Genomic DNA, 112,479 nt, shown 5'->3' with positions numbered 1-112,479 from the left:
TCTTTCCCCTTTCATCAAAAATGAAGCATATGCCCTAATTTTTCATGCTTTGTGCGCAAATATTTTTCATTCTCCTTTTTCGTCGGCATTTGAAGAGGTACACGTTCGACGACTTCGAGCCCGTGCCCTTTTAAGCCGGCGATTTTACGTGGATTGTTCGTTAACAGGCGCATTTTCGTCACGCCGAGGTCTTTTAAAATTTGCGCCCCGATGCCATAGTCGCGCAAATCAGCCGGAAAGCCGAGCTTTTCGTTCGCCTCGACCGTATCGTAGCCTTGCTCCTGCAGCTTGTAAGCGCGCAGTTTGTTCATAAGGCCGATGCCGCGCCCTTCCTGACGCATGTAAAGCAGCACGCCCGCCCCTTCCGCTTCAATTTGCCGCAGCGCCGCATGCAGCTGCGGGCCGCAATCGCACCGGTATGACCCGAACACATCGCCGGTTAAACATTCGGAGTGGACGCGCACAAGCGTTGCTTCGTCCGGAACGATCTCACCTTTCACGAGCGCGACGTGCTCTTTTCCGTCAAGGACGTTCGTGTAGCCGATGGCGCGAAACTCCCCGAACTCGGTTGGCAGCGAAATTTCCACTTCGCGTTTCACCAGCTTTTCCCGCTGACTCCGGTACGCGATTAAATCTTTAATCGTAATCATCTTCAGCCCAAATTGGTCGGCAATTTGCCGCAAATCCGGAACGCGCGCCATCATCCCGTCCTCTTTAATAATCTCGCAAATGACGCCGGCCGGCTTCGCCCCGCAGAGACGGGCCAAATCGACTGCCGCCTCCGTATGGCCGGCGCGCCGCAGGACACCGCCTTTTTTAGCGATGAGTGGAAAAATGTGTCCCGGCCGCTTAAAATCGCTCGCCTTTACGTCCGGATCAAGCAGCGCCTGGATCGTTGCAGCCCGTTCGTAAGCGCTGATCCCCGTCGTCGTCGTTTTGTAGTCGACGCTTACGGTAAACGCCGTCCCGTGCGCATCGGTGTTATGGACAACCATCGGTTCAAGCCCGAGTCGCACTGCCAGTTCTTCCGTAATCGGGACACAGACGAGCCCCCGGCCGTGGGTGATCATAAAGTTAATAACGTCCGGCGTCGCTTTTTCAGCTAACGCGACAAAATCGCCTTCATTTTCGCGGCCTTCGTCATCGCAAACGATGACGACTTCGCCGTTTTTCAGCGCGGCCAGCGCCGCTTCAATCGTATCAAACATGGCAGCTTGCCCCCTTTTCCGCTTATTTATAGCCGTGCTGCTCCAAAAATCCAATCGTCACCCCGGAAGGCGGCGTTTCGTTCTCGGCGAGAAAGGCGGCGACGTATTTGCCGATCATATCGCATTCAATATTGACGAGGTCGCCGGGCCGTTTTTCACCTAAAATCGTCGCCTCCCGTGTATGCGGAATGAGCGAAACGGTGAACGTACGCTCGCTCAAGCCGAAAATTGTCAAGCTCGTCCCATCGACCGCCACTGACCCTTTGTAAATCATATATGAACGCAATGAAGCTGGCACTTCGATTTCGTAGTAAACAGCGTTCGCCTTCGGCCATTGGCGGACGATGCGCCCGACGCCATCGACATGACCGGTGACAAAATGGCCGCCAAACCGGCCGCCGGCCGCCATCGCTCGCTCTAGGTTGACCTTTGCCCCTGGCTTTAAGGCGCGCAACGCTGTTGCCTTCACCGTCTCCGGCATGACATCGACCGTGAACTGCCGGGAAGTGAATGAGGTGACGGTCAGGCAGACGCCGTTGACGGCGATGCTGTCGCCGAGCCGGACGTCTTCAAGCACCCGCTTGGCGCCAATCGTCATCACAATGGCGTCGCCCGTTTGCCTCATTTGTTCAACCGTACCGACCTCTTCAATAATGCCGGTAAACATCGCTACTCCTCCTTCCTTTTCGGTGCGGCGACGATTTTTATGTCCGGGCCGACCGTCTCAATCCGCCGGATATCAAGTTCCATCGCCTCGGCGAGACGCGAGAAACCGAGACCGCCGACCGGCGTCGGCGCTTCGCGGCCGCCGATGAGCTTTGGGGCGATATAGGCAACCACTTCGTTAACCGCCCCGGCACGAAGAAAGCTGTCATGAATGCGCGAGCCACCCTCGACAAACAACGATGTGACGCGCTGCTCGCCGAGCAGAAAGAGCACGTCACGCACATCAACGTGTGCGCTCGCCATCGGCACGATGCGCACCCCGAGGCGCTCATATGCCTCCGCTTTTTTCCGGCTGATGCCGCTGCCGGTGACAATCCACGTTTCCGCCTCCTTGTCGGTGACGACGTGGGCGTCAAGCGGCGTATGCAGCTTCGTATCCAAAATGATGCGCAGCAAGTTTTTTCGTTGTTGCCCGATGCGCACTGTCAATTTCGGATTGTCGGCTAAAACGGTGTTGACGCCCACTAAAATGGCGTCATGTTGGGCGCGGAGACGATGGACATCCTCACGCGCCGCGCTTGATGTGATCCATTTGCTTTCTCCCGTTGCCGTCGCGATTTTGCCGTCAAGGCTGCACGCATACTTGATCGTGACAAACGGCGTTTTCGTCTTGATATAGTGAAAAAACATGCGATTTAGCTCATCTGCTTCTTCTTTTAATATTCCGACATCAACGTCAATGCCTGCACGGCGCAGCTTATCAATCCCCTGCCCGGCGACAAGCGGATTCGGGTCGGTCGTCGCCACAACAACGCGGCGGACGCCGGCTTGAATAAGCAAATCGGCACATGGGGGCGTTTTGCCGTAATGGCTGCACGGCTCGAGCGTCACGTACACCGTTGCCCCGCGCGCCTTCTCACCGGCCATGCGGACCGCATGCACCTCAGCATGCGGCTCCCCTGCCCGTAAATGAGCGCCAAGCCCCACAACCGCCCCGCCGTTCACGACAACGGCGCCGACGGCGGGATTCGGGGACGTTTGTCCAACTCCAGCCTTGGCCACATCAAGCGCCAACCGCATGTAATGCTCATCGTTGTACACGGTATCCCCCTTTTCCCATAAAATAAAAAACCCCGGAAACTCTCCGGGGCTTTTGGACATGGGAGAATGATTTATGATGCGCATAGCGGCAGTCAAGAACATTTGTTCGTTCACGAATGTTACGCCTGCCGTGCGGAAACGGAAGCCGTTGCCATGCCGGACGGCAGACTCCGCCCTTGCCGGCACAGCTCGGCTGAAAATCGCTGTGCGCACATCCTCATCCTTCTCCCATCCAGACTATACTGTCGGCTCCGGAATCGCACCGGATCATGCCTATGCGGCTCGCGGGCTGAGAGGCTTTGGCCCCATCACCGCCGGTCGGGAATTTCACCCTGCCCCGAAGGATGTTTTAGCTGTATCTTATGTTTTATTATACCACACGAGCGGCCGGGAATCATCACTTTGCAATCCAAAGCCAATACACCGCTCCCCATACCAAGCTCGCCGCCAGCAAAATGAAAAACAAAAGCCAGTTGTTCCGGCTTGTCCGCTCCTCCTCTTCCGTCCGTTGCTTACGGTTCGTCAACCACTTTCACTTCCTTCATCACATCGCCGTTTTTCATCGCCTTAACAATTTCCATTCCCGATGTAACTTGACCAAAGACCGTATGCATCCCATCCAAATGGGGCTGCGGCTCATGGACGATAAAAAACTGGCAGCTGCCCGTGTCACGGCCGCGGTGCGCCATCGAAATCGCTCCGGTGACATGCCGGTGCGGATTGTTGTCCGTTTCGCACGGAATCGTATAGCCGGCATCGCCCGTCCCGTTGCCGCGCGGGCAGCCGCCTTGGCTGACAAAGCCGGGAATGACGCGATGGAACGTCAACCCGTTATAAAACCCTTCATTGGCTAATTTCTCAAAATTAGCCACCGTCACCGGTGCTTCGTTCGGGAACAGTTCAAATTCGATTTTTCCGCCATTTTCCATCAAAATATATCCTTTTTTCGCCATCAAGCTTCATCTCCTTTTTCCTGCATAAACTGTCTTTATCATACCATGATGGTCAAAAGGAAAGAAAGTAAAAACGTCTTTCCACCCAAACAGTTATTATTTTTTTAATATAATATTTTTGTATGAAAGATGAATGGGCACACTAATGATAGTGATAGATGAAGCGGAACTGTTAAGGGGGCTTCCGGCAATGTTGTTGATAACGGTAACCGTGATTGTATTTGTCGTTTTGTTCATCCTCATGCCGAAACAGCTTTCATCGCTTGAAATGTATACGACGTCGTTGTTTGCCATTTGCTTCGGCCTCTCTACCGATTTGTTTCTTGATCTCAAATATCATTTGTACGGCTATTTTTACCCGGGAGTCGACGGACCAGCGTATTGGTTTATGGTGTTTGTTTATGTCGTCGTCAATCTTTTGTTTTTAAACGGCTATCCGCTGCAACAACCCGTTTGGAAGCAAGCCGCTTACATCGGCGGATGGTCCGTTTTTTCCGTTCTCTACGAGATCGCCGCCCTGCGGACGGGGCTGCTTTACTATCACGCTTGGAAGCTTTCCTACTCGGCTGCTTTGTACCCGCTTTTGTTTTTGATTTTGCTTATCCATTTTTTCCTCGTGCGCCGCTTGGGGACGAAGGCAAAATGTCTTTCTGATAGAAAATCAAGTTAGCATACGGTATAATGATAGTGCATGTTGGGTGAACAGGAGGCGAGCTGTGTGAAACGAACGATCGCTTCATTGCTGCTTTGGGCGGTGCTGTTGGCGCTCCCGGGCATGGCGGCAGCCGATGCCGCACCGGGCGATGTCATTGTGACGCTCGGGGAAAACTTAACGACCGAACAAAAACAAAAAGTGCTTGAAGAAATGAAGGCGCCGGACGGGGCTCAGACAATTACTGTCTCAAACGCCGAAGAGCATAAATATTTGGATGGGCTCATCCCGAAAGCACAAATCGGCACGCGCGCCATCTCCTCGTCGATGATTACGATCGGTGAACCGGGCTCCGGATTGAATGTCGAGACGCATAACATCACATGGGTGACAAAAGAAATGTATACGAACGCCTTAATCACCGCCGGGGTGAAAGATGCCGACATTTACGTCACCGCCCCGTTCCCGGTTTCCGGCACCGCCGCCTTGACCGGGTTGATGAAGGCGTATGAAATTTCATCCGACCAAGCCATTCCGGACGCTGTGAAAAAAGTGGCGAACGAAGAAATGGTGCAAACGGCGAAGTTGGCCGATTCGATCGGCGCAGATAAAGCGGTCGCCTTGCTGGCGAAAATCAAAGAAGAAATCGCCACCAATCCGCCGCAAACAGACGCCGATTTGCGCGCCTTGATTGAGCGGATCGCCGGCGACCTCGGCATCACGCTGAGCGAAGACGAAATCAACAGCCTCATTTCCCTCTTTCATAAAATGCAAAACGCTAATATCAACTGGGATCAAGTGAACGACCAGCTCAGCAAGGCGAAAGAACAACTGTCGGCATTTCTGCAATCGGAAGAAGGAAAGACGTTTATCCAAAATATCGTCGATATTCTCAAAGAAATTTGGAATGCCATCAAATCGGCATTCTCCTCGAATCAATAAAAGCCCGCATAAGGCGGGCTTTTTATTTTCTCACCTTCGCTTTGAACGGCAAATCATGCTGGATTAAATCTTCGTACGTTTCCCGTTTGACAACGAGCTGGGCGTCGCCGTTCTCCACAAAAACGACCGCCGGGCGCGGCAGGCGGTTGTAGTTGTTCGCCATCGAATAGCCATAGGCACCGGTGCAAAAGACAGCCAAATAGTCGCCCGGCTTCGCCTCGGGCAGCGCGAGATCCCAAATGAGCATATCGCCCGACTCACAGCACTTCCCGGCAATCGAGACCGTTTCTGTTCGCTCGCCCAGCACCCGGTTGGCGAGCACCGCTTCGTATTTCGCCCCGTACAGCGCCGGACGGATGTTGTCGCTCATACCGCCGTCAACGGCAATATACGTGCGGACGTTCGGCACGTCTTTGCGCGAGCCGATCGTGTAAATCGTCGTTCCCGCATCGCCGACGAGCGAACGGCCCGGCTCGATCCAAATCTCTGGCAACGGAAGCTGGCAAGTCTCAGCTTGCCTTTTCACTTCTTTGACAATACAATCGACGTACGCTGACACCGGAATGGGATCGTCTTCTTCCGTATAGCGGATGCCAAAGCCGCCGCCAAGGTTAATAACCGAAGGGATAAATCCGTATGCTTTGTTCCATTCAGCCATCTTTGTGAATACTTTTTGTGCAGCAAGCACAAAGCCGGCTGTTTCAAAAATTTGCGAACCGATATGGCAATGAACGCCAAGCAGCTGAAACGAAGGCGAGGCCATCACACGGCGAAACGCCTCATCCGCTTGGCCATTGTTTAAGTCAAAGCCAAACTTTGAGTCTTCCTGTCCTGTTAAAATATAATCGTGCGTATGCGCCTCGACGCCCGGCGTAACGCGGAGCAAAACCGGGACCGCCCGGCCGGAAGCCAGCTGTTCAATCAGCTCAAGCTCGTAAAAGTTGTCGGCGACGATGCAGCCGATGCCATGTTCGAGCGCCATCGCCAGTTCGTCTCGGCTTTTGTTGTTGCCATGGAAATGGATGCGCTCCGGCGGAAACCCGGCAGCCAAAGCTGTATACAGCTCCCCGCCCGACACGACGTCAAGCGACAGCCCTTCCTCAGCAGCGAGCTGCACCATGGCAATCGAGGAAAACGCCTTGCTGGCGTAAGCCACTTGCGCCTGAACGCCATGGCGGTGAAACGCTTCTTTAAACGCGCGCGCCCGCGTCCGGATCAACGCAACATCATAAATATAAAGCGGCGTGCCGTACATCTCGGCCAGTTCGACCGTATCGACGCCGCCGATTTCCAAATGTCCTTTTTCATTGACACGGCTCGTCCCATGAAAAAACATAAAAATCCCTCATTCCTCATCAAAATGGTGCAGGAAAAGCAAAAAAGACAGTTCGCAACCGGGTAACTGTCTAAAAATAGCGCCGCAGAGCGATCGGCTCTGCCGCATAACGGGCTGCCGTACAACCAAGCTCCCGGGCGCGTCCAAACGAAGCGGACGGTTCATCAATCCCTCACTTTCAAAATGCGGAACATCAAAAATAACGGATCATCATGATGTAAACCCGCCCTCGTCGCTTTGCCTGAAGTGGAAGCTCTTCCGTTCGACGGCAAAAACAACCGTTCGTCTCTTTGAACGTTGCTTCAGGCCGTTCCAACTCCTGGCATCCGACGATTCAACGCTCTTTGGCGCCTCGGATCGTTTACGTTATAGAAGGCTTTTCCCGATTTTCGCATTAAAGATTCTCCATGCAGCCGTCTGTATCCCGTTCTTAAAGAACCGGATACCCTTTTATTTTATCATGCGTTTCGGCTGACGCCAACCGAAATTCATCTCCCGCTGACCGCCGGGCTAGGCTCTTTACGCGTTTGAAGCGGGATGTTGCTTCTGGACTGCGATAAAAGTTGCTTTGGCGCCATCGCAAAAAAGCGGCCGCCGATCTGCCCCAACCGAAACGGCCGCCTAGACCGTGAACGGAAAAACCGATACGATTCGCATCATGACGGCTGTTTTTGCCGGTCTTGCGGGTGAACGATGCTCGGGCGCACTTTCGCCCCGGCAGCCGAACGGCGGACGACAATTTGCATAAATGCCGCCGGATCAAAGGGAATGAACGGCCATAAGTACGGCGTGTTCAGCGAACGGATGCTCGCCAGCCAAAGCAAATAAACAGTTGTTCCAATAACGAGCCCGGGCACTTTAAATAAGGCGACCAATATGACAAGCGCCAGGCGGGAAATTTTATTGGCTACACTGAGCTCATAGCTTGGTGTCGCAAACGAACCGATCGCCGCCACTGCGACGTACAAAATGACTTCCGGCACAAACAGCCCGACATCGATGGCAATTTGTCCGATTAGGACAGCGGCAATTAAGCCCATTGCGGTCGACAGCGGCGTCGGTGTATGAATGGCTGCCATCCGCAAAAACTCAATCCCAAAATCGGCCAGTAAAATTTGCATGACAATCGGAATGTTCGTCTGTTTGTTCGGTCCGATAAACGCCCATGACTCCGGCAAGAGAGACGGCTCAAGCACAAACAGCACCCAAAGCGGCAACAAAAACAGCGATGACAAAATCCCTAAAAACCGCACCCAACGGACGAACGTCCCGACCCCTGGCGACTGCCGGTACTCTTCAGCGTGTTGAACATGGTGAAAAAACGTCGTCGGTGTAATAATGACGCTCGGCGACGTGTCGACCATAATGAGCACATGCCCTTCAAGCAAGTGTGTCGCGGCAACGTCCGGCCGTTCCGTATAACGGACGAGCGGGTACGGATTGTACCCCTGCTTGACTAAAAACTCTTCCACCGTTTTGTCACCCATCGTCAGCCCGTCAACATTGATTTGTTGCAATTCTTTTTTCACGAGTTCGACAAGCCCCGGATCGGCGACATCTTTAATGTAGGCGATGCATATATCCGTTTTTGACCGTTCACCGACTTGCAAAATCTCAAGGCGCAGCCGTTCATCACGGATGCGGCGCCGCGTCAGCGCCGTATTGACAATAATATTTTCAACATACCCGTCGCGGGCGCCGCGCACCACTTTTTCCGTGTCCGGCTCTTGCGGCTGCCGGCCCGGATAGCTGCGGACATCGACGGCAAATGCGGTTGATTCGCCCTCGATCAAGACGATGATCAGCCCGGACAGCAGCTTATCGACCGCCTCGTCAAGGCTCGACACCGGGCTCACCTGCTGATGAACGAGCCGGTTTTCAATAATCTGGCGCGCTTGGGCGACTTGGCGCTCGTCATCGTTGACGCGCACGATTTGTTTTAACAATTCGATAATATATTGCGTGTCGCATAAACCGTTGCAGTAATAAATATGTACTTCTCGGTTTAGCACATGAACTTTTCGCACACCTAAGTCAAAGCTTGTGCCGACGCCGATTCGTTTTTGCAAAAACTTGGCGTTGTCAACGAGTTTCTCCGCGATCGGCACCTTTTCCTTTTTCGCCTTTTCCGTCATGCCCCCCACTCCTTTCCAAAATCAACTCAACCGCCTTGTGCGTAATCGGCGCCCCGTTTTTGGCGTGATCCCGGTATCCCATTTTGCCGATATCGCCAATGCCGACGATAAGCGGAATGCCCAGCTGGTCCAAGCAATAGACGGTGTCGCCGTTAATCCGCCCGACGTCGAGATCGCGGACGCCTTCCTTATCGACCCCGTATTCAGTAATCAAGCCGTCGCGGTCGATGCTGACGTGCACTTTTGTCCATTCGCGCTGATGCGTATTAGAGGCGACCGCCAGCGCCCCGAGCACTTCGATTTGCTCATGCGTCGCGACATAGCGGAGTGCCTCTTCGCCGGATCCTTCTCCGATGGCGCCGCAGTCGTCAAACATGACAAACACTGGATCGTGCGGTGTTTGTAAAATGAGCTCCACAAGCTGTTCGCCGCTTAGTTTTGTCGGATTGCCCTGGGAGCGGGAGATGCAGCGGCCGCCTAAATCGGAGGCCACCTGTTCGATCGCCCGGCAGGCGAATTCGTCCCCATCGGTCACTAAAATCACCCGTCGTTTTTTCATGATCCCTACCCTTTCGGTTTGCAAATGAGCGCGGCGAAAAACGACCCGGCCACGATAAAAGCGAACAAGGCGCCGGCGAAGCGGAACACGGCCGCACCGGTCTCAACGAGACCACTAGGCCGCGGTTCGACCATCACGCCTTTCGCCAAAAAATAGCCAAACCCGCTCAGCGGCATCGTCGCCCCGGCGCCAGCCCAAGCGGCAAACCGATCATATACGCCGCTAAATCCAAGGAGAACGCCTAAAATCACAAGCGCGGCGGCGACGCCGGCCGGCGTCCATTTGCCGCGGTCGATGGCGAGCTGGGCAAGGGCGCATACCAGTCCGCCGGCCAAAAAAGCGCGGACGTATTCCATCATTCCATTCCCCCTTGACCGGGCATGAAAGCCCTTTTATGGCGGTGAATCCGACTCCCATTCGGCCGCTTCAAGAACAACACCGTGGGCGACGGCTGGAATCGACTGTTTTTGCTGCACCATCGTTTGGCTAAGGAGCGCCCCGGTGGCGACGATGAGCAGACGGCGGAACGTGCCGCGGTCGAGCTCATGAAGCAAATAGCCGTACGTGACGACCGCCGAACAGGCGCAACCGCTGCCGCCGGCAAACACCTTTTGATCCGGGCGGTAAATCATCAGCCCACAATCGTTATAAACATCGCTGATATCAAAGCCGGATTCGGCGAGCAGCTCGCGGACAATGACACTGCCAATGCGCGATAGGTCACCGGTGACAATCAAGTCGTAATCAGTTGGCGATGTACCTAAATCGCGAAAATGCCGCTCGATCGTATCCGCCGCTGCCGGAGCCATCGCTGCCCCCATATCGAGCGGATTCGTCAGCCCGGCGTCGATGACTTTGCCGATCGTCGCCGCCCGGATGCGCCATCGGCCCGAAGTGCGGCCAACGAGCGCAGCGCCGGCGCCCGTGACGGTAAATGTCGCTGTTTTCGGCTTTTGCACCCCAAGTTCGGTCGGATACCGGAATTGCCGCTCCGCGGTCGCGTTATGGCTGCTCGTCGCCACGAGCGCCGTATCGGCGAGCCCGCCGGCGACAAAAGCAGCGGCCGCCGCCAGCGTCTGCATCGAGGTGGAACAGGCGCCAAACAAGCATAAAAACGGCATCGGCAGCTCGCGGGCAACGTAATTGGACGTCGCATTTTGGTTTAACAAATCACCGGCTAAAAACAAATCAACATCACGGGCAGAAACGCCGGCCTTTTGCAGACAGCAGGCCACCGCCTCGCTCATCAACCGTCGCTCAGCCAGCTCCCACGTCTCTTCCCCGCAATATAAGTCGCGATGGCAAATGTCAAAATAGCCGCCAAGCGGTCCGTCGGCTTCGAACGGACCAACAGCGGTGGCAGCGGCCTTAATATAAATGTCCTCATCAAACACCCACGTCTGCTTTCCGACACGCTTCATGTCCTTCCCTCTTTTCGTTATGGCCAAAAGAGGCCGAGCACATAGGCAGCGATCATGCCGTAAATGATCGTTGCCCCGCCGGCTTTCAGCATCTGCCCGGCCACCCCGGCCGTCCATCCTTCGCTCCGATGCTCAATGGCCGCGCTGGCGAGGGCATTGGCCAACCCCGTGACGAGCATCATCGCACCGGCGCCGGCAAACTGGCTGAAGTCGTCATATTTTCCGGCGGCCGTCAGCGCGATCGCCAGCCCCGCCATCACCGTCACCGCCCATAACTGGGCCGCAAACGGGGGAGCGGCAAACAGGCGGCCATGCCATTCAGCAAGCCATTGCGCCAGCGTACAGAGCGCCCCGCCGGCCAAAAACGCCTTGACCGCGTTGGCCGCATACGGGGGAGAAGGCTGAAACGCCTTCACCTCACGGAGATAATTAGCCTTTAATCCCACGTTTCCCCCCTCCTTTTTCAGTGAAAGTAATCGACAAAGTAAAGCCAATGGAACAATGAACCCGCCACTTTGCCGAAAGCGATCGCCATCAATAAAATGACAATTTTATCATCAACACCGATTCGCTTCGCTAAAATCGGCCAAACGTTTAATACTTCCGTCAGCGCTGCAGCGAGCATGCCGATAAATATGCCATGCAGCAACCCGATCGGCGCCAGCCAATATTTAGATAAGTGCCAGACCGAATGGCGCAAGCTCATCCAGCCGCCGACGATGGCGCCGACGACGGCGCCCCACTCATAGGCGTGAATGCGCTTCATCGTTTTTGTCAGCTGCGTCAAACGCGGAATGACGCCAAGCACAACTAAAAAAGCGACAAACCCGCTCCCGACCGCCAGCCCTCCAGCGAAGCCGACGAATACTACCAGCAAAACCTCAAGCGTCGTCAAGGCGTCTCATACTTTCTTTGTTTTCATGCAAAATAACGTATTGGTCGATCGCCTGCTGGTAGTTGAACATTTCGACTTCAAGAGGGCTAGGCTCTTCATTAATCCGTTTGCGAAACCAATGGTTGAAAAATAACACCATCCCGATGCCAAGCCCGAGCGAATATGGAATTTGCAAAAGCAGCGGCTTGTCGACCGATTGGCCGGTCATCATTTCATACAAATGGCGATGCACTTGCTGCATGCTCACGTCTTCGTGAAAGTTCATAATGGCCATCGCTGAACCGACGAACAAAAGAAGCCAGACAAGAAGAAAAGAAGCCGTCGAAAACCGCCGTTTTTCATACACGACTTCGACGATCGTCTGCGACGGGCCGACCATCTGCACATCGAGCGACTCGTCCACATCGAGCACGGCCCGGACGATGTGCATCATATCGATAATGACGATATTTTTGTCGCTCGGCCGAATGCGATAGAGCGGAATCGCCTTCAGCCGCCGAATGAGCCTCTCATCCATCGCGGCCATTTGCGCTACCTGCCCTAAGGTGATGAGCGCCTCCGGTTTCACCTGCACACGATGACGCGGCTTAATGAACACGGTGTTTTCCATCTGTCCCACACCTTCATCCCCATTTTGTTTTTCTTTAGTTTGTTTGGCTGAAAAAAAGATCATGCAGCTTGCCGCCATTCACCACCAATTTCATAAAAATAGAAAAGAATGGGCCGAGAAACGCCCATTCTTTTCCTAAAAAATTTTCCATTTATATGATTAAAATACAAAACGAGATGGTCTGTCCGCTTTTTCCCACCAAGTACGGAAAAAATGGGCTCATCCGTCCATTTTTTCCTTTATGTGCTGCAATATTTTCTTTTCCAGCCGGGATACTTGCACTTGAGAGATGCCGAGTCTTGATGCCACTTCGGATTGGGTTTGGTCTTTGTAATAGCGCAAATAAACAATGAGCCTTTCGCGCTCGTCCAGTTCTTCGATCGCTTTTTTTAAGGCGATTTTGTCAAACCATGACGCCTCATCGGCGTCGGCGATTTGATCGAGCAATGTGATCGGGTCGCCGTCGTTTTCATACACCGTCTCATGGATCGATGCCGGCGAGCGGACCGCTTCTTGGGCGAGAACAACATCTTCCGGCGAAATACCTAAATGATCGGCGATTTCGGTGACCGTCGGCGCCCGCCCGCGCGTTTTTGACAGCTCGTCTTTTGCTTTGCGGATTTTATTGCCCATCTCTTTCAGCGAGCGGCTGACTTTCACCGTGCCGTCGTCGCGGAGAAATCGCTGAATCTCCCCGATGATCATCGGCACGGCGTACGTCGAGAACTTGACGTCGTACGATAAATCAAACTTATCGACCGATTTCAACAAGCCGATGCAGCCGATTTGAAACAAGTCGTCCGGTTCGTAGCCGCGGTTTAAAAAGCGCTGAACAACCGACCAGACGAGGCGCATATTTTTTTCAATAATTTCATCGCGTGCTTCCTGGTCGCCTTCCTGGCTGCGGCGGATCAGCTCCTTCATCTCCTGATCTTTGATTGGCGACTGATCTTGCTTGACATCGACATCCATAGGCATGTCTCCCTCAGTTACATAGCGCTTTGCTTTTGGCAATATGCTTTTTCAAATAAACAGTCGTTCCTTTGTTCAATTCCGACTCGACAACAACTTCATCCATGAAGTTTTCCATAATCGTAAAGCCCATACCTGACCGCTCGAGCTCCGGTTTTGTCGTAAACAGCGGCTGGCGCGCCTCATCGATGTTGGCGATGCCGATCCCTTCGTCTCTCACCGTTAAGTGGACAACACCGTCCTCGATGATGACGGAAATAGAAACGATGCCGTTTGGGTCATTGTTGTAGCCGTGAATGATGGCATTTGTCACCGCCTCGGAGACGACCGTTTTGATTTCCGTCAGCTCATCCATCGTTGGATCGAGCTGGGCGACAAACGCTGCCACTGTCACGCGGGCAAACGACTCGTTTTCACTGCGGGCGGAAAATTGGAGGTGCATTTCGTTGCGCATTTATGCCACCCCCAATGCCTGCAACGCAAATTGTTCATCCTCTTCGAAACGGATGATTTTAAACAGCCCCGACATGTCAAACAGGCGCTTGACCGCCGGTGACACGGCGCAAACGACCATTTGCCCGCCGACGTTTTTAATTTGTTTATAGCGCCCTAAAATGACGCCGAGACCGGAACTATCCATAAATGTCAATTGTCCTAAATTAAGTACAATATGGCGGATGGTTCGGTTTTCGAGCACGTCCGTCACTTGCCCGCGCAATTCCTCGGCTGTATGGTGGTCAAGCTCTCCAGAGAGGCGAACGATGAGCACGTCTTGCTTCACTTCCAAGTCGATCGCGAGACTCACAGCGTGTTCCTCCTTGTCCATTTCAGGATACGGAGAAGTTTCGCTGCCGCCCGTCGGAAATCCTGCCGCCCGACAAAACTAGTGGCCGTTCGTCAAAGAGCGGAAAAAGATCGCAAAAATTGACATCATCCCGCCTGAACGAAACGGCTGAACACCCGTTTAAACAAATCCCAAAAGCTGGCCTCCGGCACCGTTTGCTTGGCGACGATCGGGCTGCGCAAAATCTCTTTGCCGTCCTGCTTCAAAATCAGGACGCCGAGCTCATCGCCTTTTCGAATCGGCGCTTTCACGTCATCTTTTACTTGAATCACTTTTTCGATTTGTTCGACCGACTGCCCTTTTTTCGTCAACACCGATACCGGCTCTGACGTTACAGCGGCGACTGATGTTTGTTTACCTTTGCTGACATCGACGCGGGCGACGGTTTCGTTGCGCTTGTATACTGGATGAGCCTGATATTGGTGAAACGCGTAATCAAGCATTTTGGTAATTTGCGCGTTGCGCGATTTCGGTGTCGGCGCTCCGAACACAACAGCAATGACGCGCATGCCGTTCTTTTTGGCCGTCGCGGTCAAACAATATCCCGCTTCACTCGTAAAGCCGGTTTTCAGCCCGTCAACACCCGGGTAAAACTTGACGAGCCGGTTCGTGTTCACAAGCCAAAACTTTTGATCCGTGTGTTCCCGCAAATAGTCCTCGTACTTGCTTGTATATTTGGTGATTTCTTCGTATTTCAACAGTTCGCGCGCCATGATGGCCATGTCGTAGGCGCTGCTGTAATGTCCTTCAGCCGGCAGACCGGTCGTATTGACAAAATTTGTATCCTTTAAACCAAGCTCTTTCGCCTTTTCATTCATCATTTCAACAAACGCTTCTTCCGATCCGGCAATTCGCTCGGCCATGGCGACAGAGGCGTCATTCGCCGAACCGATGGCGATAGCGCGCAACAGTTCATCAACCGTCATTTCTTCGCCCGGCTCGAGAAAAATTTGTGATCCGCCCATCGAAGCGGCATATTCGCTCGTCCGCACTTTTTCGCCGTAGGAGAGCTTTCCTTCATCGATGGCCTCCATGATCAACAGCATCGTCATAATTTTTGTCATGCTTGCCGGTGGCAGTTTTTCATGTGGATTTTTTTCATATAGAACCTCGCCGGTGTCGCGTTCAATCAAGATGGCCGACTTCGCTTCGTCAGCCAGCCCGGCCTTTGCCCCTTTCGGCTCCTTCTCCTCAGCGTATACGGAAAGGGGAAGGAAAAGAAGAAGCGGCAATAAAAGCAGACGGATGACTGTCGTTTTCATCTCCCAAACCTCCATTCTTTATACATGACATTTTTTCCAATGGAGATATTTTTATACAAGACAACCAAAATAAAAAAACGCCTGAACCATTCGATTCAGACGTTTTCTTCTTGAACAACCGCCTCTTCCCTTGCGGATCGCCGGCGCTCTTCCCTAGACGATGGTCTCATAAACGAGCGGCGGCGGGACAACCGGCCGCGGCGAAAGCCGAATGGCGGCCGCCAGTTTTTCTTCCACTTTACGCACATCTGGCCGGTTGCTGTGAATCGTGGCGAGCGCCTCGCCTTTTCGCACACGGTCGCCCACCTTCTTATGGAGCACGATTCCGACCGCCAAGTCGATCGCGTCCTCTTTTTTCGCCCGTCCGGCGCCAAGCCACATGGCGGCGGTGCCCACTTCATCTGCAACAATCCCGGCAACATAACCATCCTCACCGGCTGTAACGGGATGCGTATACGCCGCTTGCGGCAGTTTGTCCGGGTCGTCGGCGACCGACGGATCGCCGCCTTGAGCCGCCAAAAACGTTTTGAACGCCGCGATGGCGGATCCATCATCGATCGCCTGCTCAAGCAGGCGGCGCGCCTCATCAAGCGACGGCGCCTGCTTCGCCAAGTAAACCATATGGCTGCCGAGCGTCAAACAAAGTTCCGTTAAATCGTGCGGACCGTTTCCTTTCAACGTAGCGATCGCCTCTTTTACTTCCAGGGCGTTGCCGACCGCATAGCCGAGCGGCTGACTCATATCGGAAATGACCGCCATCGTCTGCCGTCCAACGCGCTTGCCGATATCGACCATCGCCTGGGCGAGCTGGCGCGCTTCGGCGAGTTCTTTCATAAACGCCCCGGCGCCCGTTTTCACGTCCAAGACGATGGCATCAGCTCCAGCGGCGATTTTTTTGCTCATGATCGACGAAGCAATAAGCGGGATGCTGTTGACGGTTGCGGTTACATCGCGGAGCGCATACAACTTTTTGTCAGCCGGCGTCAAGTCGCCGGTTTGGCCGATAATGGCAATCTTATTTTCATTGACAAGCCGAAGAAATTCATCTTTGCTGATTTCGACGTGAAAGCCGGGCACGGACTCGAGCTTGTCGATCGTGCCGCCCGTATGGCCGAGACCGCGCCCGGACATTTTCGCCACCGGCACGCCGACCGAAGCGACAAGAGGACCTAACACGAGCGTCGTCGTGTCGCCGACGCCGCCGGTCGAATGTTTGTCAACTTTCACACCGCGGATGCTTGATAAGTCGATGACCTCACCGGAATGAACCATCGCCATCGTCAGCGCGGCCGTTTCTTCCTTGGTCATGCCGCGAAAGTAAATCGCCATCGCGAGCGCGCTCATTTGGTAATCCGGAATATCCCCGTCCGTATACCCGCGGATGATCCATCCAATTTCTTCGTTCGTCAGTGCCGCTCCGTCACGCTTTTTGGCAATCAAATCGACCATTCTCATCCCGATCACCTTTTCTCCTTATTTCGCCAGTTCGGCCACAACCGCTTTAATGAGCCGCAAAAAGTCGGCCTTCACCCTCTCAGCCGTTTCGACGACTTCATCATGATGAAGTGGGGCGTCAGTCATGCCGGCCGCTAGATTGGAAATGCACGAAATGCCAAGCACCTCCATGCCGGCATGGCGGGCGACAATCACTTCCGGGACGGTTGACATGCCGACCGCATCGCCGCCAAGCCCACGAACCATGCGAATTTCCGCCGGCGTTTCGTACGATGGGCCGGTATTGGCAACGTACACCCCTTCATGCACACGAATGCCAAGCTTGGCTGCTGATTCTTTGGCGAGCCGGCGCAAGCGCCGGCTGTACGCTTCAGTCATGTCCGGAAAACGCGGGCCGAGCTCCGGGTCGTTCGGGCCGATGAGCGGGTTTGTGCCAAGCAAGTTAATATGATCAGAAATAATCATCAAATCGCCCGGGCGAAACTGTTCGTTCACACCGCCGGCAGCGTTCGTCACGATCAATTCACGGACGCCGATCGCCTTCATCACCCGGACCGGAAACGTCACTTCGCGGAGCGAATATCCTTCATAATAATGGAACCGTCCTTGCATGGCAACGACTGTCGCTCCTTCGAGCCGGCCGTACACGAGCCGGCCGGCGTGCCCTTCAACGGTTGACACCGGAAATCCGGGAATATCCTCATACGGAATGCGGACCGCCTCTTCGATTTCATCGGCGAGCACGCCCAATCCTGAGCCGAGAATCAAGCCGATACCGGGCGGCGCCGGCATACGCCGGCGCAAATCATCCGCTGCTTTTTCAATCGCCTGTCGATCCATTCCTCTTCTCCCTCCTTATATGTTCATCGCAGAATAGCGGCGATTCACTGCTGCGCCAATTCCGTTAAAAAACTTGTTCCGTACGGCGGCATGTGGACGCGAAAATTATCGGCGATCGTGGCCCCTACATCGGCAAACGTCTCGCGGATCGGGAGCGGCTTTCCGCCTTGAAAGCGCGGGCTGTATACTAAAAGCGGCACGTATTCACGCGTATGATCCGTCCCGTGGTGCACCGGATCATTGCCATGGTCAGCTGTAATGATCAACAAATCATCCGCCGTCAGCCGCGGCAGCACCTCAGCAAGCCGGGTGTCAAACTCTTCAAGCGCATCGCCATATCCTTGCGGGTCGCGACGATGACCGTATTTGGCATCAAAGTCGACGAGATTGACAAAACTGAGCCCGGTAAAGTCCATGCTGAGCGTATCGATGAGCTTATCCATGCCGTCCATATTGGACGCCGTCCGCAACGACTGTGTCACCCCTTCATTGTCGTAAATATCGGCAATTTTCCCGATGGCGATCACATCATAGCCCGCATCTTTTAATTCATTCATCACCGTGCGCCCGAACGGCTTAAGTGCATAGTCGTGCCGGTTCGCCGTCCGCTCAAAACGGCCCGGCGTCCCGATGAACGGCCGGGCGATGACGCGTCCGACCATGTACGGCTCATCGCGCGTCAGCTCGCGGGCGATTTCGCAAATGCGGTACAGCTCCTCAAGCGGCACGACGTCTTCATGGGCGGCGATTTGCAAGACGGAGTCAGCTGATGTATAGACGATGATCGCCCCCGTTTTCATATGTTCTTCGCCTAACTCTTCAATGATCGCTGTCCCGCTTGCCGGTTTGTTGCCGATCACGTTCCGCCCGGTGCGCCGTTCAAGTTCAGCAATCAGTTCGCGCGGAAACCCGTCCGGAAAGACGCGGAACGGCTTGTCGATGCGAAGGCCCATTAATTCCCAATGGCCGGTCATCGTGTCTTTGCCGGCGGATGCCTCTTTCATTTTTGTATAGTAGGCGAGCGGATCGTTCACTTTCGGCACCCCTGGAATCTCACGAATATGACTCAGGCCGAGTTTGGCCATATTCGGCATGTGCAAGCCGCCGCGGTATTCGGCGATATGCCCGAGCGTATCCGCCCCTTTGTCGTTATAGTTCTCAGCATCAGGCGCTTCGCCGATGCCGACGGAATCGAGCACAATTAAAAATACGCGCCGGTATGTGGACTTCACCTTCATTCCTCCCGCCTGAAGTGAAAATAGAGTCTCTTCCTATCGTTCCCATATTTTCGGCAAAACACGCCCTTGTTGCATTGGTCAGAAGTCTGACAACCAAATCAATAGGACCGCGCCTAGCGGACAGCGGCCGCCGCGGCTAGGCGCGCGGATGATACTGGTTATATACGTCTTTGAGACGCGTTTTCGTCACATGCGTATATATTTGCGTCGTCGAAATGTCGGCATGCCCCAGCAGCTCTTGGACGGCGCGCAAATCGGCACCGTTCTCAAGCAGATGGGTCGCAAACGAATGCCGGAGCGTGTGAGGCGTCAGCTCTTTTTCAATGCCCGCTTCTTTGGCAAGCCGTTTTAAAATTTTCCAAAACCCTTGCCTCGTCAGACGCTGGCCGTAATGGTTCAAAAATAGCGCCTCCGCCGCCCGCCTGCGCGGATCGGCCAACTGCGGACGCCCGTGCTCCAAATAGCCAGTAAGCGCTTCAACCGCCATCCGGCCGAGTGGGACGATCCGCTCTTTTCGCCCTTTCCCATAGCAGCGAACAAACCCCATTGTCAAATGCACGTCGCCTAAGTTGAGCTGCACCAGTTCGCTGACGCGCATACCGGTCGCATACAGCAGCTCGAGCATCGCCTTATCGCGCAAACCGAACGGTGTATTTGTCTGCGGCGCCGATAAGAGCGCTTCGACTTCTTCGACGGATAACACTTTCGGCAGCGTCCGCTCAAACTGCGGCGTTTCGATATGAACGGCCGGATCTTGCGCCGCCATTTTCTCCCGCAGCAAAAACTGGTGGAACGAACGGATCGATGCCAAATGGCGGGCAATCGTCCGCGCCGACTGCCCTTGTTCACTTAAAAACTTTAAAAAATGGAGAATGTGCAGGCGCTCGACTTCGCCCCACGCCCCAAGCCGCTCGACTTGGCGCAAGTAGCGGACATATTTCTTTAAATCCCGTTCATACGAAATGATCGTATTGTGCGCCAAATTCCGCTCCACCGTCAAATAGTGCAGAAAATCTTTTAATTCATGTTCCAATGTTCTCTACTCCCCGTCGCGATAAAAAAATAGTAGCCGGTTGAGCCAGTCCGGAGGCGCGCTTTCATTCGTCGACACTTTAACCGCCGATCCTCCCGGTTCATCATATCGATGATAATACTCGTACTCGCGATTAAACCATACAAGACTATAATAAAATAAAATGGTGCATCCCGTAAACAAAAGAAATACTTTCACCATTTGCCAAACGGTTTTCATGGCACCCTCCCCATCGGCTGCTTGCCCACTTGCTAGTATGAGGATATGCCATTTGTTTGCCTATTTATACGCAAAAAAACCTTTCCCACTGGAAAAGGTTTTTATTTTTCTTCATGTTTTTGCTGGCAGCGGTGGCAAATGCCATGGAACGTCAGGCGGTGGTCTTTAATTTTAAACTTCCATTCCCGTTCGACAATGGCTTCGACGTCCTCAAGCAAATCTTCTTGAATTTCCGCCACCGATCCGCACTCGAGGCAAACAAGATGATGATGGAAATGGGCCGCCCCTTCTTTGCGGAGGTCGTAGCGCGATACCCCGTCCCCGAAATTAATTTTATCGACAATTTTCAGCTCAGTCAGCAACTCAAGCGTCCGATAAACGGTCGCGAGCCCGATCTCTGGGGATTTTTCTTTCACGAGGAGGTAGACATCTTCAGCGCTTAAATGGTCTTCTTCATGTTCAAGCAGGACTCTTACCGTCGCTTCCCGCTGCGGCGTCAGCTTATAGCCGGCCGAGTGCAGCTGCTTTTTAATTCGTTCCACACGATCTTCCATATTTTCATTCCTCCCTCGCCATTCACCTCCCATTATAACAAATGTGCGAGGGAAGTATCAAAGTAAAATGACTATTACAATAGAACAATATTGATTATTATATAATAATGATTATGAAATCAATCACCCATTTGACCGCCTGCTTCATCAACACCGGTGACAAATACGCCTCGACCGCCGACGAAACGAGCAGCCCCGCGGCAATCGCCACCATCGCCGCGGCATAGCGCATCACCATCGGGAATACCGGCTCATGTGGCCGCTTCATAAACTGGTTGCGCACCATATACAAGGAAAACGAAATCGAAATCACGCCCATCACAATCATCAGCGGAATGACGATCAAGTTTTGCGGCATGACGGATACAAATGACAATAAAAATCCTTTCCAGCTCATTTGATTGACCAAAAAACCAACCGTAAAGCCGACGACAACACCTTTTAAAAACAATAAAACAAAAATGATCGGCAAGCCGATAACGGAAATGCCAAGCACCCACATTAAGGCGGTATATTTGATGTTATGCATATAGCTTTGACGAAACATATCATGGGCGCTCGCCAAATTGTCTTTCGATACTTGTCCAAAAAATTGCGTCAAGTAATAGTACAAGTCTTGTTTTTGGCTAAAGCCGAGGCTATTGACGACAATGGCGCCAAAAATAACGCCCATTAAAAACAGGACGATAACAAATACGTATAGTGAGGCGTGTTCGCGCAAGTGAATGGCGACGGCCGATTTCAACGGATGGATTCTCATCGTGCTTCGTCCTCCCATTGGTCTCTTAGTAGATTGTATGTCCATCCGCTTCGGATATGACTGTTTTTCAAAAAAGCAAGGGGGCCCACCGGCCCCCCTGCTTTCCATCACTATCACTCCGCCTGTGCGTAACCATAAAACGCCCCTTTGCGGAACAAGGCCTCCCCCCAACTTTTTCTTGCCAGTCATCCCCTCACTTTTCCATATTTCCCGCCGCCGCCGGCTTCGATGGCGAGCGCACCGCTGCGGGCAAGAACGATCAGCCGGGCGAGCTTTTCCCCGACCGTCTCGGCAAGTTCCTCTTCCGCTGCTTCATGCAGCACATGCATTTCCGTACCGAAACGGTCAAGCAGTTTTTCGTACGCTTTCGGACCGAGGCCGGGGATAAATTCAAGCGGCACTTGATAGATGTATGGCGGCCGCTTCGGCCCACGTTCCGCTGTTTTCAATTCCTCAAGCCGCTCAAACACTCCTTTAATGAAGCGGCGATGTCCGCATGACGGACAGCGCTCGGCATCCGGCGCCACCGGCGTCAGGCAGCGTTCACACACTGTCCGGTGATACTTGCCAAGCTTCGGATTCAAGCCATAATTCGCCGCGATGGCCCTCCCGTCTTCACCGCGAAACGCTTTTGCCAACTCGGCAAACGTCGGGGCGGCCAGCCGCACTTGTTCATATTCGCGGGCGATCTTCCGCAACGAATGGGCGTCCGAATTCGTCAAATACGGATAGCGGTGCAACTCGGCGATTTGGTCGGCCATAGCTGTATCAGCGCTCAGCCCAAGCTCGACAGCATCGATCCGATCCGGGTCGAACACTTCCGTTAAACTGCGCTCCACCCCTTTTCCGTACAAACTTTTAAACGGCGTGAACGCATGCGCCGGAATGAACCAACCGCCCTGCTCTTTCACCGCCGTCTGCAACTCGCGCCCCGAAGCGTAAATACGCTGCGAGCTGAGTGTCACGTTTTTCACCCGTTCGCCAAGCCAGGTCGAAAAGAAGCGCATCGCCCGGACAGTCGGCAAAAAAACAAGGACGTGAATCGGCCCGCGGCAACGGTCATCGTACACTTCGATCTCACTGCCCAATAGCAACGTCACTTTCCCCGTGCTGACGCCCCCCTCATTATGTTCGCGCCATCCATGTTCATCCATCGCCCGCTCGAGTTCGTCAAGCACTTCCGGCACATGACTGTCAATGACACCGACCAAATCGATCCCTTTCACATGCGCCGCTTCATGCAAAATGTTTTCAAGCGTCAACGTCCGCGCCCCGGTAATTTTCACCGGACGGCCGGAGGCGGTCCGGCCGATGTGAATATGTAAATCGGCATAGTAACGGCCGAGGCCGCCCCCGTTTTTTTTATTCGGCATTTTGTTCCCCCAGCGCGCGCCGCAACTGCAAATATTGCAAGGCGTATGCCGTTTTCGCATCGTAAATGTCGTGTTGTTCAAGCATATCCAGCGCCTCCTCTAATGTCACTTCCAACAGTTCGACAAACTCATCCTCATCTAAACCAGCGCCGCCCTCCACTTTCTCCAGCCCCTCGGCGACGTACAAATGGATGAGCTCATCGGCAAATCCCGGCGATGTATAAAAGGAAATGAGATGGCGCATCGATTTGGCACGGTAGCCGGTTTCTTCTTCGAGTTCGCGGTGCGCGGAAGCAAGCGGCTCTTCCCCATGTTCTAGCTTGCCCGCCGGAATTTCGACTAATGCGCGCTCGAGCGCTTTTCGATACTGGCGGACAAGGACGATATTCCCATCGGGCAACAGCGGCAACACTGCCACCGCCCCCGGATGTTTAATCACCTCGCGCCGGCTCGTTTTCCCGTTGGGCAACTCCACTTCTTCGACATACAACTCAATGATACGGCCGCTGAACAGTTTCTCTTTGCGGACGGTTTTTTCATACAACTGATCCATGTTTCTTCTCCCCTATCAGCTAATGAATTCTTTCCCATTGTACTACATATTTGGCCCTTTTTTCGCCTCTGTTGTACAATGATCATAAGGAAGGGAGCGTAATGCCATGAACAAACGACGCATTGGCACATCGGATTTGTATGTAAGCGAAATTGGGCTCGGGTGCATGTCGCTTGGCACCGATGAACGCCAGGCCATCTCTCTCATCCATGAAGCATTGGACCGCGGCATCAATTATTTAGATACAGCCGATTTATACGATCAAGGCTTGAACGAAGAGTTCGTCGGGAAGGCAATAAAAGGAAAACGCGATCAAGTCGTCATCGCTACGAAAGTCGGCAACCGTTGGCGGCCGGATGGCAGCGGCTGGGACTGGGATCCGTCCAAGGAGTATATTAAACAAGCGGTGAAAGACAGCCTGCGCCGCCTGCAAACCGACTACATCGACTTATACCAGCTCCACGGCGGCACAATCGATGACCCGATCGACGAGACGATTGCGGCGTTTGAGGAGTTAAAGCGAGAAGGCGTCATCCGCTGGTACGGCATCTCCTCCATCCGTCCGAACGTCATTCGTGAATATGTCAAACGTTCCAACATTGTCAGCGTCATGATGCAATATAGCCTGCTTGACCGCCGGCCGGAAGAGTGGTTTCCGCTCCTGCGCGAGCATCACATCAGTGTGATCGCCCGCGGCCCGGTCGCCAAAGGCTTGCTGACCGACCGACCGCTCGAAGCGGCGGAAGCGGCGGTGAAAGCGCATGGCTACCTCGATTATTCGTACAATGAGCTGCAAACGCTCATCGCGAAGCTGAAAGAAAAAACGGGGGAACGCCGTTCGTTGACCGCGACTGCGCTTCAGTTTTGCTTGTATGACCCGGTCGTCGCCGCGGTGGTTCCCGGCGCCAGCCGCCTTGAGCAGTTGGAGGAAAACACCGCCGCCGCATCCGCGCTGCCGCTTGATGCCGGCGAATACGAATGGTTAAAACAGGCGACGAAGCGTTCGGTTTACAAAATTCACCGGTAAGCAAAGGTGGCATAAAACACCGCTCCAAACCGGCCGGCAGGAAACGGATCGGCACGCCGATAAACGTAAACCGTATACCGATACGAACCGGCCGCTCCAACGGAACAAAGAGAAGAGCCCGAGGCGGCAACACGGCCGCTCGCGGGCTCTTTTTACCTATGAACCGGGGAGGCGCCTTGCCCCGACGTTCCGGCTAAACCGCTTCTTCATCCTCCACATACTTGTCTCTTGCTGCCCCCAAACCGAACCCCATCATGCCCGCGCAGACAGCCAACAGCAAAACGAGGGAAAGGATGAAATGACCGGACGTATCGTACAGCACGCCAAACAGCAGCGGACCGGCCGCTGACAGCAAGTAGCCGACCGATTGGGCCATAGCGGAAAGCTGAGCGGCCGCCAACGGGCGGCGCGTACGCAGCGTAAACAGCATCATGGCAAGTGAAAATGACATGCCAGCGCCGAGCCCGGCCAGAAACGCTCCCACCCACAGCCACCATCCTTGGCCGGCTAACAAGGCGAGCGTCCCCGCCACTTTCAACAGTACCGATGAGCCGATCAACAGTCTTTGATCTTTCATCCGTTCGGCCAACATCGGCGAGACGAACATCATCGGCAGCTGCGCAAACTGGAAGAAAAACAACAGCCATCCGGCCGTATCAGCTGCCATCCCTTTGCCTTGCCCAAGCTCCGGAAGCCACGTAACGACACAGTAAAAGAAAAATGATTGCAGCCCCATAAACAGTGTCACTTGCCAGGCAAGCCATGACCGCCAAAATGACGAGCGCCGGCTTCCTGACGGAGCGCCGGCAGATTTCCGGCGACGAATTTGCGGCAACCAGACAATAATCGCTGCCAAAGCAAGCAACGCCCAAAAGCGGAGCGCTCCTTCCCAGCCGATCCCCCACCCGTCGGCAAGCGGAACAGCAAGACCGGAAGCGAAGGCGGCGCTGACGTTCATCGTCACCGTATAAATGCCCGTCATGAAGCCAACCCGTTTAGGAAACACATCTTTAACGAACGCCGGCATGAGGACGTTGTTGACAGCGATCGCCGCCCCGATCAGCGCTGTACCGGCAAACAGCCAAAAACTTCCTGCAAGCGGGCGGATGAGTTCGCCAGCGAGCAAGACGATGAGCGAATAAAACAATGTCCGCTCCATCCCGATCCGGCGGGCAAAAGCAGCGGCCGCCGGCGCCAACAAGGCAAACGCCAATAGCGGAATGGTCGTCAGCGCCCCGGCAGCGGCATGGGAGAGGTGAAGCTCCTGCTGCAGTTCAGGAACGAGCGGGCCGACCGTTGTGATCGGTGCGCGCAAATTGGCGGCCAAAGCGATGACCGCAGCCGCCATGAGCATCGGAGAAGCCGCCGTACTTGCCGCCACAGTTTTTTGTCTCATCCATCCTTTCCCCCTTTACTTAAACTGGCGCCAGTCAAAATCGCTTTCCTCAAGCAGCTCGGCAAATGACTTCTGCTCGTCGCGCCGGCGCGCCTCTTCACGGCGCCGCGCTTCTTCCGCCGCTCGCCGCCGCTGCTCTTCCTCGGCAAGCGCCCGCTTTTTCGCCAGCAACTTTGCCTCGATGTCTGCGCCGATTCGGTCGGCGAGCGTTACGGTCTGTTGATCTTGCTCCTTCTTCCGCTTCGCTTGCTTCTTCACCGTTTTTCACCTCCTTGCATAACAGCCGCCTGTTTGTCAAACGATACAACTAAACCATGAAAAGGAGAGATGACCGATGGCCAAAAACCGTGCTCAAAAAGGAAAGCCGTCCGCTGATACAGTCAAGCCGGTAATCGCGAAAGAAGAACTGGAAAAAGCGCTCCATCCGACAAAGCGGCAAAACAGCCCCCAATAACAGGCGGACGATAGAAAAACCGTAACCGGTCGGGTTACGGTTTTTACAGCACTTCAGTAATGTGCGGCATATGCTCGCCAAGCCAGGCGATTGCATCATTAAGCGTCGCAAACTCCTTCGTTTCAAACGTCATCTCATTTTGCAAAAGCCAAACGTCTTTTTTGTCATGGTACGGACCGGCGACCGACCAATGAAGCAGGCTGTACGGATCATTTTCATGGGTGAATGACACCCACGTTTTTTGCCTTGCCGTCTCCGCCAGCTGCCGGAGTTTACCGTTCATCGCCGGATCCCACCTTCACGAGCGGCATATGCCCGTTTAATATTTGTCTTGGGCTTTTTAGCTGAAAGACGGCCGTGTCCGGCTTGACATCGATCGTCATCGTTTCATCAAAAAAGATGAGCCGCGAACGCTCTAAAAGCACCGGCACAAAATTCGTCCCAACGACAAGATCGTCCTCATCGGCCTCGTCAACGAGCCATAGCGCCGGCACGCCGTCGACTAAACAGCCGCAGCCGTCAGTGTCGTATTTAAGCTTTAACTGCCGCCCCGATTCGGCTACAATGGGGGTAAGCATTTTTTTTGCTGCGTCGGTAAACGTGATATTCACGCTCATAGCTGCTCCTTTTTCCGTTTGTTTTTTTATTATTCTACCTGTTCGCAGGCAAGACTGTCAAAACGAAAGGGAGGAAAACCCGATGGCAAAAGTGCAAATCAAAGTTAACGACAACGGCTCGCTCCGCGTCACTGGCGATGTGGAGCTTCTAGACGGAGAAGGAAAGCCGTTTGTAACGAAACAAACGTTTTCGTTGTGCCGTTGCGGGCTGTCGAACAACAAGCCGTTTTGCGATGGATCGCATAAAGGACGCTTTCAGTCGGTCGTCCGTGCCCCATCCCCGGAAACGGATGAGCAGTGACGAACAGATGGTCATTTCCGTATCGAAAGGCAAAGGCCTCCTTGCACAAGTTTCCTAACGGACGGTGGGAGTCGATGGATGAACGATGGCTGCAAAAGCAAGTGCGCAACTGCTTGCGTCACTATGGCTATGACGAGGAGATGATGCCGCTTAGCGACAACGAATGACGCAGCCTTTGCGCCCATATCGCCGCCGCCAAGGAAGAACACCGGGGCGCGGATGTGTATGAACTCGTCCATGACGCTGTGTACCGGTTTCTTACGGGCGCCTAATGCCAAACCGGCGGCTTCTTCACAACCATAAACCGGCTGGCTCTGTATGAAGGCCAGCCGGTTACTTTTGGAAAAACGCTCGTTTCGCCACTTTTTCCACCAACCCCGGGGCAAGGCGATACAGCCGGCTGCCCACGTCCATCCAGCCCGGCATATTCACTTCGCGCGTCGGGGTCATCATCACTGCTACTACACGTCTTGCCACCGCCTCCGCCCGAAGCATCCAGCGCGACACGTTGCGTGCATAGTCGCCTGTCTCATCCGCTAGATCAAAAAATCGGGTTTCGACTGGACCAGGGTTGACGGCGGTGACAAACACACCAAACCGGCTCGCCTCAAGGCGCAAACTGTCGGTAAACCCGATGACAGCATGTTTGGTTGCCGAGTACACGCTAGACTTTGGCGTGGCGATTTTGCCGGCCTGCGAGGCGATGTTGATAATATGGCCTCTCCCCCGCTCTTTCATATGGGAATACACCGCCTTTGTGCAAGCCATAAGACCGAAAACGTTGACGGCAAACATCGCTTCCGCCTCGTCCAAGTCAATGTCCTCGACGTAACGGAAAACGCCAAAGCCGGCGTTATTGACGAGTACATCGATGCCATCAAGCTCCTCAAACAGCCGGGAAAATACCGCCTCGACCATTTCGCGGTCGCTGACATCAAGCTCCATATGCGGTGCGGATACGCCGTATTGCGCTTGGATGCGGGCGCTCACTTCTTGAAGCCGCCCGGCATTCCGCGCCAACAGCACCGGCACCGCTCCTTGCCGCGCCGCTTCATAAGCGATCTGCTCGCCGATGCCGCCAGACGCCCCGGTAATAACGACGCGGCAGCCGGCTAATCGCACACCGACACCCCCACCGCCTCATAAATGTAATGACCATCCGCTTGTTTTTTCCGCACGTCGCCATTCGCTTCCAAATAGTCAAGCTGACCGATCGTCTCGGACATCGTTAGCATTAGTTCGCGTTCATAGGCGGTCGGAAACAGCTTCTGGCATACTTCAAATACGGTATGCGGACGCTCTTGCACCATTTCGAGCACCCGCTCGGCGCGCTGGCGCTGCTTGGCAAGCCGCTCGCGAACGAGCGTTGGAATGTCGGTCGTATCGTCACCATGGCCGTTTAGTGAGCGGACGATATCGTATTGCAACATCTTTTTCAATGATTCGTTATATTGCAATAGCGGTTTCGGCCGCTTCGTTTCTCCTTCGGCAGGCGGCTCCATCATCGGGTTCGGGGAGATATGCAAAAGCAAATGATCGCCGCCGATCAACAAGCCGTCATCCTCGCGATAAAGCACAATATGGCTTTGGGCATGTCCCGGCGTTTCAATGACGCGCCAACGCGGCAGCCCCGGCACCGCGTCTCCTTCCGTCACCGCGATATCAAGCCCCCGTCTTCCGGCGTAGCGAAGCGATCCCCCCTCTTTGGACAAGCGGCTGAACAAGCGGGCGTCAACGCCGCATTCGGCAAAAAACTGCTGAAAAAACTGGACATAGCGTCCCATAAATGATGGGTCGCGGCGCAAAAACGGGTCCGCTTTCGGGTGACCGATGACCGGAGCATCGGGAAAATAATTAAGCAAGCCGACATGATCGGGGTGATGGTGTGTGATGACGATTTGTTCAATGTCAGCGGGCGTATAACCGATCTCGCCTAGTTGCGTTCGGAACAGCCGCCATGCTTCTTCTGTTTTCACTCCGGCGTCGACCAACGTCAGCCGGTCGCCGGCGATAACATACATATGCACGCTGCCGACCGGAAACGGCGTCGGCACGGTGAGACGGTAAACCCGTTCCTCTTTCATGCCATTCCCTTCTTTCTTTCAAATTCAAGTTGGTCAAAAACCGGCATAAGACGTTCGGCCCTTTGACCGCCAAAATGAACGATTATTCATATATTATTTTTCAGTTTACACCGATTTCATCCATTTGTCATGCCTTTTTCTTCTGGGCGCCGAAATTGCAAAAAAAATTCGTTCTCCTCTCTTGACAATCATGCTCGTCCCGCGGCATAATGACAAATAAAATCACGATACGGCAAAAACGGTGATGAACAGGGCCAGTAAACCGGAAACGGCAGCCAGAGAGCGAAGCCCGCGGCTGGAAGGCTTCGCTGCCCTCTTTTCGGTTGAACCTACCTTGGGAGCTGTTAGGCCAACCTAAACGCCTCCCCGGCGTTATCGGGGCAGAGTCGGGCTCGTTTGGCGCAAGCCAAACCGGGCCAAAAAAGGTGGTACCGCGGAAACGAAGGTTTTCCGTCCTTTTGCAGGACGGGGAACCTTTTTCTTTTGCTTGACAACAAGAAAAGGGAGTGAATGCGATGACAACAACACGGTCCATTGCCTTTATCGGGGCCGGCTCGATGGCCGAAGCGCTCATCGCCGGTATGACGAAAACGTTTTGCCATCCGGAACAAATCGTCGTGACAAACCGACAAAACCGCGCCCGGCTCGGGGAGCTCGAGCGCACATATGGCGTCCGCGCCGCCCAAAACGTACACCTTGCTGTCGAACGTGCGGACATCGTTATTTTAGCCATGAAACCGAAAGATGTCGCCGATGCGATGGCCGCTGTCGCGCCGGCCATTCGTCCAAACCAGCTCATTCTCTCGCTGCTTGCCGGCGTCACAACCGAAACGATCGAACAGCTCGCCGGACGCGATGTTGCCGTGGTGCGGGCTATGCCAAACACATCCGCAGCCGTCGGCCTATCGGCGACCGCGATCGCCGGTGGCCGCTTCGCCTCGGAGCAGCATCTTGAAACGGCGAAACAGCTGTTTGAAACGGTCGGCATCGTCACCGTTGTGCCGGAGCGCGACTTGCACGCGGTTACCGGCCTGTCCGGAAGCGGTCCGGCATACGTCTATTACTTGGTCGAAGCGATGGAAAAGGCGGCCGCCGACATTGGCCTTGAGCGCAATGTGGCGAAAACACTCATTTTGCAGACGATCATCGGCGCGGCGGAAATGTTAAAAGCGTCCGACAAGCATCCATCCGTCCTGCGCCGCGAAGTCACAAGCCCGGGCGGCACGACCGAAGCCGGCATCGGCGTGCTCGAACAATACCGGTTTCAAGAGGCGATCGCCGCCTGCATCCGCCGGGCGGCCACCCGCTCCGAAGAGCTCGGCAACGCCCTGCTCGCTGCGCTCGCCGAATCGTAACCCGCTGCAAAAGCGCACTGTCGGACGCCGCCTTCTGCACTAAGCCGCACATGGCGGCGGTCCGTTTCATTTTGTTTTTGGCAGGCAGCATGTTATCATTCAGTCATGAACCATTCATTGGTATAGAAAGGAGCTGTCTGCCATGAAAACGGTATTGTTTTCACCATATACGATCCGCGGACTGACACTGAAAAACCGGATCGTTATGTCGCCGATGTGCATGTACTCATGTGAGACGAAAGACGGCACGGTGCGCACATGGCATAAACTCCACTACCCGGCGCGCGCCGTCGGCCAAGTCGGCCTCATTATCGTCGAAGCGACCGGGGTAACACCGCAAGGCCGCATTTCTGAACAAGACCTAGGCATCTGGAGCGATGGCCATGTCGATGGACTCCGCGAACTCGTTGGGCTGGTGAAAGAACATGGAGCCGCCATCGGCATCCAGCTCGCCCACGCCGGAAGAAAGTCACAAGTGCCAGGGGAAATCATCGCCCCATCCGCCATTCCATTCAACGAATCGTCACGGACGCCGAAAGAAATGACGAAATCGGACATCGAAGAGACGGTGCAGGCGTTCCAAAACGGGGCGCGGCGGGCAAAAGAAGCCGGTTTTGACGTCATCGAAATCCATGCCGCCCACGGCTACTTAATTAACGAATTTTTATCGCCGCTCTCCAACCGGCGCCAAGACGAATACGGCGGCTCTCCGGAAAACCGTTACCGCTTCTTGGGCGACGTGATCGCCGCCGTCCGCGAAGTGTGGGACGGTCCGCTGTTTGTCCGCATCTCAGCGTCCGACTACCATCCGGAAGGGCTGACCGCGAAAGACTATATCCCGTACGCCAAACGGATGAAAGAACAAGGCGTCGACCTTGTTGACGTCAGCTCCGGCGCCATCGTGCCGGCACGCATTGCCGCTTATCCAGGCTATCAAGTGCCGTTTGCCGAACTCATTCGCCGCGAAGCGGACATTCCAACCGGCGCCGTCGGCCTGATTACCTCCGGCTGGCAGGCGGAAGAAATTGTCCATAACGGCCGCGCCGATCTCGTCTTTTTGGCGCGGGAGCTGCTGCGCAACCCGTACTGGCCATACGCCGCGGCGCGGGAGCTCGGCGTCAAAATCGAAGCACCGGTGCAATACGAGCGCGGCTGGCGGTTTTAACGCGGGATGGAGAACGAAGCAAAATCGGCGGCGAGCTCAGTGTTGGGAAACACGCGGCGCGCCTCATCCAATAACTTGAGCGCCGCTTCGCCTTGATAGCGCGAGCTGATATGAGTCAAAATAAGCCGCTTCGCTCCGGCCCGCCTCGCCACTTCGGCTGCATCCGCAGTCGTTGAATGAAAATAGTCGTGGGCCAACCGCTGTTCGGCGGCGGCAAACGTCGCCTCGTGGACGACGACATCAGCATCGCGGGCGAGTTCAATCGCCGCTTCGCAAAAGCGGGTGTCGCCGAGCACCGCGACGATCCGCCCTTTTTGCGGCGGGCCGACAAACTCGCGTCCATCGAGCACCGTGCCGTCCTCCAACACGACCGTTTTTCCTTGCTTAATCTCTTGATAAATTGGGCCGGGGCGGACGCCGAGCGCCTTCAGCCGGTCAACCAAGAGCGGGCCGGGCAAGTCTTTTTCGACGACGCGGAAGCCATAAGACGGCATGCCGTGATCGAGCCGTTTCGCGATGACTTGAAACGTTTCATCGTCAAAAATGACGCCTTCCTCGATCTCGGCAATGTTCAGTTCATAGCGCAGCCGCGTCCCACTGAGGGAAAGCGCCGTTTCCACAAACGCGCGAATGCCTTTCGGACCGAACACGGTAAGCGGCGTCTCGCCGCTTTGAAACGAGCGGCTGCTGAGAAGACCGGGTAACCCAAACAAATGATCACCATGCAAATGGGTGATGAAAATATGCTCGATACGGCGCGGGCGAATGGCCGTATGCAAAATTTGGTGCTGCGTCGCTTCACCGCAGTCAAACAGCCATGTCGCCCCGCGCTCATCGAGCAACTGCAAGGCGACGGATGACACGTTGCGCTCTTTCGCCGGCACGCCGGCGCCGGTGCCCAAAAATAATAATTCCAAGCTTATTCACTCCTTGTCTCGGTCATCATTGCCTGTTGCTAGCGTACCAAGGTTCTGGGGCGCTTTTCAACTTTCTTTCCTACCCTAAAGCGATAAAATATTTGCGTTCCAGCCGGCAAATCTCTACAATGATTTAGTTGAAGAAACAAATTTGGCTAAAGCGAGGTACATACGGTGGACAACATGAACCCGAAATCGATCATCGTCATTTTTGGGGCGACAGGAGATTTGGCGAAACGGAAGCTGTTTCCGTCCCTTTACCGCCTGTATGAAAAAGGGCACCTAAACGAGCGGTTCGCCGTCGTCGGCGTCGCGCGCCGCCCGCTGTCGGCCGATGAGTTCCGCCATTACGTGCGCGACTCGGTCGAAACGGCGCTCAGCCAGAAACTGACCGACGGCGAGTTCGTCTCCCATTTTTACTACCATCCGTTCGATGTGACGGAGGCGGAGTCGTACCGGCGCTTAAAAGCGCTCCTCGAACAGCTTGATGAAACATACGCAACGGAAGGCAACCGCATCTTTTACTTGGCGATGGCACCGGAATTTTTCGGCACGGTGACATCACGGCTGCAATCGGAGCGGCTGACCGATACATATGGCTTTAAACGGCTGGTCATTGAAAAGCCGTTCGGTCATGACTTAGCAAGCGCCCAAAAGCTGAACAAAGAAATCCGCCGCGTCTTTTCCGAGCGGGAAATTTACCGGATCGACCATTATCTCGGCAAAGAAATGGTGCAAAATATCGAAGTGATCCGCTTTTCAAACGCCATTTTCGAGCCGCTTTGGAACAACCGCTTTATTTCGAACATTCAAATTACCTCAAGCGAAACGCTCGGCGTCGAAGACCGCGGCCGCTACTACGACCATTCCGGGGCGCTGCGCGACATGGTGCAAAACCATATGCTGCAAATGGTCGCCCTGTTGGCGATGGAACCGCCGATTCGGCTTACAACCGACGACATCCGCCACGAAAAGGTAAAAGTGCTGCGCGCTCTTCGCCCCATCTCGCACGATGAGGTCGGGCAATACTTCGTGCGCGGCCAATACGGGCGCGGGGTGATTCACGGCAAAGCCGTGCCGGCATACCGCGAGGAGCCGAACGTCGATCCGGACTCGAACACGGAAACGTTCGTCGCCGGGAAGCTTTTGATCGACAACTTCCGCTGGGCCGGCGTGCCGTTTTACATCCGCACCGGCAAACGGATGGCGGAAAAATCGACGAAAATCGTCGTCCAATTTAAAGACGTGCCGATGAATCTATACTATCGGACGAACGAAACGATCGCCCCAAACTTGCTCGTCATCCACATCCAGCCGGATGAAGGCATCACCCTTCATTTAAACGGCAAAAAAACCGGGGAATCAGCGACCACGACCGCCCCGTTTAAGCTCGATTACTGCAACAACTGCATCGACGGCATCAACACGCCCGAAGCGTACGAAAAACTGCTGTACGACTGCATGCGCGGCGATGCGACGAACTTCACCCACTGGGATGAAGTGGCCGCGTCATGGCAGTTTGTCGATCCAATTTCCGAGGTGTGGGCGAACACGAAAGCCGCCGATTTCCCGAACTATGAGGCCGGTTCGATGGGGCCGAAAGCGGCGGATGAACTATTGCAAAAAGACGGCTTCCACTGGTGGCCGATCGAACATCCGAGACCGTAATGGGCGAGGGGGCGTCACCCGCCTGTCAACAAGGGGCGACGCCACTCATTCTTCCCTTTTCTTCACGGTCAAAAGCTTGACACCCAACAGCCGACAGGGCCGGCCCCGGCCCTTTCCATTCCCAAACGAAAAGGAGTGAAGAAGCGATGAAGATGTATGACGTCACCGCCCCGATTTACGAAGGCATGCCGGTGTACAAAAACAAACCGGAAAAACAGCCGAAGCGCACAACGATCACCAACGGCTATGTCACCGAATCGCGCATCGACATGGACGTGCACACCGGCACGCACATTGACGCCCCTCTCCATATGGTTGAAGGCGGGGCGACCTTTGAAACGATTCCGCTTGACCATCTTGTCGGTCCATGCAAACTGTTTGACGCAACCAACGTCAACGACCGGATTACGAAAGACGACATCGCGCATCTCGACATTCAAGAAGGCGATTTTGTCTTGTTCAAAACGAAAAATTCGTTCGAAGAGGCCTTTAACTTTGAGTTTATTTTCGTCGCCGCCGACGCCGCCCGCTATTTGGCCGACAAACGGGTCCGCGGCGTCGGCATCGACGCCCTCGGCATCGAGCGGGCGCAGGAAGGCCACCCGACCCATAAAACGCTCTTTTCCGCCGGCGTCATCGTCATCGAAGGGCTGCGGCTGAAAGACGTTCCCGAAGGCCAGTATTTCATGGTCGCCGCCCCGCTCAAACTCGTCGGCACCGACGCCGCCCCGGCGCGCGTCTTGCTGTTTGACCGCGAACCGTAAAAACAGCCGGTCCCTTGATGGGGCCGGCTGTTTGATCATTCCAAACCGAGAAGCCCCCCTCTTCCACGTATGAACGTAGGTAAAAGAGTGTTAAACGTCCATTCTCATCCTTGTTGTTGTCTCCTACACAACTTCTTACCACACCAAAAATAATATGATTTTCAACGATTGATTCAACACACAAATAAGACATATAATAAAGATAAGTATCAAAAGTGTTTAGGAAGGAGCGAAACACGCCAATGGAAAAAATGAATGTTTCGGATCAATCATCGCCGATCGTCGTGAAAGCGACAAGCAAGCTGTCCAGCCGCGGCCAAGTGGTGATTCCCGTTGAAATCCGAAAAACATTAGGCCTCACCGAAGGCGATGATCTGACGTTTATGGTCAACCAAGATGGAGAAATAAAAGTGGAAGTCACGAAAAAATATCGCTTGTCACAATTAATCGGCATTCTCAAAACCAATCAACCGTTCCGCCCCGTTGAGGAAATCCGGAATGAAGCATATCGGACGATGGGAGCAAAAGAATTGAAAGACGAGGAGGAAAACTAAGTGGCTCGCAAGCTGTGGATTGACACAAATGTCGTGATTCGAATCATGACCGGCCATCCCCAAGAGCTTGCGGAAGAGGTTGGGGACATGTTGCAGAAAGTGGAAGCAGGAGAATTGATTTTGCGCCTTAATCCGCTCGTCGTTGCAGAATGTTGCTGGGTGCTGGCCTCCGTCTATCAAGCATCGCCGTCCGACATTTCCGCCGCCTTATTAAAGTTTACCGACGGGATCGGGATCGAAACAGAGGAAAAAGATGTTGTGCAACAGGCGCTTCGAGATTATGGCGAGAAAAAGGTGGACTTCATCGACGCGTATATCGCCGCTCATGCCAAAGCGAATCCCCCAGAAGATGTCGTGACTTGGGACAAACATGTTAGACGATTGAATATTCGCCATGGTCGCCCGAAAGACTGGTAAAAAGGCGGGGGCTTCCCCGCCTCTTTTTACAGTTCTTCCCCGTTCGTGCGAATGACGCGCTGGAACCAGTAGAAGCTTTTTTTCTTATAGCGCTTCAAATCGCGCAAGTTCTCATCGTCGCGGTTGACGAAAATGACGCCGTAGCGCTTGCGCATCTCCCCTTGCGAGCTTAACAAATCCGTCGCCCCCCACATTAAGTAGCCGATCACCTCGACTCCTTCTTCCATCGCCCGCTTCATTTGTTCAATATGGCGGCGCAAATAGTCAATCCGCTCATCATCTTCGACCGTGCCGTTCTCGTTCAGCTCCTCCTCAAGCCCGATGCCGTTTTCGGTGATGAAAATCGGCATTTCGTAGCGGGCGTACACGTCTTTTAAGGCGATGCGCAACCCGATCGGGTCGATCGCCCAGCCCCACTTTGTCTTTGGCAGGTGCGGATTCGGTTCAAGCCCTTTGATGATCCGCTCATCCTGTTCCTGATGACGGACGATTTGGCTTTGATAATAGCTGAATGACAAAAAGTCGACCGTTTGCTCCCGGAGCAGCTGTTCATCCCCTTCTTCCAACGGCAAAACGATTCCTTTTTTCTCCAGATGATTCGTCACATAACGCGGATAGACACCGCGGGCGAACATATCAAAAAAGAAATCAATGAACAGCTCTTTCGCCTGCACGTTCGCCAAAGCATCTTCCGGCCGGCACGTCGCCGGGTACGTCGTCAAATACGTCACCATCCCGCCGATCTTCGCTTCGGGAGCGATTTCGCGCAGCGCCTTCACCGCTTTCGCGTGGGCGATCAACACGTTATGGCAGACGCGATAAGCAAACGCTTCCGGATCCTCGTCTTCCGGGCCAATCGCCCCCCATAAATGCGGTTGTTCAAGCACTAAGTTTTGCTCATTGAACGTCAGCCAATAGTTCACTTTCCCGCGATAGCGTTCAAACACAGTGCGCGCGTACCGTTCAAACAAGTCGACGACTTTCCTTGATGCGAAGCCATTGTATTTTCTCGCCAACGCCAGCGGCAAGTCGAAATGGTACAGCGTAATGACCGGCTCGATGCCGTTCGCTCTCAATTCATCAAACACGGCGTCATAAAACGCCAAACCCGCTTCATTCGGCTCCCCTTCCCCGTCCGGAAAAATGCGCGTCCAGGCGATGCTCGTCCGATAGGCCGTAAAACCGAGCTCCTTGAACAGCGCGATATCCTCTTTATAGCGATGGTAAAAATCAACCGCCACTTTCCAGTCGGAATGCCCTTTTGGAATCGGGCGCGCATCAACGATCGACAACCCTTTGCCGCCTTCATTCCACGCCCCTTCCGTCTGAAACGACGTCACCGCCCCGCCCCATAAAAAGTCGTCGGGGATGATCGATTTTCGTTGTGATGGCACTGCAAGTCCCTCCTATGTGAAAACGGCATGATTCGAAAACATAGCACGTTGACTTTCAAACGTCATTTTCATTATGACATAGTTGCTTTTTTCCAAACAAGACAAGATGTTAAATTCGTTTTGATCTTCCTGCTTAACGTGTACGTGGTATTTGGTTTCACCGCGATTTTTCTGCAGGAGCTTTTTGCCGCGCGCTTCGTCATGAAAAATGCTCATCTACAGTCTTTAACATGCCGGCTTGGTTACGAGCCATTTTTTCAATCATCCATGCGGTGTCAACGATTGGAGAAAATGTTGGTTTCATCAAGCACCAAAAAACCCTTAGAACCGCCTGCGGCTCTAAGGGTTTTCGCTTATTTCAACCATTCCGTATGGAAAATGCCTTCCTTGTCGACGCGTTCGTACGTGTGGGCGCCGAAGTAGTCGCGCTGTGCCTGGATTAAGTTGGCCGGCAGCACCGCAGTGCGGTAGCTGTCATAGTACGCGAGGGCGCTGGCGAATCCTGGCACCGGAATGCCGCGCATCGCCGCGGTGGCGACGATTTCGCGGAGCGCGTCTTGGTAGCGTTCGACGATGTCTTGGAAATACGGATCCAACAGCAAGTTCGAAAGCGCCGGATCGCGATCGTACGCCTCTTTGATTTTTTGCAAAAATTGCGCGCGGATGATGCAGCCGCCGCGGAAAATCATCGCGATGTCGCCATAGCGCAAGTTCCAATCGTATTCGTCGGACGCCGCCTTCATTTGCGCAAATCCTTGGGCGTACGAGCAAATTTTGCTCATGTAGAGCGCGCGGCGCACGGCTTCGATGAAGTGGGCGCGGTCGCCTTCAAACGGCTTCACCGCCGGGCCGGAGAGGACTTTGCTTGCTTTCACGCGCTCGTCTTTCATCGCCGAAATGAAGCGGGCGAACACCGATTCCGTAATGATCGGCAGCGGAACGCCCAAATCGAGGGCGTTTTGGCTCGTCCATTTGCCCGTCCCTTTTTGCCCGGCTTTGTCCAAAATGACATCAACGAGCGGCTTGCCGGTTTCTTCATCGATTTTCGTGAAAATGTCAGCGGTAATTTCAATGAGATAGCTGTTCAATTCGCCTTTGTTCCAGTCAGCGAACACTTCGTGCAATTCGTTCGCTTCCATGCCGAGCACATGTTTGAGCAGGAAGTACGCTTCAGCGATCAGCTGCATGTCGCCGTATTCGATGCCGTTATGCACCATTTTGACGTAATGGCCGGCGCCGTCCGGACCGATGTACGTCGTGCACGGCTCGCCGTCGACTTTGGCGGCGATGGCTTCAAAGATCGGACGCACGAGCTCATGCGCTTCTTTTTGTCCCCCCGGCATGATCGACGGTCCTTTCAGCGCCCCTTCCTCGCCGCCGGAGACGCCGGTGCCGATGAAGTGGATGCCAAGTTCGGCAAGTTCTTTGTTTCGGCGCTGCGTATCTTTGAAATACGTATTGCCGCCGTCAATTAAAATATCGCCTTTTTCCAAATACGGCTTCAGCTGTTCGATCGTCGCGTCCGTCGGCGCGCCCGCTTTCACCATGAGCAAAATTTTCCGCGGCTTTTCCAGGGCGTTGACGAATTCTTCGATGCTGTATGTACCAACAACGTTTTTTCCTTTCGCTTCTTCCAAAAATTCATCCGTTTTTTCGCGCGAACGGTTGTACACCGCCACCGAATAACCCCGGCTTTCAATGTTCAACGCCAAATTTTTCCCCATGACCGCCAGTCCGATGACGCCGATTTGCTGTTTTGCCATCATTCAACGTCCCTTTCCGTTTTTGGTTTGTTCACTAAACAACATACCACACGTTTGCGCCCGCCTGCAAGTTTTTCTAAACCGATTTAGGAACAGGACGGCACGACGAGCCTCATTTGGCATGTTCATGTAAAAAGGGGCGTAACGCCCCTCATGCTTAGTAGCCTCCGTAATGCGGGAAGCCGTACGGCGAAAACGGGTAATGACCATAAGGCATGCCATACGGGAAGTGATGATAGCCGTCATACCCTCCATGCCAATGATGATGATGGTGATAACCGTATGGGTGATGGCCGTAGCTGCCGAAGTATGGCGGATAAAAGCCACCCATATACGGACCGAACGGTTGAACCATGGAACGCCCTCCTTTTTTGTGTGTCAACTTGCTTCCATGGTTAGGATATGCGCGGAAGAAAAAACGGTATAGGCAAACACCTATACCGTCTCGCCCGCCCGCGCAGCGGCTTGGGCGGCGGCTACTTGCTCGCGAATCTCTTCCGCTTCGTCCAAATGGGCAAACAAAACGCGCGGGTCAAGCACGGTCAACAGCCGGTCGTCTTGCGCCGCCATTCCGGCTACATACGGCGTGCGCTCCGCGGACATGAGCTGGAGCGGTTTGATCGCCTCTTGTTCAATATCCACGATTTCCTTCGCTTCATCGACAATAAACGCCACCGACAACTCGTCGACCGCGGCGACGACAAGGCGCGTCTGGTCCGTTTCGTCGACGGCCCGGCCGTACAACAGCTTCCGCATATCAAGCACCGGCACGAGCTCGCCGCGGATGCGCACGACGCCGGCCATATAGTCCGGCATATGCGGCACCGCGGTCGGCGCCGTCATTTTTTCAATCGAGACGACATACGCGATCGAGACGGCATACTGTTCCCGCTCGACGCGAAAGACGACATATTTGTCCATTCCCCCGCCACCTCTTTCGTCATTCACCAATCTTGTCTCCTTTTTTATCGGCCGATGTCAGCCAAATTTTCACCGAAATTTCATCATCCGACGAAAAAGAGCATCCAACAAGGGATGCTCACTCGGCATTGGCGACTTCTTCGACAATGGCGATGACCATTTCCGTCAGCTTGACCAGCTCTTCAATCGGCATCCGCTCGTTCGTCGTATGGATCTCTTCATAGCCGACAGCGAGGTTGACGGTCGGAATGCCGAAGCCGGCGATGATGTTGGCATCGCTGCCGCCGCCGCTTTTCTCCAGCTTGCACGGCCGGCCGATTTTCGCCGCCGCCCGTTTCGCGACCTCCACAACATGGTCGCCGTCGCCGAACTTGAAGCCTGGGTACATCACGTCGACATCGACATCGGCGCGCCCCCCCATTTCCGCGGCAACCGTTTCAAACGCCTCTTTCATTTTCGCCACTTGCGCTTCCATTTTCTCCGGGACGAGCGAGCGGGCTTCCGCTAAAATATCGACGCGGTCGCAGACGATGTTCGTTTGCGTGCCCCCTTCGAAGCGGCCGATGTTCGCCGTCGTCTCCTCGTCGATGCGGCCGAGCGGCATTTTCGCGATCGCCTTCGCCGCAATCGTAATGGCGGACACCCCTTTTTCCGGCGCCACGCCGGCGTGCGCCGTTTTGCCGTGCACAACGACTTTCAATTTCGCCTGCGTCGGCGCGGCGACGACGATGTTGCCGACCTTGCCGTCGCTGTCTAAGGCATAGCCGTATTTCGCTTGAATAAGCGACGGGTCAAGCGCCTTCGCCCCAATTAACCCGGATTCTTCTCCGACAGTAATGATAAACTGGATTACGCCGTGCGGGATGTTTTGCTCTTTCAGCACCCGGATCGCTTCGAACATCGCCGCCAAGCCGGCTTTATCGTCCGCGCCTAAAATCGTCGTCCCGTCCGTGACGACATAGCCGTCTTGGATCGACGGTTTCACGCCTTTCCCCGGCACAACCGTATCCATATGCGACGTGAAGTAAATCGGGTCGACCCCGTCTTTCGTCGCCGCGAGCGTGCAAATCAAGTTGCCGGCTCCATGCCCCGTTTTCGCGGCGGCATCGTCTTCGATCACCTCGAGGCCGAGCGCTTCAAACTTTTGCTTCAGCACCTTCGCAATGTCGCCTTCATGCTTCGTTTCCGAATCGATTTGCACAAGTTCCAAAAACTCGTCGACAAGACGTTGCTCGTTCACCATCGCTTTCGTCCTCCTATGTACAGATTCCTCTTCCAGTATACCGGAAGTTTCCGCCAGGCGGCAAACTAGACGCTAGAACGGTGCGGGGAAAACAGCGATGGCGCCCGGGATTGGCCGGACGCCTTCTGTCGCTTACAGCGGAATGTTGCCATGTTTTTTCTTCGGCCGCTCCTCGTGCTTGTGGCGAAGCATCTCGAGCGCCTGAATGAGCTTAATTCTCGTGTCGCGCGGGTCGATGACGTCGTCGATCATGCCGTATTTCGCCGCGACGTACGGATTGGCGAATTTCTCGCGGTATTCTTCAATTTTTTGCGCCCGCGTTTCTTCCGGGTTCGGGCTGTTTTCGATTTCGCTGGCGAAAATGATGTTCGCCGCCCCTTGCGGCCCCATGACCGCCACTTCGGCGTTCGGCCACGCATAGACGACATCGGCGCCGATCGATTTGCTGTTTAAGGCGACGTACGCGCCGCCGTATGCTTTGCGCAAAATGACGGTAATTTTCGGCACGGTCGCTTCCGAGTAGGCGTACAAAATTTTCGCCCCATGGCGGATGATGCCGCCGTGCTCCTGCTTGACGCCCGGGAAAAAGCCGGTGACGTCCTCAAACGTAATGATCGGGATGTTGAACGAATCACAAAAGCGGATAAAGCGCGCCGCCTTGTCGGACGAATCGATGTCAAGCCCTCCGGCCATAAACTTCGGCTGGTTGCACACAAGCCCGACCACTTCTCCTTTGATGCGGGCAAAGCCGATCACAATGTTTTTCGCAAAATCTTTTTGCACTTCCATAAACGATCCGTCATCAACGACGTGGGCGATGACGTGGCGCACATCGTACGGGCGGACGGCGTCAATCGGCACGACATCGGCCAAATCGGGGCGATAGTCGTCCCCGTCCGGAATCGGGCCAAACGGCGGCTTTTCGTTATTGTTGGACGGCAAATAGCCGAGCAGCCGCCGCACCTCGGCGAGCGCCTCCTCTTCGTTCGCCGCCGCAAAATGGGCGTTGCCGCTGATCGTGTTGTGCACGCGGGCGCCGCCTAAATCTTCGGCGCTGATTTTCTCTCCGGTCACCGCTTCAATCACTTTCGGGCCGGTGATGAACATTTGGCTCGTTTTTTCAACCATGAACACAAAATCGGTGATGGCCGGCGAATAGACGGCCCCGCCGGCGCACGGCCCCATAATGACGGAAACTTGCGGGATGACGCCGGAATAAATGGCGTTGCGGTAAAAAATGTGCCCGTACCCGTCAAGCGACAACACCCCTTCTTGAATGCGGGCGCCGCCTGAGTCGTTCAAGCCGATGACCGGCGCCCCGGTTTTCGCCGCCAAGTCCATAATGTTGGCGATTTTTTTCGCATGCATTTCCCCAAGCGCCCCGCCGAAGACGGTAAAATCTTGCGAAAACACAAACACCGTGCGGCCGTTGATCTTCCCGTAGCCGGTCACAACCCCATCGCCCGGCCCCTTCTTGTCCCCCAGGCCAAAATCAGTGCAGCGGTGCTCGATGAACGGATTGAGTTCGACAAACGTTCCTTCGTCCAACAGCAAGTCAATCCGCTCGCGCGCCGTCAGCTTCCCTTTCGCGTGCTGCTGTTCGATCTTCGCATCGCCGCCGCCCAGTTCAATCTCGCGCCGGCGATCGTACAGTTCGTTGATTTTGTCGTACATGTCGCTCATTGGTGTCCCTCCGTTTTCACCCGTTCGCAAAGTTCGTACAACACGCCGCCGGTCGATTTCGGATGCATGAAGGCGACGAGCGCCCCGCCGGCGCCGCGTTTCGGCGCATCTTGAATCATGCGGATGCCATGCTCCTTCAGCTCACGGATGCGCTCGGTGATGTCTTCGACGCCAAGCGCGACGTGATGAATCCCTTCACCGCGCTTTTCGATAAATTTCGCCACCGCGCTCTCCGGCGACAGCGGCTCCAGCAGCTCCAGCTTCGCCTCGCCGGCCTGCAAAAACGCCACTTTCACCTGCTCCGACTCGACTTCCTCGATGCCGAGAAACGGCAGGCCGAGCACGTCTGTATAAAACGGAAGCGCTTCCTCAATCGAGCGGACGGCAATGCCGATATGATCGACTTTTTTCACTTGCATCGTGTGCATCCCCTTTGCCGCAAAATGATCACCCAACTATGTGTAATTCGCCGTTTCGATAAAAAATCCTGCTTTTTTGTTTTTCCTTGTCCGCCTTGCCGTTTGCCGTTACAATAAACGTAGAACAGCGGACGGAAGGAGGACGAGCCGTTGTCGCGCAAAACGCAAAAATTCGTCGTTTACTTGATGCTCATTTGCATGTTGCTGACGACGCTCCTCGCCGGCATCAGCATGTGGATTTAACCGCACTCCTAAAAAAACGCAAGCTCCCAAACCGGAAGCTTGCGTTTTTCATGGGACGGCGCCGTACCGTTTGGCGATGGCGTAAAACGGTTCGTTGCTGCGGAGAATGAGCACGTTGGCGCCGATCGGCACCCGTTCATACAAATGCTCGACATCGCGGTTGTACATGCGCACACAGCCTTGCGAGACATACCGGCCGATCGCCGCCGGGTTGTTCGTGCCGTGAATGCCGTAGATGCGCCCGTCCGTCCCGCGCGCGTCAAAGCCGATCCACCGTGTGCCGAGCGGATTGTTCGGCGCCCCGCCTGGAATATTTTTCTTTCGATAATACGGGTTGACCGCCTTCACGGTAACGGTAAACATTCCTTCCGGCGTCAATTCCGCGTTTACGCCCGTCGCCACCGGGTAGACAGCGTCAATGCGGCCGTCGCGGACGAGCGCGAGTTTATTGACCGCTTTGTTCACGATCACAAGCGGCTTGGCCTCCGCCGCCGCTTGCAACGGCGCCGCGAACGCCACAGCCATCGCCAGGCAAATGGCCAACCAGATCCGCATACGAATTTCATCCTTTACTGATGTTTGGCCTTAGTGTGCGCCAAAACGGATGGACATATGCCCCGTTTTCATGCCGCAAAAGACTGGTAAAAGACAATCCATTTCCTCGATCCATGAAGAATCGTGAAAAAAACGCGATGTTGCAATGCTGTGAAGCTCTATATCCGATTAAATCACCGACTTTTCAAGCCGCCGCTCGTTTGATTCATTTCCCGGATGGAACTCGCTTTTAATGAGCAAATATTGTTCAAACTCCCGCACCAACTGAAACAGCGCCGCCCGCTCTTCAAACTGTTCGCGCGTCGTTGGCAGCGGCATCGCCTGAAACTGCTCGCGCATCCCAGCAAGGCGCCGCAAAAACCGGTCCGCCGTATTTCCCGGGTGAATGGCGTCGCTTAATTCGTCGATAAAATCGGCGACCATCATCCGCTGCTCGACCGTGTAGACGAGCGACGTCACAAGCGGAAGCATATGCTCGATGATTTCCAGTTGCCGCTCGCGCATGCGGAAGTAGCGGACGTATTCATCTTCGTTCCGCCATAATTGGTTGTCGGCGTGGCGCATCGCCAGCTTTTTGGCCTTTTCGAGCATCTCCGCGGCAAGCGGCAGCTCTTTCCCATCCCAATCAAGCTCATTCGTGCGCAAGTAGCGGACGATTTCTTTTAAAATAATGCGGAACAAATCCTCCACGATGCGCTGATACTCTTTCAGCTGCTTCTCGGCGCTCGGCATGTACATGTTGACGATGAGCGCCACCCCGATGCCGACGGCGACCAACAACAGCTCATTGGCAATCAAGCCCCACGTGATCTCCTTGGCGGCATACAAATGCAAAATAATGACCGAGCTTGTCGCAATGCCTTCGTTTATTTTCAGACGGACGGTCACCGGAATGAACAACAAAAGCAAAAGCCCGATCGTCCACGGATGGTAGCCGAAAACGGTAAAAAACAACGCCGCAAACCCAATGGCGACGACGCACGCCATAAAACGGGCCCGCGCTGTTTCCAACGACCGCTTTTTCGTCACTTGAACGCATAAGATGACGATAATGCCGGCGGAAGCGAAGTTATGAAGGCCGATCAGCTGGGCAATCGCAATCGCCAGCGCCGCCCCCACCGCCGTTTTGAACGTCCGGTAGCCGATTTTCATCACGCCGTCTCCTTTGCCAATGGTTGCCGACTTCATTGTACCGATGACGGCGCTTTCGTTGCAAGGAAAAAACGGACAATCCTGGCCTCCGCTCCGAAGCCGATCTGTCCCAACAGGTGCAGAAGGACAAAAAGGCGGCTGTCCGCTAATATGGGACAGACCGACCTAGACAAAAAGACATGGCTTATGAGCGGGTTTTTTCATAAATCGTCTTCCCGTCGCGCTCGATTTCATGTCTAACTTTTTCGTTCAGCGCGTCGAAAAAGAGCACATCACACGAATAAATGCCGACAATCTCGTCAATGTCATCTTTGATTTTCCACTTTTGCTTGCCGATGTAGTCCACGCACAAGTCAATGTCGGAGTTGTAGCGGGCTGTGCCGCGCGCCCGCGAGCCGAACAAAACGACTTTTTGTATATCTTCTTCGCCCGCGAAATACGCCATCAGCCGTTCAAACACGGTCGGGCTAATTCCATACATCACGGTCGATCACTTCTTCTTTGATGTTTTGCAGCAGCGCTTCGATTTCGTGGACATATTTTGATACAATTCGGTCTTTAATCTGTTCATAGTCTTCCTCGTTATACACATGGGCTGTAGCGTTTCGCGAGTGCAATATATCGTTCCATACGTCAATATTCTGAATCCACCCTTCCTTAAACGCTTGGCGATAACATGCCCTCGGGTTGTTCAATTCCAGGCCGGACGCTTTAAAAATTCGCGACAACAGCTTCCAGAGCTGGTCTTCCAAAATTTCATACTTTTTCACGATCGAATCGCGGTATACTTCCTTCAGCAGTTCATCTTCTGCCGACACTTGCTTCGACGCGGCAATGACGTTTTTTAAATGAAGCAACAACCGAAACGCGTGCTGGTACGATAATACAATCGATTCTCGCTCATCCATGCCATCGTTCTCCTTTGCCCTTTGTCCTAAATGGATCTGCATCTATGGCTTCGAAAATGGCGCTCGCTTCGTCTTTATATAACGCTTCAGCTCTTCGTAAAAATTTTCACGCGTCCCCACCAAAACCACGACCACAACATGTCCGCTGTCATCTTGGTCGATCAAATAAGCAATCTCGTAATTGATGCCTCGATGATAAATGTCATAACCGTAAATTCCTGCCAAATCACCTGTTTTCGCTTCCCCTGCTTCGGCGGGATCGGTAAGAATCTGCCGCAAGGCTTCGATCAAACGCTGCTTCAGAGCTGCATCCTTTTTTGTCAATTTTTTAATGGCTTTTTCTGCTTTCAGAAGCAATTGCAGTCGATTATGGTTCATCATCTTCGCCAAATAACTCCTCTAACGTATCCGCCGTATACGTTTTTGCCTTTGGTCTTTCCTCAGCAATCATGGCATCTAAAGCAGGAGCGATTTGCGATTTACGATATACAAATTCTTTGTATAGTTCTTCACCTGCATACCCTTCCCTGATCAAGTCTTTTAAAATCAGATCGGAAAAGTCAAAGTGGTCCTCATGAATCGGATGAATAATTAATTTATTATCCGCCAGCTCAATCAGCACTTCATTTCCAATCCCTAATTGCTCATAAAAATCTTTTGGGATTGTAATTTGTTTTTTACTTGATACAGCAATGCGCTTCACACGTTTTTTCTTGTCATCTGGGAGTTTGTCCATCGGTGCCTTCTCCTTTGCCATGGCATCTGATGGTATCATAGTATTCCCCTCCTCGCCAAAACATAACCAAATTTCTTGGTTTCTTTACTAATGATCATAGCATAGAGCGAAAGCAAACACAATGATTGGCCCCTGCTTTTGTCCAACGTTCATGGGAAGTGTTTCCGACAATCATGCAAACACCCGAAGCCTTCTTTGGCTTCGGGTGTTTGCGCTCATACTTCCTCACAATATTCGTCAAACAGCGCCTGCAGCTTTTGCACGACGGCGACCGGTTCGTGCCCTTCGATGTCGTGGCGGTGGAGCATGGCGCACAGCTTCCCGTCTTTTAACAAGGCGAACGACGGCGAGGATGGCGGCTCACCGACAAAATACTCGCGCGCGCGGGCCGTTGCTTCTTTGTCTTGGCCGGCAAAGACGGTTACCAAATGATCCGGGCGCTTGTCGTAATGGACGGCGTGGGCCGCCGCGGGACGGGCGATGCCGCCGGCGCAGCCGCACACGGAGTTGATGAGGACAAGCGTCGTACCGGGGCGGCTGAACGCCGCATCGACGTCTTCCGGCGTGCGCAGCTCTTCAAACCCGGCTTCAACCGCTTCGCGCCGCGCTTGCTCGACGATGTCGTTATAGAGCGGAAATTGAAATTGGAACATCTCAACACCTCCTTCGATTTGCCTTTATCATATCATAGTTCACCGCTCCGCTTCCGTTCATACGCCTCGATCAGCTCGTTGACGGCGGCCGTGACCGGCTTGGCGCCGGAAATGACGCTGTTCTCAAGCATCGGGAGCGTTTCTTTCACGATCGGGTCGGCGAAAAAGCGCGTTTCGAGATATTCTTTGATCATGGCGTGCATCCAGTCTTTTTGCTGCTGGCGGCGGCGGTCGAAAAAGACGCCGGATCGCTTCGTCGTCTCGACGAACGCTTGGATGATGCGCCACATGTCGGCGATTCCTTCGCCCAAAAGCGCCGAGCACGTGTACGCTTTCGTCTCCCAGCCGGGCGTGGCCGGGCGGAGGTAATGGAGAAACTGGTTGTATTCTTTTTGCGCCGCTTTTGCTTTTTCTTTGTTGTCGCCGTCCGCCTTGTTGATGACGATGGCGTCAACGAGCTCCATGATGCCGCGCTTCATCCCTTGCAGCTCGTCGCCGGCGCCGGTTAACGCCAAAAGGAGGAAAAAGTCGACCATCCCGCGGACGACAAATTCGCTTTGCCCGACGCCGACCGTCTCGACCAAAATGATGTCATAGCCGGCCGCTTCGCACAACATCATCGTCTCGCGCGTTTTCCGGTGCACGCCGCCAAGCGCCCCGCCCGATGGCGACGGGCGGATAAACGCGTGCGGATGGCGGGCGAGCGCCTCCATCCGCGTTTTGTCGCCGAGGATGCTGCCGCCGGTCAGCGAGCTCGTCGGGTCGACGGCTAACACCGCGACGCGGTGCCCTTGCTCGCACAAAAACGTGCCGAACGCTTCAATGAACGTGCTTTTTCCCGCTCCCGGCACGCCGGTGATGCCGATGCGGACCGAGCGGCCGACGTGCGGAAGCAATTTATTCAACACTTGTTGGGCGAGATCGATATGACGAGCCGCATTGCTTTCGACAAGCGTAATCGCCTGCGCCAAAACGGTGCGGTCGCCGGCGAGCACCCCTTGGACGTACTCTTCGACCGACCGCTCTTTCCGTCTCACGACCCGCTTTGGCGCCGGTGGGCGCTCGGCTTGCACGTACGACGACGCGCTTTCGCCGTCCGCCCATTCCGGGCGGCGCGGCGGCCCGCCGGCCGGTTCCGACAGGCGGGCATCTTGTCTTTGTCGTTTTCCTTCGCCGCTCATTCGCTCACGTCCTCATAGCCGAGCCGGGCGTAAATTTCATCGAGCACTTTGTCCGCCGCTTCCGGAATGACCGTGCCCGGCCCGAAGATGGCGGCGGCGCCGTTCTCATACAAGAAAGCGTAGTCTTGCGGCGGGATGACGCCGCCAACGATGACGAGAATGTCGCCGCGTCCGAGTTTTTCCAACTCCGAAACGAGCTGCGGCACGAGCGTTTTATGTCCGCCGGCGAGCGAGCTGATGCCAACCGCGTGCACATCGTTTTCCACCGCCTGGCGCGCCGTTTCTTCCGGCGTCTGGAAAAGCGGACCGATGTCGACGTCAAACCCTAGATCGGCAAACGCCGTCGCGATCACTTTCGCCCCGCGGTCATGGCCGTCCTGCCCCATTTTCGCCACCAATAGGCGCGGGCGCCGCCCTTCAAGTTCCGCAAACTGCTCGACCCGCCGCTTCACCCGCTCAAACTGCGCTTCGTTTTTGTATTCCGAGCTGTAGACACCGCTGATCGAGCGGATGGCGGCGCGATGGCGCTTCGCCACTTTTTCGATCGCATACGAAATTTCCCCAAGCGTTGCCCGGACGCGCGCCGCTTGGACGGCGAGCTCAAGCAAGTTCCCTTCGCCCGTTTCCGCCGCTTTCGTGATGGCGGCAAGCGCCGCTTCGACATGCTCGTTGTCGCGCGTCGCCTTCAGTTCGTTCAGCCGCTCGATTTGCCGCTTTCGCACGGCGGTGTTGTCGACTTCCAAAATGTCGATCGGCTCTTCTTTTTCCGGGCGGTATTGATTCACGCCGATGATCGTTTCCGCCCCCGAGTCGATGCGCGCTTGGCGGCGGGCCGCCGCTTCTTCGATGCGCATTTTCGGGATGCCCGTTTCAATGGCTTTTGCCATCCCGCCAAGGCTTTCGATCTCTTCGATATGCGCCCACGCCCGCTTCATCAACTCGTTCGTCAACGCCTCAACGTAATACGAACCGGCCCACGGGTCGATCGTCCGGCAAATGCCTGTTTCTTCCTGCAAGTACAACTGCGTATTGCGGGCGATGCGCGCCGAGAAATCGGTCGGCAAGGCGATCGCTTCATCCAAGGCGTTCGTATGGAGCGACTGCGTATGCCCCATCGCCGCCGCGTGCGCCTCGATGAGCGTGCGCACGACGTTGTTGAACGGATCTTGCTCGGTCAAGCTCCAGCCTGACGTTTGCGAATGCGTTCTGAGAGCGAGCGATTTCGGGTTTTTCGGATCGAACGTCTTCATCATTTTCGCCCACATGAGGCGCGCCGCCCGCATTTTCGCCACTTCCATAAAGTAGTTCATGCCGATCGCCCAGAAAAACGACAGCCTTGGGGCGAACGAGTCGATATCAATGCCGGCTTTCAAACCGGTGCGCACGTACTCAAGCCCGTCGGCGAGCGTGTACGCCAGCTCCAAATCGGCCGGCGCCCCGGCTTCCTGCATATGGTAGCCGGAAATGCTGATGCTGTTGAACTTCGGCATGTATTTCGCCGTATAGGCGAAAATGTCGGCGATGATGCGCATCGACATCTCCGGCGGGTAAATGTACGTGTTGCGCACCATATATTCTTTCAAAATATCGTTTTGGATCGTGCCCGACAGTTTGTCCTGCGTCACTCCCTGCTCTTCGGCGGTGACGATGTAAAACGCCATGATCGGGAGCACCGCCCCGTTCATCGTCATCGACACCGACATTTGATCGAGCGGGATGCCGTCAAACAAAATTTTCATATCAAGCACCGAGTCGATGGCCACTCCCGCTTTGCCGACGTCGCCGACGACGCGCGGATGGTCGGAGTCATAGCCGCGGTGCGTGGCGAGGTCAAACGCGACCGACAGCCCTTTTTGCCCCATCGCCAAATTGCGCCGGTAAAACGCATTGCTCTCCTCGGCGGTCGAAAAGCCGGCGTATTGGCGGATCGTCCACGGCCGCACGACGTACATCGTCGGGTACGGCCCGCGCAAGTACGGCGGCAAGCCGGGCATATAATCAAGAAAATCGAGCCCCTCGATGTCATTCTTTGTATACAGCGGCTTCACCGCAATGTGTTCATTCGTCTGAACCAACAGCTCATCGATCGACGCTTGCACGCGCCGCTCCACCGCGTCTTTCCACTTTGTCTCGTCCACATCGGCCGCCGCGGAAAGCGCCATGTTGGTAAAATCAACGTACTTCGCCATCGAACGCCACCCCTCTTTCCGTGAAAAACGCCGCGATCACATCGTACGCGTTCGAACCGAGATGAATCGACCCGTCCACGCCCGCGTCCGCGTACGTGTTCTCGAGCTCTTCCGGCGGCTTTCCGGCGACATACAGCTTCGCGTTCGGCTTGGCTTGCTTGAACGCCGCCGCCAACGCCGGAACGAACGCCGGGTAGTCGTCGTCGGCGCCGCACACGATATAATGCGTCCCGTCCGTGCTTTGCACCCATTCGACCGCTTCCTCGACCGAGGCGAAGCCGTCGCTCCGTTCAGCCGCCACCCCGCCGGCCGCAAACAGCCCGGCGATGAAATCGGCGCGCGCCTGATGGCGGACAAGCGGTCCGATATTGATCAAGTGAACGGAAAGCCGGCTTCCGGTGCGTTCCGCATGCTTCTCAGCCGCCTTCCGCAGCTGCTCAAACGGCTCAGCCAAACGCCATGCGCGAATCGGCGCGATGGCCGCAGCCGCATTCCCGTCCGTCAGCGCCGCCGCGATCTCCCGAGCGGTTGCTCGACGGCGGGCCGCGCGAATCGCCGCTTCCATCCACTTCCCGCCGGCAAGCGCGCTGCGAATATCGGCCACCCGCTTTTCATCGAGCGGCGGCGCCCCGTTCGCTGCGGTTTGCTTCGGCTTTTCGATCGGCGTTTCCGCCAAATTGGCATACACGTTCGTGCCGACGATTTTTTCCTTCCGCGTCTTGACGCGATCGAGCCGCCGCTTGGCGACCGCTTCCACTTCCGCCTGCACGAAGCCGTTTGCGAGCGCCTTCGCCATGCCGCCTTGTTCCTCGACGCGCTGGAACAGCTTCCACGCTTCTTCGGCAAGTCTAGCGGTCAACGTTTCCACATAATACGAGCCGCCCGCCGGATCGATGACGTCCGCCATATGCGCCTCTTCAAGCAATATGAGCTGCGTGTTGCGGGCGATGCGCCGCGAAAATTCATCGGCGAGCCCGATCGCCTCGTCAAACGGCGACACGTGCACGCCATCGGCGCCGCCGACAACGGCCGCAAACGCTTCCGCCGCCGCCCGAAGCATGTTCACATACGGGTCGTACACCGTTTTCGTAAACGGTGACGTGCGCACATGCAGCTCGATCCGCCTTGCCGATTCGCCGCCGCCAAACGCTTCGATCACTTGGGCAAACAACCGCCGCGCCGCCCGCATTTTCGCGATTTCCATAAAAAAGTCCGCCCCGACCGCAAACGACGCTTGCATCCGCACCGCGATGTCATCGACGGTCAAGCCCCGGTCCAGCCCGGCGCGGATGTACTCGACCGCCGTCGCCAGCGCAAACGCCAGCTCCTGCACAGCGTTCGCCCCGCCGTTATGGTACGGCTCGCCGCGCACCAAAATCGTGCGGACAGCAGGCATCTCATCCTTCGCCCACTTCGTCACTTCCGCCATCTCATCATACAGCCGCTCAAACGAACACGAAAGCGTCCCCTGTTCCGCCCACGCCCCGAGCGGATCCATGCCGATCGCGCCTCGTACGCTCGCTAGCGGCACGCCCCGTTCCTCTAAATAAGCGGCCAAAAGCGCCAAAAACGAAAGCGACCGCGCCCCGGCGTCCACCCGGAGCGAATCGCGATCGAGCGGCACGCCATCCAACATCGCCGCCACATCCTCCACCGACTCGACGGCAAACGGCAGCCGGCCAAGGGCAAGATGGATTTCCGTCTGCCCCCGCTCCAAGTCGTGCTTCACCGCCTCGTTCCAGTCGGACGGGCTCGCCGCCGAAATCTCCTGGCTCACCTTCCACGGCCCGCCCCGATACCCTTCCGGCCGCGCCCCGCGCACGTACCGGCCGAAGCCCGGGTATTGCTCAAGCGGGCCGAGCGCTTCCAAATCCGCGCGCGTATAGAGCGGTTTCACCGCAATGTTTTCGTACGTCATCGAGTGAAGCCGCTCAAGTGGCTTGCCTTTCAGCGACTTTTCCGCTTCCCGCTCCCACTCCTCCACTGTCGGAACCGGAAACGCCGCTTCCTTCATCTTCGCGACATCGCTCATTCCCCATCCCCCTTTGCCTTCCAGACATAAGAAACCGCTTTCTTTTCAAGCCGCACCTTTTCCTCCCGGAACCCGTCTGCCCGGGACGAAGCGCTGATGACGCTTCGTGTGGGAAAAAACGGTTTCTATGTTTATTGTAGTACATCGGCCGCGTTTGGGCAATGAACAAAAAGGCAAACGATTTGCTGATGCCACCATTTCGCCATGAAATGGAAAACAAAGCGGTCAAAAAAACATGAACGATCCCGAAATGGCTCGATGACTTGGCGAAACAACGCCTTGTCATCAATTCACAAATCCTCCAAGAAGCCATGAAAAAACATCTTGGGACAACAGGCAGATGACGAGGCCATTCGCATCTGGAATGCAAACGGCCGTCCCGCCTGCGAGAAGCCTCCTCCTCCCACCGTGCGACGATACGATGAAAGGAAGAGGGCGTTGTGGCATGCCCCCTTGCCCCTCCAAATCGCCGTTTAGCGAAAATCCTGATCGCCATTTATTCCTGTTGAAAAATGTTTCGCAAGTCAATCACGAAATTCTTTAATACATGAACGGAAACGGCGTCATCCCGGTTGTACACTCCGCGAAGTTCCAGCGCCCCTGTTTCCTGACGTAAATACACTTCCACCACTTGATTCGCCGGGTCAACGATCCAATATTCCTTCACCCCAGCCCGTTCGTACGCGATCCGTTTGTCCATCCGGTCAATTTTGGCCGTGGCCGGGGACAAGATCTCGACGACCAAATCCGGCGCCCCGACAATGCGATTTTTTTGAATTTTGTTTTTATCGCAGATGACGACAAGATCGGGACATACCCAGTTTCGGACGTTTTCGTCCATCCATTGCTTTCGATGGTCTTCGAAAAGATACACATCGATCGGAGCGGTCAACACGCGACAATCCTTCCCTCTGAGATGCATCCCAAATTCGATCGAAAGCTGGAGCGAAATCCATTGATGTTCCGGCATCGGCGACAGCGCCATGCTGATGATGTTCCCATCCAAGACCTCGCACCGTTTCCCTTCCGGCCATGTCGCATACTCTTTGTAGGTCATAGGGGCCTGTTCCTTTTCTGGTGCACCCATATCCTCCACCTGCCTCCTATTTTTCATTCATTATACACCGTGAAAATCCCTGCATCTTGAACGATGTTTATTCCTCTTCCCGAACGAGCGGCAAGCGGACCGATACAGTCGTCCCGCGTCCAAGGTCGCTGTCGAACTGGACTGCGCCGTCATGAAGGGCGACGATTTGTTTGACGATCGCCAGCCCCAAACCGGTGCCGCCTTCTTTGCGGGTGCGGGCGCGGTCGACGCGGAAAAAGCGTTGGCCGAGAAACGGCAGCTGGTCTTTCGGCATGCCTTTTCCCGTATCTTGGATGACAAGCTCGCCTTCCGCTTCCGACAGGCGGGAAAGCCGCACCGTCACCGCGCCGTCTTCCGGGGTGTAGCGAATGGCGTTGTCAAGCAAGTTGCGCACGACTTGTTCAAGCCGGTCGGCGTCGCCGTTGACGATGACGTCATAGTCCAATTCGCATGACAGTTGGATTCGCTTTTGCGCCGCGATGGGCTCGTATGTGGCGATGACATCTTCGATCACTTGGGCGAACGCCACCGGCGCGCGCTCGAGCGGCACGCTTTGCCCTTCAAGGCGCGCCAGGTCAAGAAGATCGCGCACCAGCCGCTCCATCCGCTCCGTTTCGCGGTGGATGAGGCGAAGGTACGCCTTTTCTTCTTCCTTCGTTTTCGCGAGGCCGGCCAGGAGCGCCTCGCTGTACCCTTTCATATAGCTGAGCGGCGTGCGCAGCTCATGCGAGACATTGGCCAAAAACTCGCGCTTTCGCTCGTCTTCTTTGGCGATGGCATCCGCCATTTGATTGAACGCCTTCGCCAAGCGGCCGATTTCATCATCGGTCCGCACCGGGATGGCCGCTTCATAGCGGCCTTCCGTCATGCGTTCTGCCGCTTGTTCCATCGCCTGCAGCGGTTCGGTCATTTGCCGCACCATCCGCCTGCCGGCAACCAAAAGCGCGGCGGCGAACATGGCCGCAAGCGGCCAAAACGCAGCCGCCGCCCGCTTCGTCGCTTCTTGGATGTCGGCTAACGGCAAATATAAGTAAATCGCTCCTTCCAGCCGCTTGCCGTCCAAAAGCGGAACGACGACCGCCATCACGCGGCGGCCGAACCGCTTTTCGTAGCCAGTTTTGACGACGGGCTGCCCGCTTAGCAGCGTTTCCCGGTCGCGGCCGCTGACTAACGCATCATAGTGGACCGGAAACGGAAAGCAGGCGCTCAGTTCGCGCGGGTTGTCGATCAACAAGATGGTGGCCGTCGATTTTTCGTCATACCATTCAATTTGGCGGCGGTACACCTCCGTCACCGCCCCGCTGCGATAGTCACGGGCGAGGCTCGTCCCTTCGGCAATCAACGTTTGTTCCACTTCTTTCATGTACACCGTCCGGTAAAAATAATTCAAAAGGCCAAAGGAAAACGCCAACGTCACCACGACCGCTACGCCGATTGACAGCCATATTTTCTGGCCTAACCGAAGCCGTTTCATGTTCATCCCTCAAACTTGTAGCCGATGCCCCATACGGTTTGAATATGGCGAGCGGCGTCTTTCAGCTTCATGCGCAGCGTTTTCACATGCGTATCGACCGTGCGGGCGTTTCCTGTATAATCATATCCCCACACTTTGACGAGCAAGTCGTCGCGGCTGAACACTTGACCGGGGTGTTTTGCCAAAAACAGCAGCAACTCAAACTCTTTCAACGTCAGCTTCACCGCCTCGCCGCCAACGGCCACCGTCCGGCCTTTTTCATCGATGGCGAGTTCCCCGAATTGCAGCCGGCCATTCTGTTCGCGGCTGCGCCGCGCCCGGCGCAGCACCGCCTCAAGACGGGCGACGAGCTCCCCCGGGCTGAACGGCTTGACGATGTAATCGTCGCCGCCAAGCTTCAATCCTTTCACTTTATCCCATTCTTCTCCCAGTGCCGTCAAAAACAAAATCGGCACGTCCGACTGCTCGCGGATGCGGGCGCAGACGGCGAATCCGTCCTGCTTTGGCATCATGACGTCCAATAGAACTGCATCAACCGGCTGTTGCCCAAGAATCGCCAACGCCTCGTCCCCGTCTCCTGCTTCCAAGCAGCGGAAGCCGGCGTTTTCCAAATACATGCCAACAAGCAGGCGCATGTCTTCTTCATCATCAACAATCAACACCGTTCGCTTGTCCATTTACCGTCCCTCCCGGATGAGCAGCTGCAGCGGGCCATCCCCTGTTTTCCAACGGGCAAGCGGACGCATCGTCGCTTCGTCGACCACGATGATTTCATCGCTGTCATAGCTGGCGATATACAAGCGGCCGCCTGCCGCCTCGATGGCAAACGGATTGGCACCGACAGAGACGGAGCCAATCCGCCTGCCGCTTGGCGAAAATTGATAGACCGTGTTTGAACCGTGGCTTAGCACAAACACACCGCGGTTCGTTTCGGCAAAATCAACCGGCATGACAGGCGCGGGTATCGTCCGGAGCAAGCGGCCGTCTTGAAGCGAATAGACGTGGATATTCTCCTCCACCTTATTTCCGCTTCCATGTCCGCCGACCCACAGCTCCCCTTCCTGCTCGCGCACCACTCCGCCTAAGGCGAACTTCGGCACGGCAAACGAACGAATGACGCGGCGTCGGTCCACATCAATGATCGATGCGCGTTCATCTTGGAAATCGATCGCATACAACCTCGTGCCATCGCGGTTGACAAGCAACGTCATCGGGGAGCGTCCGACCGAAAGGCGGGCGACCTCGTTCCCGTCCCGGTCGACGACAATCACAGCGCGGCGGGTGCTATCGCCGAAAAACCACGTCCGGCCATCCGGGGACGGGGCCGCGCTGACGATGCCGTTTCCCGTTTTCCACTCACGGAGCAGCTTCCCGGTTGCGAGGTCGTACCGATAGATGCGGTCGAGGTCCCGCCCGTACAAAAGAAGCGTCCGGCCGTCCGGGCTCAACGCCCCGCCTTGAAACGGCTCACGGATGTTCCAGCGGGCGATCTTGTCGCCAGTGTCCGCATTCCAAAACGTAACCGTTTCCCCTTTGACATCGAGGCTGATGACGACAGGAAGCGAATCGGCCACCGGAGGAAACGATGGATTGGCGCAGCCGCTTAGCAGAAAGAAGCAACACAACAGCATCCACATGCTCGCTCGATTCATCTCGTTTTTCTCCTTCGCACGTTCGTTTCTGCCCTCATTATACCTCACATTTGTGAAAGAAGTTTGAAATCGCGCCATATAAAAACCCCACCGCCAACCGATGGCGATGGGGGAATCGTTAATAAATCGGCGTATTGTCTTTGTTCATGTTTTCCAAAATCGCTTTGACGCGGGCGAGGAAGCGTCCGCAAATGAGGCCGTCCAAGACGCGGTGGTCAAGCGACAAACATAAGTTGACCATGTCGCGGATGGCGATCATGCCGTTTTTGACGACCGGGCGTTTGACGATCGTTTCCACTTGCAAAATGGCCGCTTGCGGGTAGTTGATAATGCCCATCGACTGCACCGAGCCGAACGCGCCGGTGTTGTTGACGGTGAACGTGCCGCCTTGCATGTCTTCCGGACGCAGCTTGCCGGCGCGCGTTTTCGCCGCCAGTTCGGCGATTTCGCGGGCGATGCCTTTGATCGTTTTCTCATCGGCGTGCTTGATGACCGGAACAAACAAGGCATCGTCTGTCGCGACGGCGATCGAGATGTTGATGTCTTTGCGCTGGATGATTTTATCGCCCGCCCACGTTGAGTTCAGCTGCGGGAATTCTTTCAGCGCCTGGGCGACCGCCTTGACGAAGAAGGCGAAATACGTCAAATTGAAGCCTTCGCGCCGCTTGAACTCGTCTTTGATGGCGTCGCGGTAGGCGACAAGGTCGGTGACGTCGACTTCGACCATCGTCCAGGCGTGCGGCGCTTCGTGTTTGCTGCGGAGCATGTTCGCTGCAATCGCCTTGCGCACCGGAGTAACCGGAATTTCGATGTCGCCCGCTCCGGCTTCGATCGTCGGCGCCGCTGGTTTGCTCGGCGCCGTGACCGGAGCGGCTTGTTCCGCCTGTGCGGCGGCCGGGGCCGGTTGTTCCGCTCTCCGTTCAGCTTTTGGCGCCGCTTGTTCCGCCGCCGGCGCCGCTTTCGCTTTCGGCATTTGCCCGGACTCAATAAGCTTCAGCAAATCTTTGCGCGTCACCCGCCCGCCAAGGCCGGTGCCTTCCACTTGTTCCAGGTCAATGCCGTGCTCTTGGGCGAGGCGGAGCACGGCCGGCGAGTAGCGGCCGTTGTTTGCCCGTTCTGTCTTTTTCGGAGCGGTCGGCTTCGTGTTGTCTTCTGCTTTCGGCGCTTCATCGGCCGGCTTCGCTTCCGGTGCGGCCGCTTCGCCTTCGACTTCGATCGTGCAAATCGGCGCGCCGACCGGGAGCGTTTCTCCTTCTTTGGCGATCAGCTCGCGGATGACGCCGGCAAACGACGACGGAATTTCCGCGCTCACTTTATCGGTGATGACTTCGGCGACCGGGTCGTATTTGTTCACTTTGTCGCCCGGGGAAACGAGCCATTTGCTGATGGTGCCTTCCGTGACGCTTTCCCCGAGCTGAGGCATCGTCAATTGTTCGATGGCCACATCGATACCCTCCTATCTTGGCTGCAATGTCTTCTAAAACGCCGCTAATTCGCGCATCGCTTTTTCGACTTTTTCCGGGTTGACCATAAAGAACTTTTCCATCGTCGGCGCATATGGCATGGCCGGAACGTCCGGGCCGGCGAGGCGCATAATCGGCGCGTCAAGATCGAACAAACAATGCTCCGCAATAATGGCGGCGACTTCGCTCATGACGCTGCCTTCTTTATTGTCTTCGGTAATGAGCAGCACTTTGCCCGTTTTGCTCGCCGCTTCGATGATCGCTTCTTTGTCGAGCGGATAGACGGTGCGCAAATCGAGCAGATGGACGGAAATGCCGTCTTGGGCGACGCGCTCGGCCGCCTGCAAGGCAAAATGGACACAAAGCCCGTACGTGATGACCGTGATGTCGTCCCCTTCCCGCTTCACATCCGCCTTGCCGATCGGCAGCACGTAGTCATCTTCCGGCACCTCTCCTTTAATGAGGCGGTAGGCGCGCTTATGCTCGAAAAAGAGCACCGGGTCTTCGTCGCGAATCGCCGCTTTGAGCAACCCTTTCACATCGTACGGCGTTGACGGCATGACGATTTTTAACCCAGGCTGGTTGGCGAAAATCGCTTCGACTGACTGCGAGTGATAGAGAGCGCCATGAACACCGCCGCCGTACGGGGCGCGAATGACGATCGGGCAGTTCCAGTCATTGTTCGAACGGTAGCGGATGCGCGCCGCTTCGGAAATAATTTGATTCACCGCGGGCATAATAAAGTCAGCAAACTGAATTTCCGCAATCGGCCGCAAGCCGTACATCGCCGCGCCGATGCCGACGCCGACGATCGCCGATTCGGCGAGCGGCGTGTCGATGACGCGCTCTTCGCCAAACTGTTCGTACAGCCCTTGCGTCGCCTTAAACACCCCGCCTTTTCGGCCGACGTCTTCCCCTAACACAAACACGCGCGGGTCGCGCTCCATCTCTTCGCGAATCGCCATCGTAACCGCATCAATATAGGAAATAACAGGCATCGTCAAATCCCCTCCCTTACTCCTCAGCATACACATAGCGAAGCGCGTGCTCCGGCTCGGCGTACGGCGCCTTTTCCGCGTAGTCGGTCGCTTCGTTCACTTGTTTCATAACGCGTGCTTGAATTTCTTCATCTTGTTGATCGGTCAAGACACCAGTTTCTTTCAAATAGTTGGCAAACGACACGATCGGATCTTTCGCCCGCGCTTCGGCAAGCTCTTCTTCCGTCCGGTAGACACGGTGGTCGTCGTCCGACGAGTGCGATGTCAGGCGGTACGTCACCGCTTCAATCAACGTCGGCCCTTCGCCGCGGCGGGCGCGGTCAGCCGCTTCTTTCACGACGCGGTACACTTCGAGCGGGTCGGTGCCGTCGACCGTATAGCCCGGCATGCCGTAGCCGATGGCGCGGTCCGACACTTTTTCGCACGCCAATTGTTTCGAAATCGGCACGGAAATGGCGTATTTATTGTTTTCGCACATGAAAATAACCGGAAGCTTATGAACGCCGGCAAAGTTCGCCCCTTCATGAAAATCGCCTTGGTTCGACGACCCTTCACCGAACGTGACGAAGGCGACAAAATCTTTCTTTTCCATTTTCGCCGCCAGCGCAAAGCCGACCGCATGCGGCACTTGCGTCGTCACGGGCGAGGAGCCGGTGACGATCCGGTTTTTCTTTTGCCCGAAATGGCCCGGCATTTGCCGGCCGCCCGAGTTCGGGTCTTCCGCTTTGGCGAACGCGGCAAGCATGAGCTCGGTCGGCGTCATGCCGAACGTAAGCACAACCCCCATATCGCGGTAATACGGCAAGACATAGTCTTTCGTGCGGTCAAGGGCGAACGCCGCGCCGACTTGCGCCGCTTCCTGTCCTTGGCATGAGATGACGAACGGAATTTTCCCCGCCCGGTTTAACAGCCACATCCGCTCATCGAGCTTGCGGGCCAAGAGCATCGTTTCATACATTTCCAACACCGTGTCATCGCTTAATCCGAGCGCTTGATGACGGTTTTGCGCCATCGCAACAACCTCCCTTAGATTCACATAGTCAACGAATGAGCACGCACCTTACGCATACAGTTGAAGGCGCCAAACGGCTGGTCAAAACAATGATATTCTTCGATCAGCGTTGTTCATTGTGGGAAGAAGAGCCGGGTTTTCGCAGATTTCCTAACTTGAGCCGCAACATAGGTTGATCTGCTTTTTCTCTGCTTCAACAGATTTTAAAAATGAATCGCTTTGCCGTCGACCGCCAACGCCGCTTCCGCCATCGCCTCTGACAACGTCGGGTGCGGATGGATCGCGTGGGCCACTTCCCACGGAGCCGCATCGAGCACGCGGGCAAGCCCCGCCTCGGAAATCAAATCGGTCACGTGCGGCCCGACCATATGAACGCCGAGCACATCGTCCGTCTTGCGGTCAGCGATAATTTTTACAAATCCTTCCGCTTCGCCGAACACCAACGCCTTGCCAATGGCTTTAAACGGAAACTTGCCGACTTTGACGTCATAGCCTTTCGCCTTCGCTTCCTGTTCCGTTAAGCCGACGGCAGCGGCTTCCGGCCGGGTGTAAATGCAGCGGGGCACCGTCGTGTAGTCGATCGGCGCCGGGTTATGCCCGGCTACATGTTCAATGGCGACGATCCCTTCATGGGCGGCGACGTGGGCAAGCTGCAAGCCGCCGATGACGTCGCCGATCGCGTAAATGTGCGCTTCTTTCGTTTGGCCGAACTCGTTCGTCTGAATATACCCCTTTTCAATGACGATGTCAGTGTTCTCAAGGCCAATCCCTTCAATGTTCGCCTGGCGCCCGACGGAAACGAGCATCTTGTCGGCCGTGAACGTTTTCCGCTCGCCTTGATGCTCCGCTTGGATCGTGACGCCGTTTCCTTTTTCGAGCGTTTCCGGCAGCACTTTTGCGCCGGTGACGATATGGACGCCGCGGCGGCGGAGCAGTTTTTCCATTTCTTTTGATACATCCTCGTCTTCCGTCGGCAAAATGCGGTCGGCATACTCAAGCACGGTGACGTCCACGCCGAAGTCGTTTAACATCGAGGCCCATTCCATGCCGATTACGCCGCCGCCAACGATCAAGATGGACGACGGGAGCGCCTCCATTTGCAGCGCTTCATCGGACGTCATCACCAATTCGCCGTCCGGCTCAAGCCCCGGCAGCGTGCGCGGACGCGAACCGGTGGCGATGACGACGAATTTCGGCACGAGCATTTCGTTTTCGCTGCCGTCGTTCATTTCGACCGACACTGTTCCCGGCAGCGGCGAGAAAATCGACGGACCGAGCAGGCGGCCGGTGCCGGCGTATACATCGATCTTCCCTTTTCTCATCAAATGTTGCACGCCTTTGTGGAGTTGGTCAACAATCGCCGCTTTGCGCGCCTGCACTTTCGCAAAATCGAGGCGCACGCCGTCGGCCATGACGCCAAACGCCTCGCCGTTTCTCGTTTGCGCGTATACTTCGGCGCTTCGGAGCAGCGCTTTCGATGGAATGCAGCCGGCGTGCAGGCATGTGCCGCCGAGTTTTCCTTTTTCGACAACCGCCGTTTTCAAGCCGAGCTGCGAGGCGCGAATGGCGGCCACATAGCCGCCTGTACCTCCGCCGAGAATGACGACATCGTATTCTTTTGCCATCTTGTTTTCCCCTTTCTCATCCGTTGCCACATCAACGCCGGGTTGAGACCGGCGAAGCCGCTTCACCGAGATACACTTTTTCCTGTTCTTCGCCGCGCAAGACGCGAAGCGCGCCTTCGGCGAGCGCCTGCAATTCATTTTCGCCCGGGTGGACGATGACATCGGCGATCCATTGGACGCGGCGGGTGATCTGTTCGACGAACGATTTGCCGTACGCCAGGCCGCCGGTCAAAATGATGGCGTCGACTTTGCCGGAAAGCACAGCGCTGGCTGCACCGATTTCTTTCGCCACTTGGTACGCCATCGCCTCATAGACGAGCTTGGCCTTTTCATCGCCGGCTTCGATCATGTTTTCCACTTTCACCGCATCGTTCGTGCCCAAATACCCGACAAGGCCGCCTTGGCCGACGAGCATGCGCATCACTTCCTCACGGTAGTATTCGCCCGAGAAACATAAGGCGACCAAATCACCGGCCGGCACCGTCCCGGCGCGCTCCGGGCTGAACGGGCCTTCGCCGTCAAGACCGTTGTTCACGTCCACCACCCGCCCTTGCTTATGGGCGCCGACCGTAATCCCTCCACCCATATGGGCGACGATCAAGTTCAACTCGTCGTACCGTTTGCCAAGCTGTTTGGCGACGCGGCGGGCGACCGCTTTTTGATTCAAGGCGTGGAAAATGCTGCGCCGCTCAATCGGCGGAAAGCCGCTGATCCGGGCGACCGGGTCGAGCTCATCGACGACGACCGGATCGACGATAAACGCCGGAATGTTTAAGGCTGAGGCGATTTCGTGCGCCAAAATGCCGCCAAGGTTGGATGCGTGCTGGCCTGAATAGCCGCGGCGCAAATCAGCAAGCATCGCCTCGTTGACGCGGTACGTCCCGCCTTCGATCGGGCGGAGCAGCCCGCCGCGGCCGCAGACAGCGCTCAATTTGGATAAATTGATCCCTTCTTCATCGAGGGCTTGCAAAATCGTTTGTTTGCGGAACTCATACTGATCCGCAATCGTTTTATATTGCCGAAGCGCCTCCGCCTCGTGGCGGATCGTTTTTTCGAGCAATGGCCGTTCGTTTTCAAAGACGCCGATTTTCGTTGAGGTCGAACCAGGGTTAATGGTTAAAATGCGGAACTTCTGCTCTTGCATCGTTGTCGTCCCTCCGTCATCCGCCGCGGGGCGAAACGCCGCCCCCTTGCCGTAATTAGCGGCCGCGGCGGCGGCTTAAAATATGGTGGCCGTTTTGCAAAAATTGGCTGCGCACCTTGCGCATCGTGTCAATCCGCTCTTCCGCCATCCGGTCGGCGGCCACATACGTCGGAATGTTGTCGCGCTTGGCGATCGCCAACACTTTTTCAATGTTGTCATAAATTTGCTCGATTTTTTTCATCGCCCGTTCGCGGTTGTAGCCGTACAGTTCATCCGCGACGTTGATGACACCGCCGGCGTTGATCACATAGTCCGGGGCATAGACGATGCCCATCTCATGGATGATGTCGCCATGGCGCGATTCTTTCAGCTGGTTGTTCGCCGAACCGGCGATCACTTTCGCCTTCAGCTGTGGAATCGTTTGGTCGTTAATGATGCCGCCGAGCGCGCATGGAGCGAAAATGTCGCACTCGACGCCGTAAATGTCGTTCGGGTCGACCGCTTGCGCCCCGAATTCTTCGACGGCACGGGCGACAGCTTCTTTGTTGATGTCAGTGACAATGAGCTTCGCCCCTTCTTCATGCAAATGGCGGCAAAGATGATAGGCGACGTTGCCGACCCCTTGGACGGCGACGACTTTCCCTTCGAGCGAATCGCTGCCGAACGCTTCTTTTACGGCCGCTTTCATGCCGCGATAGACACCGTAGGCGGTCGCCGGCGACGGGTTGCCGGACGAGCCAAATTCCGGCGAAATGCCGGTTACATAGTCCGTTTCTTGGTAGATGATGTCCATATCGGCGACGGTCGTGCCGACGTCTTCCGCCGTGATGTAGCGACCGTTCAGCCCTTGAATGAAGCGGCCGAACGCCCGGAACATCGCTTCATTTTTGTCTTTGCGCGGGTCGCCGATGATCACCGTTTTGCCGCCGCCCAAATTGAGGCCGGCGGCTGCGTTTTTGTACGTCATGCCGCGGGCGAGGCGCAAGGCGTCTTCAAGCGCCTCCTCCTCCGAATTGTACATCCACATGCGCGTGCCACCCAACGCCGGGCCGAGCGTCGTATCGTGAATGGCGATGATCGCTTTCAAGCCGGACTCTTTATCTTGGCAAAACAACACTTGTTCATAATCGTATTTTTCCATATATTGAAACAGTTCCATCAAAGAAGGCCTCCTTTGTTTATTTCGCTGCCGAACAGATGGCGAGCGCCAACGAATACAATTTGCTTTCCGCCGAGTCGGCGCGCGACGTCAAGACGATCGGCGCCTTCGCCCCGGCGATGACCGCGCCGACTTTGGCTTTCGCAAAATAGACGAGCGATTTGTACAACATGTTGCCGGATTCAATGTCCGGCACAAGCAAAATATCAGCCTGTCCGGCTACTTCGCTGTCAATCCGCTTATGGCTTGCCGCTGCGGACGACACAGCATTATCAAGCGCAAGCGGCCCGTCAATGAGACAATGTTCGATTTGCCCGCGCCGCTGCATCATACTAAGGGCAGCCGCGTCAAGCGTCACCGGCATGGCCGGGTTCACCGTTTCCACCGCCGCCAAGGCGGCCACTTTCGGCTGTTCGATGCCGATCGAGTGCGCCACACTGACGGCATTGTTCACAATTTGCACTTTTTGCTCGAGATCGGGGGCGATGTTCATCGCCGCATCGGTTACGATGACGAGCTGATCGAACTCCGGCACTTCAAACACCGCGACATGGGACAACACCCTCCCGGCGCGCAACCCGTATTCTTTGTTCAAGACAGCTTTCAGCAGCGTTGCTGTCGGCACATGCCCTTTCATCAAGGCATCTGCTTCATTCAAATGAACGGCGCGCACCGCCAGTTCAGCCGCCTGGACGACCGAATTGGCGTGAACGATGTCAACATCGGAAGAACCGACGCACCCCTTTTCCTTGAGCAATCGTCCAATTCGCTCCCGGTCCCCGTACAACACAAACCGTCCGAGGCGATGCCTAGTCGCCATCGCCACCGCTTCGATCACTTCCTCATCCTCGGCGGCGGCCACAGCCACCGTCCGTCCTTGACATTGACTTGCTTCCTCGATCAATGTTTTCAGCTTCATCGTCTGCACCAACCTTTTCTGCCAATCCGTCGAGGCACTTTTTTATATGCAAAAACCATGCCAACCACAAACTTATGAAAGCGCTTTATACAATAAAGGTTGTTGAAATTCATTTGCGCAAATTTCTTCGCACAACGCAAATTATTGCGTGCTATTTTTGTCAATATCGTACTTTTCAAGCTTGTAGTATAAATTGCGCACCGAAATGCCAAGCGCGCGGGCTGCCGCCGTTTTATTGCCGCGATGACGCCGGAGCGCCTCTTCGAGCAATTGGGCTTCATACCGGCCCAGCATCTCGTCAAGCGGCCGGAGTTCCCCTTCCGTTTCGGGGCGAACCGCCGGCGCGGCCGACGGCGCGGAAAGCGGCGGCAAATGTGAAACATCGATCATGACTTCATGAAACTTCATAAAAATCATCGCCCGCCCGAGCACGTTCTCGAGCTCGCGGACATTTCCTGGCCAATCATAGGCAAGAAGCTTCACCATCGCTTCATCCGTGACACCTTCGACGTTGCGCCCGTAATCTTGGTTCAGCTTTTGGATCAAATGCCGGCAAAGCGCTGGAATGTCTTCTTTGCGGGCGCGCAACGGCGGGATATAAATCGGCATTCGATTGAGCCGGTAATATAAGTCTTCGCGAAATGTGCCGTCGGCAATCGCCTTTTCGAGGTTGACGTTCGTGGCGGCGATGACGCGGACGTTGATCGGAATCGGTTTCGTGCCGCCGACGCGGACGATTTCCCGCTCCTGCAAAACGCGGAGCAGCTTCGCCTGCGTGCCGGCCGACAGCTCGCCGATTTCATCGAGGAAAATGCTGCCGTTGTTCGCCTCTTCAAACAGCCCGCGCTTACCGCCACGCCGGGCGCCGGAAAACGCTCCTTCCTCATAGCCAAACAGTTCGCTTTCTAATAATGTTTCCGGAATGGCGGCGCAATTGACGCGGATAAACTTGTTATACTTCCGGTCGCTCGCATTGTGGATGGCGTGGGCAAACAGCTCTTTGCCTGTGCCCGATTCCCCGCGCAGCAAAATCGTCACCGGCGTCGTCGCCGCCAGTTTCGCTTGTTCCATAGCCACTTTCATTTCTTCCGATTCGCCAACAATATCGGCAAACGAATATTTCGCCTCGAGCGTGCGGATGATTTGCCGCGCCCGGTTGAGCTCGGCTGTCAGCCGCTGGATTTCCGACACATCATGAATGACGCCGACGCTTCCTTTAAGCACCCCGTCGACGATGATCGGGGCGACGTTGACGACGACATCGCGGTTTTTCGGGCCGACTTTCATGCGCGCGCCGCGCACCGGACGGCGCGTTTTCAACACTTGCATATGCATGCTTTCCCCTTCGGAGATGTCAGCGGTCGCCGGCTTGCCGATCACTTCCTCTTTCGTCAGGCCGGTGAGCCGGGTATAAGCCGGATTGATCAAAATGCCGTTTCCGTTTTCATCCACGACAGAAATGGCTTCTTCCGATGAGTAGATGATCGCCTCAAGCATCATGCGCACTTCTTTTAAGTCTGTGATCTCTTCCGCCAAAGCAACTAGTTCGGTGATATCTTTGAACACGGCAAGCGCCCCGAATAATTTGCCGCTGTCGTCAATAATCGGGATGCGGGTGGTGATCAATTTTTTTCCATTGGCCAACTCCACTTCTTGGTGAAACTCTGTCTGTCTCGTTTTCAGCACGCGCGGCAAGCCGCTTGACGGCAAGACGGACAAAATATGGCGGCCGATTACCTCGTCCTTGTCCACTTCGAGAAGCTGGGCGGCGCTTTCATTCATATCGGTAATGTAAGCATATTCATCAACGACAATCATGCCATCGTGGGACGAATGGAAAATTAGAGCGCGCCGGGCCGCCTCGCTTTTCAGCTTGGCGATGAGCGCTTCCTTCTCCTCGACGAGCTCCGCCATCATCCGCGCGACAGCGCTCGGGACGATATTCGCCCCCTTGGGCGCCCGCTCGCGGATTTCTTCAAGAACGTCTGTTTTCCCGGTCGTTTCAATAATCAAATCAAGCGGTCCGTCCATCCATGGGCGCCAGTCACTGCCAACCGCAATGCCCCATTTTCGCGCCAGCTGCAGCCCCGGGGCGCTGTCATCGACATCAATGACGGCCACGACGTCAAACCCTGACGCTTCATGAAGCAGTTTCAGCAGCGAGGTTCCCCGCGAATCCGCCCCGATGATGATCACGTTTTTCATTCTGTTCCCCCACATTTCATCTTATGCCAAATTTTGCAGGCAGTTTTATCATACCCGCTTTTTCGTTCCTTGACAAATGGCCAATAACCGCTATGATAGTCGATGAAACGACTTCTTTTTGGAAAGGAACGCGATCGCGATGGGGCGAATAATGGCGCTGTTGATTTTAGTCGTTCCGGGATTGGCGGCGGCGCTCGGCATTAAATGGATGCGCGATGCATTGTTTGGCATCATGCAGCCGCCGTTTGCCGCCTTATGGATGCAATTTCTCGCCGGGCTTGTGCTGTTTGCGGCCGGGCTGGCGTTTATCGGCGGGTTTTTGCTGCACCGCGACCGAAAACGGAACAAAGTGCAAGCGCGTTTTCAACGAAAACGAAACACGCCTTAATTCGGAAGCTGACGGCTGTTGCGTTGGCATCTATCCGTTTCAAGGCAAACTAAAAAACGCCTTAACGGTTGTCGTTAAGGCGTTTTCTCTTTCCATTCCTTCGCTTGGCGCGGATCGTCGGTGAAAATGGCATCCACTTTATAGGCGAACATCGTCTTCACCGTTTTCGGCTTGTTCACCGTAAACGGACGGACGGCCACGCCGCGACGCTGTGCGTCCATGACAAACGCAGCTGTGACTGTCCGATAGTACGGATGCACTCCCTCCGCTTTCATTGCCCGCACATATGTCCACGGGTCGTAGAGCGGCTCCATGTAGAGGAGCGCTGTTTCGATCTCCGGCGCCAACTGGCGGCAAAGACGCATGCTGTTATGGTTGAACGATGAAAAAATCGTCCGGTTCTCAAGCCCGTAGCGGTGCACAACGGCGATCGCCTTTTGCTCAAGCCTTTCATAAGCCACGAGGCTGTTTTTCAGCTCAATGTTGACCATAAGCGGCGTCGGCGCCAGCCAGGCGAGCACTTCCTCGAGATGGGGAATCGGGCAATGGCCGTAACGGCCATTCCATTTTGCCGCCGCATTCAATTTGCGCAACTCGCGATACGTCATGTCACGCACCCAGCCGCTCCCGTCAGTCGTCCGGTCGACCGTTTCGTCGTGAATGACGACCGGTTCGCCGTCTTTCGTCAACTGCACATCAAGCTCAATGCCATCCGCCCCCGCCTTCAGCGCTTCTTCAAACGCTGCCATCGTATTTTCCGGGTGGGTTCCCGCCGCCCCGCGGTGGGCAAAAATATGTGTCATGCCGTTTCTTCCTTTCCCATATATTCGCCATTTGGCCGGCAAAGCTGGCCGAAAGCGGCAGTGATCAGGTATACTAAAAGTAATGTATGAGACACTGGAGGGGAAGATGATGCAGCCGCTGAAAATTTCCTTGGAGACGGCGCAAAAGCTGGCAAAAGCGCTCGGCGTGCCAATCGAGCGAGTAATGCACATGCCGCCGCACATTTTGATGAAAAAATTGCTCGAACTCGAGAAAAAGGAACCAGAACATGACGAATCGTAGCCGGCCCGCCCTTGCCACAGGGCGGCTTCATTTTTTAGGCGCCGCGCCTGGCAGCAAAAAGGCGACGCCAAAAAAAGTCGGTTTTGACCGCTTTTTAGGCTCGCCTTTTTGCCTTCACCGCGTTCCGTCCTTTATGACGCCTTATGCTCAAGCCGCAGCTTGTCGGCCACCATCGCGATAAATTCGGAGTTCGTCGGCTTGGCTTTCGAAACGCTGACGGTGTAGCCGAACAGCGAAGAAATCGATTCGAGGTTGCCGCGGCTCCAGGCGACTTCAATGGCATGGCGGATGGCGCGCTCGACGCGGCTCGCGGTCGTGTTGTATTTTTTCGCGATGTCCGGGTAGAGCACTTTCGTGATCGAACCGAGCAATTCGATGTCATGCTATACCATGGCGATCGCCTCGCGCAAATACAAATACCCTTTAATATGGGCCGGGACGCCGATTTCATGGATGATGCTCGTAATGCTCGCATCTAAGTTTTTCGGCTTATTGTCGCGCGCTTGGTACGCCGGAGCTACTTTTTTGGCGGCTGGCGCGGTTTTTCCGTAAGTTTGCCGAATATGTTTGACTAAGTTTTCCATATCAAACGGTTTTAAAATGAAATAGGAAGCGCCGAGTTCGACCGCTTTTTTTGTCACATCTTCCTGACCGAACGCCGTCAGCATAATGACATTCGGTTGGTGCTCAAAGCCGGTGCGGACTTTTTCAAGCACGGCCAAACCGTCTAAATGGGGCATAATGATATCCAAAAGCAAAATGTCCGGCTGCTTCTCTTCAAGCAGGTGTAAGCAGTCTTGGCCGTTGTAGGCCGTACCGATTACTTCCATGTCCGGCTGGCTCGAAATATATTCATCAAGCAATGTCACCAATTCACGGTTATCATCGGCAATGCATACTTTAATGCTCAAAACAATCGTCCTCCCCCACTTTTCTTGCTATGTAAAATTCCTTTAACGTACATTCGACAGCAGTGGCAAAAAATCCTTTTATTTTTCATAAATTAGCGAAAAACAAAAATTATAACAAAAGACGAGTTCATTAGACAATATTTGCTCTCAAAAAATACGTATTTGTCGAAAAATCTTTACATGTTCCATTTTAACGGATGTTTCACCAAATATCTATGCCAAACCGGCAAAAATTTTGCCGCCTTTTTTAAAAAAAATTTGCCGGCAGCCAAAAAAGGCGGGCTGACCGGGTCAGCTCGCCTTTTTTTGTTTGCCATATACGTCGATTCCTGCTTCCTGCAACATCCATTCGATATGAACGCCATAGCCGGACGTCGGATCGTTAACAAAGACGTGTGTCACCGCACCGACAAGCTTTCCGTCTTGAATGATCGGGCTGCCGCTCATCCCTTGAACGATACCGCCCGTTTTCTTCAACAGGCGCGGATCGGTGACGCGAATGACGAGCCCTTTTGTTGCCGGGAACTTTTGCGGGACGGTACTCACAATTTCTACGTCAAATTGCTCGACTTTGTCGTTTTCCACCACCGTCAGCATTTTCGCCGGCCCTTCTTTCACCTGGCTCGCCAAAGCGATTGGAATCGGTTTCTTGATCGGGCCGTCTGGCAACGATTTGGTCAGCTTGCCGAAAATGCCAAACGGGCTGTTGTTCGTAATAGTGCCAATCACTTCCTCGCCATCGGAAAAGCGGGCCAATTTTTCACCTGGATTGCCGCTCGTCCCCTTTTCAATGGACGTGACGGTTGAGCGCATAATTTGTCCATCTTGGACGACAATCGGCTTTTTTGTATCCATATCGGAAATGACATGGCCAAGTGCGCCGTATTTTTTCGACTTCGGGTCATAAAATGTCATCGTCCCGATGCCGGCAGCAGAATCGCGGATGTATAAGCCGATGCGGTACACGTCGTCATGCTTGTCTTTCAGCGGAACGAGCTTCGCCGTCATGGAGTGCTGGTCACGCAGAATTTGCAGATGAAGCGGTTTTCCTGTTTTGCCGGCTTCCTCAATGAAAGGGGAGAGGTCGCTCATGTTTTCAATTTTTTGGCCGTTAATGCCGGTGATGATGTCGCCGACTTGGATGCCAGCCGCTTCTCCCGGCGATTTTTTCCCGTTTTCGGTTTCGACGAGATGGTAACCGACGACGAGAACGCCGACCGTGTTGAGTTTCACGCCGATGGACTGCCCGCCGGGAATGACTTTCAGCGTCGGCAATACGTTGACATCCACTTGCTTAATCGGCATTCCGGCGACCTGCAAAATCAACGTTTCTTCTCCGCGCTGTTTCGCCTTTACAGACAATGAACCGTTTTTTTGCTCAACATTGAGCGTTTCGGGAGCGTTTCGGTCATTGGCGGCCGCTTGCACCGGAAGGGATGACGCCCGGAATTCGACCGTATCGCCTTCAAACAGCACAAGCTTCTTTGGAATTTGCCAATATTCCTTCATCGGTTTGGAAAAACCGATCGCCATCAGTATGACAAGGAGAAGCACTCCTGCGATTTTTCGCGCCGTTTCTTTCTTCAATGTCGTTCACTCTCCTCGCTCCCGCCTACACCATGCAAAAACGGTTACAGTTTTAATTTTGCCTGAACAGGGGAAAATATAATCGCAGCGCTAATAAAAAAAGCTGCCCGGAATGGATGGCGTTGCATCCCGGCAGCACATGAACGGCCTACGCCGGGACAGGTGGCATGGGGAGCGCCCGACATCGGATGAGACGGCATAGCATCATCGGGAAGCATAGCGTTATTGTTTCATTTTAGCCGCCAGCTCCAATAGCTCCTTGGCGTGTTGTTTCGTCAATTCTGTCATTTCGACGCCGGAAATCATCCGCCCGATTTCTTTTACCTTCTCCTCCTCATCCAACTTTTTCACCACTGTTTTCGTCCGCGTTCCGTCCGTTTCTTTGGCGATCAATAAATGCGTATCCGCCATGGCGGCCACTTGCGGCAGGTGAGAAATACATAGCACTTGTGAACCGCTGGCGATGCGGTAAATTTTTTCGGCGATCGCCTGGGCGACGCGGCCGCTGACGCCCGTGTCCACCTCGTCGAAAATAATCGAGGTCACCCCTTGATGCTTGGAAAAGATCGTTTTCAACGCCAACATAATACGTGACAGCTCCCCGCCTGAAGCAACTTTAACGAGCGGTTTCAACGGCTCGCCGACGTTCGTTGAGATGTAAAACTCAACGGCGTCGATGCCATCTTCATGAAACTTCACCGGCACGCCATCGACTAACGGAGCATCAAGCGGTCCTTCACGCTTCGCAAAGAGAATGTCAAACTGTGTCTTCTCCATGTACAAATCTTTCAACTCTTGGTGAATGCGCCCAATCAAATCCCGGGCGTACGCCTGGCGGACGTTGGTCACATGTTTCGCCTCAACAAGCAAATCACCCGTCACTGCCGCGAGCTGCCGTTCAAGCTCGTGCACATGCGTCTCGCGGTTTTCAATTGTCTCGATTTCCTCCGCAATCGCCCCAGCGTATTGCAAAATGTCGGCGATCGTGGCGCCGTATTTCCGCTTTAACTGCTGGATTTCGGCGAGGCGGCTTTCAATGGCGTCAAGCCGCGCCGGGTCGTATTCGAGCTCCTCAAGCTGATCGCGCAGCTTGTACATGACGTCCTCGAGCAAATAGTAGCTGTTGGCCACCGTTTCATGCGCCTCTTTGAGCGATGCGTCCATCGCGGCGACGTCATCGAGCTGGATCATCGCCTCCCCGATTGAGTCAAGGCCGCGCCCTTCACCGGCGAGCGCTTCATAGCTCTTCTGGATGGCCCCGTATATCTTTTGAAAGTTGACGATGCGCACTTTTTCTTCCATCAGCCGTTCGTCTTCCCCCGGCTCGAGCGTTGCCTGCTCGATTTCCCGCAGCTGGAATGTCAATAAATCGAGCCGATGCGCCATTTGTTGCTCATTTTCACTTAGCTTTTTTAACTTTTTCACCAACGCCTCATGCTGCTTATACACGGCGCGATAGCGGGCGAGCGCCTCCGCCACCTCCGCGCCGCCGAATTCGTCAAGAAGCGGTAAGTGGCGGGACGGATCCATCAACTCTTGGTGTTCATGCTGGCCGTGAATGTCGACAAGCGTCGCCCCGATGTCGCGCAATACGGCTGTCGTCACCAGCTTGCCGTTAATGCGGCAGACGCTTTTGCCATTGGCTAAAATGTCACGGCGCAAAACGACCATCCCTTCGTTCACATCGATGCCGACCTCGGCGCATTTTTGGCAGCACGGATGGCGGTTATCGTCAAGCAAAAACAGCCCTTCGATTTCCGCCTTTTCCGCGCCGAAACGAACAAACTCGGCGGAACCGCGCCCGCCGATCAATAAATGAATCGCATCGATGATGATCGATTTACCAGCCCCTGTTTCGCCGGTTAACACTGTCAGCCCTTTATCAAACGACAACGAGAGCGATTCAATAATGGCAAAATTTTTAATCGACAGCTCGGCGAGCATTTCATCACCCCTTGAACATTCGAATCACGTATGTCTTGCCTATCTTACCCCTTATTATAGCACATACGTTCGAATTGACAAGCGAGGACCGTTCCCGTTTTCCTTCTCCCTGGCGCAGGGCGGAACATCGGGCCGGTCCTCGGTTAAAGCATGGACAACAGCTGGTTCGACACTTTTTTGGCGTCTTTTGGCGTCCGGCAAATGATTAAACATGTATCGTCGCCGCAAATCGTGCCGACGATTTCATTCCAATCCAGGTTGTCAAGCAACACCCCGATGGCGTGGGCGTTGCCCGGCAGCGTCCGCAGCACGAGCAAGTTGCCGGTTCCATCAAGCTTAATGAACACGTCAACAAGCGCTCGTTTCAGCTTCTGCAGCGGATTGAAACGCTGATCGGACGGAAGGCTGTATTTATAACGTCCGTTGGCCATCGGCACTTTGACAAGCTGCATCTCTTTAATGTCGCGCGAGACGGTCGCCTGGGTGACGTTAAAGCCGGCTTCTTTCAGCCGGTCGACGAGCTCATCTTGCGTTTCGATGTCATTGTTCATAATAATTTCGCGAATTTTAATATGCCTTTGCCCTTTGTTCAAGTTGCGCCACCTCCTCGCTTTCCAAGATGCCGGCTTTCCGGCCCCAGCCTCGGGGGGTTCACCGCGTTCCGCCGAGGATGCTTATTCAGCACCTGATTCCCGCTCCTTTGTCCGCAGGCGGTCGTGCGCCTCGTTCACAATGCGGGCGATCGGCACTGAAAGGCGGTTTTCCCCCTTCCGGCCTCCCCCGGGATAGACGGCATGAAGCAAAAACTCGATATTCCCATCGCCGCCGGTGATCGGTGAATACGACAAATGGAGAACGTCGAATCCTTCCGCACAGGCAAATTGAACGATCGACTCGAGCACGTCCCGATGGACGTCCGGGTCGCGGACGATCCCTTTTTTGCCGACGTTTTCTTTGCCGGCTTCAAACTGCGGCTTGACGAGGGCGATTACATCACCGCCCGGCACAAGGACTGTTTTCACAACCGGCAAAATGAGACGAAGCGAAATGAACGACACATCGATAACCGCCACTTCCGGCAGCCCTTTCGTAAACAAATCGGGCGTCACGTAGCGGAAGTTCGTCCGCTCCATCACAACGACGCGCTCGTCTTGGCGCAGCTTCCAAGCGAGCTGATTGTAGCCGACGTCAACAGCGTACGATAGTCTCGCCCCGTTTTGTAAAGCGCAATCGGTGAAACCGCCGGTCGAGGCGCCGATATCAAGCACAATTTTATGTTCGACACGAATGTGAAACTCGCGCAACGCTTTTTCGAGTTTTAAACCGCCGCGGCTGACGTACGGAAGCGGATTGCCTTTCACCTCAAGCGGGATGTCAGCTGGCACTTTTTCCCCGGGCTTCTCGAGTCGGACGTCGTTTGAATAGACGAGTCCGGCCATGATCGCCCGCTTCGCCTTTTCCCGCGTTTCCGCCAACCCGCGTTCGACAAGCAACACATCGAGCCGTTCTTTTTTTCCTTTCATCATGTCTCAAGCCCTTTTTTGTTTTCTTGGCATGATCGTTTTAATGCGGTCAGCGACATGGGCTGCCGTCAGCCCAATTTCGCGCAGCAGCTCGCTGACGCCTCCGTGCTCGATAAAGCGGTCAGGGATGCCCATCCGTTCAATAACCGCTTGGTGATAGCCATGATCATGAGCAAATTCGAGCACAGCGCTGCCAAAACCGCCTTGCAATACCGCCTCTTCAATCGTTAATATCGGCAGACGGCTCTCGAGCAGTTCAAGAAGCATCGCTTCATCCATCGGCTTCAAAAAGCGGGCGTTGACGACTTTGACCGACACGCCGTCTTTCGCCAGTTGGTCGGACGCCTCAAGCGCCATGGAAACTGTTGTTCCAAATGTCAAGATCGCCGCATCGTTGCCATCGCGCAGCACTTCCCACGTGCCGATCGGAATTTCTTTTAGCTCTTCATCGAGCGGCACGCCAAGCCCGTTCCCACGCGGAAAACGCATGGCGATCGGCCCGCCGTCGTAGCGGATGGCCGTATACACCATGTGCTGGCCTTCATTTTCATCTTTTGGCATCATCAGCACCAAGTTTGGCACATGGCGCAAAAAGGCAATGTCAAACACCCCTTGATGCGTTTCGCCGTCGGCGCCGACAAGCCCGGCGCGGTCGATGGCGAAAAAGACGTTTAAGTTTTGCCGGCATACATCATGGACGACTTGGTCGTACGCGCGCTGCAAAAACGTTGAATAAATGGCCAAAAACGGTTTCATTCCTTGCGTCGCCAACCCAGCCGCCAACGTCGTCGCATGCTGCTCGGCGATGCCGACATCAAACATCCGGTCCGGAAATTCGCTCGCAAACCCTTCAAGCTTCGAGCCGACCGGCATCGCCGGCGTAATGGCGACGATGCGCGGATCCGTGCGCGCGAGCCGGCGCACCGTTTCACTGACAAGGGCACTCCACGACGGCCCGGCTTCCTTCGCCTTCACAAATGTGCCGGTTTCGATTTTGTACGGGCCGGTGCCATGCCACGTCCCGACTTTGTCGTTTTCCGCCGGGCTGTAGCCTTTCCCTTTTTTCGTGATCACATGAACAAGCACCGGTCCTTTCATCTTCTTCGCATAACGCAAATTCTCGAACAGATCATCAAAATCGTGGCCGTCAACCGGGCCTAAATACGTAAACCCGAGCTCTTCAAAAAACACACCGGAAACGAGCAAATATTTTAAGCTGTCTTTCAAACGTTCGGCCGTGGCCGCCAGCTTGCCGCCGACCGCCGGGATGCGCTTGAGCAACAGCTCGAGCTCATCTTTCACCCATTGGTATTTGCCGGCGGTGCGCAGCCGGCCGAGAATGTTGTGCAGCGCCCCGACGTTCGGGGCGATCGACATTTCGTTGTCATTTAAAATGACGATCATATCCGTTTTTTCATGGCCGATATGGTTGAGCGCCTCAAGCGCCATGCCGCCGGTTAACGCCCCATCACCGATGATCGGCACAATATATTCACCCGTCCCTTTTAAATCGCGGGCGATCGCCATGCCCATCGCGGCCGACAGCGACGTTGAGCTATGGCCCGTTTCCCAGACGTCATGCTCGCTTTCGCTCCGCTTCGGGAATCCGGACAACCCTTTATACTGACGGAGCGTATCGAATTCAGCGGCGCGCCCCGTCAAAATTTTATGCACGTACGATTGATGCCCGACATCCCAAATGAGTTTGTCTTTCGGGCTGTCAAACTCCCGGTGCAAAGCGACCGTCAGCTCGACGACTCCTAGATTCGGGCCGATGTGCCCTCCCGTTTTGGACAGCTTTTCAATTAAAAACCGCCGAATATCGGCGCTTAACTGTTTCAGTTCTGGAACGGACATCGCTTTTAATACGCGCGGATGTTCAATTTTCGTTAAATCCAAATAAGATCACTCGCTTTCATTCGATCGTTCCCCGAGCCGGTTCTCCTATGATACAGGTAGTATTATTATACATGATTCGGCACGAAAAATCGACTTTTGCCGCTAAAACAAGCCGATGTGCCAGCTCTGTTTAGTATAGCAAAAAAATAAATACAGAGAAAAAAAGCATGCTGAGGGGATAAGGGGAAATGGAGTGGGGCTTCTTGTCAAGCGGGACAAAAAGCGGCCCCCCGGCTCCGAAGCGAAACAAAAAACGGAGCAAAGTCGGCCGCCTTACGATTAGTGGTCACGGACAGCAACAAGTTCGCAAATATAGGCAAGCACGGCGCCATCAATGCCGGCTTGTTGCAAATGATGTTTCGCCGCATCAATATGAAACGCCAGTTTTTCTTTTGCGCCGGCAAGCGACAGCAATCCCGGGTACGTGGCCTTATTGTTTTCACGGTCGCTGCCGACCCGTTTGCCGATTTTTTCTTCCGTCCCTTCAATATCCAGAATATCGTCGCGAATTTGAAAAGCGAGGCCTAAATGGGCGGCAAATGCGTCAAGCTCTTGCATTTGCACGGCGTTGGCGCCGCCGAGCAGCGCCCCGGCGTGCACGCTATATTGCAGCATTTTTCCGGTTTTATGCCGATGGATATATTCGAGCTCTGCCAGCGCCAGCGTTTTCCCCTCTCCTTCCATATCGGCCACTTGTCCGGCCACCATGCCTTCCGGACCGGCCGCTTTCGCCAGCTGCGTGATCAACTGCACCCGGATGGCCGGGGGCACGCGTTCATCATTGATCTCGGCGATCAATTGAAATGCATACGTCAACAGCCCGTCCCCCGCCAAAATCGCCATCGCCTCGCCGAACACTTTATGGTTCGTGGGCTTGCCGCGCCGTAAATCGTCATTGTCCATGCTCGGCAAATCGTCATGGATGAGCGAATACGTATGGATCATTTCAATGGCGCAAGCCACCGGCAAGCCGATCCCCGGGTTTTGACCGAGCGCTTGTACCGTTGACAACAACAAGAGCGGGCGAATGCGCTTGCCACCGGCTTCAAGCGAGTAGGCCATCGCCTTTTTCAACGTCTCCGGACCGCGAAGCCGCGCAATGTAGCGCGACAATGCTGCCTCCACAGCCTGTTTTTGCTCGTTTAAAAATTGTTCGATCTGAAACTGCGCCAACTGTCACGCCTCCTCTGGCGAAAAAGGGACAAGCTCGCCGTCTTCGCGCAACATATACTCGAGCTGCTTTTCAACGTGCTGCAATTTATCATGACAAAGCTTCGACAGTTTCATCCCTTCTTGGAAAAAGGCAATCGCATCTTCAAGCGGCACGTTTCCTTCCTCCAGTTTTTCGACGATCGCTTCCAACTGTTTCATTGCCTCTTCGAACGTCATTTCTTTTTCTTCGCTCATGTCGTTTTCTCCTCCACTCCCGTTACTTGACAATCAACTTGTCCGTCTTGAACCCGGATGGACAGACGCTCGCCGACTTGAAGCTGGCCGATCCGTTTCACAAGCTCGTGCCGCTCGTTGTACACTAAACTGTACCCGCGTTCCATGATGCGAAGGGGACTGAGCGCTTCAAGGCGCGCAACATGGGAATGAAAGCGGAACGCATGGCGCTCCAAAGCGGTGCGCATCGCTTTTTCGAGCGCGCCGGCGGCCGCTTTTTGCCGCTCTTTCATCCGCCCGAGCTCCGTCTCCGGATGATGGCGCCATAATCTCAAGTGCAGTTCGCGCAACCGCTGGCGCTTTTTATCGATCAGCCGTTCACGCTGGCGGGCAAGCCGCTCAAGCAACGCGTCAAGCTGTTGCTCTTTTTGCTCATACAGCCGCTTCGGATAGCGAAAAGCATACGACGCCTGCAGCCGTTTAAGCCGCTCCTGATTGGCGGCAAGCCGCTCTTTCACGGCGCGGATGAGCCGCCATTTCCGCTCGGCGAGCCGTTCAGCCAGCTCCCCGATGTGCGGCACCGCCAGCTCCGCTGCCGCCGTTGGCGTCGGCGCGCGTAAATCCGCCACAAAATCGGCGATCGTAAAATCGGTCTCATGGCCGACGGCGGAAATGACCGGAACATGGGAAGCAAAAATAGCACGGGCAACGATTTCTTCATTAAACGCCCACAGCTCTTCGATCGAGCCTCCGCCGCGGCCGACAATGAGCACATCAACCCCGCCGAACTCGTTCGCCCGCTCGATGGCGCGCACGATCGACGGCGCTGCCCCGTCCCCTTGCACGAGCGCCGGAAATAAAATGACTTTGGCAAGCGGGTAGCGGCGGCGAATCGTCGTCATAATATCGCGCACCGCCGCCCCGGTCGGCGATGTGACAACACCGACACAGCGCGGAAACGCCGGCAGCGGCTTTTTGTGAGCCGGCGAAAACAGCCCTTCCGCTTCAAGCCGCTGCTTCAGCTGCTCATACGCCAAATACAGGCGGCCGATGCCTTCCGGCTGCATTTCCTTCACATATAGCTGATAGTTGCCGTTTGGCTCATAGACGGAAATTTCCCCGCGCGCGAGCACGTTCATTCCGTCTTCAGGACGGAATGGCAAATGTTGGTTGTAGCCGGCGAACATGACTGCGGCGATGCGCGCTTGGCTGTCTTTTAACGTAAAATACATATGGCCGCGCGAATGTTGCTTAAAGTTCGAAATCTCGCCCTTGATCCATAAATCGCGCAAATGCGGATCAACGTCAAATTTGCGCTTAATGTATTTCGTGAGCGCTCCGACAGTGACATATTTGACTTCCACAAAATCCGCCCTCACTTCGCAGCAAGTTGCCGGGCCGCTTCGATCGTATTGTGCAAAAGCATCGTAATCGTCATTGGCCCGACCCCTCCCGGCACCGGCGTCATGAAGCCGGCTACTTCTTTTACGGTGTCAAAATCGACATCGCCGCACAATTTACCGCTCTCAAGCCGGTTGACGCCGACATCAATGACGACTGCGCCCGGTTTGACGTGTTCCGGGCCGATTATGCGCGCCTTGCCGACCGCGACGATTAAAATGTCGGCCTGGCGCGTGACGGCCGGCAAATCCGGTGTTTTCGAATGCGCGTAGGTGACGGTCGCATGCTCACGCAAAAACAGTTGGCCGACCGGTTTGCCGACGATGTTGCTGCGTCCGACAACGACAACATGTTTTCCGACGATATCGATGCCGGCAGACTTGACCATCATGAGTACGCCATGCGGGGTGCACGGAAGGAACGCCGGCTGGCCGATCACCATTTTTCCGACATTGATCGGGTGGAATCCGTCGACATCTTTTTCCGGGGCAATCGTTTCAATGACCGACCATTCACGAATATGATCCGGCAGCGGCAATTGCACTAAAATGCCGTGCACGGCCGGATCGGCGTTCAGCCCGCGGATTTTGGCGAGCAGCTCTTCTTCACTGATCGTAGCCGGATATGTGTAAAGGAATGAGTGAATGCCGATTTCGGCGCACGCTTTTTGTTTTCCTTTCACATACGAGCGTGACGCCGGGTCGTCGCCGACAAGAATGACGGCCAGTCCCGGTTCGATACCATTTGCCTTTAACTTTGCCGCTTCATCCGCCAACCCGGTGCGAATCGTTTTTGCCAATTCCGTTCCGCTAATGATTTGTGCTGTCATGATCGTCCTGTTCTCCTCTCCTCGTTCATCAGTCGATATGAGTTTACCCGAGCCTGGGTGAACGTAAGCTTCGTTTCGCGGCTTGCCGATATTATTGTTGCAACGCCGCTTTCACTTTGGAAAGCACGCCGTTGACAAAACTCCCGGATTTCCAATCGCCGAATTTTTTCGCCAGCTCAACCGCTTCATCAAGGCTGACGCTCACTGGTACGTCATCGACATATTTCATTTCATACGTCGCCATGCGCAAAATAGCCCGGTCAACATTGGCGACCCGCTCGAGCGCCCATTTTTCCAAATTCGAGCGCAGCAGCCCATCAATTTCCTCTTGGTGCTCGACGACACCGAATACGAGCTGGCGCAAAAACGGGTCCACTTCACCGCTTCCTGCCACATTGCCGACCGCCTCATCCGGAGGAATGTGGCCAACATCGATTTGGAACAGCGCCTGCAGCGCCTTTTCCCGCGCTTCATGTCGCTTCATTGCCTTCCCCCTTCCTAAACACGAACATTCATATTGAAATCATATCATATTTTTCGGAAAAAGCTAGCCCTTTCCCACAAATCATTAGCGATGCCGGTTCGCTGCCGCTAGCTGTGCCAACGGCCTCGTTCATTACAATAACAAACTTTGGCGAAAAAAACAAAAGGCGGCTGCTTCGAAAGCAGCTGCCTTTTCCTGTGTTACCGTTGTTCCACCGCATCTTGCTCCGGCTTTCCGGTTTCAAACTGGATGCCGACAATGTGCACGTTCACTTCGCTCGTCTCAAGGCCAGTCATGTTCCAAAGCGCCTGGCGTACGTTTTCTTGCACTTTTTTCGCCACGTTCGGAATCGACGCGCCAAACTGGACGAGGCAGTAAAGGTCGATCACGACGCCGTCGTCGCGCAAATCGACTTTGACGCCTTTGCCGTGATGCTTTTTGCCGAACCGTTCCGCAACACCGGCGGCGAAATTGCCGCGCATTTGCGCGAGGCCGTCGACCTCGCTCGCCGCGATGCCGGCGATCACTTCAATCACTTCCGGCGCGATTTCGACTTTGCCAAGGCCCGCATACTCTTGGTCGGGTTCAAACACATGTTCAGACATAGGGCACCTCCTATTCGGCCTTCATAATATCATATAACTCCAAAAACTTCGTATTAAACTCGCCACTTTGAAATTTCTCATGCTCCATTAATTTTATGTGAAACGGAATCGTCGTATGAACACCTTCGATGACAAACTCGCCGAGCGCCCGTCTCATGCGGGCGATCGCTTCTTCGCGTGTCGGCGCATGGACGATCAATTTGGCGATCATGGAGTCGTAATACGGCGGAATCATATAGCCCGGGTAAGCGGCGGAATCGACGCGCACACCCGGTCCGCCTGGCGGCAAGTACATGGCGATCTTCCCGGGCGATGGCATGAAGTTTTTCTCCGGATTTTCCGCATTGATGCGACATTCGATCGACCAACCGTTAAAGACGACATCCTCCTGGGCGAGCGACAGCTTTTCGCCGGACGCGATGCGGATTTGCTCTTTTACTAAATCGACGCCGGTAATCAGCTCGGTGACCGGATGCTCGACTTGAATGCGCGTATTCATCTCCATGAAGTAAAACTGCTTGTTCCGGTGGTCATAAATAAATTCCACTGTGCCGGCGCCCGTGTAATTGACCGCTTTTGCCGCCTTGACCGCCGCTTCGCCCATCTGTTGGCGCATCTCGTCATCGAGCGCCGGCGACGGCGCTTCCTCGACAAGTTTTTGCAGCCGGCGCTGGATCGAGCAGTCGCGTTCGCCAAGATGGATCGTATTGCCGTACGAATCAGCGAGCACTTGAATTTCGACATGACGGAAATCTTCGATGTATTTTTCAATATAGACGCCCGGGTTGCCAAACGCTGTTGCTGCCTCTTGCTGGGTGATGTTGATGCCTTTGACGAGCTCTTCTTCATTGCGGGCGACGCGAATCCCTTTCCCGCCACCGCCGGCTGTTGCTTTAATGATGACCGGGTAGCCGATCTCTGCGGCGATCGCCCGCGCCTCATCAAGGCTTTCAATGACGCCGCGCGAGCCGGGTACGACCGGCACCCCAGCTTCGCGCATCGTCTCACGCGCGATGTCTTTAATGCCCATTTTTGTAATCGCTTCCGGGCTTGGGCCGATAAACGTGACGTTGCACTCGCGGCACAGCTCGGCAAACGCCTCATTCTCCGCCAAAAACCCATAGCCCGGATGGATGGCGTCACAACCGGTTAGCGTGGCTACGCTCATGATGTTCGTGAAATTTAAATAGCTGTCTTTTGAAGCGGTCGGTCCGATGCAGTACGCCTCATCCGCGAGCTGCACATGCAAGGCGTCGCGGTCGGCTTGCGAAAAGACGGCGACCGTCTCAATGCCGAGCTCGCGGCAAGCGCGGATAATACGGACGGCGATTTCCCCGCGGTTTGCCACTAACACTTTTTTGATCATTGTCCGTTCTCTCCCTTATTCAGGCTTGACCAAAAATAACGGCTGGCCGTATTCGACGAGCTGGCCGTTTTGCACGAGCACCTCGACAATTTCGCCGTCAACTTCCGCTTCAATTTCGTTAAACAACTTCATCGCTTCAATAATGCAAACAACGGTATCTTTTTTCACTTGATCGCCAGGCTTCACATACGGCGGCTTATCCGGCGCCGGAGCGGCGTAAAACGTGCCGACCATCGGCGATGTAATTTGGTGCAGGTTGCCCGCTGGCGCTTGTTTGACTTCGGGAGCGGCCGGTTTTTCCGCTTCCGGCGCCGGCGCTTCCGGGGCAGCCGTTTGAACCGGTGAGGCCGCTGGTGCCGGTTCGGCCGCCGCCGGAGCAGCAGGCGCCGCCTGTACGGCTACCGTCGGTGCGGCTACAGCTGCTTTTTTCATATGTACTTTCGTTTCGCCTTGTTCGTATACAAATTCGTCGATCGAGGATTGGTCAACCAACCGAATCAATTCACGGATTTCTTGAATTTTCACCGATCTCACACCTTTCTCCAATTGTCAGGAGCCCGCTTTTAGCAGACGGTAATAAAACGTGCTCATAACGATTATACACACAACCGTAGGACAAACAAAAGATTTTTTATGCAAAAAAAGAAGCCGCTCCACACAGAGCAGCGTGTTCATCCGGCCGGCTGAAACTCAACCGTCACGTATTCGGCGTCCGGAATTTCTTTTTTCACCATATGAATCACTTCGTTTGCTGATTTAGCCGAACTTTCTTTCGCTTTAATCGTCACGCGCACTTGGTCGTCATCAGCGCGCACGAGCACATCTTCATAGCCGCCTTTTGATTTAATAAGCGTCTCTAACGTTGCTTCCTTTTCAGACAGCGCTTGCAGCTGTTCAATTTTATTCAACGCCTCATTTTTCTGTTCGGCTGTCGCGTTCGCCGAAGCGACAACGGCGTTCAGTTCATCGCGCAGCCGGCTTCGTTCGTCCTCAATTTTCATGCGCAGCGCCATAAACAAATCATCGCCTGTTTCACCGGCTGTCGATGGACTATCTTTTCCCCCCTCCTCTTCGATGGCGACGCTCGGTTCTTCTTTCATTTTGTCCGTTTTCTCATTGGCGGTAAACGCCGGGCTGTCACCCATCTCTTTCGGCGCTGTCACGTAATAGACCGACAGCACGACCACTAAGCTTAGCATCGTCAACAGCCATACGGTTTGTTTTTTCAACATGCCGATCTCCTCCCCTTACCCGAATCATTTTTTCGGCAACACAGCGACGCGGTAGCTTGGAACGTTCAACACGCGCGTCACGGCCTCGACAATCCATTTTTTAATTTGCAAATTGTCCGCCCCTTTCGCGACGACAAGCACGCCGCGGATGTCCGGCTTTTTCGTGGCGACAACAAGCGGCGTTTCTTCTTCGCCGTTGCGGATAATGATCACTTCTTCATTTGTTGACTTGTTTTCAATCGTCCGTTTTCCGCCTTCCTTGTCGCTCTCTTCCGTTGTTTGCTGCTGAGTGGAACGCTTTTTCTCGAACAATTTCAGCTCCGTTGAATCGAGGTTGACGACGACAGTGACGTCATCCACCCCCTCGATCGCCTCAAGCGCAGCTTTCAGTTCTTTTTCGTATCGTTCCTCATAGGCGGCCATCACTTTCTCTTTCGTCTCTTTGCTTGACAAAAACGCCGGCTCAGACGGGGATTCCGGCTGATTAGCGGAAGGCTTGGCGGCGTCGTCCCCGCTGCCTGTAAAATGGCTCACGGCCATAAGGGCAACGCCGGCTAACAACAATGCGACAACATAGGAAAACGGCATTTTTTTTCGGGCTCCCTCCCCGTCCCCTTCTTTTGGCGGCGAAGAAAAGAGCCGTTTCATAAACTGGAGCATCCCCCCTATTCCCTCCCCCTAAATTGTACGGCAATTTTATTTTCATCGACTTCCCATTTGCCGGCGAGAAAGGCGCGCACCTCTTCGGCCAGTGAGGCATCACCCTCAGGCGAGACCGGCGGTTTCGTCGTATCGATGATGACCGGCTCCACCGTCCCGGCAGGCTGTTGTTTAGAAAGTACGACTTGAATCGTCTTGATGTCTTCCGGCATGCGCCAACTTTCTTTGTTATCGGCGTAAATTTTGACATCAGCCTTTAATCCATACTTTCCCATCAACTCCTCGTTTGCGTCGTTTTCCATCTGGACAGCCATTTGTTCTAAAATATATGCGCGTTGTGAAGCTTGTATTTCTTTTTTCTGCTGCTCGATTTGATTTTTTATTGCTTCGTCATTGGTTGGGCCGTCGGAAAAACGATCGAGCGCCAAAGTGACGAGCTGTTCCGGCTCAATCGAGGCAAGCCGGAGCACCGGCCCGAGCATCACGAGCAGCAGCATAAGTCCAATGGCCATTTTTACATATTTTTGCATCGTCCCGGACGGCAGCAAAAAGTCGATGATGATGGCAAACAACAAAAACAAAATGATGTTCGTAACCCACTCAATGACAAACTGCATACCGTTCCCCCTAGCGGACCATCATCGTAATGTTCCCAGCCATAACCATGACGGTGAGGCTGAGGAAAAACATGAGTGAAACGATCAAAAGCGCCGCCAACACATAGGCGATGCTTTTGCTGATGATATTGAGGCAGGAAAGCACCGGACCCCCGCCGAGCGGCTGCAATAAGGCGGCCGATAGCTTGTAGATGATGACGATGGCGAAAATTTTCACCGCCGGAAAGAGGGCGATCATTAATAAAACGGCAACCCCGACCAATCCGACGGCGTTTTTCAGCAACATGGAAGCGGCGACCACTGTATCGGCGGCATCGGTAAACAGTTTGCCGACGACCGGGATGAAATTGCCGGTGACAAATTTCGCCGCCCGCAATGTGACGCCATCCGCCACTGCTGCCGTCGTGCCGCGCACTGACATGACGCCAAGAAAAACCGTCAAAATGATGCCAAGCAAACCGAGGGCGACTTTGTTCAACAAATCAGCAAGCTGCGTTGCCTTATACCGGTCGCTGAGCGTACTGACAACGGAAAGCAGCGCTGCCAGCAACAAAAGAGGCAATGTGACATATTCAACGACCGTGCCGGTTGTGTTCATTAAAAACAAAATGATCGGGTGAAAAAACGCCGCCGATACGACCCCGCCGGAAGACGCAAGCAGCGCGAGCAAAAGGGGAATGAGGGCGATGATGAAATGGCTCATCGTCTGCACCGCCTCAAGTGCATAGCCGGCTGCGAGGCGGAAGCTGTTTAAGGCGATCAACAACAACACCATATAGACGACCGCGTGGGCGATTTTGCTGACTTCCTGTTGGGCGAACGCATTTTGCAACGACTGCAGCACGGTGCTGAATACAGCAAGCAAAATGAGCGTCCCAAGCAGCTTGCCGTTGACTTGCAGCTCATAAAATAAATAACGGGCGAGCGCTTTCAGCCATTCGACCGGCGACCATTGCTTATCACCGCTTAAAAAATCAGTGAGCGGCCCTTTTTCGCTTTCCGGCAAAAAACCGCCGTACTCGTTTACGATCGTCTCCCAATAGCGGCGGATGTCGCTGACATCCAAATGAGCAAGCTGTTCGCTGACGGATGGCTCCTGGCCTGCAGCTTGTACGACCAACGGGCAAAAAGAGAGAAAAAGCAACCCGGCAATGAGGAACGCTGTCCGTTTCAATTCGTTCCCTCCTTATCGCGCCGCCGGAATGAGGCTAATGACCGCTTCAATGATGGCAGTCAAAATCGGGACGGCGAGCGCCAAAATGACGATTTTGCCGCCGAGCTCAATTTTGGCGGCGATCGCCCCTTGGCCGGCGTCTTTGGAAATTTGCGCGGCAAACTCGGCAATGTAAGCAATGCCGATAATTTTCAACATCGTTTCCAAGTACACCATTTGAATGTGGGCGCCTTCTGCCATTTCCCGCAGCATCAATAAAATTTCACTAATCTGGTCAACGAGCAGCAAAAAAATCGTGCAGCCGACAAAAACAGTCAATAAAAAGGCGAGGTTCGATTTTTGTTCTTGCAGCAGCACGACAAAAAACGTCGCCACCAACCCGAGGCCGACGATTTGCAAAATGTCCATGGCCTCTTCCCCCTACCCGCGGAACAAAAAAACGTCTTTAATTTTTTGGAACAAATCGCTCACAATCGAGGCGACCATAAACAAAATGTAAATAAAGCCGAGCAGCGTCACCCACTGGGCGTATTCTTTCCTTCCCATCTGGTCGAGCACCGTATGCAAAAATGCGATGACGATGCCGACGCCGGCAATTTTTAAAATGATATCGACATCGATGCCCATTCGTCCTGCCTCCTGTCTACATGAGTAAAATAACGAGCAGCAACCCGGCCAACACGCCTAAACTTTTTGCCATTTTGGCATAGCGCGCTTGGTTATCGAGCGCTTCCGCCTCCTCCCGCTCTAAATGGGCGAGCGCCAAAGCGATTTGCTTTTGCTGGGTCAGCCGGTCATACTGGCCGAGCGTGGCGCCAAATTGTTTCATCACTTCCAATTCCCCTTGTTTCAACGCCGTTTTTCCCCATAAAGCTTGCAAGCTTTTTTCCCATGCCTCAGCCACGCTCGTCTCTTCAGTGCGCAGCGCCGAGGCGAACCGAAAAAACAGCTCACACACCGGGGCAGCCGTTTGCCGGGCGATATAAGCAGACGCTTCAGCGAGCGGCGTATGTCCGTACATCACTTCCGCTTCAAGCGCCCTGAGCGCCGCTTTTAGCTGGCGAAGCTGGCGCGGACGCTCATACAAAGTGCGGGCCGCGGCGAATCCCATCCATGTCGAGGCGGCGAGAATCAATAAGGCGCCCAACCATTTCATCGGCTCGCCACCGCCCGTTCATACAGCACCGTCCCGCTAGCGTCAACGATGCGCCGGATCGAACCAGGGTGTGGAACGTTCGTCAGTTCAATAAACCGTTCAAACACTCGTTGCTCCATGACCGGGCGCAATGTCGGCCGCTGCCAAACGTCTTGGATGGTGCGACCGTGCACGGTCGTCCATATCGAGACGCCGGCATTCGCGGCTTCCAACACCGCCTCGCTATCTTCCTCACGCCCGATTTCATCGACGATGATGACATCCGGGCTCATCGAGCGGATCATCATCATCATCCCTTCTGCTTTCGGACAAGCGTCTAATACATCAAGGCGCGGGCCGAACGAAAATTGCGGAATGCCTTTGACGCAGCCGGCAATTTCTGACCGTTCGTCAACGATCGCCACCTTTTGCGCCGGGATGCGCCCGGTTCCGCTGCTGATAAGGCGCGCCGCGTCGCGCAGCAGCGTCGTTTTGCCGGTCTGCGGCGAACCGATGATCATCGCATGACGCCAACGCCCGTCGTGGACATACGGGATCAGTGGATCGGCAATGCCGAGTTGCTCTTTGGCAATCCGAATGTTAAAGGAGGCGACGTCGCGGATTGCTTTCACTTTGCCCCCTTCCGTAATGACTTTGCCGGCGAGCCCGACGCGGTGCCCGCCTTCAATCGTCATAAATCCGCGCTTCAGCTCTTCTTCGACGGCATAAATCGAATAATGGCTTAATTTGTTGAGCAAGTACATGCCATCCTCTTTTGTCGCTTCATATGGCAACAAGCGGGCCTTCCCGTCGGCGATCACCTCAAGCGGCCGGGAAATGCGGATGCGGATTTCCTCGATGTTGCGGCCCCAGGAAGGCAACTGCTGCAACACGGCAGCGATCGTTTTCGGCAAAATTCCCCATACCGCTTCCATGGCCCTCCTCCTTTTCTCGTGGACTAGTTCATATGTATGGGTGAAATATGCCGTTTATTCCTTACTTGTAGATGGCAAACAAAATGAGTGCCACTCCGAGCGTGACGAGCCCCAACCGGGAAAATGAAAGCTCGTCCGCCAGCGAAAGCAGCCCGATCGTCATCGTCACAATCATCACAGTCGGGCCGACGACGGCAAGTGCAGCGTTAATGGCGAGCGCTTTTTTGACGTCGTTAAACGCCAGCATCAACAGCGCCGCACTGAGCTCAACGAGCGCCGACAACATCCGCATCCCGGCCATCGCCAAGACGGACGGATCGATCGATCGCAGCCAATGCTTCATATGTTCCTCCTATTAAAAATGGGATTGATTAGTACAAACGTATGCGGGAACAAGCCGTTTCAGAAGAAGTTTTTGCCGGTGAAAACGGAGATGGGCAGCGAAGCCATCCAGATCTTATTTGCGCATAAAAAAACAGCACCAACCCGGAAAATTCCGGAGCAGTGCTGTCTGTTTCGAGCCGCTTACGCCCGTGACACGTACGTGCCGTCAGCGGTATTAATGATGAGCGTGTCGCCTTCGTTGACGAAAAATGGCACTTGAACGACAAGGCCGGTTTCGAGTTTGGCCGGTTTCGAGCCGCCGGAAGCGGTGTCGCCTTTGATGCCCGGCTCGGTTTCGACGACCTTCAGCTCAACGGTGTTCGGCAGCTCGATACCGATCGTTTCCCCATGGTACATCATGATGAACACTTCCATGTTTTCTTTCAAAAACTTGAGTTCGTGTTCGATTTGTTTTGCCGGCAGTTCGATTTGCTCGTATGTTTCCATATCCATAAAGACGTGCTGATCGCCGTTGGCGTACAAATATTGCATTTTGCGCGTATCAATTTGCGCCCGGTTTACTTTTTCGCCGGCGCGAAACGTCCGCTCTTGAATGGCGCCGGTGCGCAAATTGCGCAGTTTTGAACGGACGAACGCCGCGCCCTTGCCTGGTTTGACGTGTTGAAACTCAAGGACGCGCCAAATCTCGCCGTCGACCTCGATGGTAAGCCCTGTGCGAAAATCGTTGACTGAAATCATTGACCGAAATTCCTCCTCACGCAATCCGTTATAAAATGATCAGTTCTTTCGGCGAATGAGTGAGCGCTTCGTTCCCATCAGCGGTAATGACTGCATCATCCTCAATGCGAACCCCGCCGAGCCCCGGGATGTAAATGCCCGGCTCAACCGTGACAACCATGCCCGGCTCAAGCACCGCGTCGGAGCGGAACGAAAGCGTCGGCCCTTCGTGAATTTCAAGGCCAATGCCGTGGCCGGTCGAGTGTCCGAAATAATCGCCGTACCCTTGTTCGCGAATGTAATCGCGCGTTAACGCATCCGCCTCCTTGCCGGTCATGCCCGCTTTCAGCCCACTCAAGCCGCGCCGCTGCGCCTCAAGGACGATTTCATAAATCGTTTTCAGTTCAGCGCTGATGCCGCCGACGGCCACCGTCCTTGTCAGATCGGAGCAATACCCTTTGTAGTAGGCCCCGAAATCGAGCGTGACAAACTCGCCGCGCTCAATCGTTTTGTCAGACGCCACCCCATGCGGCAGCGCCGAACGGTAGCCGGACGCGACGATCGTATCGAAGGAAGAAGAAGACGCTCCTTGCTTGCGCATAAAAAACTCGAGCTCATTCGCCACTTCCATTTCTTTGACACCCGGACGAATGAACGACAAAATATGAGCAAATGCCGCATCGGCAATTTCCGCCGCTTCCTTTAATATCTTAATCTCTGCTTCCGACTTAATCAAGCGCAACTTTTCCACCATAGAAGACGTCGGCACAAGCTCAGCACCGATCGCTTCCTCATACGCTTTGTATGCCGCATATGTGACATGCTCCTGCTCGAAGCCAAGTTTTGCAACGCCGAGCCGCTTTACTTGCCTCGCAATTTCTTCGACGATCAGCCCGCTATGTTGCACAATCTCAAAGCCTTCGACTTGTTTGGAAGCTTGCTCGACATAGCGGAAGTCCGTAATAAACACCGCTCCTTGGCGGCTGACAAGCGCGACGCCGGCCGTGCCGGTGAATCCGGTGATGTAGCGGCGGTTGTAGCCGTTGGTTACTAAAAGCCCGTCAATATGCCTCTCCTCAAGAAGCGTCCGAAGTTTTTCCAACTTTTCCATGCTCATTCTCCTCTTCCCGTGAATTTGACTGCTCCCCACCAGCCGGCAATGGAGTGGGAGTGTCTCGGCCATGATCATGCTGAAGGCGGCACCGTGCGCCGGTTTGGCACGGCCGCTTGCCATCAGCCGTAATGCCGAACCGCGCGAAAACCTTCTTTATTTTACCATAAAGGGAAGGTTCCCGCTATACACTGGTTTGGCGAAGCAAGGCTCATCTCGACCGAACAAGAAGCGCTTGTCAACTTCCTTCCTTCGCCGCCTCTTTTCCAGCGCTTGGCGACGGCCGATTCATTTCCTGCGTCTCAAAGGAAATCGAATAGCCGACAAACACGCCGTATAAAATGTACAAGCAAAGCGTCGTAATGACGGTATTCGGTTCTAAATCAGCGACCGGCCGGACGTTTGGAAACAACGGATTGAACAAATAAAAGACAACAGCCCAGAGCGCGGCGCCGTATAAAATTCCTGCCCACATGCCGCGAATTTTCCGCAGCAACGCATAGTAAAGAAGCGCGGCCGCAATGGAAATAATACCGATCAATGCGATGGCCGCATAGTTGCCGGCCCTCCCGTATTTCCAATCGCCGGCCACCCAAGGAGTCAAAATCATGTTTGGACTGATTTCGCTAAAGTTGAAAAAGTAGGCCAAATAGCCGATTAAGCTCCAAAACACCCCGCCGACCAACCCGATTATGACCGTTTTTTGCAGAAGCGTCATGGGCCGCTCTGTTTGTTCCTGCTCGAGCTTTCCTTTTTGTTCCGCCATCATGCTGCACCTCCTTGTCCGTTAGTATGACCTACAGCCCTTTGCTCCATGAATCAAGCGAAAAAATGATCGTCCCCGTGTAAATAATGGATTTTTTGGAAATCATAACAGTAACATCAACCTAGAGGTTTCCGAATGTTTCTTGTAGAATAAAATAATAAACATAAAAATAGGTTGGTGTTTGCTTGATGAAACAAATGGATAAACCGTTATACGGCGGCCAGGCGGTCGTCGAAGGAGTCATGTTTGCCGGCAAAACACACTCTGTCACCGCTGTTCGCCGCAATGATGGAACGATTGAATACTTTTCCTTGCCGCGCCATGCCAATCCGACGCTGGCCGCCTTTAAGAAAATTCCGTTTGTCCGCGGCGTCATCGCCATGATCGAAGCGAGCGCGAACGGGGCCAAACATTTGCAGTTTGCAAGCGAACGGTATGAGGTGACCCCAGGAGAAGAGCAGGCGGGTGAGGAAAGCAGCTCCAAACTGACGCTCATTCTCGGCGCCGCAGCCATCGGTGTGCTGTCGTTTTTGTTCGCCAAAACGATTTTTACACTCGTTCCGGCGCTGCTCGCCGCTTCCTTCAAGCCGCTCGTCCCGGGAAAGACGGGGCAGATTTTGCTTGAAGGGGTTTTCAAGCTCACCCTGTTGCTTGGCTATATTTACTTTATTTCGTTAACGCCGCTTGTGAAGCGCGTTTTCCAATACCACGGGGCGGAACATAAAGTGATCAACGCCTATGAAGCGGGCTGGCCGCTCACTGTCGAGCACGTCCAGCGCGCCTCGCGTCTCCACTACCGGTGCGGCAGCAGCTTTATTTTATTTACCGTCGTCGTCGGCTTATTCCTTTATTTGTTCGTGCCGACCGATCCGCTTTGGCTGCGGATCGTGAACCGGCTCGCTTTAATTCCGGTCGTGCTTGGCGTTTCGTTTGAAGTATTGCAGTTTACAAATAAATTGAGGGATGTTCCACTGCTGCGCTGGCTCGGCTACCCCGGGCTATGGCTTCAGCGGCTGACGACAAAAGAACCGGACAATGAACAAGTGGAAGTGGCCATCGCCTCGTTTCAGCGCCTTCTCCGCTTGGAAGCGGAAGCCGAAGCGAAAAAAGTCGTGCAGTAATTGATTAAAGGGGGTGGATTCATTGCGGCGCAGGGCCATTCACCCGCTCGTCGGGCTTATAATCTTGCTTGGAACGCTGGGCATTGTCTATACCCTTTTTGCCCATCCGACGGTGCTGTTTCGCCAGCTGTTGTTTGTCGCGCTGTTTGCAGCCGCGATTTATCTGTTTTACCGTTTCGTGTACCAACGCCGCACCAATAAAGAGCGGTTGTCATATTTAAAAGCGGTGCGGCAGTCGAAAAAGCTCCATCCCCGTTCCGGGCGCAAACAGCCAAAGCCGGCGAAACTGAAACGGCCGCTGAAAAAGCGAACAGCAACTCCGCATTTAACTGTAATCGATGGGAAAAAAAGCAAAAAAAAGAATCGGGCTTCGTTTTAGCTTGATTCTTTTTTTGTTTGCCTTCGCCATCCGTGACAGGAAGGCGGCATTCCCCACGCGCCATTATTCACCTGTTCCTCAAAGCGGCCGTCTAGTATGCCCATTGCCGCAAAAACTGCCGCGCCCGCTCACGTCCATACTCAATCAAGTGCCGGCGCGCTTCCGGGTCGATGGAAAAGTCGGTCGAAAGGAAATTTTCCACCGGCAAAAAGATGATATTTTTTTCATGGCGACGCGAAATATAGCGGGCGTCATGCGCCTCTTTCATCGTTGCGAACAACGCTTCATACAAATCAAGCGCGTTGGAAATGCGCCGTTTCGGTTGCTCGCCCGGCTTTGCGCTCAGTTGGACGCCGAGTACCGGCCGTTTTTTCGCTTCCTTTTCTTCATCAAAGAGAAAAAGGGGAAAGTTGCTGAGCACTCCGCCGTCAACGATGAGAGAGATGCCGCCCCGCCCGCGGAGGCGAACCGGCTCGAAAAAGTATGGGATGCTCGTGCTCATCCGCACCGCCTTGGCGACCGAAAATGAGTCAGGGTCGAGTCCGTAGGTGCGCAAGTCGTCCGGCAGCACCACGATGCGCCCGTTCGTCACATCGGAAGCAACGATATACAAACTCCCGGGTGGTATGTCCCGAAACGTCCGCACCCCGCGAGCGGCGAGTGCCGATTCAATCCACTGTTCAAACACCTTTCCTTTGTAAACGCCGAGGTGCCAATAAAGACGCACCCATTTCCAAACAGGAAACGGAATCCACGACGCCCGCTCATCCAAAAATTGCTCCATCTCGAGCTCCTCGAGCAACCGCGTCATCTCGCGGGCGCTGTATCCAGCCGCCAACAGCGCAGCGAGCAGCGCCCCCGCACTCGTTCCGGCGAGCCGCTTCCAGCGCAGCCCTTTTTCCTCAATGGCTTCGTATGCTCCAAGCAACGCAAACCCTTTCACTCCGCCACCGGAAAAGACGATGTCAATGTCCACCGTTGCCTCTCCTTTCTCGCCGTTTATACATATGTAAGAGAAAGAAAAGGCGTTTAGTACGGAAAAGTTCCATGGGCAACGTTTTGCCCTCCACCCGGCATGAAAATGGCTCCACAAAGCGCGGGCATTTTCGCGAAAAACAAAAAAAGAGCAAGCAGTCGCTTACTCCCCTTGTTCATTGCGTTTTTGGACATCGCGCAACGCCTCCAGGCGGCGGCCGTCCTCCTGAAAATATTGGACCAAGTCGCCGATCCGGTCGATAGCGTTCCAGCTCAAATGATGTTCAATTCCTTCAACGTCACGATAAATGTTTTCTTCATTGACACCGATTAAGCGAAGAAACTGTTCAAGCAGCTCATGACGGTACACAAGCCGCTGACCGATTTTTCTTCCTTTCGGCGTCAACACAAGACCGCGGTATTTCTCGTACACTAAATATTCATCTTTATCGAGCTTTTGCACCATTTTCGTCACCGAAGAAGGGTGAACGGACAACGCTTCCGCGATATCGGAGACGCGGGCGTAGCCTTTTTCTTCGATCAAAATGTAAATTTGCTCAATGTAATCTTCCATGCTCGGTGTCGGCAACGTTTGTCCCCTCCTGCAACGTTTGCCTGCCGCCAGCAAATCCCCCCGGCCTATACTGTCATTCCGATGTGTGTCGGCCCTTTTGGCAGACAAAAATAGCAATCATTTCTATTATATCATAAAAGGGTCATTACGTAAAATACTGCACCTCGGCCGCCGGGAAAAAGTGGGCAATGTACGAGCGTATCGTTTCCTCCAGCTCCCGCTCCTCCTCATCACGGTACACGTATTTGCCGACACCGTACCGCCCCCACTTATACTCGTGCTTCGATTCGTCCAAAAATACGTAAACGACAAAGTTAGCCAATATGACACCGAATGTTATCCGTTAAAAAAGCAGTTCGAACGTCAAAACACAAAGGAAATATGTAAGCGACAAAATCAGCCAACATGCCATCGAAATCTCCCAACGGAAAAAGCGGCTCGAATTTCAAAGCGCAAAGGAAAAGCGCATGCCCATTAACCGGCGCATACGCTCTAACTGCTCAGCTTACCCGCGCTTACGGACGCGGAAGTTGTCTTCCAACAACACCCAGTTTTCCGGATACGGATACCCGAGCACCCAGTAGCTGATCCCGCGCAATCCGTATTCTTTCACCAATTGGAATTTCGCTAACGCGCTGCGGGCATCTTCAAACCATACTTCATGCTGGCGCCCTCGCTCATCCGTGTAGCGATAAAACGGGGAAGCCGCCTCCATATCGTACTGAATGGGCACCCCGTAGCGAATGGCGCGTTCGAGCGCCTCTTTCGGGCTGAACGTTTCCGCCTCTTGCCCTTGCACGTGCGGCAGCAACCAGTCGCGGGCGTAAATTTGGAATCCCATCATGATTTTCCTCCGCGGAATGGCCGTCACCGCATAATCGAGCACGCGCCGAATTTGGTTTACTGGCGAAATGGCTTGCGGTGGTCCGAACCGATAGCCCCACTCATACGTCATTAGAATAACGAAATCGGCGATGCGTCCATGGGCGGGATAGTCATGCGCCTCGTACAGCAGCCCTTTTTGTTCTGCACTTATTTTAGGCGCCAGTGACGTCGATAACATATATCCCTCAGCGTGAAGCCGGTTCGCCGCCCGCTGCAAAAACATATTATACCGTTCGCGGTCGGATGGATACACATTTTCAAAATCGACATTCAACGCCCGATATCCTTTCGCGCGCATCACTTGAATGATATTGTCAAGCAGCCGCGTTTGCAGCGCGGTGTCTCCTAAAATCGTCTGCGCCAGCCGCGAGCCCGGGTCCTGATACGTAAAGTTCGTGATCGTCATCATCGGTACGATGCGCGCAGCGTAAGCCGCTTGCATAATAGCAGTGTCATTTGGTGGATTGAGCCCGCCATCGGCGCGAATCGTGTAGGCGAATGGCGCGGCATACGTCAAATGACGGCCGACTTCACGCACTTGTTCTGCCCCTTCTTCCCCAGGATCAATCGTAAACGCATTCGTTTCAATGAGCGGCTTAGCCGGCGGAATGACAAGCCGCTGTCCGGGAACGATTATATTCGGATCGGTGATCGGATTGAATTCAATGATTTGCTGGACGCTCACCCCGTAAGCAGCGGCGATTTGCCCTAGCGTTTCCCCCGTGCGCACCGTATGGACGCGGGCCGGAATCAACAATGCCGTGCCCGAATAAATGAGCGCCGGATTGGCGATCCGGTTCGCCTGCACGATCGCTTCGACCGTTACTCCATACGCCCTGGCGATCTGCCATAACGTTTCCCCTGTACGAACGGTATGATAGCGATATGGCACCGGGATGACAACAGCCTGCCCGCTGACAAGCCGGTTCGGGTCGCTTAGTTCATTGGCGGCGACGATCCGCTCAAGTGGGACGCCGTAGCGGCGGGCCAGCTGCCAAAGCGCTTCCCCGCGTTGGACGACATGGACAATCATCACGCTCCCCCTTTCGTTTCTTCCCCCTCCCTTTTATACTATATTTTCCCTCCCCTTTTTTATGTAAAAAAACGCCGGTTTCACAATGGAAACCAGCGTTTTGGCCAATCCAGCTCACCCGCATCGTGATTACAGCCCGCATTTCAGCTGGGCGCCACAGTTTGTGCACGTATTGCAGCCGCCGATTTCTTCGACCGTCCCTTCGCGGCAAATCGGACAAATGTTGCCGATTTCCGAGCCGATCGTCACATCGGTGGCGCGCACATCTTGAATCGTATCGACAAGAACGACGGTGCGCTTCTTCACTTGTTCTTCTGTTTCTTCCGGAATGAGCTCCAACTGCTCATCAACCGTGTTTTCTTCCGCTTTCAACGTCAGCACTTGCGCGTCGCGGCTGCCGTCGACATAGACAGTGCCGCCTTTGGCGCCGCCGCGCCATAAACGTTCGTACACTTTTTGCACTTGCTCGACCGTGTAGCCTTTTGGCGCGTTGACCGTTTTCGACAAACTCGAATCCACCCAGCGCTGGATGATGCATTGTACATCGGCGTGCGCTTCCGGCGGCAAGTCCATCGCTGTCACAAACCAAGACGGCAAATGGTTCGGGTCGGCTTCCGGATGTTTGTCCAAATATTCTTGGACAATATCCGCCTTCACTTCAATAAACTTGCCCAAGCGCCCGCTCCGGTAGTACGAAAACGAGAAGTACGGCTCAAGCCCGGTCGAGACGCCGACCATCGTTCCCGTTGATCCCGTCGGCGCCACCGTCAGCAAATGCGAGTTGCGAATGCCATATTGCAAAATATCCTGGCGAATGTCATCCGGCATCCGTTTCATATAGCCGGTGTTGATGAACGCCTCGCGCAGCTTTCGCGTTTCTTCTTCCGTTTCGCCGACCAAAAACGGGAAGCTACCTTTTTCTTTCGCCAGCTCGATCGAGGCCCGGTAGGCGGTCGTGGCGATCGTGCGGAACAGTTCATCCACGAGTTCGTTTCCTTCTTCAGAGCCATACTCTTTTTCGCAATAAATAAGCAAGTCCGCGAGCCCCATGACGCCAAGGCCGATGCGGCGCTCACCGAGCGCTTGCTTTTTGTTTTCCTCAAGGAAATACGGCGTAGCGTCAATGACATTGTCTTGCATCCGCACCCCGATTTCGACCGTGCGCTTCAGCTTTTCGTAGTCCACGACTTTCCGCTCTTTGTCCACCATGTTCGCCAAGTTAATGGCCGCCAGGTTGCAGACCGAATATGGTGCGAGAGGTTGTTCCCCGCACGGGTTGGTCGCCACGACTTTTTGCCCGTAGGCGCGGGCGTTCGTCATTTCGTTGGCGTTGTCGATGAAGAAAATGCCCGGCTCGGCCGAATACGTCGCACAAATATTGATCAGCTTCCACAGTTCGCGGGCGCGGATTTTCCGGTAGACACGAACGCGGTAGCCCATTTTCTCCCATTCGCGCACATCGCCGATTTCATGCCATTTTTCATTGTAAATACGCATTTCCTCTTCGGAATAGGTTTCCACGTCCGGGAAACGGAGAGCATATTCGTCGTCGTTTTCGACCGCTTCCATGAATTCTTTCGTTAGGCAGACAGAAATGTTCGCACCGGTCAAAAAGTCGGGATTGTGCACCGTGTATGTACCGCCGGTGCGCAGTTTTTCTTCGGCGTCTTTAATGATCTCTTCGGTGAAGCCACCGTAGCCGGGCTCGTTTTTGTAGCGGACGATCGCTTCGTACATCGCTCGCTCCCGCTCGGTGAGCGGTGTGAATTTCAGCTTGTCGCGCGCCGCTTTTTGGATGCCTTCGTCTTCTGTGTTTTCAAGCAAGTAGCGCAAAATGCGCGGGTTTTGCATTTTCGAGACGATAAATTCGATAATGTCCGGGTGCCAGTCAGCGAGCATAATCATTTGGGCGCCGCGCACATTGTTACTCACTCGCTTTCACGAGTGGGCTAGGTCATTTCTGCCTAGCTCTCCGCCTTTCGGTCGGAGATCAGACTATATCATCAGGGAAGAGAATACTTGGTACTTACGGTTTAACTTGATATCGCCATATCGGTATAGGTGGTGGAATATTTCCCTAACATCTTGGCTGCTGGAAATGTACAAGTCGAAACAGCCTTGCTTGGCCGTCAACGTGTTGACATTTTGGGCAATGCCATTAGATTTTAAAAAACGCAAAATTCCCCCTAATAGTTGCCTTGATCCAGTAATACCAAATCGCACTTTGATGTAGGCTTTGCCCTTATCTTGATAATATCTTTTATATATCCTGATACTTCCATCAGCGTCGAATATCCCACGCAAAAAGCTCCATTGTAACTCACTGTTGTGAAACTCTATCCATGGTTCACTTCCCGTTTTTTGAGGGAATATTCCTAAATTCATTAAGTCATTACACATTTTTGTGCAACTAATTGTTAGTGAGTACTTATTTTGCTCGTTAGGCGCATTACTTCTCCTAAATTTAACAGCCTCATCATCAATGCTTAGCTCTTTTGCGATACTATAGAGTAAATCCTTGTCTACCTCTGCTACGGTTAACACCAAGCGTTTCGACTTTTTACGATCATATAAAGTTCCATCACCTAAAATATAGCCAACTAAATAAGCCTGATTCGGAGTTTGAATGCTAGAAAAATAATCGTCATTATAGGCATATTTTTTAACAGCTAACTTACCGGCCTCTCCAGGTGTCCTTGTTTGAAATGCCTTTTGCTCTTTATTCCATCTCATTAAGGTGCCTCTGGAAATTCCCAACGTCATGGCGATTTTAACCTGGCTATATCCTGCATCATGTAGATGCTTAGCCTTTTTCATCATCTCTTCCCTGTCTCGCGCCTCGTAGCCTCGTCGCCGTAAGCTACGATTTACTCCTTCCATGGCCCTCTCTCCCCTCGAAACAACGTTCGTTATCCTCATTGTATCGAGAGCTGTAGGAAGTTTCAATAGTCGTTGAACCTTCATCTCCGTTTCCAGAGATGCTTGGCTGCTGGTTGCCCATTGTTGCATCCAACTTGTTTTCCAACCGTCACGTCTGCCGTCACCGGCTGCGTTGTGGTCAAGTTGGCTTTAGGGTGTTCCAGCAATTCGCGAGATTTTACTCCCGCCGTCTGGCGCCTTATTAACGGGAGCCACCTTGCTCGACAAGGTGGGTCAGCTTGGCGATATCATCGAGCCACGAGACCGACCCGGACGATTTGCCGTTCACCCCGCGCGCGAGCGTATGACGCGGCCGCAACGTCGAACCGTTCGTGCCGACACCGCCGCCGCGGCTCATAATTTCCATCACCTGCTTTCGGTGTTCAGAAATGCCTTCGCGCGAATCTTTCACAAACGGCATCACATAGCAGTTGAAATACGTCACTTCCTTGCCCGAACCCGCCCCGTACAACACGCGCCCGGCCGGCACAAAGTTCATGCTGGACAGCTCCTCATAAAACTTTTGGAACCACTCGTTGCGCTTTTCCTCCGTTTTCTCCACCGCCGCCAGCCCGGTCGCGTTTCGTTTCGCGATTTGCTCGTAGAAAATTTCAAGCGGCTTGTCGATGATGTCGAGCGAGCGGAACACAATGCCCGTTTCCGCTTCCTCGCCTTCAAGCACATGCCGGTATTCATCCTCAATCAACACGCGCGCTTTTTTCGCCTCCCAGTCGATGTCGACGATAAAACCGAGGCCGCGGGCCGGGAATTTCGGGTCCTCTTTGATCGTCAACACGACGAAATCGCCCGGTGTGAGCGTCAGCTTTTCCGTATCCTTAAACGAATACCGGTCAAGCATAACCAAACGGGATACGCCTTTATGGGTGATGTGCATATCGGGCGTAATCGGATGCACTTGCGGAAACAGGCGGATGTCCTCGTTCAGCTTGTCAATATTGATTTTCAATTTTTCAGACGACGCCACCGTCATTCTCCTATCTCTCCTCTTTTATATAATCTCTCATGTTTTGGCAAAGTTGTCCTGTCTTCTCTACCTTACCATATCAAACAGAAAAGAACAATATATAGTATGATTTTTTTCGAAAATCATACTATATATTGTGATTGAGAACAAATGATTTCATTTCTGTCAAGCAGAAAAAAAGGCAAAAAACGGCGAAAAGCGGAGAAAACCGGTTGGATGATGCCGTTTTTGCCGGAAAATGAACGATTTTCCGTGTTGCTGATCAGCGCTTAAAGTTCCATTCGTCACTTTCGTACTTCGTCCGGGCCAACTCTTCGACATACGCCAACTCCTCAGCCGTCAGCGTATACGGCTCGAGCACGATGTTCAGCCCCTTTTCAAATCCTTTGTAAAACGCCTCTTTCGCTTCCTCGATCGTGACCGTTCGCTCAGTCAGCTCATTGATCGCGACCGCCTTGTTTTTAAAATTGCGCTGCAGCCGTTCTTTCACCCGCTCGTTCGGGTATTTAAACAAGCGAAACAGCAAGTCTTCGTCCAAATCAAGCAAAATCGAACCGTGCTGCAAAATGACCCCTTTTTGCCGCGTTTGCGCGCTGCCGGCTACTTTGCGCCCTTCAACCACGAGCTCGTACCACGACGGCGCATCAAAGCAGACGGCTGAACGCGGGCTGCGCAAATCCGCTTTTTCTTCTTCCGTTTTCGGCACGGCAAAATATGCGTCAAGCCCAAGGAAGCGAAATCCTTCTAAAATGCCTTGGGAAATGACGCGGTACGCTTCCGTCACCGTCTGCGGCATGTCCGGGTGCGATTCTGAGACGATCACACTGTATGTTAATTCTTTGTCATGCAAGACGCCGCGCCCTCCGGTCGGACGGCGGACAAAGCCGAGACCGTGGCGCTTGACCGCCTCTAAGTCGATTTCTTTTTCTACCTTTTGGAAATAACCGATTGACAATGTCGGCGGATTCCAACCGTAAAAGCGGATGGTTGGTGGGATTTTCCCGGCGCTGTGCCAATCCAAGAGCGCCTCATCAAGCGCCATATTAAACGACGGCGAACGGTCGCCGGAATCGATAAAGCGCCATACTTCTTTTGCCATCGTTTCACCTTCTCTACGATTTCAAACATGCGATATAGGCGTTGGGACGGCTTATTTGCAAGCCAGATTAGACCGCCTTCTCTACCGCCTTTACTAGTTTAGCAAACAACGCCGGTCAAGGGAAGAAAAATGCCATTATGAAAACACTTTGCTTCTAAGCGGCAACTTTATATAATAGGAATAGTGGACGAAGGGAAAGGAGGCGTGACGGATGGAAGCTTTGCTTATTGTTCTCGGCGCGATCATCGTGTATTCCGTCATCACGTATTTGTGGCAGCGGAGAATTGTCAAGGCGTTGACAGAAGAAGAGTTCCGCGCCGGCTACCGAAAAGCGCAATTAGTCGATGTCCGCGAACCGGATGAGTTTGCGGCTGGACATATTTTAGGGGCACGCAACATTCCGCTCACTCAACTGCGCATGCGCATGAAAGAACTGCGCAAAGACCAGCCGATTTATTTATATTGCCAAAACGGGCTGCGCAGCGGGCGAGCCGCGCAAATGCTGTACCGGAAAGGCTACCGCAACTTGTACCATTTAAAAGGCGGATTTAAAACGTGGACTGGGAAAGTGAAGAAAAAAGCCTAAGGGCTGTAAAAAGAGGCGTTCGCCAGAAAAGGCAGACGCCTCTTTTCGTCTGCAGCGATTAAAATGCCGACTCAAATTCCGGCGGCAGAACGACCGCCTCCAATACCGAAGCAGCCGCGCCAATGGCGCAGCTTTTTTCTTTCAGCTTTGAGACGATCATGTACGGCTCGTTTTCTTTTTTGACGAGAATGCGCTCCCCCACTTCTTTACGGGCCGCGCGGAGCACATAATCGCCGGCGCGGGCGAGCGGGCCGCCGACAATGACCGCTTCCGGGTTGTACGCATAAATGACTTGCAGCAGCCCGATGCCGAGATAGCGGCCCGTTTCTTCCAAAATGCCGGCCAGCTGTTCATCGTGTTCCGCCGCCAACGCCATCGCGGCGACGGAAAAACGGTCATCGAGCCATTCCGAACGGCCTTCCTCCGCCAAACGGCGTTCAATATATTTTTCCGATGCGTACATTTCCCAACAGCCGATGTTGCCGCAGTTGCAGCGGACACCGTTTAAGTCGATCGTATGATGGCCGATTTCACCAGCTAGTCCGTTCACCCCGCGATAAAGCTGATGATGAAGGACGACGCCGGCGCCAATACCGATGCCGGTGCTAATGTAGACAAAATGGGCAAACTCCTTGCCGGCGCCGAACCATTTTTCCCCGAGCGCCGCGAGCTTCGCCTCATTTTCGATGATGACCGGATATTGCGGCCACCGTTTTTGCAGAGCCGAGGCGAGCGCAACATCGCCCCAGCGCAAATTCGGCGCGAAAATGACTGTCCCGCTTTCCGTGTGAACGACGCCGGGAACACCGATGCCGATCCCCATCACGCCGTACGGCGTCGCCGGGGCCCGGCGGATGGCCGCCTCAATCAGTTCGATCATCTCACTGACAATGGCCTCCTGCCCCTCTTCCGGGCGGAACGAACGCCGCTGCTCCCATATAATTTCGGCGTTTAAGTTGGTCAGCACCGCGTACAAATAGTTGACGCCAAGCTCAATGCCGACAAGCGAGCCGGCGTCGGCATTAAAACGAAGCATAAGCGGCCGGCGCCCGCCGGTGGAAATACCGATACCGCTTTCATGGACGAAATGCTCGGCGATCAGCTCGTCGACGAGCGCTGAAACGGTCGCTTTATTTAACCCGGTTCGTTTCGCAATATCAGCACGCGAAATCGGATGTTGGTCGCGAATCAATTTCAACACAAGCTGTTTATTCATTTTTTTGACAAGCGTAATGTTTCCTGTCCGCACGTGTTTGTCATCCTTTTTATCTTATTGATTTAGTATGCCCCGCGAATGTGCGGATGCACTTCGTTCTCATAAAACCGGCGGAGCTGCACTTTTTCTTCTTGGTTGAACGATGGTACCGCCAACGCCGCCAAGTTTTCTTCAACTTGTTTCACCGTTTTAAAGCCCGGAATGGCGCATGTCACTTCCTCATGATCGATGACCCAGCGGAGCGCCGCTTTCGCCATGCTGCCGCGCCCGTTGGCGATCCAGCGCAGCTTATCAGCAAGCTCCACCCCTTTTTCAAATTCAAGCCCTCCAAACGTTTCTCCAACGTTAAACTGCTCTCCGTTGCGGTTAAAATAGCGGTGGTCATCCTCGGCAAACGTCGTTTGTTTCGTAAACTTGCCGGTCAACAGCCCGCTCGCGAGCGGCAGGCGAACCAAAATGCCGACACCGAGCCGTTTTGCCTCCGGAAACAACCGTTCGAGCGGTTTTTGCCGCAAGATGTTAAAAATGACTTGCAGCGCGCTCGCCCCTGAATGCTCGATGACGAACAGCCCTTCTTCGATCGTTTCAACACTGACGCCGTAATAGCGGATTTTCCCTTCCTGTTTCAACTTTTCCAGCACTTCAAAGACCGCGCCTTGTTTTAAGATTTCAAACGGCGGACAATGAATTTGGTACAAATCGATCACCTCGCGCTCAAGCCGTTTCAGGCTTGCCTCGCAATACGCGCGCACCGACGCTTCGGAGTATGTCTTCGGGTCGTGAATATCGCCGGCACGGCAAAACTTTGTCGCAATGTAGATGCGGTCTTCTTTTCCTTTCGTTGCCTTCGCCAACAGCTCTTCGCTATGGCCGTCGCCATACACATCGGCCGTATCAAAAAAGTTGACGCCGCGCTCTATGGCATAAGCAAGCGCGCGCAACGATTCCTTATCATCGATTTTCCCCCATGAGCCGCCGATCGCCCACGTGCCGAAGCTAAGTTCGCTCACGGTCAGATCGGTGTTTCCTAGTTGGCGATAATGCATGTCTTTCTCCCCTTCTAGATGGATTAATTTCTATTAGTTTATATGATAAACTAACTAAACTTTTCTGTCAATGTCCACTGGCGGTGTATATCCGCCAAAAAAAGAGCCCGCCCCATTGTCGGGCGGGCCGCTGATCGATTGTTCAGCTTAATGGCTTTCTTCTACTTTTCGATACCGCAAAATCGGTTTGCGCGCTGCCGTCGTTTCATCAAGTCGCTTGACGACGGTCGTATGCGGTGCTTCTTGTACAACTTCCGGCTGTTCCTCTGCTTCTTTGGCAATTTGAATCATCGCGTCGATGAACGCATCGAGTGTTTCTTTCGACTCCGTCTCAGTCGGCTCGATCATCATGCACTCCTCAACAATGAGCGGAAAGTAGACGGTCGGCGGATGGAAGCCAAAGTCAAGCAACCGTTTGGCGATATCAAGCGTTCTGACGCCAAGTTTCTTTTGCCGTCTGCCGGAGAGGACGAACTCGTGCTTGCAATGGCGGTCATACGGCAAATCGTAATACTCGGCGAGCCGGCGCATCATATAGTTGGCGTTTAAGACAGCGTATTCGCTCACCGCTTTTAAGCCGTCCGGTCCCATCGAGCGGATGTACGTGTATGCCCGGACATTGATCCCGAAGTTGCCGTAAAACGGCTTGACGCGGCCGATCGACTGCGGGCGGTCATGATCGAGATAATAGCCGTTTTCCCCTTTGGCGATGACTGGTTTCGGCAAAAACGGTACAAGATCGGCCTTCACCCCGACCGGTCCGGAACCTGGGCCTCCGCCGCCGTGCGGGCCGGTGAACGTTTTATGCAAGTTTAAATGGACGACGTCAAACCCCATATCTCCTGGGCGCGCCTTACCGAGAATGGCGTTTAAGTTCGCACCGTCATAATACAGCTTGCCGCCTGCTTCATGAATGATTTCCGCCATTTCGACGATCTGCTCTTCAAACAGCCCGAGCGTGTTCGGGTTGGTGAGCATGAGCGCCGCCGTATCGGCGCCGACGACGCGCCGCAAATCCTCTAAATCGACAAGGCCGTCAGCCGTCGATTTGACTGTCACTGTCTCAAAGCCGGCGACGGTTGCTGAAGCCGGATTCGTGCCGTGCGCCGAGTCAGGAACGATCACTTTCGTCCGCCCGAAGTCACCGTTCGCTTCATGATAGGCGCGAATCATCATCAGCCCTGTCCATTCGCCGTGCGCGCCGGCGGCCGGCTGCAAGGTGACCGCATCCATGCCCGTGATTTCTTTCAAATGCTCTTGCAAGTCGTACATCAGTTCAAGCGCCCCTTGCACCGTTTCTTCCGGCTGCAGCGGATGGATGTGGGCAAATCCGGCGAGGCGGGCGACGTTTTCATTGATTTTCGGATTGTATTTCATTGTGCACGACCCGAGCGGATAAAATCCGGAATCGACGCCGTGGTTCCGCTTTGAGAGGGCCGTATAGTGGCGCATTAAGTCTAATTCCGACACTTCCGGCAGTTCCGGCTCTTCAGTACGCAAATAGTCAGCCGGAACGAGTTCGTTAAGATCAGCGGCCGGAACGTCGAGCGCCGGAAGGCTGTAGGCAATTCGTCCTGGCTTGCTTCGTTCGAAAATGAGCGGTTGATCGTTATGCATGGCAATCCCCCAATTCGTTGACGAACCGATCGATTTCTTCTTTCGTCCGCAATTCCGTGACAGCAACAAGCATATGGTCGGCAAGCTCCGGATACTCAACACCAAGGTCGTAGCCGCCGATGATTCCTTTTTGCCGCAGGCGGGCGTTCACATCAGAAACCGGGCAGCCGAGCCGGATGACAAATTCGTTGAAAAACGGACCGGCAAACGGCGACAGCAAGCCCCGTTTTTCCAACTCACTTTTTGCGTAATGCGCTTTTTGCATGTTCATCGCCGCCATCTCTTTTACGCCCCGCTTGCCAAGCGCCGAGAGCGCCACCGAAGCCGCAAGGGCATTTAGCGCCTGGTTCGAGCAAATATTTGATGTCGCTTTGTCGCGGCGGATATGCTGCTCACGCGCCTGCAGCGTCAACACAAACCCGCGGCGCCCGTCTTCATCGGTCGTCTGCCCGACAAGACGGCCCGGGATTTTCCGCATAAGCGGCGCTTTAACGGCAAAATAGCCGCAATGCGGACCACCGAACTGCATTGGAATACCAAACGGCTGCATGTCGCCGACAACGATGTCCGCCCCTAATGCCCCTGGCGGCGTCAAAACGCCAAGCGCAAGCGGATTGCTGGCGACAACAAATAAACTTTTCTTTTCATGGACGAGCGGCTCGATCGCTTTCAATGGCTCGATCTGGCCGAAAAAGTTCGGATATTGAATGACAACGCACGCCACATCGTCCCCCAGTTCGGCAGCAAGCGCCTCAACATCCGTGACACCGCCGTTATACGGGATTTCCTTCACCTCGAGCTGCTGCCCTTTTGCATACGTGCGCACCACTTCGCGGTACTGCGGGTGGACAGCGGACGAGATGAGCACTTTGTTCCGCTTCGTATGAGCGGCGCTAAGCAAAACCGCTTCGGCGAGCGCCGTGCCGCCGTCGTACATCGACGAGTTGGCGACATCCATGCCGGTCAGTTCGCATACCATCGTTTGAAATTCGAAAATCGCCTGCAGCTCGCCTTGGGAAATTTCCGGTTGGTATGGCGTATACGCCGTGTAAAACTCGGAGCGAGACAGGACATGGTCGACGACAACCGGAATATAATGATCGTACACCCCGGCGCCTAAAAAGGAAACGTATTGCTTCGCATTGGCGTTTTTCTCCGCTAATGCACTTAACTCTTTCCACAGCTCCGGCTCAGATTTCGCCGGTTTCACATTCAGCTCGCCGCGGAACCGGACTTGTTCCGGAATGTCGGCGAACAGTTCATCGATCGAGGCGACACCGATCGTCTTCAACATCTCTTGTTTGTCTTCTTCCGTCATCGGCAAATAACGGTGGAGCACGGTTTTCCTTCCCCCTTACTTATGACTTGGCCCGCTTGTAAAACGGGGTCGGTACAATGGTTGCTTTTAATCGTTTGCCGCGGATCTCCACTTCTACTTCTTGGCCGATCGCGGCTACTTCCGCTTTCACAAGGGCTAAGCCGATATTTTTTTTCAACGTCGGTGACTGTGTGCCGGTCGTGACGAAGCCGACTTCTTCGCCGGAGGCATACACGCGGTAGCCATGGCGCGGAATCCCTTTGTCGATCATTTCGATGCCGACAAGCCGACGCGGCAGCCCGGCTTCTTTTTGTTGCTTCAGTGCAGCTTGACCGATAAATGGCGTCTCTTTTTCTGTTTTGACAGCAAAGCCAAGGCCGGCTTCAAGCGGGGAAATCGTGTCGGACAACTCTTGTCCGTAAAGCGGCAGGCACGCCTCAAACCGAAGTGTATCGCGCGCTCCCAACCCGCATGGAACGACCCCGTCTTCGGCCCCGGCCGTTAAGATGGCGTCCCACAAAGCGATGGCATCCTCAGCTTGGCAGTAAATTTCAAATCCATCCTCGCCCGTGTAGCCTGTGCGTGAAACGAGTGCCTTCGCACCCGCGACTTCGACATCGTCGACGAACGAAAACGGGCGTAAAGCCGACAACTCTACATCGGTCAACGTTTGCAGCACGCGTTCAGCCGCCGGCCCTTGCAAGGCGAGTTGCGCTGTCTGCGCCGAAATATTTTCGAGTTCGACATCTGAATCAATGTGCTCGCTCAGCCAAGCAAAATCTTTTTCCGTATTGGCGGCGTTGACGACAAGCAAATAATCGTCTTCTCCTTTATAGTAGATTAACAAGTCATCAACCGTGCCGCCGTTTTCATCACACATGAGCGTATATTGTGCCCGCCCCGGACGCAGCTTGGTGACATCGTTCGTCATCAGCTTTTGCAAAAAGGCGAGACTGCCGCGGCCGCGGACAGTAATTTCCCCCATGTGCGAAACATCAAACAGCCCGGCGCGCGTCCTTACGGCCTCATGTTCCTCCTTAATGCTCGAAAATTGTACCGGCATTTCCCAGCCGCCAAACTCGACGGTTTTGGCACCGTAACGGGCATACACCGGGAAGAGTGGCGTGCGCTTCAGCATCCGATTCCCTCCTTTGATCTGTGACGCAAAAAAGGACAGACTCCACCCTTTATATATAAAAGGTGGCTCTGTCCTGGCACCTGAAAGTTTCCCGTCGGCTCTAGGTCGGCACAGCCATTAGCGGTTCGCACGAGCCGGTCGGTTTCCTCTTGGGTGGCCTGCCTTATGCAGGCGCTCTCCAGAGCTGCGTCAAGCAAGAGTCTTTTTGCCTGAGAGATTCGCGTTTCCGCTTGCTCCTTCGGCGCTACATTCCGTAGTCTCTCCCCTTGCCGTCATCCGCCGATCAATAAATTGTTCCAAAGCGGGCATACTAAAGAACGCCCTCATCAACCATTCATGCGAATGTTCTAAATTTATACTACCATTAACCACTCAAAAAGGGCAATAGGTAATAAACGAACTTTTATAGGAATTAACTGCAAAAATGTTCTTATTTTGCTTGAATTATTATCCATAATCGATATAAATATTCGTATCGAGGGAAGGGGATGGCCATGGACATTGAGATCAAACTAGACGGGGCGTGGAAAGAGGAATTTCTTGCGCGCGTTGAAACAGACGGCCCATGGGCGAACTGGGAAATGTACGAGCTGGCTTTAGAGGCCGCCCATCATTTAAGTGTGCCGGAATTTACCGGCTTGCAGGCACCGAAACATTTGCCGCATTTAACGATTTTGCCACACCAGCTTGAAGTGGCGCGCCGCGTCGTCGAAGAAATGAATGGCAAAGCAATTTTGGCCGATGAAGTAGGCCTTGGCAAAACGATTGAGGCCGGGCTCGTCCTCAAAGAATATATGATTCGCGGCCTTGTGAAAAAAGCGCTCATTCTCGTTCCCGCCTCCCTTGTTTCACAATGGGTGAAAGAGCTGAACGAAAAGTTTTTCATCCCGGCCGTCCAGCAAAAAAAGAGCTATGTCTGGGAACAGTGCGACATTGTCGTTTCTTCGATTGATACGGCGAAAAAACCGCCGCACCGCGACATCATTTACGAGCAGCCGTACGATATGATCATCATCGATGAAGCGCACAAACTGAAAAACAACAAAACGAAAAACTACGAGTTTGTGCAAAATTTAAAAAAGAAGTTTTGTTTGTTGCTGACGGCAACGCCCATCCAAAACCGAATCGAAGAAATTTTCAACCTTGTCTCACTCCTGAAGCCCGGCCATTTAGGCAACGCCGAACAGTTTACGAAAACGTACGGCAAAACAAGGGCGGTGCAAACAAACGAACACTTAAAAGCGCTTGTCAACAAGGTGATGATCCGCAACCGCCGCGCTGATACGCCGATCGAATGGTCAAAGCGCCACGTCGAGCCGGTGCTGATCGAATTTACAGATGAAGAACGCGAGCTGTACGAAGCAGTGAGAGCGCTCCGGCATGAGTCGTTCGCCGGTTCGTTTTCGCTCATTACCTTGCTTCGCGAAGCGTGCAGCAGCCGTGAAGCGCTGTTTTTAACCATAAAAAATATGATGGAGAAATGCGAAGGAGCCATCCCTGAAGCGCTCGAGCAGGTGCTGGAAAAAATCAACGCCGTCACGACGAATTCAAAGGCGGAAAAAGCGCTTGAACTCATCCGCTCCATTAATGACAAAGTGATTATTTTCACTGAATATCGGGCGACGCAGCTGTACTTACAATGGTTTTTAAAACAGCACGGCATTTCATCCGTCCCATTTCGCGGCGGCTTCCGGCGCGGCAAAAAAGACTGGATGCAGGAGCTGTTTAAACACCACGCCCAAGTGTTCATCGCCACCGAAGCGGGCGGTGAAGGCATTAACCTGCAGTTTTGCCGCTATGTCATCAACTACGATTTGCCGTGGAACCCGATGCGCCTTGAACAGCGGATCGGCCGCGTCCACCGGCTCGGCCAAACCGATGATGTTTACATTTACAACTTTGCTGTCAAACAGACGGTGGAAGAACATATTTTAACACTATTGTATGAAAAAATCCGCCTGTTCGAACGGGTCGTCGGCGAATTGGACGACATTTTGGCGAACATGAACCTCGCCGACCTTGAGCATTACTTTGAAGACGCCCTCGTCCACTCGCGGAGCGAAGGAGAAATGAAAATTAAAATGGAAAACATCATGGCGATGATCGAACTTGCCGAACAACTTAGAAAAGCAGGAGGCGAGCGGCATGCAGCAACATGAAATCCGCCGTTTTGTGGAACGCTATTTTGCCGCCAACGGCTGCACGTTTTTGGAAGCGAACGACGACTATATGACGGTCCAACTGACGGCAGAAATGGATAAAGAGCTGATGAACCGTCCATTTTATTGGCATTACATCGAACGGACGGGCGGCGTTCCGCAACCGATGCAGCTGACGCTGATCACCCGCCCGAGTGAAAAGACGAACAAGCTAAAAGGCGACCGGCTTCATTTTGGAGCGCCGCGGCTGCACCAGCTGTTCCGCTCAGCACAAAAGCGCGGCAGCTTTATCCGCCTGTACGAAGAGCCGGACGCCCCGCTTGCCGGAAACGCCGCCCTTCATCCGTGGCTTGGCATGAACGTTGTCATTTCGTACGAATGCGACCGAAAAAAAGATGACATCGTTTCCCTTGGCCTGCATCTTATCAGCGGAACAATGATCGAATCGTTTCACGAACGGCTGCGTGAGCGGCGGCTGACGCCGAAAATCCCGGACTATTGTTTCACCATTTCCCCCCTCATTAAGCTACGAAGCGGCATCAGCCGCCTTGAACAATATATTCGCGGCCGCATCGCCGCCGACGATCATACGTGGGCCAACGAAGCGCGCCAACGCTGGGCTGACGATTTGGCGCTCCTTGATGAATTTTACAAAGATGCGGAAGAAAAGCCGGAATGTTATTATATCGAGAAAGAAGCGCTTGAAAAACAGTATAAGCCGCGCATCACTGTTTCCGTCATTAACGGTGGTCTTTTCTATTTAATGCCGCACTCCTCGTAACAACCCTATACGCGGGATCAGCCGGTGCCATTTAAGCGCAAAACGCCCGCCGGCCGGGTCGGCCAGCGGGCGTCCGTTACGGGCGGCGCCGAAACAACAAGCGGAGCGAAAGCGGCATCATGCCGAACAGGTGGTAAGAGAGCGGGGGCCGTTCTTGTTTTCGCTCGCTTCGCCGCCGCGTCCGTTCCTCCTTCGGCATATCCATATACGCGACAAACTGCTGAGTGACAAATTTGACGTAATCGTTGACCGCCATCAGCGTCCCCCCTTTTTTTCTTTTAGTTTTTCCGTCTCTTTCCTTTTTTAATCGTTTTGTTCGCTCCATTCGGTTATATGGAGCGCCGGGAGCACCACCGTAAACACAACACTTCTTCTCAGTCCGGATGACGAGCGGACGGACAAGGCGACTCGGACGCTCGTTTCCCCCTCTTTTTCCCAACGATAGACAGCTGTCCCGC

The 112,479-nt window shown here is 54.3% G+C and carries 118 protein-coding genes, 6 pseudogenes and 2 riboswitches (1 of these 126 cut by a window edge); of the genes and pseudogenes, 20 read left to right on the top strand and 104 right to left on the bottom strand.

Annotated elements, in window-relative coordinates:
* Nucleotides 1-14 precede the first annotated feature (14 nt).
* The 5 genes from ACTVDO_RS02100 to ACTVDO_RS02080 all read right to left on the bottom strand — a co-directional run bounded on the left by ACTVDO_RS02100 (nt 15) and on the right by ACTVDO_RS02080 (nt 3,928).
* The gene (locus tag ACTVDO_RS02100) at nt 15-1,208 is read right to left on the bottom strand and encodes a bifunctional 3,4-dihydroxy-2-butanone-4-phosphate synthase/GTP cyclohydrolase II (protein ID WP_442900943.1); all 1,194 of its coding nucleotides are present in this window, start codon (nt 1,206-1,208) and stop codon (nt 15-17) included.
* Between the two features lie 22 nt (nt 1,209-1,230).
* Nucleotides 1,231-1,875, bottom strand: a complete 645-nt coding sequence (ribE, locus tag ACTVDO_RS02095; protein ID WP_020960411.1) for a riboflavin synthase — start codon at nt 1,873-1,875, stop codon at nt 1,231-1,233.
* 2 nt (nt 1,876-1,877) lie between these two features.
* Nucleotides 1,878-2,975 carry a bifunctional diaminohydroxyphosphoribosylaminopyrimidine deaminase/5-amino-6-(5-phosphoribosylamino)uracil reductase RibD gene (gene ribD / locus ACTVDO_RS02090; RefSeq protein WP_023817677.1) on the bottom strand — a complete coding sequence of 366 codons (1,098 nt, stop codon included), beginning with the start codon at nt 2,973-2,975 and terminating at the stop codon, nt 1,878-1,880.
* 216 nt (nt 2,976-3,191) lie between these two features.
* A riboswitch (FMN riboswitch) is annotated at nt 3,192-3,324 on the bottom strand.
* A 48-nt stretch (nt 3,325-3,372) separates the two neighbouring features.
* Nucleotides 3,373-3,501: a hypothetical protein gene (locus ACTVDO_RS02085; protein WP_020960413.1), complete on the bottom strand. Its 129-nt coding sequence runs from the start codon at nt 3,499-3,501 to the stop codon at nt 3,373-3,375.
* A complete protein-coding gene (locus ACTVDO_RS02080; RefSeq protein ID WP_020960414.1) occupies nt 3,488-3,928 on the bottom strand; it encodes a peptidylprolyl isomerase in 441 nt (146 codons plus the stop codon). The genes ACTVDO_RS02085 and ACTVDO_RS02080 overlap by 14 nt, the downstream gene beginning before the upstream one ends.
* A gap of 190 nt (nt 3,929-4,118) precedes the next feature.
* Here ACTVDO_RS02080 and ACTVDO_RS02075 point away from each other — a divergent pair, with 190 nt between their 5' ends.
* Together ACTVDO_RS02075 and ACTVDO_RS02070 are read left to right on the top strand one after the other, a co-directional pair.
* On the top strand, nt 4,119-4,598 hold the full coding sequence (locus tag ACTVDO_RS02075; protein ID WP_020960415.1) for a CBO0543 family protein: 480 nt from the start codon (nt 4,119-4,121) through the stop codon (nt 4,596-4,598).
* Nucleotides 4,599-4,646: 48 nt separating this feature from the next.
* On the top strand, nt 4,647-5,522 hold the full coding sequence (locus ACTVDO_RS02070) for a DUF1002 domain-containing protein (protein WP_020960416.1): 876 nt from the start codon (nt 4,647-4,649) through the stop codon (nt 5,520-5,522).
* 22 nt (nt 5,523-5,544) lie between these two features.
* Here the strand turns inward: ACTVDO_RS02070 and lysA are convergent, their stop codons facing one another.
* The 21 genes from lysA to ACTVDO_RS01965 form a co-directional block, all read right to left on the bottom strand.
* Nucleotides 5,545-6,858: a diaminopimelate decarboxylase gene (gene lysA, locus ACTVDO_RS02065; RefSeq protein WP_020960417.1), complete on the bottom strand. Its 1,314-nt coding sequence runs from the start codon at nt 6,856-6,858 to the stop codon at nt 5,545-5,547.
* A 656-nt stretch (nt 6,859-7,514) separates the two neighbouring features.
* Nucleotides 7,515-8,993: a spore germination protein gene (locus ACTVDO_RS02060; RefSeq protein WP_020960418.1), complete on the bottom strand. Its 1,479-nt coding sequence runs from the start codon at nt 8,991-8,993 to the stop codon at nt 7,515-7,517.
* The gene (locus ACTVDO_RS02055) at nt 8,941-9,552 is read right to left on the bottom strand and encodes a stage V sporulation protein AE (protein ID WP_020960419.1); all 612 of its coding nucleotides are present in this window, start codon (nt 9,550-9,552) and stop codon (nt 8,941-8,943) included. The genes ACTVDO_RS02060 and ACTVDO_RS02055 overlap by 53 nt, the downstream gene beginning before the upstream one ends.
* A 5-nt stretch (nt 9,553-9,557) precedes the next feature.
* Complete coding sequence (locus tag ACTVDO_RS02050) at nt 9,558-9,908, bottom strand: SpoVA/SpoVAEb family sporulation membrane protein (protein ID WP_041267952.1); 351 nt, start codon at nt 9,906-9,908, stop codon at nt 9,558-9,560.
* Between the two features lie 36 nt (nt 9,909-9,944).
* Nucleotides 9,945-10,973, bottom strand: coding sequence for a stage V sporulation protein AD (spoVAD, locus tag ACTVDO_RS02045; RefSeq protein WP_020960421.1), 1,029 nt, complete (start codon nt 10,971-10,973; stop codon nt 9,945-9,947).
* A gap of 17 nt (nt 10,974-10,990) precedes the next feature.
* Nucleotides 10,991-11,419 carry a SpoVA/SpoVAEb family sporulation membrane protein gene (locus ACTVDO_RS02040; RefSeq protein ID WP_020960422.1) on the bottom strand — a complete coding sequence of 143 codons (429 nt, stop codon included), beginning with the start codon at nt 11,417-11,419 and terminating at the stop codon, nt 10,991-10,993.
* A 17-nt stretch (nt 11,420-11,436) separates the two neighbouring features.
* On the bottom strand, nt 11,437-11,868 hold the full coding sequence (locus ACTVDO_RS02035) for a stage V sporulation protein AB (protein ID WP_442900942.1): 432 nt from the start codon (nt 11,866-11,868) through the stop codon (nt 11,437-11,439).
* Nucleotides 11,855-12,478, bottom strand: coding sequence for a stage V sporulation protein AA (locus ACTVDO_RS02030; protein ID WP_020960423.1), 624 nt, complete (start codon nt 12,476-12,478; stop codon nt 11,855-11,857). The genes ACTVDO_RS02035 and ACTVDO_RS02030 overlap by 14 nt, the downstream gene beginning before the upstream one ends.
* Nucleotides 12,479-12,697: 219 nt before the next feature.
* Nucleotides 12,698-13,450, bottom strand: a complete 753-nt coding sequence (gene sigF / locus ACTVDO_RS02025) for an RNA polymerase sporulation sigma factor SigF (RefSeq protein ID WP_020960425.1) — start codon at nt 13,448-13,450, stop codon at nt 12,698-12,700.
* A gap of 13 nt (nt 13,451-13,463) precedes the next feature.
* Nucleotides 13,464-13,904 carry an anti-sigma F factor gene (gene spoIIAB / locus ACTVDO_RS02020; RefSeq protein WP_020960426.1) on the bottom strand — a complete coding sequence of 147 codons (441 nt, stop codon included), beginning with the start codon at nt 13,902-13,904 and terminating at the stop codon, nt 13,464-13,466.
* On the bottom strand, nt 13,905-14,255 hold the full coding sequence (gene spoIIAA, locus ACTVDO_RS02015) for an anti-sigma F factor antagonist (RefSeq protein ID WP_020960427.1): 351 nt from the start codon (nt 14,253-14,255) through the stop codon (nt 13,905-13,907).
* A gap of 125 nt (nt 14,256-14,380) precedes the next feature.
* Nucleotides 14,381-15,556 (bottom strand): D-alanyl-D-alanine carboxypeptidase family protein, encoded by a 1,176-nt coding sequence (locus ACTVDO_RS02010; RefSeq protein WP_020960428.1) that lies wholly within the window; start codon nt 15,554-15,556, stop codon nt 14,381-14,383.
* Nucleotides 15,557-15,709: 153 nt separating this feature from the next.
* Nucleotides 15,710-17,011, bottom strand: a complete 1,302-nt coding sequence (locus ACTVDO_RS02005) for a pyrimidine-nucleoside phosphorylase (RefSeq protein ID WP_442900962.1) — start codon at nt 17,009-17,011, stop codon at nt 15,710-15,712.
* Between the two features lie 18 nt (nt 17,012-17,029).
* Complete coding sequence (locus ACTVDO_RS02000) at nt 17,030-17,851, bottom strand: purine-nucleoside phosphorylase (RefSeq protein ID WP_020960430.1); 822 nt, start codon at nt 17,849-17,851, stop codon at nt 17,030-17,032.
* A gap of 44 nt (nt 17,852-17,895) precedes the next feature.
* Entirely contained in the window at nt 17,896-19,089 is a 1,194-nt protein-coding gene (deoB, locus tag ACTVDO_RS01995; RefSeq protein ID WP_200865266.1) for a phosphopentomutase, read from the bottom strand.
* A 136-nt stretch (nt 19,090-19,225) separates the two neighbouring features.
* Entirely contained in the window at nt 19,226-20,122 is an 897-nt protein-coding gene (xerD, locus tag ACTVDO_RS01990) for a site-specific tyrosine recombinase XerD (protein WP_020960432.1), read from the bottom strand.
* A 6-nt stretch (nt 20,123-20,128) separates the two neighbouring features.
* Nucleotides 20,129-20,341 carry a YqzK family protein gene (locus ACTVDO_RS01985; protein ID WP_020960433.1) on the bottom strand — a complete coding sequence of 71 codons (213 nt, stop codon included), beginning with the start codon at nt 20,339-20,341 and terminating at the stop codon, nt 20,129-20,131.
* 101 nt (nt 20,342-20,442) lie between these two features.
* Nucleotides 20,443-20,895, bottom strand: coding sequence for a ferric iron uptake transcriptional regulator (fur, locus tag ACTVDO_RS01980; RefSeq protein ID WP_020960434.1), 453 nt, complete (start codon nt 20,893-20,895; stop codon nt 20,443-20,445).
* Nucleotides 20,896-20,992: 97 nt separating this feature from the next.
* Nucleotides 20,993-21,655: a stage II sporulation protein M gene (spoIIM, locus tag ACTVDO_RS01975; RefSeq protein WP_442900940.1), complete on the bottom strand. Its 663-nt coding sequence runs from the start codon at nt 21,653-21,655 to the stop codon at nt 20,993-20,995.
* Between the two features lie 185 nt (nt 21,656-21,840).
* Nucleotides 21,841-23,028, bottom strand: a complete 1,188-nt coding sequence (locus ACTVDO_RS01970; RefSeq protein WP_442900939.1) for an endonuclease Q family protein — start codon at nt 23,026-23,028, stop codon at nt 21,841-21,843.
* Nucleotides 23,018-23,581, bottom strand: a complete 564-nt coding sequence (locus tag ACTVDO_RS01965) for an NUDIX domain-containing protein (RefSeq protein ID WP_020960437.1) — start codon at nt 23,579-23,581, stop codon at nt 23,018-23,020. Before ACTVDO_RS01965 ends, ACTVDO_RS01970 begins: the two co-directional genes overlap by 11 nt.
* Before the next feature lie 106 nt (nt 23,582-23,687).
* On the opposite strand from ACTVDO_RS01965, the gene ACTVDO_RS01960 reads away from it, so the two are divergent.
* Nucleotides 23,688-24,608, top strand: a complete 921-nt coding sequence (locus ACTVDO_RS01960; protein WP_020960438.1) for an aldo/keto reductase — start codon at nt 23,688-23,690, stop codon at nt 24,606-24,608.
* Between the two features lie 193 nt (nt 24,609-24,801).
* Here the strand turns inward: ACTVDO_RS01960 and ACTVDO_RS01955 are convergent, their stop codons facing one another.
* From ACTVDO_RS01955 to ACTVDO_RS01940, 4 genes are all read right to left on the bottom strand, one after another.
* Complete coding sequence (locus ACTVDO_RS01955) at nt 24,802-26,004, bottom strand: CynX/NimT family MFS transporter (RefSeq protein ID WP_020960439.1); 1,203 nt, start codon at nt 26,002-26,004, stop codon at nt 24,802-24,804.
* Between the two features lie 15 nt (nt 26,005-26,019).
* Nucleotides 26,020-26,262, bottom strand: coding sequence for a YqkE family protein (locus tag ACTVDO_RS01950; RefSeq protein WP_020960440.1), 243 nt, complete (start codon nt 26,260-26,262; stop codon nt 26,020-26,022).
* Between the two features lie 239 nt (nt 26,263-26,501).
* Nucleotides 26,502-26,741 carry a YqkC family protein gene (locus ACTVDO_RS01945; RefSeq protein WP_020960442.1) on the bottom strand — a complete coding sequence of 80 codons (240 nt, stop codon included), beginning with the start codon at nt 26,739-26,741 and terminating at the stop codon, nt 26,502-26,504.
* Nucleotides 26,731-27,075: an iron-sulfur cluster biosynthesis family protein gene (locus ACTVDO_RS01940; protein WP_020960443.1), complete on the bottom strand. Its 345-nt coding sequence runs from the start codon at nt 27,073-27,075 to the stop codon at nt 26,731-26,733. The genes ACTVDO_RS01945 and ACTVDO_RS01940 overlap by 11 nt, the downstream gene beginning before the upstream one ends.
* Nucleotides 27,076-27,157: 82 nt before the next feature.
* Between ACTVDO_RS01940 and ACTVDO_RS01935 the strand changes: the two genes are divergently transcribed.
* Together ACTVDO_RS01935 and ACTVDO_RS01930 are read left to right on the top strand one after the other, a co-directional pair.
* Nucleotides 27,158-27,376 carry a CDGSH iron-sulfur domain-containing protein gene (locus tag ACTVDO_RS01935; protein WP_020960444.1) on the top strand — a complete coding sequence of 73 codons (219 nt, stop codon included), beginning with the start codon at nt 27,158-27,160 and terminating at the stop codon, nt 27,374-27,376.
* Nucleotides 27,377-27,450: 74 nt separating this feature from the next.
* Nucleotides 27,451-27,648, top strand: a pseudogene (locus ACTVDO_RS01930) (YqzH family protein).
* A 61-nt stretch (nt 27,649-27,709) separates the two neighbouring features.
* Here the strand turns inward: ACTVDO_RS01930 and ACTVDO_RS01925 are convergent.
* Nucleotides 27,710-28,498: an SDR family NAD(P)-dependent oxidoreductase gene (locus ACTVDO_RS01925; protein ID WP_020960446.1), complete on the bottom strand. Its 789-nt coding sequence runs from the start codon at nt 28,496-28,498 to the stop codon at nt 27,710-27,712.
* Nucleotides 28,489-29,460: an MBL fold metallo-hydrolase gene (locus ACTVDO_RS01920; RefSeq protein WP_442900938.1), complete on the bottom strand. Its 972-nt coding sequence runs from the start codon at nt 29,458-29,460 to the stop codon at nt 28,489-28,491. Before ACTVDO_RS01920 ends, ACTVDO_RS01925 begins: the two co-directional genes overlap by 10 nt.
* A 515-nt stretch (nt 29,461-29,975) precedes the next feature.
* On the opposite strand from ACTVDO_RS01920, the gene proI reads away from it, so the two are divergent.
* Both proI and namA read left to right on the top strand, forming a co-directional pair.
* Nucleotides 29,976-30,815: a pyrroline-5-carboxylate reductase ProI gene (gene proI, locus ACTVDO_RS01915; protein ID WP_442900937.1), complete on the top strand. Its 840-nt coding sequence runs from the start codon at nt 29,976-29,978 to the stop codon at nt 30,813-30,815.
* Nucleotides 30,816-30,957: 142 nt separating this feature from the next.
* On the top strand, nt 30,958-31,980 hold the full coding sequence (gene namA / locus ACTVDO_RS01910) for an NADPH dehydrogenase NamA (RefSeq protein ID WP_442900936.1): 1,023 nt from the start codon (nt 30,958-30,960) through the stop codon (nt 31,978-31,980).
* On the opposite strand, the gene rnz is transcribed toward namA, so the two are convergent.
* Nucleotides 31,977-32,897 carry a ribonuclease Z gene (rnz, locus tag ACTVDO_RS01905; RefSeq protein ID WP_442900935.1) on the bottom strand — a complete coding sequence of 307 codons (921 nt, stop codon included), beginning with the start codon at nt 32,895-32,897 and terminating at the stop codon, nt 31,977-31,979. The genes namA and rnz overlap by 4 nt on opposite strands.
* Before the next feature lie 174 nt (nt 32,898-33,071).
* Here rnz and zwf point away from each other — a divergent pair, with 174 nt between their 5' ends.
* From zwf to ACTVDO_RS01885, 4 genes are all read left to right on the top strand, one after another.
* Nucleotides 33,072-34,565, top strand: a complete 1,494-nt coding sequence (gene zwf / locus ACTVDO_RS01900) for a glucose-6-phosphate dehydrogenase (protein WP_442900934.1) — start codon at nt 33,072-33,074, stop codon at nt 34,563-34,565.
* A 146-nt stretch (nt 34,566-34,711) separates the two neighbouring features.
* Entirely contained in the window at nt 34,712-35,329 is a 618-nt protein-coding gene (locus tag ACTVDO_RS01895) for a cyclase family protein (protein ID WP_442900933.1), read from the top strand.
* 242 nt (nt 35,330-35,571) lie between these two features.
* Nucleotides 35,572-35,883, top strand: coding sequence for an AbrB/MazE/SpoVT family DNA-binding domain-containing protein (locus tag ACTVDO_RS01890; RefSeq protein WP_020960453.1), 312 nt, complete (start codon nt 35,572-35,574; stop codon nt 35,881-35,883).
* Complete coding sequence (locus ACTVDO_RS01885; protein ID WP_020960454.1) at nt 35,884-36,300, top strand: PIN domain-containing protein; 417 nt, start codon at nt 35,884-35,886, stop codon at nt 36,298-36,300.
* Nucleotides 36,301-36,326: 26 nt separating this feature from the next.
* Here ACTVDO_RS01885 and ACTVDO_RS01880 read toward each other — a convergent pair whose 3' ends face one another.
* The 7 genes from ACTVDO_RS01880 to mce form a co-directional block, all read right to left on the bottom strand.
* Nucleotides 36,327-37,694 carry a glycoside hydrolase family 1 protein gene (locus tag ACTVDO_RS01880; protein ID WP_020960455.1) on the bottom strand — a complete coding sequence of 456 codons (1,368 nt, stop codon included), beginning with the start codon at nt 37,692-37,694 and terminating at the stop codon, nt 36,327-36,329.
* A 353-nt stretch (nt 37,695-38,047) separates the two neighbouring features.
* Nucleotides 38,048-39,457 carry an NADP-dependent phosphogluconate dehydrogenase gene (gndA, locus tag ACTVDO_RS01875; protein WP_442900961.1) on the bottom strand — a complete coding sequence of 470 codons (1,410 nt, stop codon included), beginning with the start codon at nt 39,455-39,457 and terminating at the stop codon, nt 38,048-38,050.
* A 157-nt stretch (nt 39,458-39,614) separates the two neighbouring features.
* Nucleotides 39,615-39,812, bottom strand: a complete 198-nt coding sequence (locus tag ACTVDO_RS01870; RefSeq protein WP_020960458.1) for a hypothetical protein — start codon at nt 39,810-39,812, stop codon at nt 39,615-39,617.
* Nucleotides 39,813-39,892: 80 nt separating this feature from the next.
* Entirely contained in the window at nt 39,893-40,378 is a 486-nt protein-coding gene (locus tag ACTVDO_RS01865) for a chemotaxis protein CheW (RefSeq protein WP_020960459.1), read from the bottom strand.
* A 118-nt stretch (nt 40,379-40,496) separates the two neighbouring features.
* A complete protein-coding gene (locus tag ACTVDO_RS01860; RefSeq protein ID WP_020960460.1) occupies nt 40,497-41,621 on the bottom strand; it encodes a tripeptidase T in 1,125 nt (374 codons plus the stop codon).
* Between the two features lie 132 nt (nt 41,622-41,753).
* Nucleotides 41,754-43,304: an acyl-CoA carboxylase subunit beta gene (locus ACTVDO_RS01855; protein WP_442900932.1), complete on the bottom strand. Its 1,551-nt coding sequence runs from the start codon at nt 43,302-43,304 to the stop codon at nt 41,754-41,756.
* Entirely contained in the window at nt 43,301-43,723 is a 423-nt protein-coding gene (gene mce / locus ACTVDO_RS01850; protein ID WP_442900931.1) for a methylmalonyl-CoA epimerase, read from the bottom strand. The genes ACTVDO_RS01855 and mce overlap by 4 nt, the downstream gene beginning before the upstream one ends.
* Nucleotides 43,724-43,873: 150 nt before the next feature.
* Between mce and prli42 the strand changes: the two genes are divergently transcribed.
* A complete protein-coding gene (gene prli42, locus ACTVDO_RS01845) occupies nt 43,874-43,966 on the top strand; it encodes a stressosome-associated protein Prli42 (protein ID WP_442900930.1) in 93 nt (30 codons plus the stop codon).
* A gap of 48 nt (nt 43,967-44,014) precedes the next feature.
* Here prli42 and ACTVDO_RS01840 read toward each other — a convergent pair whose 3' ends face one another.
* The 10 genes from ACTVDO_RS01840 to ACTVDO_RS01795 all read right to left on the bottom strand — a co-directional run bounded on the left by ACTVDO_RS01840 (nt 44,015) and on the right by ACTVDO_RS01795 (nt 53,372).
* Nucleotides 44,015-44,521 carry a L,D-transpeptidase gene (locus ACTVDO_RS01840; RefSeq protein ID WP_442900929.1) on the bottom strand — a complete coding sequence of 169 codons (507 nt, stop codon included), beginning with the start codon at nt 44,519-44,521 and terminating at the stop codon, nt 44,015-44,017.
* A 168-nt stretch (nt 44,522-44,689) separates the two neighbouring features.
* Complete coding sequence (locus ACTVDO_RS01835) at nt 44,690-45,673, bottom strand: aromatic acid exporter family protein (protein WP_442900928.1); 984 nt, start codon at nt 45,671-45,673, stop codon at nt 44,690-44,692.
* Nucleotides 45,674-45,857: 184 nt separating this feature from the next.
* Complete coding sequence (locus ACTVDO_RS01830; protein ID WP_442900960.1) at nt 45,858-46,154, bottom strand: nucleotidyltransferase domain-containing protein; 297 nt, start codon at nt 46,152-46,154, stop codon at nt 45,858-45,860.
* Nucleotides 46,141-46,581 carry an HI0074 family nucleotidyltransferase substrate-binding subunit gene (locus tag ACTVDO_RS01825; protein ID WP_442900927.1) on the bottom strand — a complete coding sequence of 147 codons (441 nt, stop codon included), beginning with the start codon at nt 46,579-46,581 and terminating at the stop codon, nt 46,141-46,143. Before ACTVDO_RS01825 ends, ACTVDO_RS01830 begins: the two co-directional genes overlap by 14 nt.
* Before the next feature lie 42 nt (nt 46,582-46,623).
* Nucleotides 46,624-46,962 (bottom strand): type II toxin-antitoxin system RelE/ParE family toxin, encoded by a 339-nt coding sequence (locus tag ACTVDO_RS01820; RefSeq protein ID WP_442900926.1) that lies wholly within the window; start codon nt 46,960-46,962, stop codon nt 46,624-46,626.
* Nucleotides 46,949-47,356, bottom strand: coding sequence for an AbrB/MazE/SpoVT family DNA-binding domain-containing protein (locus ACTVDO_RS01815; protein ID WP_442900925.1), 408 nt, complete (start codon nt 47,354-47,356; stop codon nt 46,949-46,951). Before ACTVDO_RS01815 ends, ACTVDO_RS01820 begins: the two co-directional genes overlap by 14 nt.
* A gap of 176 nt (nt 47,357-47,532) precedes the next feature.
* Complete coding sequence (locus tag ACTVDO_RS01810) at nt 47,533-47,970, bottom strand: BrxA/BrxB family bacilliredoxin (RefSeq protein WP_442900924.1); 438 nt, start codon at nt 47,968-47,970, stop codon at nt 47,533-47,535.
* Between the two features lie 32 nt (nt 47,971-48,002).
* The gene (gene meaB / locus ACTVDO_RS01805) at nt 48,003-49,151 is read right to left on the bottom strand and encodes a methylmalonyl Co-A mutase-associated GTPase MeaB (RefSeq protein WP_442900923.1); all 1,149 of its coding nucleotides are present in this window, start codon (nt 49,149-49,151) and stop codon (nt 48,003-48,005) included.
* A complete protein-coding gene (scpA, locus tag ACTVDO_RS01800) occupies nt 49,148-51,340 on the bottom strand; it encodes a methylmalonyl-CoA mutase (RefSeq protein ID WP_442900922.1) in 2,193 nt (730 codons plus the stop codon). The genes meaB and scpA overlap by 4 nt, the downstream gene beginning before the upstream one ends.
* Nucleotides 51,324-53,372 (bottom strand): methylmalonyl-CoA mutase family protein, encoded by a 2,049-nt coding sequence (locus tag ACTVDO_RS01795; RefSeq protein ID WP_442900921.1) that lies wholly within the window; start codon nt 53,370-53,372, stop codon nt 51,324-51,326. The genes scpA and ACTVDO_RS01795 overlap by 17 nt, the downstream gene beginning before the upstream one ends.
* Nucleotides 53,373-53,551: 179 nt before the next feature.
* Between ACTVDO_RS01795 and ACTVDO_RS01790 the strand changes: the two are divergent.
* Nucleotides 53,552-53,716 (top strand): annotated as a pseudogene (locus ACTVDO_RS01790) (type II toxin-antitoxin system HicB family antitoxin); the annotation flags it as partial.
* Between the two features lie 152 nt (nt 53,717-53,868).
* Here the strand turns inward: ACTVDO_RS01790 and ACTVDO_RS01785 are convergent.
* The 12 genes from ACTVDO_RS01785 to ACTVDO_RS01730 all read right to left on the bottom strand — a co-directional run bounded on the left by ACTVDO_RS01785 (nt 53,869) and on the right by ACTVDO_RS01730 (nt 68,110).
* Nucleotides 53,869-54,459, bottom strand: a complete 591-nt coding sequence (locus tag ACTVDO_RS01785; RefSeq protein ID WP_041267778.1) for a Uma2 family endonuclease — start codon at nt 54,457-54,459, stop codon at nt 53,869-53,871.
* 67 nt (nt 54,460-54,526) lie between these two features.
* A complete protein-coding gene (locus ACTVDO_RS01780; RefSeq protein WP_442900920.1) occupies nt 54,527-55,933 on the bottom strand; it encodes a sensor histidine kinase in 1,407 nt (468 codons plus the stop codon).
* Between the two features lie 2 nt (nt 55,934-55,935).
* A complete protein-coding gene (locus ACTVDO_RS01775) occupies nt 55,936-56,610 on the bottom strand; it encodes a response regulator transcription factor (protein ID WP_442900919.1) in 675 nt (224 codons plus the stop codon).
* Nucleotides 56,611-57,585: a YncE family protein gene (locus tag ACTVDO_RS01770; RefSeq protein ID WP_442900918.1), complete on the bottom strand. Its 975-nt coding sequence runs from the start codon at nt 57,583-57,585 to the stop codon at nt 56,611-56,613. It lies immediately after the preceding gene.
* Between the two features lie 118 nt (nt 57,586-57,703).
* Entirely contained in the window at nt 57,704-59,029 is a 1,326-nt protein-coding gene (locus ACTVDO_RS01765; protein WP_442900917.1) for a dihydrolipoamide acetyltransferase family protein, read from the bottom strand.
* A 33-nt stretch (nt 59,030-59,062) separates the two neighbouring features.
* On the bottom strand, nt 59,063-60,046 hold the full coding sequence (locus ACTVDO_RS01760; protein WP_025948999.1) for an alpha-ketoacid dehydrogenase subunit beta: 984 nt from the start codon (nt 60,044-60,046) through the stop codon (nt 59,063-59,065).
* Between the two features lie 16 nt (nt 60,047-60,062).
* Nucleotides 60,063-61,058: a thiamine pyrophosphate-dependent dehydrogenase E1 component subunit alpha gene (locus ACTVDO_RS01755; protein WP_442900916.1), complete on the bottom strand. Its 996-nt coding sequence runs from the start codon at nt 61,056-61,058 to the stop codon at nt 60,063-60,065.
* A gap of 203 nt (nt 61,059-61,261) precedes the next feature.
* Nucleotides 61,262-62,683 (bottom strand): dihydrolipoyl dehydrogenase, encoded by a 1,422-nt coding sequence (gene lpdA / locus ACTVDO_RS01750; RefSeq protein WP_442900915.1) that lies wholly within the window; start codon nt 62,681-62,683, stop codon nt 61,262-61,264.
* Between the two features lie 31 nt (nt 62,684-62,714).
* Entirely contained in the window at nt 62,715-63,827 is a 1,113-nt protein-coding gene (gene buk / locus ACTVDO_RS01745; protein ID WP_442900914.1) for a butyrate kinase, read from the bottom strand.
* A gap of 55 nt (nt 63,828-63,882) precedes the next feature.
* Nucleotides 63,883-64,986 carry a leucine dehydrogenase gene (locus ACTVDO_RS01740; protein WP_020960510.1) on the bottom strand — a complete coding sequence of 368 codons (1,104 nt, stop codon included), beginning with the start codon at nt 64,984-64,986 and terminating at the stop codon, nt 63,883-63,885.
* Between the two features lie 19 nt (nt 64,987-65,005).
* Nucleotides 65,006-65,905 (bottom strand): phosphate butyryltransferase, encoded by a 900-nt coding sequence (yqiS, locus tag ACTVDO_RS01735; protein WP_020960511.1) that lies wholly within the window; start codon nt 65,903-65,905, stop codon nt 65,006-65,008.
* A 141-nt stretch (nt 65,906-66,046) separates the two neighbouring features.
* The gene (locus ACTVDO_RS01730) at nt 66,047-68,110 is read right to left on the bottom strand and encodes a sigma 54-interacting transcriptional regulator (protein ID WP_442900913.1); all 2,064 of its coding nucleotides are present in this window, start codon (nt 68,108-68,110) and stop codon (nt 66,047-66,049) included.
* Between the two features lie 139 nt (nt 68,111-68,249).
* On the opposite strand from ACTVDO_RS01730, the gene ACTVDO_RS01725 reads away from it, so the two are divergent.
* A complete protein-coding gene (locus ACTVDO_RS01725; protein WP_041267779.1) occupies nt 68,250-68,498 on the top strand; it encodes a DUF2627 domain-containing protein in 249 nt (82 codons plus the stop codon).
* A gap of 74 nt (nt 68,499-68,572) precedes the next feature.
* Here the strand turns inward: ACTVDO_RS01725 and ACTVDO_RS01720 are convergent, their stop codons facing one another.
* Complete coding sequence (locus ACTVDO_RS01720) at nt 68,573-69,301, bottom strand: glycerophosphodiester phosphodiesterase (RefSeq protein WP_020960514.1); 729 nt, start codon at nt 69,299-69,301, stop codon at nt 68,573-68,575.
* Nucleotides 69,302-69,410: 109 nt separating this feature from the next.
* On the opposite strand from ACTVDO_RS01720, the gene ACTVDO_RS01715 reads away from it, so the two are divergent.
* Nucleotides 69,411-69,563 carry a YycC family protein gene (locus tag ACTVDO_RS01715; RefSeq protein ID WP_020960515.1) on the top strand — a complete coding sequence of 51 codons (153 nt, stop codon included), beginning with the start codon at nt 69,411-69,413 and terminating at the stop codon, nt 69,561-69,563.
* A 131-nt stretch (nt 69,564-69,694) separates the two neighbouring features.
* Here ACTVDO_RS01715 and spo0A read toward each other — a convergent pair.
* The 26 genes and pseudogenes from spo0A to ACTVDO_RS01585 all read right to left on the bottom strand — a co-directional run bounded on the left by spo0A (nt 69,695) and on the right by ACTVDO_RS01585 (nt 92,193).
* Nucleotides 69,695-70,474 (bottom strand): annotated as a pseudogene (gene spo0A, locus ACTVDO_RS01710) (sporulation transcription factor Spo0A).
* A gap of 291 nt (nt 70,475-70,765) precedes the next feature.
* A complete protein-coding gene (gene spoIVB / locus ACTVDO_RS01705) occupies nt 70,766-72,061 on the bottom strand; it encodes a SpoIVB peptidase (RefSeq protein WP_442900912.1) in 1,296 nt (431 codons plus the stop codon).
* A gap of 222 nt (nt 72,062-72,283) precedes the next feature.
* Entirely contained in the window at nt 72,284-74,005 is a 1,722-nt protein-coding gene (gene recN / locus ACTVDO_RS01700) for a DNA repair protein RecN (RefSeq protein WP_020960520.1), read from the bottom strand.
* Nucleotides 74,006-74,148: 143 nt separating this feature from the next.
* Complete coding sequence (ahrC, locus tag ACTVDO_RS01695; RefSeq protein ID WP_020960521.1) at nt 74,149-74,598, bottom strand: transcriptional regulator AhrC/ArgR; 450 nt, start codon at nt 74,596-74,598, stop codon at nt 74,149-74,151.
* Nucleotides 74,599-74,679: 81 nt separating this feature from the next.
* Entirely contained in the window at nt 74,680-75,528 is an 849-nt protein-coding gene (locus tag ACTVDO_RS01690) for a TlyA family RNA methyltransferase (protein ID WP_041267962.1), read from the bottom strand.
* 6 nt (nt 75,529-75,534) lie between these two features.
* A complete protein-coding gene (gene dxs / locus ACTVDO_RS01685; RefSeq protein WP_020960523.1) occupies nt 75,535-77,427 on the bottom strand; it encodes a 1-deoxy-D-xylulose-5-phosphate synthase in 1,893 nt (630 codons plus the stop codon).
* Between the two features lie 279 nt (nt 77,428-77,706).
* The gene (locus ACTVDO_RS01680) at nt 77,707-78,600 is read right to left on the bottom strand and encodes a polyprenyl synthetase family protein (RefSeq protein WP_442900911.1); all 894 of its coding nucleotides are present in this window, start codon (nt 78,598-78,600) and stop codon (nt 77,707-77,709) included.
* Nucleotides 78,601-78,603: 3 nt separating this feature from the next.
* Nucleotides 78,604-78,834 (bottom strand): exodeoxyribonuclease VII small subunit, encoded by a 231-nt coding sequence (locus ACTVDO_RS01675; protein WP_020960526.1) that lies wholly within the window; start codon nt 78,832-78,834, stop codon nt 78,604-78,606.
* Nucleotides 78,831-80,177 (bottom strand): exodeoxyribonuclease VII large subunit, encoded by a 1,347-nt coding sequence (gene xseA / locus ACTVDO_RS01670; protein ID WP_023817686.1) that lies wholly within the window; start codon nt 80,175-80,177, stop codon nt 78,831-78,833. The genes ACTVDO_RS01675 and xseA overlap by 4 nt, the downstream gene beginning before the upstream one ends.
* Before the next feature lie 11 nt (nt 80,178-80,188).
* A complete protein-coding gene (folD, locus tag ACTVDO_RS01665) occupies nt 80,189-81,043 on the bottom strand; it encodes a bifunctional methylenetetrahydrofolate dehydrogenase/methenyltetrahydrofolate cyclohydrolase FolD (RefSeq protein WP_020960528.1) in 855 nt (284 codons plus the stop codon).
* 91 nt (nt 81,044-81,134) lie between these two features.
* Nucleotides 81,135-81,527 (bottom strand): transcription antitermination factor NusB, encoded by a 393-nt coding sequence (nusB, locus tag ACTVDO_RS01660; protein WP_020960529.1) that lies wholly within the window; start codon nt 81,525-81,527, stop codon nt 81,135-81,137.
* A 200-nt stretch (nt 81,528-81,727) separates the two neighbouring features.
* On the bottom strand, nt 81,728-82,132 hold the full coding sequence (locus ACTVDO_RS01655) for an Asp23/Gls24 family envelope stress response protein (RefSeq protein ID WP_020960530.1): 405 nt from the start codon (nt 82,130-82,132) through the stop codon (nt 81,728-81,730).
* A 10-nt stretch (nt 82,133-82,142) separates the two neighbouring features.
* Nucleotides 82,143-83,498 carry an acetyl-CoA carboxylase biotin carboxylase subunit gene (gene accC, locus ACTVDO_RS01650; RefSeq protein WP_020960531.1) on the bottom strand — a complete coding sequence of 452 codons (1,356 nt, stop codon included), beginning with the start codon at nt 83,496-83,498 and terminating at the stop codon, nt 82,143-82,145.
* 15 nt (nt 83,499-83,513) lie between these two features.
* The gene (gene accB, locus ACTVDO_RS01645) at nt 83,514-84,023 is read right to left on the bottom strand and encodes an acetyl-CoA carboxylase biotin carboxyl carrier protein (protein WP_020960532.1); all 510 of its coding nucleotides are present in this window, start codon (nt 84,021-84,023) and stop codon (nt 83,514-83,516) included.
* A gap of 146 nt (nt 84,024-84,169) precedes the next feature.
* Complete coding sequence (locus ACTVDO_RS01640; RefSeq protein ID WP_020960533.1) at nt 84,170-84,730, bottom strand: SpoIIIAH-like family protein; 561 nt, start codon at nt 84,728-84,730, stop codon at nt 84,170-84,172.
* A 24-nt stretch (nt 84,731-84,754) separates the two neighbouring features.
* Nucleotides 84,755-85,390, bottom strand: a complete 636-nt coding sequence (gene spoIIIAG / locus ACTVDO_RS01635) for a stage III sporulation protein AG (RefSeq protein WP_020960534.1) — start codon at nt 85,388-85,390, stop codon at nt 84,755-84,757.
* 5 nt (nt 85,391-85,395) lie between these two features.
* Entirely contained in the window at nt 85,396-86,007 is a 612-nt protein-coding gene (gene spoIIIAF, locus ACTVDO_RS01630; protein ID WP_020960535.1) for a stage III sporulation protein AF, read from the bottom strand.
* A gap of 10 nt (nt 86,008-86,017) precedes the next feature.
* Entirely contained in the window at nt 86,018-87,181 is a 1,164-nt protein-coding gene (spoIIIAE, locus tag ACTVDO_RS01625; RefSeq protein ID WP_442900910.1) for a stage III sporulation protein AE, read from the bottom strand.
* 12 nt (nt 87,182-87,193) lie between these two features.
* A complete protein-coding gene (spoIIIAD, locus tag ACTVDO_RS01620) occupies nt 87,194-87,589 on the bottom strand; it encodes a stage III sporulation protein AD (protein ID WP_020960537.1) in 396 nt (131 codons plus the stop codon).
* Nucleotides 87,590-87,601: 12 nt separating this feature from the next.
* Complete coding sequence (spoIIIAC, locus tag ACTVDO_RS01615; protein ID WP_020960538.1) at nt 87,602-87,808, bottom strand: stage III sporulation protein AC; 207 nt, start codon at nt 87,806-87,808, stop codon at nt 87,602-87,604.
* 16 nt (nt 87,809-87,824) lie between these two features.
* The gene (spoIIIAB, locus tag ACTVDO_RS01610; RefSeq protein WP_442900909.1) at nt 87,825-88,337 is read right to left on the bottom strand and encodes a stage III sporulation protein SpoIIIAB; all 513 of its coding nucleotides are present in this window, start codon (nt 88,335-88,337) and stop codon (nt 87,825-87,827) included.
* The gene (gene spoIIIAA / locus ACTVDO_RS01605) at nt 88,334-89,251 is read right to left on the bottom strand and encodes a stage III sporulation protein AA (RefSeq protein WP_020960540.1); all 918 of its coding nucleotides are present in this window, start codon (nt 89,249-89,251) and stop codon (nt 88,334-88,336) included. Before spoIIIAA ends, spoIIIAB begins: the two co-directional genes overlap by 4 nt.
* A 61-nt stretch (nt 89,252-89,312) precedes the next feature.
* Complete coding sequence (locus ACTVDO_RS01600; protein WP_442900908.1) at nt 89,313-89,594, bottom strand: YqhV family protein; 282 nt, start codon at nt 89,592-89,594, stop codon at nt 89,313-89,315.
* Nucleotides 89,595-89,776: 182 nt separating this feature from the next.
* Nucleotides 89,777-90,334, bottom strand: a complete 558-nt coding sequence (efp, locus tag ACTVDO_RS01595; protein WP_020960542.1) for an elongation factor P — start codon at nt 90,332-90,334, stop codon at nt 89,777-89,779.
* Nucleotides 90,335-90,362: 28 nt separating this feature from the next.
* Nucleotides 90,363-91,424, bottom strand: a complete 1,062-nt coding sequence (locus ACTVDO_RS01590; RefSeq protein ID WP_442900907.1) for a M24 family metallopeptidase — start codon at nt 91,422-91,424, stop codon at nt 90,363-90,365.
* 238 nt (nt 91,425-91,662) lie between these two features.
* A complete protein-coding gene (locus ACTVDO_RS01585; protein ID WP_020960544.1) occupies nt 91,663-92,193 on the bottom strand; it encodes a YqhR family membrane protein in 531 nt (176 codons plus the stop codon).
* A 194-nt stretch (nt 92,194-92,387) separates the two neighbouring features.
* Here ACTVDO_RS01585 and ACTVDO_RS01580 point away from each other — a divergent pair, with 194 nt between their 5' ends.
* Nucleotides 92,388-93,311, top strand: a complete 924-nt coding sequence (locus ACTVDO_RS01580) for a DUF1385 domain-containing protein (RefSeq protein ID WP_200865296.1) — start codon at nt 92,388-92,390, stop codon at nt 93,309-93,311.
* A 22-nt stretch (nt 93,312-93,333) separates the two neighbouring features.
* A complete protein-coding gene (locus ACTVDO_RS01575; RefSeq protein WP_020960546.1) occupies nt 93,334-93,690 on the top strand; it encodes an SA1362 family protein in 357 nt (118 codons plus the stop codon).
* A gap of 91 nt (nt 93,691-93,781) precedes the next feature.
* Here the strand turns inward: ACTVDO_RS01575 and ACTVDO_RS01570 are convergent, their stop codons facing one another.
* From ACTVDO_RS01570 to ACTVDO_RS01535, 8 genes and pseudogenes are all read right to left on the bottom strand, one after another.
* Complete coding sequence (locus ACTVDO_RS01570; RefSeq protein WP_442900906.1) at nt 93,782-94,666, bottom strand: patatin-like phospholipase family protein; 885 nt, start codon at nt 94,664-94,666, stop codon at nt 93,782-93,784.
* A 162-nt stretch (nt 94,667-94,828) separates the two neighbouring features.
* Entirely contained in the window at nt 94,829-95,254 is a 426-nt protein-coding gene (gene mntR / locus ACTVDO_RS01565) for a transcriptional regulator MntR (RefSeq protein WP_020960548.1), read from the bottom strand.
* Between the two features lie 130 nt (nt 95,255-95,384).
* A pseudogene (locus ACTVDO_RS01560) lies at nt 95,385-95,534 on the bottom strand (spore photoproduct lyase family protein); the annotation flags it as partial.
* Between the two features lie 210 nt (nt 95,535-95,744).
* Nucleotides 95,745-97,157, bottom strand: a complete 1,413-nt coding sequence (locus ACTVDO_RS01555; RefSeq protein ID WP_442900905.1) for a LysM peptidoglycan-binding domain-containing protein — start codon at nt 97,155-97,157, stop codon at nt 95,745-95,747.
* A 129-nt stretch (nt 97,158-97,286) separates the two neighbouring features.
* Nucleotides 97,287-99,074 (bottom strand): annotated as a pseudogene (locus tag ACTVDO_RS01550) (vitamin B12-dependent ribonucleotide reductase); the annotation flags it as partial.
* A gap of 78 nt (nt 99,075-99,152) precedes the next feature.
* Nucleotides 99,153-100,037: an LAGLIDADG family homing endonuclease gene (locus ACTVDO_RS01545; protein ID WP_442900904.1), complete on the bottom strand. Its 885-nt coding sequence runs from the start codon at nt 100,035-100,037 to the stop codon at nt 99,153-99,155.
* 244 nt (nt 100,038-100,281) lie between these two features.
* Nucleotides 100,282-101,067: pseudogene (locus ACTVDO_RS01540) on the bottom strand (ribonucleotide reductase N-terminal alpha domain-containing protein); the annotation flags it as partial.
* A gap of 256 nt (nt 101,068-101,323) precedes the next feature.
* The gene (locus ACTVDO_RS01535; protein ID WP_020960553.1) at nt 101,324-102,160 is read right to left on the bottom strand and encodes a lipoate--protein ligase family protein; all 837 of its coding nucleotides are present in this window, start codon (nt 102,158-102,160) and stop codon (nt 101,324-101,326) included.
* A 211-nt stretch (nt 102,161-102,371) separates the two neighbouring features.
* On the opposite strand from ACTVDO_RS01535, the gene ACTVDO_RS01530 reads away from it, so the two are divergent.
* Entirely contained in the window at nt 102,372-102,746 is a 375-nt protein-coding gene (locus tag ACTVDO_RS01530; protein ID WP_020960554.1) for a rhodanese-like domain-containing protein, read from the top strand.
* A 58-nt stretch (nt 102,747-102,804) separates the two neighbouring features.
* On the opposite strand, the gene ACTVDO_RS01525 is transcribed toward ACTVDO_RS01530, so the two are convergent.
* From ACTVDO_RS01525 to gcvT, 5 genes are all read right to left on the bottom strand, one after another.
* Complete coding sequence (locus ACTVDO_RS01525; RefSeq protein ID WP_020960555.1) at nt 102,805-103,995, bottom strand: ROK family transcriptional regulator; 1,191 nt, start codon at nt 103,993-103,995, stop codon at nt 102,805-102,807.
* Nucleotides 103,996-104,024: 29 nt separating this feature from the next.
* Nucleotides 104,025-105,008 (bottom strand): aldo/keto reductase, encoded by a 984-nt coding sequence (locus tag ACTVDO_RS01520; RefSeq protein WP_442900903.1) that lies wholly within the window; start codon nt 105,006-105,008, stop codon nt 104,025-104,027.
* Nucleotides 105,009-105,155: 147 nt separating this feature from the next.
* Nucleotides 105,156-106,625, bottom strand: a complete 1,470-nt coding sequence (gene gcvPB, locus ACTVDO_RS01515) for an aminomethyl-transferring glycine dehydrogenase subunit GcvPB (protein WP_020960557.1) — start codon at nt 106,623-106,625, stop codon at nt 105,156-105,158.
* Complete coding sequence (gene gcvPA / locus ACTVDO_RS01510) at nt 106,618-107,964, bottom strand: aminomethyl-transferring glycine dehydrogenase subunit GcvPA (protein ID WP_020960558.1); 1,347 nt, start codon at nt 107,962-107,964, stop codon at nt 106,618-106,620. The genes gcvPB and gcvPA overlap by 8 nt, the downstream gene beginning before the upstream one ends.
* A 19-nt stretch (nt 107,965-107,983) precedes the next feature.
* Nucleotides 107,984-109,081, bottom strand: coding sequence for a glycine cleavage system aminomethyltransferase GcvT (gene gcvT / locus ACTVDO_RS01505; protein WP_020960559.1), 1,098 nt, complete (start codon nt 109,079-109,081; stop codon nt 107,984-107,986).
* Between the two features lie 187 nt (nt 109,082-109,268).
* Nucleotides 109,269-109,357, bottom strand: a riboswitch (glycine riboswitch).
* Between the two features lie 218 nt (nt 109,358-109,575).
* On the opposite strand from gcvT, the gene ACTVDO_RS01500 reads away from it, so the two are divergent.
* Nucleotides 109,576-111,240, top strand: a complete 1,665-nt coding sequence (locus ACTVDO_RS01500; RefSeq protein WP_020960560.1) for a DEAD/DEAH box helicase — start codon at nt 109,576-109,578, stop codon at nt 111,238-111,240.
* On the top strand, nt 111,227-112,021 hold the full coding sequence (locus ACTVDO_RS01495; protein ID WP_020960561.1) for a YqhG family protein: 795 nt from the start codon (nt 111,227-111,229) through the stop codon (nt 112,019-112,021). The genes ACTVDO_RS01500 and ACTVDO_RS01495 overlap by 14 nt, the downstream gene beginning before the upstream one ends.
* Nucleotides 112,022-112,097: 76 nt before the next feature.
* Here the strand turns inward: ACTVDO_RS01495 and ACTVDO_RS01490 are convergent, their stop codons facing one another.
* A complete protein-coding gene (locus ACTVDO_RS01490; protein WP_020960562.1) occupies nt 112,098-112,277 on the bottom strand; it encodes a YqzE family protein in 180 nt (59 codons plus the stop codon).
* A 47-nt stretch (nt 112,278-112,324) separates the two neighbouring features.
* Nucleotides 112,325-112,479, bottom strand: partial view of a competence type IV pilus minor pilin ComGG gene (gene comGG / locus ACTVDO_RS01485; RefSeq protein ID WP_020960563.1) — the 3' portion only. The gene runs 235 nt beyond the window's last position; the window shows 155 of its 390 coding nt (coding positions 236-390); the start codon falls outside the window, past its right edge — the gene reads right to left on this strand; its stop codon occupies nt 112,325-112,327.

This window comes from Geobacillus sp. BK01 (genome assembly GCF_052220245.1).
Classification (GTDB): Bacteria; Bacillota; Bacilli; order Bacillales; family Anoxybacillaceae; genus Geobacillus.
This window is presented reverse-complemented; position numbering and strand designations above follow the sequence as displayed.

What these genes read in the sequence shown, in the direction of transcription:
- proI (WP_442900937.1), top strand. Translation starts at nt 29,976, where the DNA reads ATGACAACAACACGGTCCATTGCCTTTATCGGGGCCGGCTCGATGGCC.
- ACTVDO_RS01825 (WP_442900927.1), bottom strand. Translation starts at nt 46,581, where the DNA reads ATGGATGAGCGAGAATCGATTGTATTATCGTACCAGCACGCGTTTCGG.
- ribE (WP_020960411.1), bottom strand. Translation starts at nt 1,875, where the DNA reads ATGTTTACCGGCATTATTGAAGAGGTCGGTACGGTTGAACAAATGAGG.
- accC (WP_020960531.1), bottom strand. Translation starts at nt 83,498, where the DNA reads ATGATCAAAAAAGTGTTAGTGGCAAACCGCGGGGAAATCGCCGTCCGT.
- scpA (WP_442900922.1), bottom strand. Translation starts at nt 51,340, where the DNA reads ATGGCGAAGTACGTTGATTTTACCAACATGGCGCTTTCCGCGGCGGCC.
- ACTVDO_RS01810 (WP_442900924.1), bottom strand. Translation starts at nt 47,970, where the DNA reads ATGTTCCAATTTCAATTTCCGCTCTATAACGACATCGTCGAGCAAGCG.
- ACTVDO_RS01740 (WP_020960510.1), bottom strand. Translation starts at nt 64,986, where the DNA reads ATGGAACTGTTTCAATATATGGAAAAATACGATTATGAACAAGTGTTG.
- ACTVDO_RS01585 (WP_020960544.1), bottom strand. Translation starts at nt 92,193, where the DNA reads ATGATGGCGGAACAAAAAGGAAAGCTCGAGCAGGAACAAACAGAGCGG.
- ACTVDO_RS01775 (WP_442900919.1), bottom strand. Translation starts at nt 56,610, where the DNA reads ATGGACAAGCGAACGGTGTTGATTGTTGATGATGAAGAAGACATGCGC.
- ACTVDO_RS01870 (WP_020960458.1), bottom strand. Translation starts at nt 39,812, where the DNA reads ATGGTTCAACCGTTCGGTCCGTATATGGGTGGCTTTTATCCGCCATAC.
- namA (WP_442900936.1), top strand. Translation starts at nt 30,958, where the DNA reads ATGAAAACGGTATTGTTTTCACCATATACGATCCGCGGACTGACACTG.
- spoIIIAD (WP_020960537.1), bottom strand. Translation starts at nt 87,589, where the DNA reads ATGGACATTTTGCAAATCGTCGGCCTCGGGTTGGTGGCGACGTTTTTT.
- ACTVDO_RS01830 (WP_442900960.1), bottom strand. Translation starts at nt 46,154, where the DNA reads ATGTATGGAATTAGCCCGACCGTGTTTGAACGGCTGATGGCGTATTTC.
- ACTVDO_RS01940 (WP_020960443.1), bottom strand. Translation starts at nt 27,075, where the DNA reads ATGAGCGTGAATATCACGTTTACCGACGCAGCAAAAAAAATGCTTACC.
- ACTVDO_RS01945 (WP_020960442.1), bottom strand. Translation starts at nt 26,741, where the DNA reads ATGAACGGTAAACTCCGGCAGCTGGCGGAGACGGCAAGGCAAAAAACG.
- ACTVDO_RS01545 (WP_442900904.1), bottom strand. Translation starts at nt 100,037, where the DNA reads ATGGAAGGAGTAAATCGTAGCTTACGGCGACGAGGCTACGAGGCGCGA.
- lpdA (WP_442900915.1), bottom strand. Translation starts at nt 62,683, where the DNA reads ATGGCAAAAGAATACGATGTCGTCATTCTCGGCGGAGGTACAGGCGGC.
- ACTVDO_RS02050 (WP_041267952.1), bottom strand. Translation starts at nt 9,908, where the DNA reads ATGGAATACGTCCGCGCTTTTTTGGCCGGCGGACTGGTATGCGCCCTT.
- gcvT (WP_020960559.1), bottom strand. Translation starts at nt 109,081, where the DNA reads ATGCTGAAGCGCACGCCACTCTTCCCGGTGTATGCCCGTTACGGTGCC.
- sigF (WP_020960425.1), bottom strand. Translation starts at nt 13,450, where the DNA reads ATGGATGTCGATGTCAAGCAAGATCAGTCGCCAATCAAAGATCAGGAG.
- ACTVDO_RS01490 (WP_020960562.1), bottom strand. Translation starts at nt 112,277, where the DNA reads ATGGCGGTCAACGATTACGTCAAATTTGTCACTCAGCAGTTTGTCGCG.
- ACTVDO_RS02005 (WP_442900962.1), bottom strand. Translation starts at nt 17,011, where the DNA reads ATGAGAATGGTCGATTTGATTGCCAAAAAGCGTGACGGAGCGGCACTG.
- ACTVDO_RS02080 (WP_020960414.1), bottom strand. Translation starts at nt 3,928, where the DNA reads ATGGCGAAAAAAGGATATATTTTGATGGAAAATGGCGGAAAAATCGAA.
- ACTVDO_RS02075 (WP_020960415.1), top strand. Translation starts at nt 4,119, where the DNA reads ATGTTGTTGATAACGGTAACCGTGATTGTATTTGTCGTTTTGTTCATC.
- ACTVDO_RS01890 (WP_020960453.1), top strand. Translation starts at nt 35,572, where the DNA reads ATGGAAAAAATGAATGTTTCGGATCAATCATCGCCGATCGTCGTGAAA.
- ACTVDO_RS01785 (WP_041267778.1), bottom strand. Translation starts at nt 54,459, where the DNA reads ATGGGTGCACCAGAAAAGGAACAGGCCCCTATGACCTACAAAGAGTAT.
- ACTVDO_RS01970 (WP_442900939.1), bottom strand. Translation starts at nt 23,028, where the DNA reads ATGCCGAATAAAAAAAACGGGGGCGGCCTCGGCCGTTACTATGCCGAT.
- fur (WP_020960434.1), bottom strand. Translation starts at nt 20,895, where the DNA reads ATGGAAGATCGTGTGGAACGAATTAAAAAGCAGCTGCACTCGGCCGGC.
- ACTVDO_RS02055 (WP_020960419.1), bottom strand. Translation starts at nt 9,552, where the DNA reads ATGAAAAAACGACGGGTGATTTTAGTGACCGATGGGGACGAATTCGCC.
- spoIIIAC (WP_020960538.1), bottom strand. Translation starts at nt 87,808, where the DNA reads ATGGGCATCGATGTCGATATCATTTTAAAAATTGCCGGCGTCGGCATC.
- ACTVDO_RS01895 (WP_442900933.1), top strand. Translation starts at nt 34,712, where the DNA reads ATGAAGATGTATGACGTCACCGCCCCGATTTACGAAGGCATGCCGGTG.
- ACTVDO_RS01530 (WP_020960554.1), top strand. Translation starts at nt 102,372, where the DNA reads ATGGAAGCTTTGCTTATTGTTCTCGGCGCGATCATCGTGTATTCCGTC.
- ACTVDO_RS01760 (WP_025948999.1), bottom strand. Translation starts at nt 60,046, where the DNA reads ATGCCTGTTATTTCCTATATTGATGCGGTTACGATGGCGATTCGCGAA.
- ACTVDO_RS01935 (WP_020960444.1), top strand. Translation starts at nt 27,158, where the DNA reads ATGGCAAAAGTGCAAATCAAAGTTAACGACAACGGCTCGCTCCGCGTC.
- ACTVDO_RS01555 (WP_442900905.1), bottom strand. Translation starts at nt 97,157, where the DNA reads ATGATTGTCCATGTCGTCCAACGCGGGGAAGCGCTTTGGCAGCTGGCC.
- gndA (WP_442900961.1), bottom strand. Translation starts at nt 39,457, where the DNA reads ATGGCAAAACAGCAAATCGGCGTCATCGGACTGGCGGTCATGGGGAAA.
- ACTVDO_RS01725 (WP_041267779.1), top strand. Translation starts at nt 68,250, where the DNA reads ATGGGGCGAATAATGGCGCTGTTGATTTTAGTCGTTCCGGGATTGGCG.
- meaB (WP_442900923.1), bottom strand. Translation starts at nt 49,151, where the DNA reads ATGAGCGGCGAAGGAAAACGACAAAGACAAGATGCCCGCCTGTCGGAA.
- ACTVDO_RS02030 (WP_020960423.1), bottom strand. Translation starts at nt 12,478, where the DNA reads ATGGAAAACACCGTGTTCATTAAGCCGCGTCATCGTGTGCAGGTGAAA.
- ACTVDO_RS02100 (WP_442900943.1), bottom strand. Translation starts at nt 1,208, where the DNA reads ATGTTTGATACGATTGAAGCGGCGCTGGCCGCGCTGAAAAACGGCGAA.
- ACTVDO_RS01965 (WP_020960437.1), bottom strand. Translation starts at nt 23,581, where the DNA reads ATGGATCAGTTGTATGAAAAAACCGTCCGCAAAGAGAAACTGTTCAGC.
- gcvPB (WP_020960557.1), bottom strand. Translation starts at nt 106,625, where the DNA reads ATGCATAACGATCAACCGCTCATTTTCGAACGAAGCAAGCCAGGACGA.
- ACTVDO_RS01835 (WP_442900928.1), bottom strand. Translation starts at nt 45,673, where the DNA reads ATGAAAATCGGCTACCGGACGTTCAAAACGGCGGTGGGGGCGGCGCTG.
- ACTVDO_RS01865 (WP_020960459.1), bottom strand. Translation starts at nt 40,378, where the DNA reads ATGGACAAATATGTCGTCTTTCGCGTCGAGCGGGAACAGTATGCCGTC.
- ACTVDO_RS02010 (WP_020960428.1), bottom strand. Translation starts at nt 15,556, where the DNA reads ATGAAAACGACAGTCATCCGTCTGCTTTTATTGCCGCTTCTTCTTTTC.
- efp (WP_020960542.1), bottom strand. Translation starts at nt 90,334, where the DNA reads ATGATTTCAGTCAACGATTTTCGCACAGGGCTTACCATCGAGGTCGAC.
- ACTVDO_RS01920 (WP_442900938.1), bottom strand. Translation starts at nt 29,460, where the DNA reads ATGAAAGAGGAACGGGTTTACCGTCTCACCGTGCCGACGCCGTTTCCG.
- buk (WP_442900914.1), bottom strand. Translation starts at nt 63,827, where the DNA reads ATGCAAGAGCAGAAGTTCCGCATTTTAACCATTAACCCTGGTTCGACC.
- recN (WP_020960520.1), bottom strand. Translation starts at nt 74,005, where the DNA reads ATGCTCGCCGAGCTGTCGATTAAAAATTTTGCCATTATTGAATCGCTC.
- ACTVDO_RS01780 (WP_442900920.1), bottom strand. Translation starts at nt 55,933, where the DNA reads ATGAAACGGCTTCGGTTAGGCCAGAAAATATGGCTGTCAATCGGCGTA.
- ACTVDO_RS01960 (WP_020960438.1), top strand. Translation starts at nt 23,688, where the DNA reads ATGAACAAACGACGCATTGGCACATCGGATTTGTATGTAAGCGAAATT.
- ACTVDO_RS01590 (WP_442900907.1), bottom strand. Translation starts at nt 91,424, where the DNA reads ATGGAAAAGTTGGAAAAACTTCGGACGCTTCTTGAGGAGAGGCATATT.
- ACTVDO_RS01795 (WP_442900921.1), bottom strand. Translation starts at nt 53,372, where the DNA reads ATGAGCGATGTCGCGAAGATGAAGGAAGCGGCGTTTCCGGTTCCGACA.
- ACTVDO_RS01655 (WP_020960530.1), bottom strand. Translation starts at nt 82,132, where the DNA reads ATGTCTGAACATGTGTTTGAACCCGACCAAGAGTATGCGGGCCTTGGC.
- ACTVDO_RS02000 (WP_020960430.1), bottom strand. Translation starts at nt 17,851, where the DNA reads ATGGATCGACAGGCGATTGAAAAAGCAGCGGATGATTTGCGCCGGCGT.
- ACTVDO_RS01755 (WP_442900916.1), bottom strand. Translation starts at nt 61,058, where the DNA reads ATGGCGCAAAACCGTCATCAAGCGCTCGGATTAAGCGATGACACGGTG.
- ACTVDO_RS01690 (WP_041267962.1), bottom strand. Translation starts at nt 75,528, where the DNA reads ATGAAAGGAAAAAAAGAACGGCTCGATGTGTTGCTTGTCGAACGCGGG.
- spoIIM (WP_442900940.1), bottom strand. Translation starts at nt 21,655, where the DNA reads ATGAGAATCCATCCGTTGAAATCGGCCGTCGCCATTCACTTGCGCGAA.
- ACTVDO_RS01985 (WP_020960433.1), bottom strand. Translation starts at nt 20,341, where the DNA reads ATGAAAACCGTTTGGCAAATGGTGAAAGTATTTCTTTTGTTTACGGGA.
- ACTVDO_RS01820 (WP_442900926.1), bottom strand. Translation starts at nt 46,962, where the DNA reads ATGATGAACCATAATCGACTGCAATTGCTTCTGAAAGCAGAAAAAGCC.
- lysA (WP_020960417.1), bottom strand. Translation starts at nt 6,858, where the DNA reads ATGTTTTTTCATGGGACGAGCCGTGTCAATGAAAAAGGACATTTGGAA.
- ACTVDO_RS01535 (WP_020960553.1), bottom strand. Translation starts at nt 102,160, where the DNA reads ATGGCAAAAGAAGTATGGCGCTTTATCGATTCCGGCGACCGTTCGCCG.
- yqiS (WP_020960511.1), bottom strand. Translation starts at nt 65,905, where the DNA reads ATGAAGCTGAAAACATTGATCGAGGAAGCAAGTCAATGTCAAGGACGG.
- ACTVDO_RS01955 (WP_020960439.1), bottom strand. Translation starts at nt 26,004, where the DNA reads ATGAGACAAAAAACTGTGGCGGCAAGTACGGCGGCTTCTCCGATGCTC.
- ACTVDO_RS01860 (WP_020960460.1), bottom strand. Translation starts at nt 41,621, where the DNA reads ATGGTGAACGAGCAACGTCTTGTCGACGAGTTTTTGGAACTTGTGCAA.
- spoIIIAG (WP_020960534.1), bottom strand. Translation starts at nt 85,390, where the DNA reads ATGCTCCAGTTTATGAAACGGCTCTTTTCTTCGCCGCCAAAAGAAGGG.
- ACTVDO_RS01730 (WP_442900913.1), bottom strand. Translation starts at nt 68,110, where the DNA reads ATGAAAAACGTGATCATCATCGGGGCGGATTCGCGGGGAACCTCGCTG.
- ACTVDO_RS01600 (WP_442900908.1), bottom strand. Translation starts at nt 89,594, where the DNA reads ATGAAGCATTGGCTGCGATCGATCGATCCGTCCGTCTTGGCGATGGCC.
- ACTVDO_RS01715 (WP_020960515.1), top strand. Translation starts at nt 69,411, where the DNA reads ATGCAGCCGCTGAAAATTTCCTTGGAGACGGCGCAAAAGCTGGCAAAA.
- folD (WP_020960528.1), bottom strand. Translation starts at nt 81,043, where the DNA reads ATGACAGCACAAATCATTAGCGGAACGGAATTGGCAAAAACGATTCGC.
- ACTVDO_RS01855 (WP_442900932.1), bottom strand. Translation starts at nt 43,304, where the DNA reads ATGAGCGACATGTACGACAAAATCAACGAACTGTACGATCGCCGGCGC.
- ACTVDO_RS01520 (WP_442900903.1), bottom strand. Translation starts at nt 105,008, where the DNA reads ATGCATTATCGCCAACTAGGAAACACCGATCTGACCGTGAGCGAACTT.
- ACTVDO_RS01840 (WP_442900929.1), bottom strand. Translation starts at nt 44,521, where the DNA reads ATGCGGATCTGGTTGGCCATTTGCCTGGCGATGGCTGTGGCGTTCGCG.
- spoIIAB (WP_020960426.1), bottom strand. Translation starts at nt 13,904, where the DNA reads ATGCGCAACGAAATGCACCTCCAATTTTCCGCCCGCAGTGAAAACGAG.
- ACTVDO_RS01640 (WP_020960533.1), bottom strand. Translation starts at nt 84,730, where the DNA reads ATGTTGAAAAAACAAACCGTATGGCTGTTGACGATGCTAAGCTTAGTG.
- ACTVDO_RS01580 (WP_200865296.1), top strand. Translation starts at nt 92,388, where the DNA reads ATGGATAAACCGTTATACGGCGGCCAGGCGGTCGTCGAAGGAGTCATG.
- spoIIIAF (WP_020960535.1), bottom strand. Translation starts at nt 86,007, where the DNA reads ATGCAGTTTGTCATTGAGTGGGTTACGAACATCATTTTGTTTTTGTTG.
- mce (WP_442900931.1), bottom strand. Translation starts at nt 43,723, where the DNA reads ATGCAAGTGAAAAAAGTCGATCATATCGGCATTGCCGTCCGCTCGATT.
- deoB (WP_200865266.1), bottom strand. Translation starts at nt 19,089, where the DNA reads ATGAAGGTGAAGTCCACATACCGGCGCGTATTTTTAATTGTGCTCGAT.
- spoIIIAB (WP_442900909.1), bottom strand. Translation starts at nt 88,337, where the DNA reads ATGAAATGGTTGGGCGCCTTATTGATTCTCGCCGCCTCGACATGGATG.
- ACTVDO_RS02060 (WP_020960418.1), bottom strand. Translation starts at nt 8,993, where the DNA reads ATGACGGAAAAGGCGAAAAAGGAAAAGGTGCCGATCGCGGAGAAACTC.
- ACTVDO_RS01815 (WP_442900925.1), bottom strand. Translation starts at nt 47,356, where the DNA reads ATGATACCATCAGATGCCATGGCAAAGGAGAAGGCACCGATGGACAAA.
- ACTVDO_RS01675 (WP_020960526.1), bottom strand. Translation starts at nt 78,834, where the DNA reads ATGAGCGAAGAAAAAGAAATGACGTTCGAAGAGGCAATGAAACAGTTG.
- spoIIIAA (WP_020960540.1), bottom strand. Translation starts at nt 89,251, where the DNA reads ATGGAAGCGGTATGGGGAATTTTGCCGAAAACGATCGCTGCCGTGTTG.
- ACTVDO_RS01720 (WP_020960514.1), bottom strand. Translation starts at nt 69,301, where the DNA reads ATGACACATATTTTTGCCCACCGCGGGGCGGCGGGAACCCACCCGGAA.
- ACTVDO_RS01770 (WP_442900918.1), bottom strand. Translation starts at nt 57,585, where the DNA reads ATGAATCGAGCGAGCATGTGGATGCTGTTGTGTTGCTTCTTTCTGCTA.
- spoVAD (WP_020960421.1), bottom strand. Translation starts at nt 10,973, where the DNA reads ATGAAGCGTGTCGGAAAGCAGACGTGGGTGTTTGATGAGGACATTTAT.
- ACTVDO_RS01500 (WP_020960560.1), top strand. Translation starts at nt 109,576, where the DNA reads ATGGACATTGAGATCAAACTAGACGGGGCGTGGAAAGAGGAATTTCTT.
- ACTVDO_RS01495 (WP_020960561.1), top strand. Translation starts at nt 111,227, where the DNA reads ATGCAGCAACATGAAATCCGCCGTTTTGTGGAACGCTATTTTGCCGCC.
- nusB (WP_020960529.1), bottom strand. Translation starts at nt 81,527, where the DNA reads ATGAAGCGACATGAAGCGCGGGAAAAGGCGCTGCAGGCGCTGTTCCAA.